Source organism: Pseudomonadota bacterium (assembly GCA_023229365.1).
Lineage (GTDB): Bacteria > Myxococcota_A > Polyangia > JAAYKL01 > JAAYKL01 > JALNZK01.
The window spans coordinates 1-101,909 of record JALNZK010000010.1; the positions used below are offsets into that span (position 1 = coordinate 1).

Annotated in this window: 161 protein-coding genes, 1 tRNA gene, 1 pseudogene and 1 CRISPR repeat array; of the genes and pseudogenes, 11 read left to right on the forward strand and 152 right to left on the reverse strand. The window is 42.0% G+C overall.

All coding sequences use genetic code 11. From position 1 onward, the window contains the following. The 40 genes from M0R80_07515 to M0R80_07710 all read right to left on the reverse strand — a co-directional run. On the reverse strand, positions 1-295 hold a 295-nt coding region (locus tag M0R80_07515; protein MCK9459469.1), incomplete at its 3' end, for a hypothetical protein. Positions 296-300: 5 nt separating this feature from the next. Next, the gene (locus M0R80_07520) at positions 301-777 is read right to left on the reverse strand and encodes a hypothetical protein (protein ID MCK9459470.1); all 477 of its coding nucleotides are present in this window, start codon (positions 775-777) and stop codon (positions 301-303) included. Then, entirely contained in the window at positions 774-1,034 is a 261-nt protein-coding gene (locus M0R80_07525; GenBank protein MCK9459471.1) for a hypothetical protein, read from the reverse strand. Before M0R80_07525 ends, M0R80_07520 begins: the two co-directional genes overlap by 4 nt. Before the next feature lie 280 nt (positions 1,035-1,314). After that, complete coding sequence (locus M0R80_07530; GenBank protein ID MCK9459472.1) at positions 1,315-1,758, reverse strand: hypothetical protein; 444 nt, start codon at positions 1,756-1,758, stop codon at positions 1,315-1,317. A gap of 49 nt (positions 1,759-1,807) precedes the next feature. Next, positions 1,808-2,161, reverse strand: a complete 354-nt coding sequence (locus M0R80_07535) for a hypothetical protein (GenBank protein MCK9459473.1) — start codon at positions 2,159-2,161, stop codon at positions 1,808-1,810. 288 nt (positions 2,162-2,449) lie between these two features. Further along, on the reverse strand, positions 2,450-2,788 hold the full coding sequence (locus tag M0R80_07540) for a hypothetical protein (GenBank protein MCK9459474.1): 339 nt from the start codon (positions 2,786-2,788) through the stop codon (positions 2,450-2,452). Between the two features lie 62 nt (positions 2,789-2,850). Further along, positions 2,851-3,186 carry a hypothetical protein gene (locus M0R80_07545; GenBank protein ID MCK9459475.1) on the reverse strand — a complete coding sequence of 112 codons (336 nt, stop codon included), beginning with the start codon at positions 3,184-3,186 and terminating at the stop codon, positions 2,851-2,853. Positions 3,187-4,037: 851 nt separating this feature from the next. Beyond that, positions 4,038-4,361 (reverse strand): hypothetical protein, encoded by a 324-nt coding sequence (locus tag M0R80_07550; protein ID MCK9459476.1) that lies wholly within the window; start codon positions 4,359-4,361, stop codon positions 4,038-4,040. A gap of 191 nt (positions 4,362-4,552) precedes the next feature. Further along, positions 4,553-4,732: a hypothetical protein gene (locus M0R80_07555; GenBank protein ID MCK9459477.1), complete on the reverse strand. Its 180-nt coding sequence runs from the start codon at positions 4,730-4,732 to the stop codon at positions 4,553-4,555. A gap of 10 nt (positions 4,733-4,742) precedes the next feature. After that, positions 4,743-5,081 carry a hypothetical protein gene (locus M0R80_07560; protein ID MCK9459478.1) on the reverse strand — a complete coding sequence of 113 codons (339 nt, stop codon included), beginning with the start codon at positions 5,079-5,081 and terminating at the stop codon, positions 4,743-4,745. Beyond that, on the reverse strand, positions 5,078-5,659 hold the full coding sequence (locus M0R80_07565; protein MCK9459479.1) for a hypothetical protein: 582 nt from the start codon (positions 5,657-5,659) through the stop codon (positions 5,078-5,080). Before M0R80_07565 ends, M0R80_07560 begins: the two co-directional genes overlap by 4 nt. Before the next feature lie 12 nt (positions 5,660-5,671). Continuing rightward, on the reverse strand, positions 5,672-6,163 hold the full coding sequence (locus M0R80_07570) for a hypothetical protein (GenBank protein MCK9459480.1): 492 nt from the start codon (positions 6,161-6,163) through the stop codon (positions 5,672-5,674). Between the two features lie 34 nt (positions 6,164-6,197). Further along, complete coding sequence (locus tag M0R80_07575) at positions 6,198-7,013, reverse strand: HNH endonuclease (GenBank protein ID MCK9459481.1); 816 nt, start codon at positions 7,011-7,013, stop codon at positions 6,198-6,200. Between the two features lie 43 nt (positions 7,014-7,056). Next, a complete protein-coding gene (locus M0R80_07580; protein MCK9459482.1) occupies positions 7,057-7,632 on the reverse strand; it encodes an HNH endonuclease in 576 nt (191 codons plus the stop codon). After that, positions 7,632-7,796 carry a hypothetical protein gene (locus M0R80_07585; protein ID MCK9459483.1) on the reverse strand — a complete coding sequence of 55 codons (165 nt, stop codon included), beginning with the start codon at positions 7,794-7,796 and terminating at the stop codon, positions 7,632-7,634. The genes M0R80_07580 and M0R80_07585 overlap by 1 nt, the downstream gene beginning before the upstream one ends. Positions 7,797-8,129: 333 nt before the next feature. Beyond that, entirely contained in the window at positions 8,130-8,417 is a 288-nt protein-coding gene (locus M0R80_07590) for a hypothetical protein (GenBank protein ID MCK9459484.1), read from the reverse strand. A 35-nt stretch (positions 8,418-8,452) separates the two neighbouring features. Beyond that, positions 8,453-8,878 (reverse strand): hypothetical protein, encoded by a 426-nt coding sequence (locus M0R80_07595; GenBank protein MCK9459485.1) that lies wholly within the window; start codon positions 8,876-8,878, stop codon positions 8,453-8,455. 12 nt (positions 8,879-8,890) lie between these two features. Further along, the gene (locus tag M0R80_07600; protein MCK9459486.1) at positions 8,891-9,250 is read right to left on the reverse strand and encodes a hypothetical protein; all 360 of its coding nucleotides are present in this window, start codon (positions 9,248-9,250) and stop codon (positions 8,891-8,893) included. A 117-nt stretch (positions 9,251-9,367) separates the two neighbouring features. Then, on the reverse strand, positions 9,368-9,670 hold the full coding sequence (locus M0R80_07605; protein ID MCK9459487.1) for a DUF3846 domain-containing protein: 303 nt from the start codon (positions 9,668-9,670) through the stop codon (positions 9,368-9,370). Next, complete coding sequence (locus M0R80_07610) at positions 9,654-9,875, reverse strand: hypothetical protein (GenBank protein ID MCK9459488.1); 222 nt, start codon at positions 9,873-9,875, stop codon at positions 9,654-9,656. The genes M0R80_07605 and M0R80_07610 overlap by 17 nt, the downstream gene beginning before the upstream one ends. Next, entirely contained in the window at positions 9,875-10,132 is a 258-nt protein-coding gene (locus tag M0R80_07615; GenBank protein MCK9459489.1) for a DUF2188 domain-containing protein, read from the reverse strand. Before M0R80_07615 ends, M0R80_07610 begins: the two co-directional genes overlap by 1 nt. After that, on the reverse strand, positions 10,125-10,616 hold the full coding sequence (locus M0R80_07620; protein MCK9459490.1) for a hypothetical protein: 492 nt from the start codon (positions 10,614-10,616) through the stop codon (positions 10,125-10,127). Before M0R80_07620 ends, M0R80_07615 begins: the two co-directional genes overlap by 8 nt. Beyond that, complete coding sequence (locus tag M0R80_07625; protein ID MCK9459491.1) at positions 10,603-11,703, reverse strand: AAA family ATPase; 1,101 nt, start codon at positions 11,701-11,703, stop codon at positions 10,603-10,605. The genes M0R80_07620 and M0R80_07625 overlap by 14 nt, the downstream gene beginning before the upstream one ends. Positions 11,704-11,739: 36 nt before the next feature. Then, a complete protein-coding gene (locus tag M0R80_07630) occupies positions 11,740-12,081 on the reverse strand; it encodes a hypothetical protein (protein MCK9459492.1) in 342 nt (113 codons plus the stop codon). 37 nt (positions 12,082-12,118) lie between these two features. After that, complete coding sequence (locus tag M0R80_07635) at positions 12,119-12,310, reverse strand: hypothetical protein (protein MCK9459493.1); 192 nt, start codon at positions 12,308-12,310, stop codon at positions 12,119-12,121. Further along, positions 12,307-12,525, reverse strand: a complete 219-nt coding sequence (locus M0R80_07640) for a hypothetical protein (protein MCK9459494.1) — start codon at positions 12,523-12,525, stop codon at positions 12,307-12,309. The genes M0R80_07635 and M0R80_07640 overlap by 4 nt, the downstream gene beginning before the upstream one ends. Further along, a complete protein-coding gene (locus tag M0R80_07645) occupies positions 12,497-12,751 on the reverse strand; it encodes a hypothetical protein (protein MCK9459495.1) in 255 nt (84 codons plus the stop codon). Before M0R80_07645 ends, M0R80_07640 begins: the two co-directional genes overlap by 29 nt. Continuing rightward, positions 12,748-12,951, reverse strand: coding sequence for a hypothetical protein (locus M0R80_07650; protein ID MCK9459496.1), 204 nt, complete (start codon positions 12,949-12,951; stop codon positions 12,748-12,750). The genes M0R80_07645 and M0R80_07650 overlap by 4 nt, the downstream gene beginning before the upstream one ends. After that, positions 12,951-13,289, reverse strand: coding sequence for a hypothetical protein (locus M0R80_07655; protein MCK9459497.1), 339 nt, complete (start codon positions 13,287-13,289; stop codon positions 12,951-12,953). Before M0R80_07655 ends, M0R80_07650 begins: the two co-directional genes overlap by 1 nt. Before the next feature lie 9 nt (positions 13,290-13,298). Then, entirely contained in the window at positions 13,299-13,520 is a 222-nt protein-coding gene (locus M0R80_07660) for a hypothetical protein (protein ID MCK9459498.1), read from the reverse strand. Positions 13,521-13,523: 3 nt separating this feature from the next. After that, on the reverse strand, positions 13,524-13,841 hold the full coding sequence (locus M0R80_07665; GenBank protein ID MCK9459499.1) for a hypothetical protein: 318 nt from the start codon (positions 13,839-13,841) through the stop codon (positions 13,524-13,526). Then, the gene (locus M0R80_07670; protein MCK9459500.1) at positions 13,841-14,749 is read right to left on the reverse strand and encodes a hypothetical protein; all 909 of its coding nucleotides are present in this window, start codon (positions 14,747-14,749) and stop codon (positions 13,841-13,843) included. The genes M0R80_07665 and M0R80_07670 overlap by 1 nt, the downstream gene beginning before the upstream one ends. After that, positions 14,703-15,368, reverse strand: a complete 666-nt coding sequence (locus M0R80_07675; protein ID MCK9459501.1) for a hypothetical protein — start codon at positions 15,366-15,368, stop codon at positions 14,703-14,705. The genes M0R80_07670 and M0R80_07675 overlap by 47 nt, the downstream gene beginning before the upstream one ends. After that, on the reverse strand, positions 15,365-15,832 hold the full coding sequence (locus M0R80_07680) for a hypothetical protein (protein ID MCK9459502.1): 468 nt from the start codon (positions 15,830-15,832) through the stop codon (positions 15,365-15,367). Before M0R80_07680 ends, M0R80_07675 begins: the two co-directional genes overlap by 4 nt. Before the next feature lie 2 nt (positions 15,833-15,834). Continuing rightward, positions 15,835-16,950 carry a hypothetical protein gene (locus tag M0R80_07685; protein ID MCK9459503.1) on the reverse strand — a complete coding sequence of 372 codons (1,116 nt, stop codon included), beginning with the start codon at positions 16,948-16,950 and terminating at the stop codon, positions 15,835-15,837. Beyond that, a complete protein-coding gene (locus M0R80_07690) occupies positions 16,928-17,719 on the reverse strand; it encodes a hypothetical protein (GenBank protein ID MCK9459504.1) in 792 nt (263 codons plus the stop codon). The genes M0R80_07685 and M0R80_07690 overlap by 23 nt, the downstream gene beginning before the upstream one ends. A 38-nt stretch (positions 17,720-17,757) precedes the next feature. Then, positions 17,758-18,024, reverse strand: coding sequence for a hypothetical protein (locus M0R80_07695; protein MCK9459505.1), 267 nt, complete (start codon positions 18,022-18,024; stop codon positions 17,758-17,760). A 109-nt stretch (positions 18,025-18,133) separates the two neighbouring features. Beyond that, on the reverse strand, positions 18,134-18,529 hold the full coding sequence (locus M0R80_07700; protein MCK9459506.1) for a hypothetical protein: 396 nt from the start codon (positions 18,527-18,529) through the stop codon (positions 18,134-18,136). Beyond that, entirely contained in the window at positions 18,529-18,699 is a 171-nt protein-coding gene (locus M0R80_07705; GenBank protein MCK9459507.1) for a hypothetical protein, read from the reverse strand. The genes M0R80_07700 and M0R80_07705 overlap by 1 nt, the downstream gene beginning before the upstream one ends. Before the next feature lie 38 nt (positions 18,700-18,737). Further along, entirely contained in the window at positions 18,738-18,887 is a 150-nt protein-coding gene (locus tag M0R80_07710; GenBank protein MCK9459508.1) for a hypothetical protein, read from the reverse strand. 301 nt (positions 18,888-19,188) lie between these two features. Between M0R80_07710 and M0R80_07715 the strand changes: the two genes are divergently transcribed. After that, positions 19,189-19,881 (forward strand): hypothetical protein, encoded by a 693-nt coding sequence (locus M0R80_07715; protein MCK9459509.1) that lies wholly within the window; start codon positions 19,189-19,191, stop codon positions 19,879-19,881. Here the strand turns inward: M0R80_07715 and M0R80_07720 are convergent. The 82 genes and pseudogenes from M0R80_07720 to M0R80_08125 form a co-directional block, all read right to left on the reverse strand. Beyond that, a complete protein-coding gene (locus M0R80_07720) occupies positions 19,878-20,378 on the reverse strand; it encodes a hypothetical protein (GenBank protein ID MCK9459510.1) in 501 nt (166 codons plus the stop codon). The genes M0R80_07715 and M0R80_07720 overlap by 4 nt on opposite strands. Further along, the gene (locus M0R80_07725) at positions 20,362-20,565 is read right to left on the reverse strand and encodes a hypothetical protein (protein ID MCK9459511.1); all 204 of its coding nucleotides are present in this window, start codon (positions 20,563-20,565) and stop codon (positions 20,362-20,364) included. The genes M0R80_07720 and M0R80_07725 overlap by 17 nt, the downstream gene beginning before the upstream one ends. Continuing rightward, complete coding sequence (locus M0R80_07730; GenBank protein MCK9459512.1) at positions 20,552-21,244, reverse strand: hypothetical protein; 693 nt, start codon at positions 21,242-21,244, stop codon at positions 20,552-20,554. Before M0R80_07730 ends, M0R80_07725 begins: the two co-directional genes overlap by 14 nt. Further along, positions 21,241-21,486, reverse strand: coding sequence for a hypothetical protein (locus M0R80_07735; GenBank protein MCK9459513.1), 246 nt, complete (start codon positions 21,484-21,486; stop codon positions 21,241-21,243). Before M0R80_07735 ends, M0R80_07730 begins: the two co-directional genes overlap by 4 nt. A gap of 10 nt (positions 21,487-21,496) precedes the next feature. Next, positions 21,497-21,946, reverse strand: coding sequence for a hypothetical protein (locus M0R80_07740; protein MCK9459514.1), 450 nt, complete (start codon positions 21,944-21,946; stop codon positions 21,497-21,499). Positions 21,947-21,950: 4 nt separating this feature from the next. Continuing rightward, on the reverse strand, positions 21,951-22,112 hold the full coding sequence (locus M0R80_07745; protein MCK9459515.1) for a hypothetical protein: 162 nt from the start codon (positions 22,110-22,112) through the stop codon (positions 21,951-21,953). An 8-nt stretch (positions 22,113-22,120) separates the two neighbouring features. Further along, the gene (locus M0R80_07750; protein MCK9459516.1) at positions 22,121-22,456 is read right to left on the reverse strand and encodes a hypothetical protein; all 336 of its coding nucleotides are present in this window, start codon (positions 22,454-22,456) and stop codon (positions 22,121-22,123) included. Beyond that, positions 22,456-22,734, reverse strand: a complete 279-nt coding sequence (locus M0R80_07755; GenBank protein ID MCK9459517.1) for a hypothetical protein — start codon at positions 22,732-22,734, stop codon at positions 22,456-22,458. Before M0R80_07755 ends, M0R80_07750 begins: the two co-directional genes overlap by 1 nt. Positions 22,735-22,756: 22 nt before the next feature. Further along, positions 22,757-23,131 carry a hypothetical protein gene (locus M0R80_07760; protein MCK9459518.1) on the reverse strand — a complete coding sequence of 125 codons (375 nt, stop codon included), beginning with the start codon at positions 23,129-23,131 and terminating at the stop codon, positions 22,757-22,759. Positions 23,132-23,305: 174 nt separating this feature from the next. Next, entirely contained in the window at positions 23,306-23,458 is a 153-nt protein-coding gene (locus M0R80_07765) for a hypothetical protein (GenBank protein ID MCK9459519.1), read from the reverse strand. A 196-nt stretch (positions 23,459-23,654) separates the two neighbouring features. Beyond that, positions 23,655-24,608 (reverse strand): hypothetical protein, encoded by a 954-nt coding sequence (locus tag M0R80_07770; GenBank protein MCK9459520.1) that lies wholly within the window; start codon positions 24,606-24,608, stop codon positions 23,655-23,657. A gap of 224 nt (positions 24,609-24,832) precedes the next feature. After that, on the reverse strand, positions 24,833-25,102 hold the full coding sequence (locus M0R80_07775) for a hypothetical protein (protein ID MCK9459521.1): 270 nt from the start codon (positions 25,100-25,102) through the stop codon (positions 24,833-24,835). A gap of 201 nt (positions 25,103-25,303) precedes the next feature. After that, entirely contained in the window at positions 25,304-26,032 is a 729-nt protein-coding gene (locus M0R80_07780; GenBank protein MCK9459522.1) for a hypothetical protein, read from the reverse strand. Positions 26,033-26,147: 115 nt separating this feature from the next. After that, a complete protein-coding gene (locus M0R80_07785) occupies positions 26,148-26,312 on the reverse strand; it encodes a hypothetical protein (protein MCK9459523.1) in 165 nt (54 codons plus the stop codon). Next, positions 26,309-26,503 carry a hypothetical protein gene (locus tag M0R80_07790; GenBank protein MCK9459524.1) on the reverse strand — a complete coding sequence of 65 codons (195 nt, stop codon included), beginning with the start codon at positions 26,501-26,503 and terminating at the stop codon, positions 26,309-26,311. Before M0R80_07790 ends, M0R80_07785 begins: the two co-directional genes overlap by 4 nt. Beyond that, on the reverse strand, positions 26,500-27,120 hold the full coding sequence (locus M0R80_07795) for a hypothetical protein (GenBank protein MCK9459525.1): 621 nt from the start codon (positions 27,118-27,120) through the stop codon (positions 26,500-26,502). Before M0R80_07795 ends, M0R80_07790 begins: the two co-directional genes overlap by 4 nt. Next, positions 27,121-27,492, reverse strand: coding sequence for a hypothetical protein (locus M0R80_07800; GenBank protein MCK9459526.1), 372 nt, complete (start codon positions 27,490-27,492; stop codon positions 27,121-27,123). An 11-nt stretch (positions 27,493-27,503) separates the two neighbouring features. Next, entirely contained in the window at positions 27,504-27,980 is a 477-nt protein-coding gene (locus M0R80_07805) for a hypothetical protein (GenBank protein MCK9459527.1), read from the reverse strand. 8 nt (positions 27,981-27,988) lie between these two features. Beyond that, a complete protein-coding gene (locus M0R80_07810) occupies positions 27,989-30,247 on the reverse strand; it encodes a hypothetical protein (GenBank protein ID MCK9459528.1) in 2,259 nt (752 codons plus the stop codon). Positions 30,248-30,292: 45 nt separating this feature from the next. Beyond that, positions 30,293-31,189, reverse strand: a complete 897-nt coding sequence (locus M0R80_07815; GenBank protein ID MCK9459529.1) for a type I CRISPR-associated protein Cas7 — start codon at positions 31,187-31,189, stop codon at positions 30,293-30,295. A gap of 95 nt (positions 31,190-31,284) precedes the next feature. Beyond that, positions 31,285-33,183 (reverse strand): hypothetical protein, encoded by a 1,899-nt coding sequence (locus tag M0R80_07820; protein MCK9459530.1) that lies wholly within the window; start codon positions 33,181-33,183, stop codon positions 31,285-31,287. Beyond that, entirely contained in the window at positions 33,173-33,913 is a 741-nt protein-coding gene (locus M0R80_07825; protein ID MCK9459531.1) for a CRISPR-associated protein Cas5, read from the reverse strand. The genes M0R80_07820 and M0R80_07825 overlap by 11 nt, the downstream gene beginning before the upstream one ends. Next, a complete protein-coding gene (locus M0R80_07830; GenBank protein ID MCK9459532.1) occupies positions 33,882-34,049 on the reverse strand; it encodes a hypothetical protein in 168 nt (55 codons plus the stop codon). The genes M0R80_07825 and M0R80_07830 overlap by 32 nt, the downstream gene beginning before the upstream one ends. A gap of 1,150 nt (positions 34,050-35,199) precedes the next feature. Continuing rightward, a CRISPR array of direct repeats spans positions 35,200-36,574; the repeat unit is 36 nt; unit sequence GTTTCAATCCACGCTGCCCGATGCAGCGATTTCTAT. 190 nt (positions 36,575-36,764) lie between these two features. After that, the gene (locus M0R80_07835; GenBank protein MCK9459533.1) at positions 36,765-37,202 is read right to left on the reverse strand and encodes a hypothetical protein; all 438 of its coding nucleotides are present in this window, start codon (positions 37,200-37,202) and stop codon (positions 36,765-36,767) included. Between the two features lie 201 nt (positions 37,203-37,403). Next, a complete protein-coding gene (locus tag M0R80_07840) occupies positions 37,404-37,619 on the reverse strand; it encodes a hypothetical protein (protein ID MCK9459534.1) in 216 nt (71 codons plus the stop codon). Next, entirely contained in the window at positions 37,616-38,584 is a 969-nt protein-coding gene (locus M0R80_07845; protein MCK9459535.1) for an ADP-ribosylglycohydrolase family protein, read from the reverse strand. Before M0R80_07845 ends, M0R80_07840 begins: the two co-directional genes overlap by 4 nt. 10 nt (positions 38,585-38,594) lie before the next feature. Continuing rightward, the gene (locus tag M0R80_07850; protein MCK9459536.1) at positions 38,595-39,071 is read right to left on the reverse strand and encodes a hypothetical protein; all 477 of its coding nucleotides are present in this window, start codon (positions 39,069-39,071) and stop codon (positions 38,595-38,597) included. Beyond that, positions 39,068-39,556, reverse strand: a complete 489-nt coding sequence (locus M0R80_07855) for a hypothetical protein (protein MCK9459537.1) — start codon at positions 39,554-39,556, stop codon at positions 39,068-39,070. Before M0R80_07855 ends, M0R80_07850 begins: the two co-directional genes overlap by 4 nt. Further along, positions 39,553-39,903 carry a TraR/DksA family transcriptional regulator gene (locus M0R80_07860; protein MCK9459538.1) on the reverse strand — a complete coding sequence of 117 codons (351 nt, stop codon included), beginning with the start codon at positions 39,901-39,903 and terminating at the stop codon, positions 39,553-39,555. The genes M0R80_07855 and M0R80_07860 overlap by 4 nt, the downstream gene beginning before the upstream one ends. An 11-nt stretch (positions 39,904-39,914) precedes the next feature. Beyond that, complete coding sequence (locus M0R80_07865) at positions 39,915-40,184, reverse strand: hypothetical protein (protein MCK9459539.1); 270 nt, start codon at positions 40,182-40,184, stop codon at positions 39,915-39,917. Continuing rightward, on the reverse strand, positions 40,171-40,683 hold the full coding sequence (locus M0R80_07870; GenBank protein ID MCK9459540.1) for a hypothetical protein: 513 nt from the start codon (positions 40,681-40,683) through the stop codon (positions 40,171-40,173). The genes M0R80_07865 and M0R80_07870 overlap by 14 nt, the downstream gene beginning before the upstream one ends. 7 nt (positions 40,684-40,690) lie before the next feature. Further along, positions 40,691-40,978, reverse strand: coding sequence for a hypothetical protein (locus tag M0R80_07875; GenBank protein ID MCK9459541.1), 288 nt, complete (start codon positions 40,976-40,978; stop codon positions 40,691-40,693). Next, positions 40,975-41,430 carry a hypothetical protein gene (locus M0R80_07880; GenBank protein ID MCK9459542.1) on the reverse strand — a complete coding sequence of 152 codons (456 nt, stop codon included), beginning with the start codon at positions 41,428-41,430 and terminating at the stop codon, positions 40,975-40,977. The genes M0R80_07875 and M0R80_07880 overlap by 4 nt, the downstream gene beginning before the upstream one ends. A 35-nt stretch (positions 41,431-41,465) precedes the next feature. Further along, positions 41,466-41,921, reverse strand: a complete 456-nt coding sequence (locus M0R80_07885) for a GatB/YqeY domain-containing protein (protein ID MCK9459543.1) — start codon at positions 41,919-41,921, stop codon at positions 41,466-41,468. After that, a complete protein-coding gene (locus tag M0R80_07890; protein ID MCK9459544.1) occupies positions 41,911-42,078 on the reverse strand; it encodes a hypothetical protein in 168 nt (55 codons plus the stop codon). The genes M0R80_07885 and M0R80_07890 overlap by 11 nt, the downstream gene beginning before the upstream one ends. After that, positions 42,072-42,398 (reverse strand): hypothetical protein, encoded by a 327-nt coding sequence (locus M0R80_07895; GenBank protein ID MCK9459545.1) that lies wholly within the window; start codon positions 42,396-42,398, stop codon positions 42,072-42,074. The genes M0R80_07890 and M0R80_07895 overlap by 7 nt, the downstream gene beginning before the upstream one ends. Next, on the reverse strand, positions 42,398-42,667 hold the full coding sequence (locus M0R80_07900; protein ID MCK9459546.1) for a hypothetical protein: 270 nt from the start codon (positions 42,665-42,667) through the stop codon (positions 42,398-42,400). Before M0R80_07900 ends, M0R80_07895 begins: the two co-directional genes overlap by 1 nt. A 165-nt stretch (positions 42,668-42,832) precedes the next feature. Then, positions 42,833-43,501: an RNA ligase family protein gene (locus M0R80_07905; protein ID MCK9459547.1), complete on the reverse strand. Its 669-nt coding sequence runs from the start codon at positions 43,499-43,501 to the stop codon at positions 42,833-42,835. Positions 43,502-43,523: 22 nt separating this feature from the next. Beyond that, positions 43,524-44,567 (reverse strand): hypothetical protein, encoded by a 1,044-nt coding sequence (locus M0R80_07910; GenBank protein ID MCK9459548.1) that lies wholly within the window; start codon positions 44,565-44,567, stop codon positions 43,524-43,526. Between the two features lie 109 nt (positions 44,568-44,676). After that, positions 44,677-45,564: a hypothetical protein gene (locus tag M0R80_07915; protein MCK9459549.1), complete on the reverse strand. Its 888-nt coding sequence runs from the start codon at positions 45,562-45,564 to the stop codon at positions 44,677-44,679. 92 nt (positions 45,565-45,656) lie between these two features. Continuing rightward, the gene (locus tag M0R80_07920; protein MCK9459550.1) at positions 45,657-46,475 is read right to left on the reverse strand and encodes a hypothetical protein; all 819 of its coding nucleotides are present in this window, start codon (positions 46,473-46,475) and stop codon (positions 45,657-45,659) included. A gap of 60 nt (positions 46,476-46,535) precedes the next feature. Continuing rightward, positions 46,536-47,321, reverse strand: coding sequence for a hypothetical protein (locus tag M0R80_07925; protein ID MCK9459551.1), 786 nt, complete (start codon positions 47,319-47,321; stop codon positions 46,536-46,538). A 198-nt stretch (positions 47,322-47,519) separates the two neighbouring features. Then, positions 47,520-47,951 (reverse strand): hypothetical protein, encoded by a 432-nt coding sequence (locus M0R80_07930; protein ID MCK9459552.1) that lies wholly within the window; start codon positions 47,949-47,951, stop codon positions 47,520-47,522. Then, positions 47,948-48,211 (reverse strand): hypothetical protein, encoded by a 264-nt coding sequence (locus tag M0R80_07935; protein MCK9459553.1) that lies wholly within the window; start codon positions 48,209-48,211, stop codon positions 47,948-47,950. The genes M0R80_07930 and M0R80_07935 overlap by 4 nt, the downstream gene beginning before the upstream one ends. Continuing rightward, positions 48,199-48,546 carry a hypothetical protein gene (locus M0R80_07940; GenBank protein MCK9459554.1) on the reverse strand — a complete coding sequence of 116 codons (348 nt, stop codon included), beginning with the start codon at positions 48,544-48,546 and terminating at the stop codon, positions 48,199-48,201. The genes M0R80_07935 and M0R80_07940 overlap by 13 nt, the downstream gene beginning before the upstream one ends. Continuing rightward, complete coding sequence (locus M0R80_07945) at positions 48,534-49,091, reverse strand: metal-dependent hydrolase (GenBank protein ID MCK9459555.1); 558 nt, start codon at positions 49,089-49,091, stop codon at positions 48,534-48,536. Before M0R80_07945 ends, M0R80_07940 begins: the two co-directional genes overlap by 13 nt. Before the next feature lie 28 nt (positions 49,092-49,119). After that, positions 49,120-49,344: a hypothetical protein gene (locus M0R80_07950; protein ID MCK9459556.1), complete on the reverse strand. Its 225-nt coding sequence runs from the start codon at positions 49,342-49,344 to the stop codon at positions 49,120-49,122. Continuing rightward, the gene (locus tag M0R80_07955) at positions 49,332-49,637 is read right to left on the reverse strand and encodes a hypothetical protein (GenBank protein ID MCK9459557.1); all 306 of its coding nucleotides are present in this window, start codon (positions 49,635-49,637) and stop codon (positions 49,332-49,334) included. The genes M0R80_07950 and M0R80_07955 overlap by 13 nt, the downstream gene beginning before the upstream one ends. Continuing rightward, positions 49,637-50,458 carry a hypothetical protein gene (locus tag M0R80_07960; GenBank protein MCK9459558.1) on the reverse strand — a complete coding sequence of 274 codons (822 nt, stop codon included), beginning with the start codon at positions 50,456-50,458 and terminating at the stop codon, positions 49,637-49,639. The genes M0R80_07955 and M0R80_07960 overlap by 1 nt, the downstream gene beginning before the upstream one ends. A gap of 2 nt (positions 50,459-50,460) precedes the next feature. Beyond that, positions 50,461-51,189 carry a hypothetical protein gene (locus tag M0R80_07965; protein MCK9459559.1) on the reverse strand — a complete coding sequence of 243 codons (729 nt, stop codon included), beginning with the start codon at positions 51,187-51,189 and terminating at the stop codon, positions 50,461-50,463. Positions 51,190-51,249: 60 nt separating this feature from the next. After that, positions 51,250-51,594, reverse strand: a complete 345-nt coding sequence (locus M0R80_07970) for a hypothetical protein (GenBank protein ID MCK9459560.1) — start codon at positions 51,592-51,594, stop codon at positions 51,250-51,252. A gap of 413 nt (positions 51,595-52,007) precedes the next feature. Continuing rightward, entirely contained in the window at positions 52,008-52,223 is a 216-nt protein-coding gene (locus M0R80_07975) for a hypothetical protein (protein MCK9459561.1), read from the reverse strand. Further along, positions 52,220-52,630, reverse strand: coding sequence for a hypothetical protein (locus tag M0R80_07980; GenBank protein MCK9459562.1), 411 nt, complete (start codon positions 52,628-52,630; stop codon positions 52,220-52,222). Before M0R80_07980 ends, M0R80_07975 begins: the two co-directional genes overlap by 4 nt. After that, on the reverse strand, positions 52,617-53,186 hold the full coding sequence (locus M0R80_07985; GenBank protein ID MCK9459563.1) for a hypothetical protein: 570 nt from the start codon (positions 53,184-53,186) through the stop codon (positions 52,617-52,619). The genes M0R80_07980 and M0R80_07985 overlap by 14 nt, the downstream gene beginning before the upstream one ends. Further along, positions 53,179-53,577: a hypothetical protein gene (locus M0R80_07990; GenBank protein ID MCK9459564.1), complete on the reverse strand. Its 399-nt coding sequence runs from the start codon at positions 53,575-53,577 to the stop codon at positions 53,179-53,181. The genes M0R80_07985 and M0R80_07990 overlap by 8 nt, the downstream gene beginning before the upstream one ends. Position 53,578: 1 nt before the next feature. Continuing rightward, a complete protein-coding gene (locus M0R80_07995) occupies positions 53,579-53,914 on the reverse strand; it encodes a hypothetical protein (protein ID MCK9459565.1) in 336 nt (111 codons plus the stop codon). Continuing rightward, on the reverse strand, positions 53,914-54,198 hold the full coding sequence (locus tag M0R80_08000; GenBank protein MCK9459566.1) for a hypothetical protein: 285 nt from the start codon (positions 54,196-54,198) through the stop codon (positions 53,914-53,916). Before M0R80_08000 ends, M0R80_07995 begins: the two co-directional genes overlap by 1 nt. Before the next feature lie 335 nt (positions 54,199-54,533). Then, a complete protein-coding gene (locus tag M0R80_08005; protein ID MCK9459567.1) occupies positions 54,534-54,776 on the reverse strand; it encodes a hypothetical protein in 243 nt (80 codons plus the stop codon). Beyond that, positions 54,773-55,360 (reverse strand): DUF3228 family protein, encoded by a 588-nt coding sequence (locus tag M0R80_08010; protein MCK9459568.1) that lies wholly within the window; start codon positions 55,358-55,360, stop codon positions 54,773-54,775. Before M0R80_08010 ends, M0R80_08005 begins: the two co-directional genes overlap by 4 nt. Before the next feature lie 5 nt (positions 55,361-55,365). Continuing rightward, the gene (locus M0R80_08015; protein MCK9459569.1) at positions 55,366-55,617 is read right to left on the reverse strand and encodes a hypothetical protein; all 252 of its coding nucleotides are present in this window, start codon (positions 55,615-55,617) and stop codon (positions 55,366-55,368) included. Then, positions 55,617-55,838: a hypothetical protein gene (locus M0R80_08020; GenBank protein MCK9459570.1), complete on the reverse strand. Its 222-nt coding sequence runs from the start codon at positions 55,836-55,838 to the stop codon at positions 55,617-55,619. Before M0R80_08020 ends, M0R80_08015 begins: the two co-directional genes overlap by 1 nt. Continuing rightward, positions 55,835-56,041: a hypothetical protein gene (locus tag M0R80_08025; GenBank protein ID MCK9459571.1), complete on the reverse strand. Its 207-nt coding sequence runs from the start codon at positions 56,039-56,041 to the stop codon at positions 55,835-55,837. The genes M0R80_08020 and M0R80_08025 overlap by 4 nt, the downstream gene beginning before the upstream one ends. A 4-nt stretch (positions 56,042-56,045) precedes the next feature. Beyond that, the gene (locus tag M0R80_08030; GenBank protein MCK9459572.1) at positions 56,046-56,885 is read right to left on the reverse strand and encodes a hypothetical protein; all 840 of its coding nucleotides are present in this window, start codon (positions 56,883-56,885) and stop codon (positions 56,046-56,048) included. Between the two features lie 44 nt (positions 56,886-56,929). Then, positions 56,930-58,261, reverse strand: a complete 1,332-nt coding sequence (locus M0R80_08035; GenBank protein ID MCK9459573.1) for a hypothetical protein — start codon at positions 58,259-58,261, stop codon at positions 56,930-56,932. 43 nt (positions 58,262-58,304) lie between these two features. Further along, positions 58,305-58,511, reverse strand: coding sequence for a hypothetical protein (locus M0R80_08040; GenBank protein MCK9459574.1), 207 nt, complete (start codon positions 58,509-58,511; stop codon positions 58,305-58,307). Then, entirely contained in the window at positions 58,508-58,765 is a 258-nt protein-coding gene (locus tag M0R80_08045; GenBank protein ID MCK9459575.1) for a hypothetical protein, read from the reverse strand. The genes M0R80_08040 and M0R80_08045 overlap by 4 nt, the downstream gene beginning before the upstream one ends. Positions 58,766-59,044: 279 nt before the next feature. Continuing rightward, positions 59,045-59,308 carry a hypothetical protein gene (locus tag M0R80_08050; protein ID MCK9459576.1) on the reverse strand — a complete coding sequence of 88 codons (264 nt, stop codon included), beginning with the start codon at positions 59,306-59,308 and terminating at the stop codon, positions 59,045-59,047. After that, positions 59,309-59,704, reverse strand: coding sequence for a hypothetical protein (locus M0R80_08055; GenBank protein MCK9459577.1), 396 nt, complete (start codon positions 59,702-59,704; stop codon positions 59,309-59,311). It lies immediately after the preceding gene. A gap of 45 nt (positions 59,705-59,749) precedes the next feature. Continuing rightward, on the reverse strand, positions 59,750-60,157 hold the full coding sequence (locus M0R80_08060; GenBank protein ID MCK9459578.1) for a hypothetical protein: 408 nt from the start codon (positions 60,155-60,157) through the stop codon (positions 59,750-59,752). A 65-nt stretch (positions 60,158-60,222) separates the two neighbouring features. Beyond that, positions 60,223-60,480: a hypothetical protein gene (locus tag M0R80_08065; GenBank protein ID MCK9459579.1), complete on the reverse strand. Its 258-nt coding sequence runs from the start codon at positions 60,478-60,480 to the stop codon at positions 60,223-60,225. Next, positions 60,481-60,858, reverse strand: a complete 378-nt coding sequence (locus M0R80_08070; GenBank protein MCK9459580.1) for a hypothetical protein — start codon at positions 60,856-60,858, stop codon at positions 60,481-60,483. A gap of 28 nt (positions 60,859-60,886) precedes the next feature. Then, positions 60,887-61,234 (reverse strand): hypothetical protein, encoded by a 348-nt coding sequence (locus tag M0R80_08075; GenBank protein MCK9459581.1) that lies wholly within the window; start codon positions 61,232-61,234, stop codon positions 60,887-60,889. Between the two features lie 117 nt (positions 61,235-61,351). Next, complete coding sequence (locus tag M0R80_08080) at positions 61,352-61,750, reverse strand: hypothetical protein (protein MCK9459582.1); 399 nt, start codon at positions 61,748-61,750, stop codon at positions 61,352-61,354. A 17-nt stretch (positions 61,751-61,767) separates the two neighbouring features. After that, positions 61,768-62,157, reverse strand: a complete 390-nt coding sequence (locus tag M0R80_08085) for a hypothetical protein (protein ID MCK9459583.1) — start codon at positions 62,155-62,157, stop codon at positions 61,768-61,770. 11 nt (positions 62,158-62,168) lie between these two features. Next, complete coding sequence (locus tag M0R80_08090) at positions 62,169-62,471, reverse strand: hypothetical protein (GenBank protein ID MCK9459584.1); 303 nt, start codon at positions 62,469-62,471, stop codon at positions 62,169-62,171. A 74-nt stretch (positions 62,472-62,545) separates the two neighbouring features. After that, positions 62,546-63,718: pseudogene (gene clpX, locus M0R80_08095) on the reverse strand (ATP-dependent Clp protease ATP-binding subunit ClpX). Between the two features lie 83 nt (positions 63,719-63,801). Further along, a complete protein-coding gene (locus M0R80_08100) occupies positions 63,802-64,545 on the reverse strand; it encodes a glycosyltransferase (protein MCK9459585.1) in 744 nt (247 codons plus the stop codon). 74 nt (positions 64,546-64,619) lie between these two features. Continuing rightward, positions 64,620-65,309 carry a hypothetical protein gene (locus M0R80_08105; protein MCK9459586.1) on the reverse strand — a complete coding sequence of 230 codons (690 nt, stop codon included), beginning with the start codon at positions 65,307-65,309 and terminating at the stop codon, positions 64,620-64,622. 561 nt (positions 65,310-65,870) lie between these two features. Continuing rightward, complete coding sequence (locus M0R80_08110; GenBank protein ID MCK9459587.1) at positions 65,871-67,082, reverse strand: hypothetical protein; 1,212 nt, start codon at positions 67,080-67,082, stop codon at positions 65,871-65,873. Positions 67,083-67,118: 36 nt separating this feature from the next. Next, positions 67,119-67,802, reverse strand: a complete 684-nt coding sequence (locus M0R80_08115) for a hypothetical protein (protein ID MCK9459588.1) — start codon at positions 67,800-67,802, stop codon at positions 67,119-67,121. Positions 67,803-67,813: 11 nt separating this feature from the next. Continuing rightward, complete coding sequence (locus tag M0R80_08120) at positions 67,814-68,461, reverse strand: hypothetical protein (protein ID MCK9459589.1); 648 nt, start codon at positions 68,459-68,461, stop codon at positions 67,814-67,816. Between the two features lie 273 nt (positions 68,462-68,734). After that, positions 68,735-69,508 carry a glycosyltransferase gene (locus tag M0R80_08125; GenBank protein MCK9459590.1) on the reverse strand — a complete coding sequence of 258 codons (774 nt, stop codon included), beginning with the start codon at positions 69,506-69,508 and terminating at the stop codon, positions 68,735-68,737. A gap of 49 nt (positions 69,509-69,557) precedes the next feature. Between M0R80_08125 and M0R80_08130 the strand changes: the two genes are divergently transcribed. After that, a complete protein-coding gene (locus M0R80_08130) occupies positions 69,558-70,355 on the forward strand; it encodes a hypothetical protein (GenBank protein MCK9459591.1) in 798 nt (265 codons plus the stop codon). 6 nt (positions 70,356-70,361) lie between these two features. Here the strand turns inward: M0R80_08130 and M0R80_08135 are convergent, their stop codons facing one another. Further along, positions 70,362-70,877, reverse strand: coding sequence for a hypothetical protein (locus M0R80_08135; protein ID MCK9459592.1), 516 nt, complete (start codon positions 70,875-70,877; stop codon positions 70,362-70,364). Positions 70,878-70,899: 22 nt separating this feature from the next. On the opposite strand from M0R80_08135, the gene M0R80_08140 reads away from it, so the two are divergent. Further along, positions 70,900-71,730, forward strand: a complete 831-nt coding sequence (locus tag M0R80_08140; GenBank protein ID MCK9459593.1) for a class I SAM-dependent methyltransferase — start codon at positions 70,900-70,902, stop codon at positions 71,728-71,730. Here the strand turns inward: M0R80_08140 and M0R80_08145 are convergent. Both M0R80_08145 and M0R80_08150 read right to left on the reverse strand, forming a co-directional pair. Then, positions 71,727-72,260 (reverse strand): hypothetical protein, encoded by a 534-nt coding sequence (locus tag M0R80_08145; GenBank protein ID MCK9459594.1) that lies wholly within the window; start codon positions 72,258-72,260, stop codon positions 71,727-71,729. The genes M0R80_08140 and M0R80_08145 overlap by 4 nt on opposite strands. Continuing rightward, positions 72,260-73,360: a nucleotidyltransferase domain-containing protein gene (locus tag M0R80_08150; protein MCK9459595.1), complete on the reverse strand. Its 1,101-nt coding sequence runs from the start codon at positions 73,358-73,360 to the stop codon at positions 72,260-72,262. Before M0R80_08150 ends, M0R80_08145 begins: the two co-directional genes overlap by 1 nt. Before the next feature lie 119 nt (positions 73,361-73,479). On the opposite strand from M0R80_08150, the gene M0R80_08155 reads away from it, so the two are divergent. Both M0R80_08155 and M0R80_08160 read left to right on the forward strand, forming a co-directional pair. Beyond that, positions 73,480-73,929 carry a PAS domain-containing protein gene (locus M0R80_08155; GenBank protein MCK9459596.1) on the forward strand — a complete coding sequence of 150 codons (450 nt, stop codon included), beginning with the start codon at positions 73,480-73,482 and terminating at the stop codon, positions 73,927-73,929. Positions 73,930-73,953: 24 nt separating this feature from the next. Beyond that, positions 73,954-74,622, forward strand: coding sequence for a PAS domain-containing protein (locus M0R80_08160; protein ID MCK9459597.1), 669 nt, complete (start codon positions 73,954-73,956; stop codon positions 74,620-74,622). Positions 74,623-74,663: 41 nt separating this feature from the next. Here M0R80_08160 and M0R80_08165 read toward each other — a convergent pair whose 3' ends face one another. The 3 genes from M0R80_08165 to M0R80_08175 form a co-directional block, all read right to left on the reverse strand. Continuing rightward, complete coding sequence (locus tag M0R80_08165) at positions 74,664-75,335, reverse strand: PCRF domain-containing protein (GenBank protein ID MCK9459598.1); 672 nt, start codon at positions 75,333-75,335, stop codon at positions 74,664-74,666. Between the two features lie 96 nt (positions 75,336-75,431). Further along, complete coding sequence (locus M0R80_08170; protein ID MCK9459599.1) at positions 75,432-75,812, reverse strand: hypothetical protein; 381 nt, start codon at positions 75,810-75,812, stop codon at positions 75,432-75,434. A 35-nt stretch (positions 75,813-75,847) separates the two neighbouring features. Next, a complete protein-coding gene (locus M0R80_08175) occupies positions 75,848-76,129 on the reverse strand; it encodes a hypothetical protein (GenBank protein MCK9459600.1) in 282 nt (93 codons plus the stop codon). A 16-nt stretch (positions 76,130-76,145) separates the two neighbouring features. Here M0R80_08175 and M0R80_08180 point away from each other — a divergent pair, with 16 nt between their 5' ends. Further along, positions 76,146-76,739: a class I SAM-dependent methyltransferase gene (locus M0R80_08180; protein MCK9459601.1), complete on the forward strand. Its 594-nt coding sequence runs from the start codon at positions 76,146-76,148 to the stop codon at positions 76,737-76,739. Here M0R80_08180 and M0R80_08185 read toward each other — a convergent pair. From M0R80_08185 to M0R80_08250, 14 genes are all read right to left on the reverse strand, one after another. Further along, the gene (locus M0R80_08185) at positions 76,709-77,125 is read right to left on the reverse strand and encodes a hypothetical protein (protein ID MCK9459602.1); all 417 of its coding nucleotides are present in this window, start codon (positions 77,123-77,125) and stop codon (positions 76,709-76,711) included. The two genes, M0R80_08180 and M0R80_08185, sit on opposite strands and share 31 nt — an antisense overlap. Then, positions 77,103-77,816 carry a hypothetical protein gene (locus M0R80_08190; protein MCK9459603.1) on the reverse strand — a complete coding sequence of 238 codons (714 nt, stop codon included), beginning with the start codon at positions 77,814-77,816 and terminating at the stop codon, positions 77,103-77,105. The genes M0R80_08185 and M0R80_08190 overlap by 23 nt, the downstream gene beginning before the upstream one ends. Positions 77,817-77,878: 62 nt before the next feature. Continuing rightward, the gene (locus M0R80_08195) at positions 77,879-78,151 is read right to left on the reverse strand and encodes a hypothetical protein (GenBank protein MCK9459604.1); all 273 of its coding nucleotides are present in this window, start codon (positions 78,149-78,151) and stop codon (positions 77,879-77,881) included. A 452-nt stretch (positions 78,152-78,603) separates the two neighbouring features. Further along, positions 78,604-79,845, reverse strand: a complete 1,242-nt coding sequence (locus M0R80_08200; GenBank protein ID MCK9459605.1) for a C1 family peptidase — start codon at positions 79,843-79,845, stop codon at positions 78,604-78,606. Between the two features lie 435 nt (positions 79,846-80,280). After that, a complete protein-coding gene (locus tag M0R80_08205) occupies positions 80,281-81,213 on the reverse strand; it encodes a hypothetical protein (protein ID MCK9459606.1) in 933 nt (310 codons plus the stop codon). A 48-nt stretch (positions 81,214-81,261) separates the two neighbouring features. Further along, positions 81,262-81,795: an HNH endonuclease gene (locus tag M0R80_08210; GenBank protein ID MCK9459607.1), complete on the reverse strand. Its 534-nt coding sequence runs from the start codon at positions 81,793-81,795 to the stop codon at positions 81,262-81,264. 103 nt (positions 81,796-81,898) lie between these two features. Continuing rightward, a tRNA-Met gene (locus tag M0R80_08215) sits at positions 81,899-81,972 on the reverse strand. 74 nt (positions 81,973-82,046) lie between these two features. Next, on the reverse strand, positions 82,047-82,241 hold the full coding sequence (locus M0R80_08220; GenBank protein MCK9459608.1) for a hypothetical protein: 195 nt from the start codon (positions 82,239-82,241) through the stop codon (positions 82,047-82,049). 16 nt (positions 82,242-82,257) lie between these two features. Next, on the reverse strand, positions 82,258-83,103 hold the full coding sequence (locus M0R80_08225; GenBank protein MCK9459609.1) for a hypothetical protein: 846 nt from the start codon (positions 83,101-83,103) through the stop codon (positions 82,258-82,260). A gap of 14 nt (positions 83,104-83,117) precedes the next feature. Then, positions 83,118-83,336, reverse strand: coding sequence for a hypothetical protein (locus M0R80_08230; GenBank protein ID MCK9459610.1), 219 nt, complete (start codon positions 83,334-83,336; stop codon positions 83,118-83,120). Positions 83,337-83,347: 11 nt separating this feature from the next. Then, the gene (gene pth2, locus M0R80_08235; GenBank protein MCK9459611.1) at positions 83,348-83,761 is read right to left on the reverse strand and encodes an aminoacyl-tRNA hydrolase; all 414 of its coding nucleotides are present in this window, start codon (positions 83,759-83,761) and stop codon (positions 83,348-83,350) included. 315 nt (positions 83,762-84,076) lie between these two features. Then, positions 84,077-85,558 (reverse strand): ATP-binding protein, encoded by a 1,482-nt coding sequence (locus tag M0R80_08240; protein ID MCK9459612.1) that lies wholly within the window; start codon positions 85,556-85,558, stop codon positions 84,077-84,079. Positions 85,559-85,945: 387 nt separating this feature from the next. Then, positions 85,946-86,503 (reverse strand): MscL family protein, encoded by a 558-nt coding sequence (locus M0R80_08245; GenBank protein ID MCK9459613.1) that lies wholly within the window; start codon positions 86,501-86,503, stop codon positions 85,946-85,948. 424 nt (positions 86,504-86,927) lie between these two features. After that, positions 86,928-88,121, reverse strand: coding sequence for a DegT/DnrJ/EryC1/StrS family aminotransferase (locus tag M0R80_08250; GenBank protein MCK9459614.1), 1,194 nt, complete (start codon positions 88,119-88,121; stop codon positions 86,928-86,930). A gap of 15 nt (positions 88,122-88,136) precedes the next feature. Here M0R80_08250 and M0R80_08255 point away from each other — a divergent pair, with 15 nt between their 5' ends. The 3 genes from M0R80_08255 to M0R80_08265 are packed head-to-tail and all read left to right on the forward strand — an operon-like array spanning position 88,137 to position 91,535. Then, entirely contained in the window at positions 88,137-88,976 is an 840-nt protein-coding gene (locus M0R80_08255) for an NAD-dependent epimerase/dehydratase family protein (protein MCK9459615.1), read from the forward strand. A gap of 1 nt (position 88,977) precedes the next feature. Beyond that, positions 88,978-90,768: a thiamine pyrophosphate-binding protein gene (locus M0R80_08260; protein MCK9459616.1), complete on the forward strand. Its 1,791-nt coding sequence runs from the start codon at positions 88,978-88,980 to the stop codon at positions 90,766-90,768. After that, positions 90,768-91,535 (forward strand): class I SAM-dependent methyltransferase, encoded by a 768-nt coding sequence (locus M0R80_08265; GenBank protein ID MCK9459617.1) that lies wholly within the window; start codon positions 90,768-90,770, stop codon positions 91,533-91,535. Before M0R80_08260 ends, M0R80_08265 begins: the two co-directional genes overlap by 1 nt. On the opposite strand, the gene M0R80_08270 is transcribed toward M0R80_08265, so the two are convergent. Then, entirely contained in the window at positions 91,530-92,780 is a 1,251-nt protein-coding gene (locus M0R80_08270) for an NPCBM/NEW2 domain-containing protein (protein ID MCK9459618.1), read from the reverse strand. The two genes, M0R80_08265 and M0R80_08270, sit on opposite strands and share 6 nt — an antisense overlap. 20 nt (positions 92,781-92,800) lie before the next feature. Between M0R80_08270 and M0R80_08275 the strand changes: the two genes are divergently transcribed. Continuing rightward, complete coding sequence (locus M0R80_08275) at positions 92,801-93,505, forward strand: hypothetical protein (GenBank protein MCK9459619.1); 705 nt, start codon at positions 92,801-92,803, stop codon at positions 93,503-93,505. Here M0R80_08275 and M0R80_08280 read toward each other — a convergent pair. The 4 genes from M0R80_08280 to M0R80_08295 are packed head-to-tail and all read right to left on the reverse strand — an operon-like array spanning position 93,494 to position 96,278. Continuing rightward, positions 93,494-94,420, reverse strand: a complete 927-nt coding sequence (locus tag M0R80_08280; protein MCK9459620.1) for a hypothetical protein — start codon at positions 94,418-94,420, stop codon at positions 93,494-93,496. The genes M0R80_08275 and M0R80_08280 overlap by 12 nt on opposite strands. Next, a complete protein-coding gene (locus tag M0R80_08285; GenBank protein MCK9459621.1) occupies positions 94,420-94,896 on the reverse strand; it encodes a hypothetical protein in 477 nt (158 codons plus the stop codon). Before M0R80_08285 ends, M0R80_08280 begins: the two co-directional genes overlap by 1 nt. Next, positions 94,877-95,482: a hypothetical protein gene (locus tag M0R80_08290; protein ID MCK9459622.1), complete on the reverse strand. Its 606-nt coding sequence runs from the start codon at positions 95,480-95,482 to the stop codon at positions 94,877-94,879. The genes M0R80_08285 and M0R80_08290 overlap by 20 nt, the downstream gene beginning before the upstream one ends. A gap of 25 nt (positions 95,483-95,507) precedes the next feature. Further along, entirely contained in the window at positions 95,508-96,278 is a 771-nt protein-coding gene (locus M0R80_08295) for an NAD(P)-dependent oxidoreductase (protein ID MCK9459623.1), read from the reverse strand. A gap of 56 nt (positions 96,279-96,334) precedes the next feature. Here M0R80_08295 and M0R80_08300 point away from each other — a divergent pair, with 56 nt between their 5' ends. Then, positions 96,335-96,994, forward strand: a complete 660-nt coding sequence (locus tag M0R80_08300) for an FkbM family methyltransferase (GenBank protein MCK9459624.1) — start codon at positions 96,335-96,337, stop codon at positions 96,992-96,994. Here the strand turns inward: M0R80_08300 and M0R80_08305 are convergent. Genes M0R80_08305 through M0R80_08325 form a run of 5 tightly spaced genes read right to left on the reverse strand, consistent with a single transcriptional unit; the run spans position 96,982 to position 100,792 of the window. After that, positions 96,982-97,692 (reverse strand): hypothetical protein, encoded by a 711-nt coding sequence (locus M0R80_08305; protein ID MCK9459625.1) that lies wholly within the window; start codon positions 97,690-97,692, stop codon positions 96,982-96,984. The two genes, M0R80_08300 and M0R80_08305, sit on opposite strands and share 13 nt — an antisense overlap. Beyond that, positions 97,689-98,306, reverse strand: coding sequence for a hypothetical protein (locus M0R80_08310; protein MCK9459626.1), 618 nt, complete (start codon positions 98,304-98,306; stop codon positions 97,689-97,691). Before M0R80_08310 ends, M0R80_08305 begins: the two co-directional genes overlap by 4 nt. Further along, positions 98,303-98,920: a hypothetical protein gene (locus M0R80_08315; protein MCK9459627.1), complete on the reverse strand. Its 618-nt coding sequence runs from the start codon at positions 98,918-98,920 to the stop codon at positions 98,303-98,305. Before M0R80_08315 ends, M0R80_08310 begins: the two co-directional genes overlap by 4 nt. Continuing rightward, positions 98,890-99,702 (reverse strand): hypothetical protein, encoded by an 813-nt coding sequence (locus tag M0R80_08320; GenBank protein ID MCK9459628.1) that lies wholly within the window; start codon positions 99,700-99,702, stop codon positions 98,890-98,892. The genes M0R80_08315 and M0R80_08320 overlap by 31 nt, the downstream gene beginning before the upstream one ends. Next, complete coding sequence (locus M0R80_08325) at positions 99,689-100,792, reverse strand: ADP-heptose--LPS heptosyltransferase (GenBank protein ID MCK9459629.1); 1,104 nt, start codon at positions 100,790-100,792, stop codon at positions 99,689-99,691. Before M0R80_08325 ends, M0R80_08320 begins: the two co-directional genes overlap by 14 nt. Between the last annotated feature and the right edge of the window lie 1,117 nt (positions 100,793-101,909).

The window sequence follows — 101,909 nt, forward strand, 5'->3', positions numbered from 1 at the left end:
TTTGGGCATATTTGGCAAAATCTTCCTTGGTGAGCTTGCCATCATAAGCCACCAACTTGCCAGGATGAGCAAAATCAAAATTGCTTATTTCTGTGTTTTCAGGATCGCTGTAATCCGTGAAATAGATTTGTCCACACTTTGGACACACCAAAAAGTAGGTGTGATCGTGAGTATCGCCGTACTGGATTCCACCGCCAACGGAAGTGTGAGCCAGTAATTCCAGGTGCCCATCGCAACTCTGATACTCACCGGGTTTGACCTTTCCACACTCAATGTAAGCAACAGGATGTGGCATGATTATTATTCCTTTGTCATTTTGTTTTTCTGTTCGGCTTTCTTTTCGGCTAAAGCCTGCAACATTCCCATCATACGTTCGGGATATTCATGCATCCATTTTGTCAGTGCGTCCTGTGCCGCCTGTAGTCCTTGTTCCTTAAAAACTTTCTCGATTGTTGCCAATTCCAAGATATACGGAAAAGCAACCAAAGGAGAAAGGGTTGGAGCAATGCTTCTCAATCGTTGCATCCACACGGGATATGCAAGACGTTGAAGAAAACTATTTGGTTTGCTGCGAAAAGCTGCACGAACTAGCAATCCACAGGCCAAGCCATAGAGCAGCAAGCAACAGAATATCGTTGCGAGAATACCGGCGTGCCACCATAGGCATTGCTTCGGAATAACATGGAACACCACCAACAGTCCGACCACCAACAACGGCAGCCAAAACACACAGCGAACAATCAAGATTTTTCTGTTGTATTTTTCTTGGGGCGTCATGATTTTCTTTCTATAACCTGGGCCTTGATTATTTTACAATCAGGTCGAAAATGTTTGCACCATTCCTCTGCTGTGCATTCTGTATTGTCTATGGCAGGGTCAAACGAATGTGGTCGATGAAACACCCTACAATCAAAGTAGTCCATTTCTACCCGACCATCGGGATGAATAATTGCCCATCCTTCGGCTAGAGCCGGATGTTTTCGCTTCCAGCTTTCTTCATAAGCTGCAATCATTTCTTGGGTAAAATTTGCCATTTTAGTAGCACTCCATGACTCGTTGGGCTTGTTCTCTTGTTTTGTAATAGCCCGAGTATTGTCCTGTGTCTTGGTTTAGGGTTGATAATCTCCACTGTCCATCCAAATGGAGGTATTCTGTCACTATATCATCCCGTGCATGGTATCTTCTTATGTCATCTTCGGCTAATGCCTCAGCATCAATCCGACGAGTGACATAAAAGCCATGTCTTGGGTTTTCGTTGATTACGGGTTGATCGATGATTCTTATCATACAATCCCAATGTACAGGAAAACTATGTTATTGAAGGCTTTCGTTGTAAATCACCAACAACTTATCGCCATATTCCTTGCGAAGTTGGGCGGCTATTTCTGGGCTATATGGTCGATTTAACTCAGAATAAGTTCCTTCTTGTCCTTTCAGATGAAAACAAGTGTGCTTCTTGCACGCTTTTTTGATGTGGTGAAGCTCCACCAGATCGCAAATGAAAGTTTCTTCATCTGCCTTTACACTCCAAGCCTTCATTCCATAAGCGGCTGGATATTGTTTATCGGGTAGGCTGGCGATATGGGCGTGGACTTTTTCTCTGGCTTCCCGGCTTCCCCATTGATAGAGGGGTGTTCCGCCGTTTCCCTCATCAATGACAGTGGCTACATAGGCCCCATCCATCCAAAGTTCACAATAGAACCCCTCTCCCTCATGTCCCTTGTTCTTGTGAAACTTTTTGAGTTCAAATTTCGGCATGTCGTTCTCCTTTCAAACATCCAATGTACAGGAAAACTATCGCAGTCGTTTATTCCGACAATTTCATAAACTCAATGGATTTGTGGACTGTGACTTCGTTGCCTTGGTCATCCTCGAAATCAAACTCGAAACCGAAATCCCTATAGCCCGCCCACTTTAGTTTAATTTGTTCAGGCGATGGCTCTTCTTCCAGATCGTAATCGTTCTGGAATTTGTCACAACCAACGCAATCATCTTCGAGAAAAGTTTTTATGAATTCGGGTGTAATAAAATGCTCAACCACGTAATCACAAGCTTCTTGAAAGTGGTGAGTTTTGTCTTCGGGAATTGGAAAACAAATCCTTGCACCCAACAAATTAGGGTCTTCTCGATCAAAGGTCACTATTGCAAGTAATGTTTTCATATTGGTTTACACGGCAGAACTTTGGGCCAAATTGCCACTACACTTTCCCGCTTGATGGGAACTCTTCGCATGGCAATGTTGCCATCGGAAAAATAAAATTGAGCGGTGTCATCTGGAAACAATTCCACATAACGACACTCTTTGCTCTCAGGCGACGACTCACGCCATTCTGACATTACACATCATCCTCTTTATTGGGATTGGCTAATTTCCACAAGAAGGTGCCAACAAGAAATGTGGCACAACTAATGATAAGCAACCAATCTAATATGCCAGGATTTGTGGGGTTCATTTCAGGGCCTCAACGTCGGGCAGATCAGTGGGGGCATTGATAGGAAGAAAATAGCCTTTACCGCCCTCAGATTCCCACACAGATGCACCATTGCAGATATAGGCAAACCAGCGTGAATCTGGTTGCCCGGCTGCCATGACACGAAACACCTCTAGTCTTGGTTCTTCATGCAGCAAAGAATACTTTGTTTGCCAGCCACAAAACCAATACAATCCTTCTTTCTTCGGCCATTCAGTGGTCCATTTATTCGTCATTGTTGCAATGGCAGGTTCTTCCATCTGTTCGCTCTCCACAGTATTTACAATAATCCGCTTGAATTCTGCTCCATAGATCAAGCCGCTCCTCAGCAGACAAATGCTCTTGGAGAAAAATAATACGAGCAATGGCTTGTTCTAATTTAGTAAACATGACGACTGGGAGGAGAATGATTATCAAAATCCGGCACAAAGGCGGCTGGTTTTTGTGCATAAGTATATTCTTTTTTGCCGCAATGCACACAAGTTCTGCTCCATCGGGCACGGGAGGCATCCCTGTAGCCTTCGGGTTCAGGCCAGCAATCGGAGCCCTGTTTCAACAACTTCACGCCATAGGGTTCTCTAAAGCTTTCTGGGTCGTAGACTTCTTCGCCCCATTCATGTTGGCATCTGGTTTCTTCACGGCTAATTTCTTCCTGAAGTTGTTTCAACTCAGTTGCCAGAAGATCACGACGGGTTCTTTTTGCTTTGGTATCCATTGCAATCTCAATGTACAGGAAAACTATGGAAGCAAGTAATTATCCAACCACTCTGTCAACAATGCCAATTCCTCCAATCGGCTACGCAGGCACAAGATAGCATCGGTATTTGACGACGATGGACCGGACTTATAGTTTTGAGCATTGGCTTCAATCTCTTGTTTTGAGGTTAACAAGGATTGTTGGCGATCCAAAATATATTGCCTTAATTCTTTAGGATTCATTTTTTTCGGATTGTTTCAGGCATTACCCAATTTGTAATACAACGCTGGTTTCCGCACACTTTGCCATCGTATAAATCACTGCCACACATGGGACATTCGTTATCTCGATAGAGCCCCCATCGTCGTCGTTCGCCCGCTATGTTTTCAGCGGTGCTGCCCCAAGCAGAAGCGATTTCAGCATCCGTCTTCCCAGCTTGAAATTTTTGTATTAAAATGCGTAGAATTTCAGAGTGGTAAGATTCAAGCCCTTTAGGGATAGTCATTTGGTGGTGCCCCGATATTATAGCCCACAAAAGCAAGCACTATCACAACCAAAACCAATATGCCAGCAAATAAGTAGGTCATTTCTTTGTGCTTGCCCCGCCGCCCAAATTGCTTCCAACATCCATTAGGATTCCAATAATCAGGAGAATCCAATAACTGCCTGAAACTTGGCCAGCATTGTGAAAATAAATATACATCCACGCCATTGATGTATATGGGAGGCAAAGCCAACCCAAGAAAGCCACCAATGATGAGTCAAAGGCAGAATACCAATTTGTGACAATCCAAATGATAAACAAAGCGAGTCTCGGAAGACCAGCGATAATTGAAGCAAAAAGACAACAACCCATTTATTCACCTATTCTATTCCGTTGTGAAATCGTAAAAATCTAACGCATCTTTCAGCAAGCCCCAATGTGTTCCGTTGCTAATGCTCTTCACGGTTTCATCTACCCATGCTCCATCGGGGACATTGGGGATAAACACCGCAACTACTCTTTGTCCTGCTGCTTCCAATATCTTTTTCAAATCCGCCATAGCTTGGGCATCGGTGCAATCGTCCTTCAAGGTAAGCGTAATTCTTGCGGGTTCTGCAATTACCTTGAATCGCTCAAACACATCGGCATCTTGCATAAATCTGGTTGCAAAAGCATCGCCATAAATAGCAACACAACTTCGTTTACGCATGATTCACCATCCAACAAAACCCTTGATAGCCAACACAGACAATATGCCAACAACACCTATGACCAATACAAAGCAACCACTAAGATCAGCCCCCATGCCAGAGGATGACGGAGTAGCTTTGAAAATTGTTAGTCGCAAAATAATGCAGAGAATTACCACTGCAACAACTGCTAATACCCACAAAGGAATTATCATTGTTTTATCTTTTCTAGTTCTTGAAAGTGAGCAATGGCTTTGCTTATGTCATCAAATTGTTTTTCAATTTTTCCTTGTTTGACGACATATCGGCCATTTCTTTTGAATATTTTACTTTTGCCGATACAGCATTCATAGCCACCTTCGACTACTTCTCTGACTGCATCTAACACCATATCGCATCCTTTAAGCCTCAATTGGCGTCCACCAATGTCCCTCAAGTTCTGGGTCGTTGGCTATTTGTTCTTTTGTTGGTAGCTTCAATCGTTCTCGGAGTTCTCTCAATCGTTCTGCTATTTCATTTGGAGTTGGCAGGGGAACACTTTGAAAGTTTTGTCTACCCGATAAACAGCCGCAGCTTTTTGTTGGTTTATGTTTACTTGTAAGATTCGTGCCAGCCACTTCTTTCATGTTGCCGCAATCACACTCACACAGATACATAATCGAATTGTTGGTTGGATGATAGCCTGCCTTTTTCCTAACAACCAACATTCCAAATCGTTTGGTGACTAAGCTCTCTTTCATAGACGACCCAAAAAGCTTTTAATTTGATTGATGGCAATCGTGGTTGCCGTAAAGCCCGCAGCAAAAGAGGCAGCTTTAGCAAGTGTGTTCTGCTCGGGTGTTTGCTCTTGACCCATGATTTCTTTTTTTGTTCTGTCTATGGTAATCTCGACCAACTCCATAATTTCATCTTCATCATTTAGATTATAACTTACTTTACCATCGTAACCAACCACGCACCAAATTGGTACACCCTCATACATAACCACGATGAAGTCATGGTATACATCAGGGGGAAATGGATCGCCAGGAGTCCAAGGGACAGGTCGAAGGGAAGGGTCAAGTGCCTCTCTTCTTAGCACTTCTTCTTCATAAGGCGGCAAATTAACTGCCATCCACATGAGTTCTTCTTCATCCTCTATATTATATTTTAGTTCGCCATCGTAGATTACCTTTAATTCGACGGGCTCACCATTGAGCATGATGACGATACAATCATCATACACATCTGGAGGGGTAGGGTCTCCCTTCTTCCAAGGAATGGGTCGAGTTACGGGCTTGGGCCGGGCCTTACCACTACGAATTTCATCAGATTTCATAATCCACTCTCATTATACTTCAGATTGGCGGGTTGTAAACCTACCTTTTGCCAAATCCTGTATAATCTCTTCGAGAGATCGCTTTTTCAGTTGTAGGTGCAGCCTAAATGCTGGGATGTTTAATTCTTTCGCCCAATCAACCATTCTTTGCGTAATACCATTGCAAGTTATTGGCCTACCTCGTTTTGCTTTCCCTCGTTTTATTGGTTTGTCAAATTTTAGCATCAATTGTTTTTGATTGCTTTTGGTGACAAATCTCTTGGCAGCCTTTGGCATTACTTTTGGCTTTATTTTTACTCTTACTTTCTTGTATGTCAGCTTTCCATTAACGACAAAAGGCAAAGTCTCATACTTTTTAATAAAACTATTTTTTACAACAATGGGCAAAAGTGACAAAAACGGCAAATTTTTCAAACTGTTGTAAATCTGTTGCCTCGAAACCCTTAGTTCTTTTGACCACCTTTTCACGCTTTGTGTTTTTCCATCGAATGTTATTTGCCGCATTTGAATTCCTCCAACCAACCAATGTACAGGAAAACTATCTGTCCCGTAAAATGGACTCAAAAAACGACACAAATTTTTCTTCTCGTCTTGTGACTTTTCGATGGCACTTCTTACATAGTGTTATTCCATTTGTGGTGTCAAACATTCGTGATGGACAGGCGGCGAATGTATGAATGTGGTGAGCGTTTAAGTATCCCCCACGCTTGTTGCATTTTTGGCAGGTGTGATCGTCCCGTTTGAAAACCGCAATCCTCCACTCATCCATTTCTTTGGAGTATCGCAAACTTCTGTTTTTGTCTTTTAGTTTTGTTCTGTCTTTTATCCATTGTGGATGATTGATTCCGACATTGTGGGCCACAGCACATTTCCGAGAACAAAATTGTTTGCTTGAACCTCGCTCTTTGCTGTGAAAACTAACGCTTTTGGCTCTTTCAAATCGTATGCCACAATGAGCACAAGTAAAATTATCTCTATTACGCTTGCCTAACCCCATGCACTTCTGCGAACAATATGACCTGCTTCTATAGCCGACAATCTTCTTGCCACATATTTTGCAAAAATCAATTTGTGCAGAGTTTTTGTAATTTGATGCCCGCTCACCACGCAAATTTTTACTTGCCCATTCTCCGCTACACTTTCTTGAACAAAATCTTTTGCGTTCTGCTTTTCTTACATAAATTTCTACTCCACAATTTTCACATAATTTTGCAGAACCAGTTTTTGGGTTAAGTCTCCACCCAGTTTTTTCTTTATATTCGTTAAAACATTTTCTGCAACAAAATACCTTATCGCCAATCTCGCTTGGTTTTCTTTTGAAAGTTTTGTTGCAATTATTACATGAAACAATCATTTGCCTCCAAGGTGTTGTATATTATCTATATATGTTTCTCCTCTCAATTTTTATTTGATTTGTTTCTTTTTTCTTTTAATTCATCTAACGTCATGCAGTGATTGGCTTTAAGAGAGTTACAAACACTGCACAAAAGCTGAGTATTGTCGGCCTTCGTCTGACCTCCTTTAGATTTAGGAACAATATGATCGCAAGTGAGCATCACTTCCTTTTGCCCATTCATGCCGTACATATTCAGGTGTGGCGGCTTGCATCCACTGTGTTCGAGCCAGAAGTGGGTGGCTTTCAATCCACAACAGGCACACTCTTGGGATCGTCCCAACAAGAGCATCCTTTGGTTTTTCATCGGCACCCAAATCAGCTTACTATTAGCCCAGACTTTCCATCTCGACTTGCCGATATGTTTGAGAACTTCCTCTAGTTTCAACCTTCTCAGCCTCTTCATTCCGTTAGGGCTGACAAGCTTCATTTTCTTCAGAATATCTGATAATATTCTGGCATCAAATGTTACGTTATTGTGAGGTCGAAAGAGGGGATGTTTGTTAATATAAATTATTCCAAGGCTTACCTTGGCTGCCCATACTTCAATACCTTCTTTTGTGTTTGTAAATTTTAACATTATTTTATAGTGGTTTCCGCATATATCCAGCAAAAGATGATAATATCAATGGTGAAAATAACCGCAAAAAGAAGATATTGCAAAATTGGCAAAGGCTTGCTTTTGGGCTCTTCGTCAAGCTCATCTTCAGGTTCTGTTGGTGTGAGCAGAAAATCGTCGTCCATTTCTTACCTCATGCAAAAAAACCAAACAGTGAGAATTGCTATGCCCTGAAAAAAACATCGTTCAAAGCAAGACTCCCATTGATTTGGTTTGTCGCCAACAAAGAGCGAGGGCCGAGTGAGGCAATACAACACATTGCCAACACTAAGCCCAGCCCAAACCAAGAAACAATTCATGAACATTTATTTTTCCTCTCAAGTAAAGCCCAAACAAGACCAACCGCAAGAGCTTGAAAAAAGGAACGTTCTGCGGCTGTTTCCCAGTTGCACAAGGAAAAACAGGCACACAAAAAATTTCCTGCCGCCAATGATGCCCAAACAGCCAAATGGCTCATTTTAATTACTTTCTGCAATGGCGTGACAAACCCTGTCAACGTCCTTTTTGTTGATTGCCAGCACCATCAAGGGGACATTCTGAATCCAATCGCCGCCAATGACAACGGCGTGACGACCGACCGTATCCACAATCTCCAAATCAAGAGTTTCCTCAGTTTCGGTGAGAATGTTGGCTCGAAATTCATAGCCCTCTGGAAATTGAATTGTGGATTGCTTGCTATCCCTGTGGATGACAGCACCCTCCCAGGGTAGCATGAATCGCATTCGCATGTTGGTTTTTAGGCTCATTATTTTTTCCTCCACACACCCAATGTACAGGAAAACTATTCGTCTGGGTGAAATTCGCTGCCCAAAGCACATAGCAGACAAGACATAACTACTTTGAGGGGTTTGTCAGAAAGAGGAATAGGAAGATACAAGAGGAGTAAGTCTACAATGCGAAGGCAGACCCCAGCATCTTCACAATACTTCCACTGAATGGGGGGCAAGGTTCTGCCGCCAATATCGTTGAACGCCAATTCGCCACCATCCCCATCTTCAGCATTTGGCGGCTCTCCAAACGCTGTCATCAACCTAATTAAAACAAGGAGGGGCTGAACTTTTTTGCGTTGCCACCACCTTTTTTTTTGCACTTCTTGTACCGTGGCATCGATTCTCTCCAACATATCTATGAATTCTACCCGATTCACATAGATACCGTTGTTGGTTTTGACGCACATTATTGGAAAACCTTGAGGAAATTCATCCATTTTATGCTCCATTTATGCAAACAAATCACTTATGCCCAGCAAATCCTGCATAGCTTTTTGAAGGTCATCTTTGCCGTCCGCATAACCAGCCGAATATCGATCTTTGGTCAAATCCGTCAACAACTCGCAAAACTGTTCGGGCGTCAAATGTTTTAGAATAAATTTTAATGCAACAGTGGCAACATCGGTAGCCCCCTCTGTCTGTGCGAACAACTCTTCATCGCCAACCAAATAAATGCCAAGTTTTTTCAACTCAACAACGGCTATTTTTTTATCATCGGCATCAGTACCCACTGAAAGGTAATAATCGTCATTTTCCAATACCTTTGTAGCACCATAGCCCTTGCCCGAATAAAACCGCAATTCAATCATTGCTGCTCTTTCTTTTGTTTTCTGATTTCCTTTCTGTCGATGTAATCTTTCAAACTTACAACAATCGATACGGGAAATCCTTTTTTGTGTTGTTTTGCCTTATATTGCTCTTTGTTTTTAATCTTCATCATCTTCCTCCGGTGGATCAGCGAATTCTTCATGGGAGCAGAGTAATGCTGGACCCACAACACAATCATTCATAGATATGCCTGCCATTGCTCCGTGGAAGGTCGCTAATTCGTTGTAGGGAAAGCCTCTGCTTTTTCCATCCTCATTGACCAACAACACTCTACCATCGGGCAAATAAAGTGGTTCAATGTAACCATCAACTGCGGCTTGCATCTCTGCTAGTGTGAATTGTTTTCCACTTTTAGGAAGAATTGTTTCTTGTGTTCCATCTGTTTTATAAAGTATTGCCATTTTTATCTTCCATTCTTTTCACACGGGCTTTATCCGCACGCTTCAAAGTACGTCGAGTCGCAGCCTTGCTTTGTTTAGATTTTGTATATCCACGGCATTCTCCCGACTTGCCAGCCAACTTGCCACAAGCACTACGCCGACCCTCAGCCTGAATGTCGGCAACATCAGGACACTCAGTTAATTTTATTGTTTTGTAAGGTTTCATTATCCTGGGTACTTTGATGGGTCTTTGCCATAAGTATTCTCGAACTGAATCTTGCCATCCTTTTTATGGACAACCAATTGTGTCAAATCGCCATTTGCTTCGTGGGCAGTGCGGGCACACTCTCTGCCCTCTGCCACGGCATCAGCCTTGACGGGCCAACAATACTTTTGGAATTTGTTGGGATAGGTCAGCACCCAACCATTTGATTTCTTGTTCCACTCCACACGGTAAATCAATCGCTTTGTTTTCTTAGCCACGGCTTGCTCCTTTGATTAGTTTTTTGTTTAGTGCCTTTTCGATGGGCAGTCTTTCCAGACGTTTATAAATTGTAACCCTACATACTTGCAGTTTTTTTGCCCACCCTGCGATAGTAAGTGTTTGTCCCTTAAATGTCACCATCTTTGTGGTACGCTTGCATTGCTGCTCTTTCTTTGGTTTTATTCTCTTGCCAAAAGACATTACCTCTTCCAAAGAATATTTCTGCAAACGGTGCCCGAACGTAGATAAACCAATTCCCAATTCTTCACACCACTGAGAACGACTTTGAGTTTTCCCATTAAATGTTATGAGCATTGGCTTCTTGCCGACACTGTTACGCAACTTGCCACAAGTCATTGCCACATCCAAAGAATATGCTTGCAAACGCTTGTATAGCGTCACGGGAGCAACGTGGAGTTCTTCTGCCCATTCCGCTACGCTTTGTGTTTTTCCGTTGAAGGTTATTGGCTTAGTACGAGGCATGTTTCAATCCCCGTTTGTCCAATTCTTTTCGTCCAGCCTCAGTAATAATATACCCCCTACTATCGACTGCCACAAGGGCGGGTTGATCTTCAACAGACACCAGCATGGGGGGCATAATAAACTCTTGCAATTCTTCGGGTTGCACCCCAGCGACATAGCACAATCGATTTTTGGAAACAGCCTCTTGTCCCAATGCAGTGAGGATAGCCACTTGTTGTTTGCTCATGCCATGTTCGTCAATGCCGTGCTGTCTAGCAACTTTGATAACAATTTCCTTCCAGGTGTGTCCACCATTCATTTTTCTTTCCAGTTCGACATCTTCAGCGAATGGCAAGACTTCTCTGGGGATACGACCACCGTATTTGGTAACTAATTGGCATTTTTCCATATCCCAGTCTGGATAGTTCAATTTTACAATTTGTGCAATCTCAGCCTGGGTGTAGGGATTGAGTGTAATTTTGGCAAATCGAGTATCAAAAGCGGGGTTCAATCGCCCACGCTCTGTGGTAGCGATAATCCAAAAAACATGCTGGCAATCGACCTTCCATCCTTTCTCTGTGACCATCTCCCGATCTTTTGGTTCAGTGGCTTTGAGCAAGGCTTGCACAAGTCTATCTCTCAGCAAATGTACCTCATCAATGAAAACCACCATTGGAGGCAGAGAAAAATAACGACTTCCCTCTTCCCCAATTTCTTCTAGTTCAAGGGTGGAATTACCAGCGATGGTATGTTCGCAGACATTGGCCACGGCGGTCAAAACATCATTGACTGATTCAATTGTTTGAGGCTGAATTTCCACCAATGGCAACATAATGGCTTGAGCAATCGTGCGGGCAACGGTGGTTTTGCCTGTGCCGGGACCACCAATAAGAGCTATATTGCGAGTGGGGTGTTTTTTGACTACACAAGACCCATCGCAACAATGATTTTCAAACTGAAGCATTCCGTAAAGAATGCGACCGACACGGCTTAGGGCATCTTTGTTGCCGATCAGGGCACGGGAATAGGCAGCAGGGTTATCGGGATTACAATAAGCCCTTATGGCGTCTTCCGGCATTACATTGAAAGCAAGATGTTGTTGGTTCATGGTTTCCTTCCTCCACAACACCAATGTACAGGAAAACTATCCTCCCATGTGGAATTGTACGCCGAAGTCCAAAAACCTGTCTATGGCTGCTTTTGCCAAATTAATGGAATAGAATGGTTCTTGGATACAATCGCAATCCCCAACTTCTGAGATTAAATAAAATCCATCTTGTTTGTGAATTGTATATCCCCGATAAACGGCTTCTTGTTCGTTTGTTGGGGCCAATTTCTTCATCAGTTCCTCAATCAAATCAGCAGCATCCCGTTCTACACAAGGATTCATAGATGCTTCACCAACTTGATCTGGCGAATAGTTCTGCTCAAGCCAATTTGCCCGCTCTCGCAAAGCAATTACGGTTGCTGTTTCGATTGTCCACATTTCAACCTCCCTACTCACCCAATGTACAGGAAAACTATTACCGATGAAGTGCGGCTAACAACCCGTCCGTTGGATCAGCTTCATAATCGACATTGAGGCTGCCATATTGTCGGGCCAATTCATCAATATAAGCAATGGCGTTAGGGGCAGTAGCGGGGATGCGTCCCACTTCTTTTCCGTCGTGTCGGCACACACAAATTGTTTTATATGGGTCTAATTGTTCGCTCATATTCCAAGCTCCCTTACTAGATCGGCGTTTTCCTCTCTCCATTTCTTTACGGCTTCTTTATATTTTCTTTCTTCTTCCGCAATCAATGGGGCAAACAATTCATCCAATCTTGCTTTCTCAGCCGCCTCAGCCTCTTGCTCTTCGGGAGTGGGTGGCTCTTTTGGTTGAGAGCCGCAACCCAGCCAATTATACAGAAAGTTCTGGTTGCACTCCATTTTGCTCCTCCATCACATAATCAATCACATTCCAGGGATAAATTGTCCCCTTGATTGGTCCTAACCCACGAATTGGATCATCGATCAATTTGAGGAATCCTTCCACACTCAACAGGTCTTGGCAATCCCCATGCTTTACCGCTTGGTATTGATTTACCCTTATGACAAAGGGGAGAACCTTTGCTGTTGCCTCTGCTCTTTTCTTTTTATATTCTTCAGTGGTCATACAGCCTCAATGTAAATCTTATTGATTTCTTGAATACCATTGAGATAACCATCCCGCATAAATTTTCCGTGATCGTCGTCACCCAAAACATCTTGCGGTTGTAAATACTCTGCAAAGCTTTGTAGAGCAACATGGATAGTCATAGCTTGTCCAGTTGTTAGCTCAACACCATTGATGGTAATTTTTGGAAAATTTAGCATTATTCTACTTTCACAGGGATTGATACATACCAATTAAAATCAGCAGCAGTAATCCAATGGTAATCCATTACCAACTTATCGTTTCCGCCAACTACCTTGGTAACAAAGATGGTGGCTATTTTGTTTTCTCCAATTGGACCTTGGCACATACTGAATTCTGCTTCGATATATGTGCCTTCGTGAAGGGTGTTAAATACCGCCCTGTCCTTCTTTCGGTCGTAATGAGAAACCTTGGTTGTTCGCTTGACAAAAAGCCTAAGCATATCGCTCTTGCAAAGCTGACCTAATTTGCAAGTTATGGTTCGTTGGCTACCGGGCTTACCATTATGGACTGGCATTTTTTTACCTCAAACAGCGTGCCCGCCATAATGACCAAGACCAATGCCACAATAACCGGGCTCTCCCGATTCTTCCAACTCTGCCAAGCACTGATGCTTCTCCATCAACTCAGCAAGTTCGATGGAATGCAAACCATTGTCGTTTTCTTGCAAATTAGCTTTAATTCGCAAGAGTTTCCAACAGGCATTCAAAGCATCAACGAAATCTTTGTGAGTGTAAACACATGCCATGATTTATTGGGGCGGTTGCTCTGTAGCAGCAGCCGCAAATTCGGGTGTTACTTTCTTGAACTTATATTTTCTACAATCCAGAACGTAGGTGCCCAGGTGGCTCCATCGGCGTTGTGGATTCCAGGGGCGAATTGCCACGAATGGCAAATCAACCCCTGTAATTTTCCACACAATTTCTGGGTAGAAGGTGTTTGCCGGAATTGCTACGACAGTGTTACCACCCTCTATACTATATTCGTTCCGATATTCGGCAGGTGGTTCTTCAACCACCATGACAATTTCACCGACTTCAAAATCATCTTCACGAAGATAGAGCCCCATTATGCAGCCTCCGGTTTACGGACCAGTTGAGCAAGCACTTTCTTTTTAATTCTTTCGAGGGCAACGGCGGGAGCCCTACGGCTTTTGCCGAAATTCCTTGCGACTTCGGATTGCCAGCCATAGTGACCGCTCAAATACCCATCCATTACTGCCTTTTCCCAATCACTAAAAGTAGTGGCATTGATTGCTCTCTGCTGTTCGGGATCGAGAGTTTCGGCAGGACGATAATGAGCAACAGTTGCAGCGAGAACGGTGTAATCATCGTTGCGTTCTGCTCCGTTGCTTTTTCTGCTTTTATACATATATGCAACATCCGTAGCGGAGTGCATTTCTGTCATGCACGCTTGAAGCCGATTGCGTTGCTTGTCCGTAAGTTTCATGGTGTCAAGAACACCACTCATGCTCAATTCGGTATTCTGCGACACAGCCTCTTCATAGCGTTGGTACAGTCTACGCAGGCTCTTGGGCCAAGGATAGTTATTGTGTGTCTTGTTGATAGCGACACCAATTCGATGGTTGACGCAATAGTGGCAGTAGGTGGAAAACTTATTTCTTCCATCATAGCCATAAATGGCATCCAACACACCCAAATAACCTTCGGCTTCCAAATCCTCTGCTTCGACATAGCAAGTGCCCTTGACACCCCTATATCGACGGTTAGCCAATGCTCCGACCATCTTGGTGAAAGCGAAGATTATTTCCTCTTCCTTGGCTTGAACGGCGAGAATTCTATTCACAGCCTGTTGGGGAATTTTCAACCCATACAACTCCATCGGGCAGTTGAACAAGGCACAGAATTTTTGAACCTGAAAGAATTCCCGTCGCAAACGCCGACATGAATAGCGTTTGAAGGGATTGCCGCTAACGGTTCGTAGGTGCCGCTGAATTCTGGCGTGCAAAGCCTTCATCGTTTGGCGTCCCCTCACAAGGACAGCCATAACGGCTTCGGCTTTTTTCAAAGGAATTGATGGCAACTGGAACTGTTTTTGTTTTCGCATAGTGATCTCCTTTCACCAATCCCAATGTACAGGAAAAGTCAAAATCTGCAACCATTCCCCGAATATCTTTATACCTACGTTTGCGAGAATAAACAGACCTATTTTTTTCGATGTAGTCTATTGCCCCTGGAATATCCGTCTTAGCCATATTAACAACAAACCGCTTGAAGTCACCAAAATCCGCAATCCTTACCTCTGTACGGGGGTCAAACGGTGTCACCCATCCAATATCAAAATTGGGGGTATTATATCTTGTGTAAGTTGATTCCTTGATAAAGTATTCGCTCTCATCAAGGTAATCTCGGACACCACTTAGCCAAATTGATCCTACCCGATGGTGTCCATCATGGATCGCCAGCGTACCATCATCCCCAAACCGCACTAGAACAATTATTTCTGACCTATCTTTGTGCTGTTGAATAATTTCTGGTGTGTAGATGCCGCCCGATCTAACAAATTCAACCATTGATGCAAAATCAACTGCGGGTCGAAGCCCATCCTGCATTACCAGCAATTTTTCTATTTTCATTCTATTTCCCCAAATTCATCATACCAATTCCCTTCCAAATAATCAGCCACCCCTGAAATAGTAGCAATCTTATCGGGATGGTAGTTTTTTGGAAACAACTCCCAACCATTTGTTTGGAGGGCTTGTTCGACTGCGGGCGAGAAACCATCACAAACAGCCCTAAACAACTGTTCGTAAATCCATTGATGAAACTCTTCATCGTTGTCATCAGGAATGACAATGTTCTCTGAGCCACATTCGGAACAATAATGTTTAGTAGTTGAATTGTCAAATGCTTTGCATTTTTCGTTGGGACAGGCGAGATAGATGGGTGCCTCTTCTTTATAGGCTACGTGCAGATCATCAGTCAATTTCTTGACAATTCCCAGTGGTGTAAATATCGCTGGCAAATCCAACACAACGGGGACACAAGCAATTTCTTGATCCTCATGCCGACCCCAACGAAACAGGCAAAGATACCGCATTTTTATTTTCCTTTCTTTTTGCCCTTCTTTTTGGTCTTTTTAGTTTTCTTGGGGACGGCCTCTTTTTTCTTTATATCATCTTCGCTCTGACCTGTCATCCAACAATAACGATGCAGGCTGGTGTCTTCGTCTTTGCGTTCTTGACAATGCTCTTTCAAGACACCTTGAATTTTCTCCACCGAGATTTGTTCGGCACCCTTTTTCTTGTTGTGTGCTTCCAGGGCCTTCACAATCGCTTGATGCTGATGCTCGTAATGAAGATGCGAGCCACAGACACGGAAGGTAATGACAAGCCTTTCTTCCAAGGAAAGCCTTCTGCCCTGCACCGATTTGAACATTTCAAATAGGTCTTTGAGATTGGGCTTATCCTTGTTGTATTTTGGCACCCGCCAATCATGGTGAAGATTTTGATTCATCCAAATATAATTGACTACATCTTCATCATAAGTTACTACTTTTTCAGCCAAATGATGAAGGAAATATGCAGCCAGAAAATCACTGTCGGCTGAAAAGACTCTGTAACAGAGTCCCCAAATTTTTGCCAACAAATCACGCACCTTTACAAATCTGTCAGCAAATTCATCGTGATAACGATTGATGCGATAGAAGGCAGATTCTACCAACACAAAAATCTTGACATAGGTTTCTGAATTGAGGGAGCCCGTGCCATAAATGGAACATTCGGCGTCTCGCAGGACAGTTTCGATGGTGGGTCGGAAATCACAAACATAATCAAACAACAACTCCCGCTCAGATTTTTCTTCCCTCGGCTTATCTTTCCTCGACCAATCATCTTTTTCCTTGGCACCACATTCCACCTGATTATCGATGAAATTATTATAAATGGCGGCAGGGAATATCCCATGCGAGGGACTGGGCTCAAGAAACTCCGATCCACCCACGGTTGAGCCCATAATCCAAAACAATCCATTAGAGGAAGTGCTTAGCATGGCGGGCCAAAGCTGTGACAGATACTTGCACATCAGGGAATCAGAACCCTTTTCTTCAAGGTCGATCCCGATGTTTGTCAATTCTTTTACGGTTTCGCACAAACCATAAAAGCGTTCTTCATTGCTCAAGCCCATGATTTTTCCCCTAGTCCAAGGTTTCTTCTTCAATGTCGGCAAGGTTCACTGCCGCCAATTTAATTTGAGTTTCAACATCTTCCAATTCCTCTTCATCAGCAACTTTGGAAGGTTTGGGTTGCGGAAGAATAATGGGAACTGGCATTCTTGGGGCCGGAAGTTCACCTTCCTGTATTTTGACATATCCCATTGATTGGATGTGGCTCACTGCCAATCGGTGTTCTTCGCTGTCAAGATCATAGAACTGCCGAACAAAATACTTTAATGCACTGGGGCTAAAATGCAAGCCCTTAGCGTGCCCAGCCTGAATTACTTTTTCAGCCCAAATGATTACAGTTTCTTGCTCAGTGCCCAACAATTTTGCAGGACAATCCCCAGCAGGAGCCATAATATTGATGCAACGACAACCACACATTTGCATTGATTGGCTGGCTTCTACATCGCACAATATGGGTATGTCCCATCGGCTTTTGGGTTTCGCCGGTTCAATTGCGGGTACGGGTGCGGGTGCAACTGATTCTGCCACTTCGGGCTTATCGGTTGCCACGGGCTTAGTCACAACAGGCTTGGGGGCACCAGTGCCAGGGCGACCACGCTTTCCCTTTTGGGTTTTGACTGGGATGCCCCAACTGGTAATACGAAGTCCAACTACTGACGGTTGGATAGGATGCTCTGCTCCGACATTGTAGGCGGCGGCAACATGAGCATGGAGAGCAGACAAACCAGGAAAGTGGTTGGTTTGCTCAGCCTCTTTGATGCAGCGTTCAAATTTCGCACGATCAACAGGAATTGCGGTTTTCATAGTTTTTCACTCCTTTGAAGACCCAATGTACAGGAAAACTATTGTTCGGCTTTTTTCAAGCACGACAAAATGCAATCAATGTCACCATCGTCAAATCCCGAATCACTCAGCAACCTGGAAAACAATTTTCGCTTCGACACAGTTACCGAAGCCTCGATTGCTTCCAATCCTACTACGCCGCCGATGCCTACGGGGATAAAGGGTTTTTCAGAGGGCTGAATAATATCGCACAACTTCAACGCCGCTTCGGTTTGTGCTTTTTCATCGGAAGCACCGGCAATTGTCCGAATGGCATCAATGAGCATGTTGACAGTTTGACTTTTATTCATTTAGAATCCCTTTCGGCAGAAAGCCATGATAACAACTTATTGTGCCATTGTAAATGCCCAAAACCATGAATTGGTCTTGCCTAAATTAACATTCTTGGCAAGACCCTTCTCTCTTCCAGATTGGTTCAATTTCTTTTTGCACCAATGCTAGCATTCGCTGCATTTTCGTGGTTTCGGTTACACCCAACCAATCCTCTAGTTGAGTGTAATAATCCTTTGGGGGAGTACCACCTAAAATTGGTTTGGGGAACGGCAAAGCATATCGCACTTCTGCCGCAGTATTAAAATGCCTGAGATTCATTCTCCTTGCGGCTTCAGCCTCTTCCCCCAAAACAGTGGGCAAGCCCTTTTTGTCGAGTTCAATTAGGGCTTGCCCAAATTCCCACAATTTAACAGCATAGTCTCGCTGACGGTTGACAACTTCATTGAGTTTAGCACATACGGCTTCAACCATCTGCATTTCTGATTGGGTGTATGCCACTACTTCTCTCCATTGGCAGCCCTATCGGCCTCTAGCCTCTTCTCCAACTCACCGCAACAATTGAGCAAGGGGAACGATTCCTCCACACTCTTGATGTTGGGGACTACGACCACTCCAGAAGTGGTAACGATAGCCTGCTTCTCTTCGCTGAAATGAATGTCTCGATACATGTTGAAGCTCCTTTCTAAAGCACCAATGTACAGGAAAACTATGATTTGTCGGCCCAGGCCCGCTTGCTGCCCAGAATCCAAGCACCAACAAGAAGGATAATCCAGGCAAACAGGCACGTATCATGCCACATTAGGCCACCAGCCCCGGCAGCCAACCAAACGAATCCAAAAAAGCGATAATAGTTCATGGCTCACTCCCTTTCACACCGCCAATGTACAGGAAAACTACTTTTTTGGCGGAATTGTGACGGGTTTTTGGCAAAGTGGGCAAGGTGCGGTCACGCCAGCAAATTTTTCTGCGACCGTGAAGCTTTTTCCACAACCAGGGCAAATTACAGCGATTGATGGCGGGCGTTTTGTAGGAAAGTGCATAGAATTATCCCTTCTTCCTTCATTATACTTCAGAAATAGCGGTTGTAAACCTGATAAATAGATAGACTTGACAAATATCTCAATTGAACTATAATTAAAAAGAAAAAAGGAACCATAATGGGCGATTGCAGAGTAGAAATACGACAGGGAAATAATAATGTGCTTTTGGTGGCACCCCATCTTGAAGAGGACAACACAGACTTCATTGCCGAATACATTGCCGAACAACTGGACGCTCATTATGTTGTCAACAAAGGATGGGAACGATCCAATGTTGTAGATTATCTAAATGATAAAGCGAATTGCAATGATTTAGATCAATTATTAGGCGATGATGTGGTTAAAGATGAATTTTTGCTTCCCATTGTGCGAACCGCAAATTTGGTACGCAGAGTCAGCGAAAATTTCTATGTTTTTATTATTCATGGATTTGGGGCTCCTGCCACGAAGAACAAATCTCCCGATATAGTCTTGGGTACAGGTGGCCCTGATCGACTCAGTTGCAAAGAATGGAAAAGAGATGTATTTGCTTATCTTCTCGGACAAAAGGGCGTTGACATAAGAGAAGGCACTGGTCGATTTGCCGGAAGAGCTAGAAGCAACCTTAATCAATTCTTTAAAAGAAAAACTGATTTATGGGAAAAAGATTCCCACATACACAGTTTTCAAATTGAGATTGAACATCAGTGGAGAAAAGACAGAGTTGTTGCCCGTGTAATGGCGGAAGCTTTGTATAAATCTATTGAGGAATTACTGCCGCACACCCAACAGCCAGCTAATTTTTCATATCCAATGTTACAGTATTCTTAATTATACTGCACATTGTGTTCCGCCCACAATCCAGAAAGTCGGCAGCTACCTTGTGCCACGGCCCGCATAGCATCCGTAGGGGTTTGTTCATGTTCCTCCCACGGCAACATTAGTGTTTTGTTTTCAATGACCACCGATGCCATTGTTTCCTTGGATGGCGAAGCATAATGCAAACTAATTACTTCCTTGTAGCCAGGAAAACCTTCCAAAGATTTATGATCTCGCAGCCACCCATCTATTTCTGATTTGTGCTTGACCTTAACTGCCCAACCCTCTGACAAAAAAGCATATTCATAAAGATCATCTTGGGCTATAAGTTGTCGCAAATAATAAGCCACTTGATCTTTGGCATTAACGAAGTCATCGCCAGCAATTCCCATGATGCCGATGCCCTGTTTGGTGTGGACAAACAACACTGGCATTAAATGTCCACTATCTTCGTAGTTGGACCTGGCTTTTTCTTTAATGAATGACAACATATCAAAAAGTTCGTTCATGTTTTTCTCCAAACAATCTGTGCAATCCCCACAAACAACCAACCAAAAGGATGCAGGCCCCCACAGCCAGCAGAACTTGCAGTGGTTCCATCACAAATGTAAAAATTGCACAGACAACACCTATCAAAACAAATGGCACGATTACCACAAGCACAAAAAACCATGCCAACAAATCAAGTATTTTCATAAACTTCCACTCCTTCACGATTAGCCGATTCTTGCTTCCAATATTCTTCTCTGTCCCTCATGATTTTTGAAATCTCGGGGTTGGCATCAATGACGCCACGGATGGTAGGAAACGATTCTGTTTCGATAATTTCTTGATCCCCAAACAACCAAGCCATCAAGCTAAGATACTTCCCCTTGCAAAACTTATAATTCATTATTGAAATTGATGGGTCCATAGCCATCATTGCAATCGCTGGGCGAGCAGCAGCATCAAATAAACAATATCTAGTAATTGCTGAGGCTGGGATAGTTCCCCGATAACAGCAATTGCCCATGCCCTCAATGGATTGCACCCACAAATGCCGCCATTGTTTCAGGCGGCGGCGAACATGCTTATGCACTACGGACAATTCCATCCCTGGTGGTCCCTGGTGCAAATACACTTGAGCAACAAAATCTTCATCTGGATATAGCAAGCCTTGATCCAGCAAATCGGAATCAATTTCGAGGATGAGGGATAGTTCGCCATCTTCGGCGGCATTCATAGCAAAGTAAAGTGGATAGGCAGTGGAAAGATAAACCATATCAGTCCTACTCGGATACTCAGCCCAAATGCTTTTACGCTTGCCACGGGGACGTATCCCATCGGCAAGGATTTTCTTTAGCAGTCGGCTGGTAGTTCCGTGGTAGAGCTTCATGGATATGAATCAAAACGAGTTTCTATGAATTGCTTAATCATTGATGGTGTCACACAGCCACGAAAACGTTCTTTATCTTGATCGTAAATATCCGGCACATACTTTTGTGCTGCTTCGATTTGTGCCAGAGTTTTTCCCACAAACAAATCCGTCATTTTAATTAGTTTGGTAATCTTGCAATCAGGAGTTCTGATTTTTACTCCATACTTTTTGATATGATAAGACCAATTGCCAGTAGGCAAATGAATAAGCCTATGCAATGGCTTTGGAATTTTCTTTTTCGAGGTTAGACGGCGTTTCATGGTATCTTTCAATTTCTGAAATAGCCCCACCACAAATTGCAGAAATGTATTTTTTCTTCAGATAAATAGCGGCGGCAAAACGATGATTTCCGTCATCAACTCTCAGGTTCCCATATCCAGGTATTCCAAAATCTATTTCTATTGGATAATTGTCTGAAAAATTACAGACAAACCACGCTATTCTTTGAAGGTGCTGCTCTCTTGAGCTTACGTCCCAAATGGAATCTTTAGGCTTTGGGGTTTCTGGTGTGATGAACTGTTTTTTCTTGATTGCATTTGCAATTTCTTCTCTTGTAATAGGTCGATCAACATTCACCCAAATGCAATCACGAAAAGGACTCCACTCTTGTTGCAATTTTTTTATATTGATTTTTATTGGTTTGCTATAATCTGTAACCATTCACTTAGTCCTTGGGCTTTCCCAATCGATCTAATGCCCACCACAGCAGGACAAGCAAAGGAAGAGACACTATGCTGACCACTATCATAAAAGGGGCAGCAATAAACGCTGCGATTACAACAATCACAAACAGTGATACAACAACCAATGCCAGATAATCTTTCATACTTTCTTTCATACTTCCCTCAGTTTTTCTCTCAGTTGAAAGTATTTTTCTGTCCATTCGGGGTCTTCGGGGCAGAACCCAAAACCATTTATGTCGCATTGGTGGAGCGTGCATAGTGGTCGTAAGTGGGGCGGAACTACACACTTGCCATCAGCCCCCAAAAACGGCAAAGTTTCATTGCCAGTGACTTCAATCACTACACCTTTTTCTTTGGCCATGTCCCGAGCCATATCGCAATACTCTGGTGAGCAGCACATGCCCATCCTTTTGCATTTCTGACGACATTTTTCCATCGTCAGATCGGCCATTTTCTGCCACAGTTGTATTTGATTTGCTTTTGCCATTATGAAACTTGATCGTACATGAATGTAAGTGCATTCCGTATGCCCAAAACATAAATGGGATCGGAAACATCTATTCCAAGACCAGAATGATTCAAAATCACACTTTCAATGGCTTGCATTGCAACTTTAAATTCAGCCGAAGAATCCCATTGAGCATAAATTTCCTGAATTTCTTTTATCAAATCTTCGGCATCTTTGTGTCGTTTTGCCCATTCTTCGCCGGTAGCCTCTACACGGGCCACAATATCTTCCATCCATTTTGGCAAACGATCATTCATATATCACCAATGTACAGGAAAACTATTTTGGTCGAAATGTGTTTTGCTCCAATATCTGGGTAATGATGGGCTGCATCTTGACGCCATTTACCTCTTGATCGACCAAACCGTTCAAGCACTCTATTAGGGCTTTATATTCATCCCTAGATAGTTCTAATTCTACCTCGAATGGACGCCTCATATTTCGCTCTGCCTCTGTCATTTCCTCATCGGCTATTGCATAACATTCGTGGTAGTCGTCAGTTTTCATCTTTGTTCGCAAATCAAGCAAATGGGCTCTAACTTGATCGTGGTCGCCAAATGGATAGCAAGTGCAGCCCATCAGAAAATTATTCCACTCCTCTTTGGGAACTTCGGGGAAGATTTCTTGCAAGGCTTCTGCACATTTTTTACACATTAGAATGTCCTCGGAAGTGGAATGGTGTTCACTCTTCCATCGGATTGCAGCCACACCTTGTCTTCGCCACAAACATATTGAGCGGCAAGTGTTTGCAGAGCAGTATTCATTTCTCTTTTGCCGGTGCTGACAAAAGTTTTATGCAGGTGTGTAATCGCTGCTGGCCATACTTCTTTACACATGTTTCTTTTCCCTTTGTGGCTTGCGTCGATGCTCTAATTCAATACTGACAATAAAAGCACCCATCGCCAAGATAACACCACCAACCAACATGGCTAAAAAAACATTCATCATTTGCTCCTTAGATGTAATGTTTGCCGTCAACATGCTGCCATTCCCCAGTAGGGCGAGGGTCATATTGATCGGCCAAATCGTGCAACTCCATTGCCAACGAACGATCTTTGCTCTTGTTGATTTTTTGTATGAGCCACAGTAGAAATTTTGTTGCTTTATATCGCATTTTATGGCCCTAAAGAATGAGCCCCCGGATAAGAACTATCCGGGGGCTCAATTGAATAGTTGATTATTCGTCGTCTTTGGGAGTGGTCATCTGTCCGAGAATATCGGCAGCACACTCAATCAGACGGCAATTCTTCTCTTCCAGGGAGCCATTGACGATCTTCGCTCCACGGTGGGAGAGAACTGGCTTGACCAACAGCTTGACCACGCTTTTCAGTTGGTCGAAGTTATCGCAGTAGGTGCAAGCCCGGTTGAGGAAACCACCCTTGACCGACACCAAGAAGCTGGTGGTAACGATCAAGGCTTCCCGCTCTTCATCGGTAAGATCGAGCGGCTTGTTCATCATAATGGCATAGATCAGCTTCTCGGCAGCGGCCTTGCCAACGGCGGTGGGCGGGAAGAATTCCTTGCCCTTTTTCTTGCCTTCCATCAATTCGGTGAGAGCGATGTATTTCTCTTCCCGAATGATGAATTCGTTGGCGACCAACTGCGTGGCTTTCGCAGCATTCAAGCCGCAGCGAACAAACTGGTCAACCATCTTTTTGGAGACGCTATCCCGGTCATCGTTTTCGTCATCGATTTCGGGAACTTGAACGGAAAACTTTTCCATGACCACGAACATGCCTTCCATGTCGGGGTGTCCGTTTTCATCGCTCACCTTGAGGGCGGGGTTGGCCGGTTGGCTCTTGGCTTCCCACATGGCCTTGAGGTAGAGATCGAAAATCTCATCGTCCAACATGGCCTTGGCATTCTTCAAATGCTCATCGAAATGATCGGCCAGAATCTTGGCGGGCACCCACACCCGAACCGCTTCAATCGCACTGGGAGTAAGCTCCAAGGTCGGACGATCCGACTTGTTGCTCTTAGCAGTGGGCTTTTTCTTTCCCTTCATTGCCGCCAGCAGATCGGCAGCACTGGGCGTAGGGGCATCGCTGGGACGCACCGGAGAAGGAATGGACAGAGCGGGTCCAGAAACGGTAGACGGAGCGGACGTAGTAGCAGTCTTGGCCTTCGCCATAACACACCTCCATTGGGGTTTTTGGGCTTTTCCCCTTGCCACAGTGGTGATTGAGGTTTTTACAACGGCTAACCTCTTGCCACCACCATTATACTTCAGAAACAGAGGTTGTAAACCAGATGGCTTTGAAAAATTTTTGGCGGCTTAAAATTGGATGCTGTGGCGTAATCCGCTAGGGATTGCCGAAGCAATGCTATGCTTGATGCGTTTCACAGCACCCAATTTTAAGCCTGATTCTTCACCAAACAAAATTGACGGGGACAAGCTTCGCAAAGGTTTTCATCACAGTAATGAGGGATATTGCAATCCTTGAGCATTGTAACGGTACAAAAGTGCCGATCTTCTTTCTCATCGCTGACCAGTATTGTTTTGCCCAATTTTCTCGATTGACAATTTTTATCCCAATTCGACAATGCCTGTTTAACTGCCTCCTTACTTTTTTTTGCTTCTGTTATTGTATCTAACTGCCCCGAAATTACCTTAAACGTAGCCATGTTGACTCCTGAGTTCCTTATAGTGAGAATCCTTAGCTCTTCCGTGCCAAACAGGATTCTGACAAAACTATAAAGAAAAGTCAACAGAAGACTTTCTTTTTGCTTAACTTTCGCTAACTTGTGATTGTTGCCTATGTTACAAAAAGTTTGGGCTCTTGAATTCAAGAGCCCAAACTTCGTAGATTACGCAGTTCACTCAACTCATGGCTCTACGGCAACACAGTCAGTTGTCGCAGTCATTTTGAACGCCCCAGCGGTCAATCCAGCAGCTTTGAGGGTTTTGGGTGTGACACGCACATTGCAGTGGCAATCCACAATATATTTGGCAATGGGCTGCGTGGATGTGGGCAAGTTGTTGGTAAGTACCAATTTGCCATTATCGGCGTAAGCATAGACCATATCACCGGGATTGAAACCACCAGCCCGCATGACTTCACAAGTCAGTCGCAAGCGATTCCATCGATCCACAGCTTTATGATCTGGGGAAACTGGGATCATTGGGGGAGTGATGACACTTGGGGAAGAAGTGACACCGGCTGAATTTGGAGAAGTGGCCGAGCCCGCAAACGCCAAGGCGGCAGGATTGACCCCATCCAAAGCAGGATTGGCATTCTTGGGAGCCGGGGCATCTTTGCGAGGCAGGGGGGTATAGGTCGTCACATCGTGAATAACGGGGTTAAAATAAACCAAGGCTACCAAATTACCACCCATCGGGCGAGTCGTTCGGTTCCACCCATTGCTGAGTGCTTCCGAATTTGCAGAACCCGCAACATCATCATGGATATTACGGTGCCGGGAAATGGGCAAACCTGCGGCTTTCTCCAAGGCTTGGACTTCCAGCGTCACGTCGAAAAGCGTGAACATGACGTTGTTGGCGACCTTATCGGCCACAACCTGCTCGATAAACTGTTGGGTGTTAGTGTTGCACATTTTTATTCTCCTTTCGAGGGGAATCAGGATATATGGCATAGGATATATCCTGTACTTGGGATATATCCTGCATCGTTTGTTACACCCATTATACTTCAGAAATGTCGGTTGTAAACTACAATACTCCCTGCCACAGATAAATTGCCAGCCCTATGATTCCTACAATCAAATAAGCTAGAGCTACTTTCCACATCCCAGCACAGAAAAGTATCATTGCAATAAAGATACAAGCAAAACCTATTGCTGAGAAACAACTAAAACCTTTTCTTTTTCTTTTCATGATCTCCCTGCCATGTTCTTTTTGATTGTTCGCTCGCACAAATCATAGGCAGATGATAATTTGTCGGCTGGAACACCATTTGGAAAAACACGAATGTTAAAAAATTCTTGCTGTTCTGGCGTGCATTGAGACAGAATTTCAGCAAGTTGTTGTCGTTGAAATTCTTCGGTCAAACCATCTAATGTGTTCATATTAAATCTTTCCAATGCTGTTTGTCTTTTCGGGCATAAGCTGCCTGCAATACCCGCTGCACTTCCTCAATGTTTTTTCCATCAAACGGAACAAGATTGGGATGAGAAAATGAGCAATTGTAATTATTTACCGGCATTATGACCAAACCACGTTTTCTGTGCTTCAGCCATGCATGGATATATTTTGGGTAATCATCCACTAAAACTCTACCGTAAACCTGTCCTTTTCCATGCCCGCATTCATCATCGCCAGTGATGTGAATCATGCAATCGCTGAGTTCACTCCAAAGACGCACACATTCAACTTTCTCGGTCCATACGTGGGGTTTATGATCTGGTCCTTTGGTGAGAATTTGAATTGTAAATCCGATTTTACGGCACATCGCCAAAACAACCCAATTAACTTGTAGACGAGGTAAATCCCTCCACCAGCCAGGACGCATTTTGATTAAATCCATTCTGGCTTTCATCCAGGGCTCATCAGCATCCCACAGATTTCCCAACGTCAAAGGATCGAGTTCACCAGGACTTTTCAACAACGCAAGATCACGACGCAATTGACCTTCATAATCAAAAAGCGTTTGATCCATATCGAACAATGCAATTTTATTTGACATTTAAATTCCTTTCTCTTTCGCCCACTTCAACCAAGCTTTTTCTTCTGCCTTTACATCAATTTTGACAAAACCATTTTCCATCGGATGATTTGGTCGCACACCTGTCAACTCCCATAAGAGGGCATAGAGTGCTACACTTCCGCCAGCACAACGAATCTCATTGATAATTGCGGGCACCGCTGATTCTCCAAGATCGATTATTTTCTTGTAGGTGGGTGCTTTTCGCATCATGTGCGTAAAAGACATATGAACCGTTTCATCCAAATACTCGACAATCAGTTTCTCAGGATCGGGAGATATGTGCGTGGCATAATAAACTCCACCCCCAAATGTAACCAAAGACATAATTATTAAAACACTAATAATCCACATAATTTTATCCTTTAAGCTATTTCGTTTCTCCAGCCTTTTCCAAAATGTTGTTCAATAATCTCTACTGAAATTATTTTTACACTATCGCAATTCTCACAAGGCTCTTGATTAAATTGTTCGTGTCCGCATTCCATACAAAAGAAAGTAAAAGGCCAAATAGATTCACCCTTTTGTATTTTTTCTAATTCATCAAGGGTTGGTTCTCGCCATTCACCACTGCTATAATCCATTTCCCCATCGTCTTCGCCATAGTAGCTTTGGCGGTATCGCCAAACAGGTATTCCTTCCCAAATCCACAATCCCGCAATTTCTGGATGGTCAATGCCGAGATCATCAAGAGTATTACTGCCGACACCTTCTATATCACATTCAATGCCCACTCCTTGATAGCTCATGATAATTGCTTTGCCACTAAAATCAGGCACAGCAATTAGCATTCGCTCAATGGGGTGATCCTTTTTATTTGTAGGAATAGCCTTGAATTCCATCAATTACCTTACTGTGCTGCATGTCCAAGGAAATCAGGGTCATAGGCACCCACCCATCGGAAAAATCCATCCAAAGGACCACCCACAATCGGCACTATAAATGGGCTTTGATTGGCTTTATCACTATAATACTGAAAACTTTTTCTAACAATATCAGTTTTGTCTAAATAAGTTTTATCTCCGTATATTTTCCTTTTTTCCTCAAATTGTGACATCAACTCATTATATTTGACCTGAGGAATAACTGTTACCTTGTCCTGTGGAATCACTCGGCAATTGTCGTGAATTTTGCGAAAGGAGCATTTTTTCACCCAATCCATAACTTCCTTCCAAGTCACTGTTTGTCCATTGGCCATTTGAATTGAAGGAGTATTGAGGTCAATTTCCTGCTCAATCGCCATGTCACAATGCTCTGGTCCCAATGACTGATATTTTCGAGTCAAACGACGGAAAATAGCAGCCCCATTTGCCACATCGGGGTTTTTGGTAAAATCAGTGGCATGAGGATAATCAGGAAGTATTAATTCAAAAACCCAAGCAGCAGAATCAAAAAAATTTAATTCACTGTTGCGACGAATGCGGCCCAAGAACTGCAACACATTCAACAACCCGGCGATTTCTCGAAATCCATAGCGGAAAGAAAAATCAATCCCTGTTTCCACACAAGAAGTTGCCACTACCACCCAATCGTCATCTGGATGGTCTTTAAGTCGCTCTTTAATTCGTTTCAAAATAACATCCCGATCCTCTGGTGCAAGTGCTGTAGATAAATGCTCCACAGAAACTCCTCGCCTCCGAAATTCCTTGGCAACCATTGCTGCGTTGCGAATGGTATTAAAGACCACTAATTTAGAGCCCTTGTGTGTCAAAATCAAATCACAAATTGATTTCAAACTATGCAGCCGAGAATCATATTTAATGGGCACTCTATTCTTTTCTTGCTGCAATGTTTCTTCCGATAACTCCGCAGGAATAATCGGATAAACCTCAGCATCGAATCCACTCAATTTTTTAATTGTCGGATGCTCCCACAATCGAATCATCGATCCCGAGGCGAAAGTCACCGAACAACCCATGTTTTCCACCAAGAATTTCAATTCATGCAACAAAATCGGCCACAGCACCAATGGAATAGAACCGTGAGATTCATCAATGATGATGTGGGAGCCCGCAAGATTAAAGTATTTGCGAAGCTTGCCCGTTTTTGCGGAAAGTAGTGTTTCCACAAATTGAACAGCCGTAGTGCAAACAATCGGGGATTCCCAAAGGGTGGCATATACTTTTTCAAAGAAGGAAACCTCTTGATCCAGCCCTTTAATATCTTGCTCCATTTGATGGTGATGCTCTCCAACCACCAGCCGTGAATGCTCGCCAGGAAGTGCAACCGCCCGGCGATATACATCTACGGTTTGCGTAATAATATTGCACTGCGGTGCAGCATAAATAATTTTTCTTGGATTGGTTAACAAGGCATACGCCAACATCGCTGTGGTTTTGCCGTTACCAACTTCCGAGGAACAATAAGTGAATGGATATTTCGCTGCACAGCGACAGGCATCATATACTTTTTGTTTAATCAAATTGCGGGTGGTTTTCTCGGAACTAGCTTGTAATTCAGCAATAAATTTGTCTAATAACACCAGTCGTTCTTTGGCCCTCAATGGAATCTCTTTTTCCACTACTTTATTTTTGTAATTTTTAGCGGTATCGTAGTGATCGGCATCAACCAAAATCGAAAGTGCCAAACGATAAAAACCATTTTCATTTGTTTTTCCGTTAACTATGTCGGTTTTAACTAATTTATGATGCAATTCTACTAACCGCTGCAAAATGCCATCTGTGTATTCCATCATTGTGCCTTTAAACGAAATGTGCGGGCAACGTTCCGCAAGAGTTTTGTGATCCCGCATGTCCGTATCAAAATTATCAAAACCATAATGATGAGATTGAATAAGTTTGGCAACCGCACGAAATTTGTCAACCATGTAGGCGGCTCCAGCATCAGTGTGATTGGGCATTTTGCACCCCCGATATTTTGGATCGCCTTGCAATACACCTTGGCAATTGGGGCAGAGTTTGCCCAAGTCATGGAGCAGGGCTGCCAACAATGTAATGACGGAGATTAACTGGAATTTATCAGGTGGCACATATGGCCTGATGGTTTCCAGGTTTTTAGCAACTTTGCCATACACTCCCTGAACATGGTCTACATACGTTTGTTCAGGAATTCCTTTGGCATCATCTTTGGAGTGAGCTAATGGTTGCATAATTAAAAAGCAAGCCCGGTGGCAATCCGGGCTTGTTGCAAAAAGTTATTTAACCAAGTCTTCGACACCATCCTCGACGGGGAAGGTGTAATCATCCAAGGAAGTCGATGGCGAAATGCCGATCTTGCTCTTGGGAGTGTAAGCATCCCAAAAAGCCAACTCATTGAAACTACCGAGTGGATTGGAATGAGCTTTCCAGTAAACATGCAACATATTCACTGAGCCAATCGGACGGGAAGCCGAAGGATTATAAGCGAAAATCAACGGCAACACCACCTTCAACACTTCGATATCTTCGGCAGAAGTGTTGGTCGCTGCCGCAATGTGCGAATTGACGCAAATGCGAGTTGTATAGAGAGCATGTTGCACGAATTTTTTCGCCAGCGGAGCAATGTCACCTTGGAGGTTGCTTAGGTTCTCATCCCTGAAGCAAGCCTTCTTTGTGATCGTTTGTTCAACAACATTCACCTGATTGATAGAAATGGCGGGGGTAATGGTGACGCATCCTGTTTTGAGATACCGAACCTTATCACCATCCCCGGATTTATCCTCAAACAAAGCACCGGCACCAAAAAGTCGAACGTCCACGAACTTCTCGCACATTGCAGCGGGATTTTCGTCAGCCAGTTTCTTCGCTTCATTTTTGGCCCTCACTGCTTCATCGCCGGTATAATCGCCGGGATGATAACTCGTTCCTCGCTTGATTGATTCCAAGACATGGAATCGCTCGGGATCGAATTTGAAACGCTCTTGCAGGGCCTTGAAAACCTCGGATTCATGGTCGGCAAAAATCGCCCGAATTTTTGCCTTAATTGACACATCAGAAATCAAACCGATCAAATCGCTCATTTGTCGTGGACCGCCTTCGGCATCGGGATTGCCGTTGGCATTGGCAAACCTGACTTCGATAATCCCCAAACCACACTGACGTTTAAAACTCATGACAAAAACTCCTTGTAAAAAATTTTTTGAGGGGTTGGTCAACCATTTGACAAACCCACCGCATAATCACAACATATTTTTTTTATCCACGTTTCTCACGAAACGACCGCCACTTCGGATTCAGCATCGGGAGGCTGTTCTTCCCCATTGATTTTCTTCTCGGGAACAAAATTGTATCCGGCTGCAAAAAGGAGCCGGTCTGAATCAGACATGATTGACGGCAGAGTTGCATTCGGCAGGGCTTCCATCAATGTTTGTAATGTTGACGACAAATCCCGGTACACACCCAGCAAATAACGATGCTTGCTGCTTTCGAGAGCCTTGAGTGTTGGCCAGAAAGCATTGATGAACTGAGAGTAACCACGTAGTGGATTGCGGGAAACGTTGTCCACAAACCGTTGACCAATGCGAAGTTTCGGGCAAGAGCCGGATGATCGATCTTGAAAGAACCAGTAGTACATCAGGTTTGCCGTTTGCATCAGTCTGCCCAGACAATAGGCCCAATGTTCCATAAAAGTCTCCTTTTTGAAATTTAATTTATGCAACACAATGTTGCACAATGGAATCAAGCGATATAGCTCGAACGGAAATTCATTTTTCTCGTAGTGATAGAGCATAAGGGGCACAATATTGACGGAGAGGAAATGCCCCATCTTTTGCACCACCGCAGGGCTGCCAAGGAACAATTCGTACATTTCTCGCAAATTAATTACATTACCCTTGTTCCCAACCGCTTTGCCCTTTTCAAAATGCCAATGACGATTCAAAGCATTGTAGGCGGTGCGAATATTAGGATGAATGTATTTCTGACGATAACGAAATTTGGGATTGCCGTTCAAAATCCCATCATGCCAGTCCTGAATGGCCTTCATCAATTCTGGCGAATTAATGGTTTGAGAATACTCAACCTGCGTTGGACCATTGCTGGGTCTGTGAAAAATAATAATTTGACCATTTAAATCCTTGTGAACCACCTCTTGAGCATGAATGGCATCCACAATTTTTTTCAACTCAGATTCATATTCGGATTCATCCAAACCCATCAGATTTTCATCAAAGCTATCGGCTTCCAGCAATGCACTCGCTGGCATGAGGGTTGTCAGAACGGTATATTGTTTTTTGTTATTCTTGCCGAGGGATACGGTATAATCGTACCAAATTCCTCGCTCAGCATGACCTTCTTTTGTGAAGTGCATTTTGTTATCGGGTCGCATAATAAATTGCAACACATCGTTGGCTTGACCATATGATGCAGCACCAATAGTACAGGCACTTCCTGAGTTCAATCCCCAACGAGCGTTGCAAGGAGTATCAGGGTTGCGAGAATAAAGTTTCAGATCATAACCGACTTTCACCTTTGTCAACTTCGTTTGATCCCAACCCGCTTCAGGACGACCAAAAACATCTTTCGCAGTCGATTTTTTATTGGCCTGTTGTTGTGCTTTTTGAAAATACTCATCCAATGCAGACTCAAAGCGTGCAGAAACGAAGCGTTGTTCACTATCTACATCGAAAGCAAGATAGCAAGACACGTTTTTCTTAGCAGGCTTTTTTTTGCCCTTTACTGGCTTATCTTCAGTCGGGGCGGTAAATTTTTCACTGTGCTTCAACAATTCATTCAGAAATTTGTCCGGGTCCATCTCCTTGAGAATTTTCGCCAAATCGAACAGCGGTTTTAGATTAGGATCATTGTGCTGAATAGTGCTGGCAAGGCTCTGAATAAACTTCCAACAACGGGTAATGGAAGCAAGTTGTTTTTCCCGAGAATCAGTTAAAACAAATTTACAAAGGGTGCGATTGAAATTATCTTGAAATAATTCGCAGCGTTCAGAAAGAACCACCGATTCTGGTGTGCCGACAATGCCATTTTCATCAAGCGTCACCAAAAAATGATGACCCTTTGGGTATTTTTTTAGTAATTGATAATGAGAGCGGGGAATTTCCATTCCCCAACTCTCCATACTCTGCACAAAACGCAGCAAATCATTTAGCATGATTGTTTCCTATTAGTGCCAGCTTGCCATCCCGCACCCCCGCCAAGCCCTCAATCCAATGAATAACCCCATTGCGGACTTCCACATTTTGCTTGGTGACTACATTCTCCCTAGATACCATTCCCCGCTGGTCAAAAACAGAAAAAAGCATTGTCGGCAGAATGACATTATAACGCTCTTCAACTGGGGAAATGCAAACTCCAACGTAATTGCAAAGATGTTCCTTTCGCCCCAAACATACTGGATGAAAATTCTGCCCCCTCATGAGGCGACGGAAAAACTGTTCTTGAAAAGAATGAGCACCATTAATTTCTTTATACTTCGGATGGGGATTGGTGCCATTGAAGGCAAGAGCCAAAATTTGAAAGCGGGGTCGTTCCAACACAGTTTCGTGCAATTGCGTGGCCACTTGCTTTTTGAAATTAGCTGGCTTGCGGCTAATAGAAAAACTGTTATAACTATACTTCGTCCAACGGGGAATTCCCGAAGCCCAACTATTGCCTTGCCAGCGTTGGCAAACAGCGGTGGCGACAATTTTTAGTGACACTCCACGCAAACGGCAGATGCTTTCGATCATACCAATTGCAGAACATGGAGGTGGAAACGGGTAACTTACGGCTTCGCTGCCTGTTGTCATGTCGGCATACATGCCAAGTGGGCCACCAACCTCAAAACCAATAGGATAGCCCAACTTACCATCAACCACCAATGGCGGAAAATAAGTCTTCATAGAATCCTCCAGGGATAAAGAAACTCAATCTTACTGCAAAGCCGTGCTTTTTCAATCCACGCTGCCTATGCAGCGATTTCACGAAGAATGTGATAGCTGAGAGCATTTCAATCCACGCTGATTTCAGCGTTTCCATGACGACTTGCTGATGATTCGGGTTTCAATCCACGCCGTTCTATAGCGATTTGATGCTCCTACAGGGGCACACAAGGCAACGTTATTTCAATCCACAGCGTCCCATTCCCATTATACTTCAGAAAGGATCGTTGTAAATCAAAAATCGACCAGCCCGCACCCGCCGTCGCCGGTATTTCAATCCACGCTGTCCATGCAGCGATTTATTCTTGGTTGATTGCGTTGCAAAATCGTCGTTTCAATCCACGCTGTGCAGCGATTTCGATGGAAAAAATATAGTTTTCAATCCACGCTGCCGCAGCGATTCATCGGGATGATGAAGGGAGCAAGCCATGCGGTTTTAATCCACGCTACCCTAGCGAATTCGACAATCGACTTTAGCCGGTATGGTTCTGCCGTTTCAATCCACGCTACCCTATGCAGCGAATTCGATGTAGTAATTCTTGAAAGCTGTCCGATTTCAATCCACGCTGCTGTGCAACGATTACAATCCGATAGTGGATGGTTCAGAATCATGTTTCAATCCACGCTGCCCAATGCAGCGATTTCAATGGGAGTTTATTAAAATCAGCCGATGTCCCCCAATATAGTTTCAATCCACGCTACCTGCGATTTCGATGTCCGCAGCGATTCTCACACGATCAGTTCTGTTTGGACTTGAAGCTGACATTTCAATCCACGCTGCCTATGCAGCGATTCTCACCAGGGCAGCAAGCCCGCCAGCATACGGCTCGACATAATGGTTTCAATCCACGCTGCCCTATGCAGCGATTTGTACGTGCGGTGAGATTGCCGATCATGTGGTTTCAATCCACGCTGCTTTGCAGCGATTTGTACGTGCGGTGATACCGAAGCCCAAACGGCGTTGTATCAGGTCGTTGAGTTTCAATCCACGCTGCCCTATGCAGCGATTTCAATAAAAAGGCATCTATAAGGGGCGGAAGTGTGGCACCACGTTTCAATCCACGCTACCTATGCAGCGATTTCAGTGCATGGCTTCGTTGAACCAGCATCGTCGTGTTTCAATCCACGCTGCCCTATGCAACGATTTCTATTGCGTCATCGAGGATCGCTTCCCTGTCCTTGTTTCAATCCACGCTACCTATGCAGCGATTTCTATGTCAACTTCGTAGTCTCTTCACCCCTTCGATGTTTCAATCCACGCTGCCCTATGTCTATGGCGGATTTTCACGAAGTTTTGGGAGATTGCAGGGATTGCTTATTTCTCTCAAATCTTGTTTCAATCCACGCTGCCCTATGCAGCGATTTCTATGGAAACGGCGATTGCTGATCTCACCTACTGGCTGGGGTTTCAATCCACGCTGCCCGATGCAGCGATTTCTATCCACGTCAACATTGATATAGAGAATACCCTCGTGCTTAGTTTCAATCCACGCTGCCCGATGCAGCGATTTCTATGACTGGTTGACCGTCGTAAGGGTCTCCAGCGGAATTCACAATGTTTCAATCCACGCTGCCCGATGCAGCGATTTCTATTTGAGTTTCCAACAGCAGCCGTAACAGACCCACACTCAGTTTCAATCCACGCTGCCCGATGCAGCGATTTCTATTACCATAATCACAATCAGTGGAAACCTGTTGTGCGTCTGTTTCAATCCACGCTGCCCGATGCAGCGATTTCTATAGAGCCAATGGAAGTAGAAGCTAATGATTAGCTTGAGTTTCAATCCACGCTGCCCGATGCAGCGATTTCTATCGGCGGTATTGAAAAACAAAGCCATGCAGGAAAGGATTAGTTTCAATCCACGCTGCCCGATGCAGCGATTTCTATAATTAAAACTCATTTTGTGGCAAAATTGCGTTGCGTAGTTTCAATCCACGCTGCCCGATGCAGCGATTTCTATATGTTTTGTGTTTTTCAGTAAGGCGAATGTATCTATCGTTTCAATCCACGCTGCCCGATGCAGCGATTTCTATGATATTCTGTCTGCCCATTGGCGGATACCCGCAGGCTAGTTTCAATCCACGCTGCCCGATGCAGCGATTTCTATCCGACATTCACCTATCCCAGTGCCTATGGGCTCTCCTGTTTCAATCCACGCTGCCCGATGCAGCGATTTCTATTCTAACGGCTTTTGGGCACTTACAGCCGATGCCTGTTGTTTCAATCCACGCTGCCCGATGCAGCGATTTCTATAGTTGTGCGGACAAAGAAGGATTGATAGGAGCGAAGTTGTTTCAATCCACGCTGCCCGATGCAGCGATTTCTATGGGCTTGTGTCTGACCGTCTGCCGCTATCCTGTCAGCGTTTCAATCCACGCTGCCCGATGCAGCGATTTCTATTAAGGCTGGTTGTCTTGTGTCCCACGTCTAATTACTTGTTTCAATCCACGCTGCCCGATGCAGCGATTTCTATTGGGTAACAAACTTGCGAATTATTGAGTCAGCCAAGTAGGTTTCAATCCACGCTGCCCGATGCAGCGATTTCTATCAACGGCGTCATACATGGTTCTACAAACGCATTTGATGTTTCAATCCACGCTGCCCGATGCAGCGATTTCTATGACATCCTTCGTAACTCATTGCAATCAAAGGACTTACAATGACACTTGCGAAGACTGTCATTTTGACATCCTCTATTATAGCATATTTTGTCAAAGAACTCAACATCTTCAAATCATAACTTGTTTCAGCACAACACCTTGAAGATATTCGAGAGGTGACGGCTGTTTTTGCGACACCCTACCTCTCGCACTAAGCATTTTTCCACTCTTCGCCCGCATTATCTTCATCAATCATTTCTTCTATCATTCTCCAAATCCAAACCTCTTCACCCACCGAAGGACAAGGTAATTCCCCAGCTTGCAAAGCATCCACCACCTCCCAGTGTGCTTTCTTTGCTTGACCATAAGCAGAAAACCTCCACACTTTTCCATCATGCGGACCACCCCTAATCAATGTTTCAAATAATATTGGTAGTCCAACACCACTATGATTGTGATCTAAACACAAGAAAACGGTAGACACATTGCATTCTTCATCTATTTCAGTTAAATCTACACGCCGGTGCTCAATGTCCTCCATAAAAGCACCTGCCTCTAATATGTCTTTGGCTGGACGTATTTTGCCATTCTCCAATACATAACAAAGCGGGCGTTTGCGAAACCAATTTTTAGTTTCTTCTGGCGTCATAATACACCTAATTCATGAGCATGAAAATCACACAAATCATATATCTGCCCAGTTTTTAATTGTATCTTTACCATAGCAGTATTGATACATCTGTGATTATCAGCTACGGATTGCACATCAGTGTTTTTACTTATTCTGCAACATCGAGGAAACACATCTATTATCGCACAACCCTTTACATTATCCCTATTCAAACGAATGTCAGGTAATTGTTCTGTCATTTTGATATTCCTCCGCAGCTTGAGCCTCTTGCCAGCCATTATCCCAATCCTCATTATATTGCACACATGCCAGACACAAACAATTATAAGGATTGTCTGCTCTCGACTTCCCAGCAAGATATGCCTGCCACCCCTCCCTCATTGCAAAAGGCACAAATGCCTCAGAGTTTTCTGATATTTGAGAATAATCTATCATTTAATCGCTTCCCAAAAAAGATCAGCCACTTCTAGGATGTGGTCCTTCCCATCCAATCCATCCACCAAATGCTTTGGAAAAATTTCTTCTCCATTCAACGCACCCAGTAGTGCTCCCACCATACTTCCATTGGTATCAGCATCGCCACCGGCAGATACCACATCATACAACGCATCAATTGATCTTGGGTTATTGAGGAAAAACATCAACGCAAAAGGAATGCTATTATAGCAGTAACAGCTTCCTCCACCGAACTCCGCAATTAATTTTTCCGCATCGTATTCGCCATGCTTGGACAATAACGCAAGCCTTTCCACCACATCATCATCCTCTTCGCCTCCAGTGATCCAACCCTTGGCAGCTTTGGACATTTTTAGGATATATCCTGGCAAGGCATCTACATCGCAATCGTCTTCAAGACACTTGTAGAATGCCACCACCATGCCCACAGTGGAACACAAAACATTTCTGGAACGGTGGGTCATCAATGTCAGGTTACGCACAAACTCAAAGCCAGATTGCAACCATAAACTTTTTTCTTCTTTTGTTTTTGTCATATCCGACATTGCTCGTAAATAGGCACCAACAGGGGCAATCTTCATTGCTACACCATTGCCCACACCATTGACACCACTAGTTTGCCAACCAGCACCATTCTGCAAATTACGAATGGCTGTCTTTGTGGTTCTCCCCCAACCCGCTGTAGTAATTTGAAAAGCTTCAACGTGCTTTCTGGCTTGGGCATTCATGTCGAATCCAGACTCAATCAAGCCTTCGGCAACCGCCAAGGTCAATTGAGCATCATCCGTTGTTGTTCCGGCTTGTCTGCCATCAAACCATTTGTGCCCAGTGGGAACAAGATATTCTGTCACCCTGGTAATTCCATATTTTTCTTTTATCTTTTCAGGAGTGAATGTCTCTACGGGCATTCCTAGTCCGTCGCCAATGGTAGCACCTAGAAACATTCCTCTGATTTTACTTTGGGTTATCATTTTGACCTTTCAGCCGTGCGAGTTTTTCTTCTGTTTCTTTGATTTCTTGCTTGTAAGCCCACACCTCATATTCCGTCATATCGGCTTCGTATTGCCTCTCTGCTGCTTTGTATTCCCGCATAGCAGCATCAAATTCTGCATCCCTGGCCGGAACAGTTACTTCGTAATAAAAACCAACATAATGGTCTTCATAAGACATGCTGCTGGCATTATACCCAAAGTCGATCTTGATTTGTTCTGGTTTAATGCCCTCTGGGACCAAGGACACTAGCCATGCCAAATCAACTTCTCCGATGGGTTTTAAGGGAACTTCCGGTTTTTCTTCATCGTCGTCTAATTCGCTTTCATCCCAACATTCATCTTCACAAAGGCTTTCTGTAAAACGATAAATATATCGTTTTACTATTTTCTCTTCATAATCATAATGAAACGGCTGAAAAGGTTTTTGTGGCTTTTTCATTTTTTTGCCTTTATTGGCACATATCCTAATGGAGGGTTTTCTTTACCAACAATTAAATCATCGTGAAACCCCAATCTCTGACATAGCTTGCCAGCGGAAGTGCTGCCCAATCCACAGAAGTCGGCAACCGCACTCCATAATGGCACTTTTCTTTCTGGTTTTCTGCCAGAATTTAGATTGGTTATCACACAACGCAAACTGCTCAACAGATCGTGGTTGTCTTTTTGCAAATCTGCAAATTTTTTCTTGATGAAACAACTTGGTTTTTCACCAGCAGCTTCAACTTCTTTTTCCAACTCATCAATATCCTCACTGCCGCCAGCCGCAGTCAGACAAGCATGAATTGTGTCCAACAAATCATTTTGACTGAGCAAGTGCTTGTCGATGATGGTGGCAACATCCTTGATGTGTGTCTCTTCCAATATTGGGTGGCACCCAACTGAATCAACAATTTCTTTTGCAATTTTTTCAGCTAATTCACTCATTCTTCATCCTCGACCTTGGCTAAACGTTCCCAGTTAGGACCATCATCCAGGGGTTGCTCACCTTCTGAAACCAGTTGACAGCTTAAACAACGAGTGGCGTGAGGGAGTGCTTCTAAACGAGCCTTGGGAATACGTTTCCCACAATCCTCGCACAGTCCATAAGAACCATCCTGCATTTTGCTCAAAGCAGCATCAATGCGGGATAATTCATTAGTTTCCATTTGTGCAGCACAAAGAGCCGACTCATCTTCTGTGTCTGGGGCATTACGCAAAAACTCCACATCCTTATTCAAAGCTGCCTGCAAAACACTCCGTTTTGCCAAAAGAACTTGTTGCAAATCATCCATTTCTGATCTCCTTATCTGAAAATATATTCCAAAACTATTTTAAGAGCATTCATCATTGTTTGATCGGCATAGCGACCAGCAAATCTATATGTGCAAGGTTCCTGAGGTTCTTGCGACTTCTCAATCCACCAATCATTTGTGGCATTTAAAACCCAGCGATAACCACTCTCTTGAACAAAGGGTGGACAATATTCATCAAATCCAATGACATGAGCAACCCGATTCACTACGGCTGGTTCTGTCCACTCTCTACCGTGAACTGAGAATTTAACTTCCGTCATTTTTTTTATCTCCCAATGTAATGACTTTGACAGTGCCAAATTCATTAGAAATGGTTTTGTTTTCCCCTGTGTCGAAAGACTCCATTACTTGCCCTATGATTTGTTTTCCAACTTCTTTCATATGAGCAGTTTGTGCATTTTCTTTGTCTTCAGACATATCTTTGATTGCCTGTAGATAGCGATCCATTGCCGGGGTGTTATCTGAATTCTCAGCCACTTCTTCTACCAAGGCTTTTGTTGGCTCAGGAACACCAAATTCATAAATGGTATAGGTTGAATCCCCTGTTGCGGTTGTTTTCTGAATAAATGTTGGATGCTTGGCTAAAGCCTCATCAATATAAGCATATTCTTCCCCGTAATTACGAGTTAGAATAAAAACTCTGTCTGCTGTGTCATTGGTGTAAACATCCCTGATGCGTCCAAGTGGATAAAGCTCAGCCGTTTCTTGAGTGATGCCAAGAGCGGCAAGCAAATATGGAGAAAAGGGGTTTCTTCCCATCAGCATATTATAAAGACTCATTTTTTCTCCCACACAAAAATTCCAAAGCATCTTGTACGGCGGTATCTCCATCGAAATCAACAGAAAGCCTTGTGTCGTCTTTGATGCAAGTTATGTCTCCCATAGACAACAAAAACACTACTCCTGCTTCTGCGAGTACAGTCTTTGTTTCAACGTTCACCATTTCACAAAATACATTAACAGATTTTCTAAGAATATATTTTTTCGTGCCATTTGGTTTGTGAACTTGTTCTCCGTCATCAAGTTCTTTTGCCGACATTGTAATTGTTATCATTTTGGACTCCATCTGGAACATTGTCCCCCTTGATAGGAACCATACCAATTGGAAGCAACAGAAACAATTGTTATGCGATCCGATAAGTCGCATAACCCCTGGTTTTTGTCAAACATTTCAACAGGTAATTCACCAACTTTGATGGCATGTTTGCAGGAAACACAGCCACGGTTGACTACTTTTTCTCCCACCAACACCCGATACTGGTAAGGTAATCCGTTCTCCATGATTTCTTGTCCAATTGTGCCAGCCCCAGACCTTCCTGTACGTCGATTGGGATCGAGCAAACCTTTTGTTATCGCCAATTGGGCGACTTTAGTTAAAACCGGACAAACGCCGATGGATGGATAGCCACTCAGATATTCATGACCTTCATTACCAAAACGAGCAATAACGGTGTCACAGCCTACGTAAGCATCATACAACACTTCATCAACTTCGATGGTGTCCAAAAATATACATTTGTCACAATCGTGAACATACAGCATTACGACAACAATTCCTTTACCACCTCAATGACATCTTTGGACTCTGCTACGATTCCTTCGGACTTCAAATGCTTGATGGCTTTGCCAATAGCTTGTCCTTCGTTCAATCCACTAAGGACAGTCGCAGCCAGAGCATTTTTAATTTCTTCTTTGCTTGCCACCTTTGGCAAGTATGCGGACAGAATCTCAATTTCCTTCTCCAAGACATCAAAAAAGGGAACCTTGCTGTCTATATTGCGGCTGCTCACAGGAGACAATCGAATAGTCTCTGTGTTACTTTCAATCAATTTCTTGATTATTTTTATCACTTCCTCATCAGAGACAGTGGGAGCATGACCCTTGCGGAATTGCAGAGTCTGTGCTTCTCCGAGAATCACTGTAAGAATTGAAAGCACTGTTTTGTCGCTTGTCTTGCGAGCCAAATCTACGTGTTCTTTAATTGTGTCAATCAACATCTTCATCTTCCTTTTCTTTTATTCTGCACGAATAAAAATCAGAGCAATCTTCCACGGGTGGTTTTTTACTCATCCAAACACCAAACACTATCATACAAGCCAAGGCAAAAAAAGCACCTACAATGCCGCCAAAAAAACCAGCCAAAAAACTCAACATGTGTTTTCATCCTTCATGATTTCAGTCCAATGAGTTTTTTTCCCATCCACAATATATGGATCGAGCATAATTCTTACACTTTGTTCCCAAAGTGATTGGCAAAACTCCTGGCCATCGGTGATTTTTTTAATTTGATACTCGTGCCCTGGAAGTATCTGTTCCATGTGTTCCCGAAGTTTTTCTTCGGTACTAAAAACAGTTACAAATGCTGTTGTTTCGTTCGGCATTGAAACACGCACGGGCTGCCAATCTATAAAAGGCAAAAGGTAGCCCGTAATGCTAATCGACCGTAATGTGTTTGGAATAATTGTTGCTTTCATTATTTTACGTAAACAGCGTCTCCTAGTTCATTCCATTCCTTCTTTATTTCTTCCAACTGGTCCTTTGTTACGGGGTAAGGATCAAAATCAAAGGAATTGTCTTCACACATAACGCAGTGCCCAAATTCCACAGCAAACATTTCTCCGAGAAGATCAAACACAATAATTGTTCCATCTTCCTCATAATCAGCCCATGAGTTAAAATATACGACTTCCAGTGACTCAAATCCCACCGGACAATTTCCCTCAAGAGCTTCTTTGAGTGTCATGTTCACTTTACAATTTCAACTTCCGTGTGCGGTTTCAAGTATTGAGTATAGGCTTGGGTGCCGTAGGTTCGTGAAATGCGGATTCGCTTGCGATCCCCATTCACATGAACATCGGTCCAAACTGTTTTACCTCGACCAACTTTGAAACCCTTTTTGTATGCCAATTTAGGCATCGTAAGCAATTCGTGAACTTTCATGTCCTATCTCCAATCTGTTTGGAAAAATTTGTTGAGACATCCAATGCGAATCAGTTTGCACATGGTTCGCCCGAACATATTTCGCTACATTCAACGCAAATTGATCGTAAGGAAAGCTGTTTTTATTTCTGACAACATAGCCCTCTTGCATATCGCCAAACCTTGATTTTCCCGCCCAACATTGTTTAATTTTTCCCTCATCCCATTCGCCAACATACAACTCAGGAACCGTCAACAGCCCTAATAATGTCGCCCACTCTTTTGTTTGTTCCCAAGTCAAGCACACATTGTTTTCATTCCAAATTGAATACACCAAAAAATAAGATGGCAAGTAATGGTAATAAATTGAATGCATCGCATACAAGTTTTCACCACAAACTCTCCAGCCCTCTGGTATGTCGTATCGCACTCTAGCGTGTAGTAATTTTACCCAATGGCGAGTGGGGTGGTCCTTGCCATCAATAGAACGAGCGTGGATGTGGTCACTGTACATCGAACACGATTCGCCATCAAGTTTTTCCGTAACCACAACCTGCATGCCACTAAAATGGTCGTGGGAAGATAATACTCGATCATCATTGGTGGCATGACTCCAAGTAAGGTGTGGCGTTCGTGGGTATTTGTAGTGTGACATCATAAACACCCAATGTACAGGAAAACTAATCTGGTTGCCCGCCCCTTCCAGTGGGGACTTTATCAACCAACTCCTTGTGAATAAGTGCCCCCTTTCGTGGCAAAATCTCTGGAATTGTTCGACCCTTGCCAACCCAGTATAACGCAAGATGCGGCCTTCTCCAATGGGGGTTCACTTCAATGTGCTTGCCAACATTCCACCCATATTTGTGCCGACGCCTAGCTTTCTCTACATATTTCCAATCCCCAGTATTTTCAAATTTCAAAAAATCATCTGCCAATACATCGGGGGTGATTAGTTGGGGTGTGTTGCCCAAAAAACACAATGTACAAATTAGTCGAATACAATCAAGCACTAGAGTATGTGGTATTTGCACTCCATATGAAAGGCCAGGATCAGGGGGCAATTTTTCTATTTCTTCTTGCACAGATACTCCTTCTGTGCATTGAAACATGTAATAATTGTGTATGGGTGCAGAAATAGGAACCCCACAAACCATTTGTGTTTCAACTTCGCCAAAATCCAACCAAATGCACACTCCTCGTGAACTTCCGGCTAAAGAAGTCCCTATCAAGGCATCGGCAATCAATATAGTCCGCACAAAATACTGTTGTTGTTTATATTCAAAGCCTAATGGATTGTCTCTTTCGGGTAAGCGAATGCACAATTCAGACAATGGAGGACGCACCCATGAAGTGTCGATTTTGTTTAAATTTAAACGAATCAACATCGGAATGATTTTAGGCCACACATTATAAAATGGACGATCCGCTTTCAGCCAATTAGCCTCAGCCTTGTATCTCGTTACATCAAAAGTTGGAACAAGACTTGTGGGGTCATCATGTCGTTCTCCCAACGCTATGCTTGCTGCATAATAGCGTTGCCACCCTTGATCCAACAATATACGCTCTGGCGATTGCACACCCTTAATTTTAAGGGCTTGCACATTTTGTTTGCACAAAGCATAGCCAGTGAGCCATTCGTAGAATTTCATAGCAATAACCGCAGCAATTGACCACCCCAAAAACCAACCGACACAGCAATAAGGCCCGGCAGCATTGGTCGCCAAGATTCTTTAAAAGAATATCGGCAATGCCCAGTCCACAGGAGCAGTCCCACTAATACGATGTGCAGCAGGACAACTGCCCCTAAAACCACTAAATAAAGAAGAAATGGGTTCATTTCAATTCCTTTTTCAAAACTTCGTCCATTTCCATACTTTTCACTGGCTTAGAGTCTTCCGGTCCAAGTTTGTCGCCAATGTCTACCAGCATTTCATCCAATTCCTTGTCGGAAACAGTCGTGCCTTCAATGCTGGCTTGCCGTTCAATACGACGAAGAATTGAGCCAATTTGCGTGACTTTGAAGGCTATTTCCTCATAGCTCTTTTGTACACGCTCATGCTCTTTGCTCATTTCGAGCAATTCCTGGGCCAATACTTCGGCTCGATGATTGCCCTTAATATCTTCCTTCTTTGTGATGCCCAAGCCTTTCAATTGTTGAACAATATCCTGCTTGTCCTGGTCCATTTTGCCCAAGACAGCCTTCAACTTTTCGTGCTGCTTGCTACAGGCATCCAATTGTTCTTTCAATTTGGTCAGCTTATCATCGGGATTTTTAGCTGTGGTAGTTGCCTTGCCAATTCGTTGATAGCGGCCCTCATAGGAAGAAAGCTTATCATCAGAATCAATATCGGTTTGCCAGCCACATTGGCGGGAATACACCAAAATCAATTCATCTTCTGTGCATTCAAAAGTAAATTCATTTGTTTTCTTGCGACCAAGATGCAAATAAATTTTACTTGAGAAGCCGTGTCCAAAGAATTCGTAATAGGTGAATTTGCCATCAATAACAGCGTGGGCTCCCGTGGTAAATTCAATCACATGTTTATCACTTTTCCACTTGCCAACAACTTTATTTTTGGCAAACACCACATTGCTGTCTACAGTGGCGGGAACAGGTTTCTTATTGCATGATGTGATGCCAAAAAGAATTCCCAATATCACAAGGGCAGCCACCACCACAAGAACCATGCCGCCCAGAATATCTTCATCGGGTTTACTCATTTTGTTTGTCCTTTCGATTTAATAGAGTAATTCCAAAAAAAAGACCCAGGGGGGTGTTCCCTGGGTCTAACACCCTAATTATGGGCTATTGTTTACTTTTTGCCCAGAATCTTGTCAACTTCGTCAGGCAAGCTCTTGTTGGTGACGGTGTTGATGAGCTTTTCGGCCTTGTTCATATCCTTCGTGGTGGAAGTCTCATCCCACTGCTCTTGTTCGACCTTGAGGCTCGAATCTACATCCACCAGCAAATCGTTGACCTTGCTCTTCAAGTCGCCAACCTGCGAGGCAAACGTGTCAGAATCGGTGCCGCCCATTGATTTAGAAGCATCCCGAAGCGTGGTGAGAGCCAGAGACTTGGCCTTGAGTTCGGCAATGGTGCCTTGCAACTTCTCAATTTCGGCAGCCGCTTGGCTTTGCTTCAATTCCAAATTGGCAGACACATCGTTCAGGGTCGCAACAGCCTTGGACAGAGCATCAGATTGAGTGGCCCATGTCTTGCGGGACTGCACCAGCTTCTTTACAGCGTTGTTAATCTCTTCGGGTGTGTACTTATCACCACCGATATCGACAGGGGCAGTAGCCTCCAAATGCGGTCGCAGCTTACGCAAGGTAGCATCGATCTTGTCAATGTTTTCCTTGCATTCATTGGCTTCACGGCTCACCAAATCGGCCTTTACCTTGGCGGTAATCTTGGCTTTGCGAATACCCTCTCGGGACTGTTCCAGAGCCTTCATACGATTGTCGATCTCTTTTTGGGCGACTTCCGTCTTGCCCAACAACTGGTCAAGGGTGTTGACAGCTTTGTTTGCCCCCACGTCAAGGCGAGCCTTGCAACCGGGCGAGTTGAACAAGTAAAGTCCCACACCAATGACAACCAACGCTACAACTACTCCACCAATCGCTTTCAACATAACTTTCTCCCTTGGGTTACACAACTTTTTTTCTGTCTATTGAACCAAGCAACACAACCATTATACTTCAGAAACCGACGATGTAAACAACTCCATCGTGATTTTCTCGGCTAATTCTTCCCCAGGTTCCTCAACTTGCCCATTTTTATAGTCTGCGATCACTTTTGCCGCCGATCCCCAAGGATCACCCAAAAATGACCTTTGCCCGTGAACAAAGCAAAGCTTTTCAATCATTTCACTGGCGGCACCCAATGATTCTAACTCTTCTCCGAGCCAATTACCAGCGAAAAATATTTCTTTAACGAAATCGTCTCCGACTCCATTTTCTTTTACCCACTTATTGTAATCCTGTTCCCATTTTTCCAACTTTATTGGATCAATTTCTGGGCGGGTAATTTTTCGATCTTGGAAACTGGATTTTATAATTTTTTCCATCCCTTTGCAAATATCTTGGGACACTTTCTCCATATCTGTTATTTCCCTAAGCATTTCTCGATTCCAGAATTCGTTGTCCCAATCCCAATCCCTAACAATTCTGGGCTCGTTTTGGTAGTTGATTACTCCTATGGTCCACACCCCATCCTTCCAATGGGCACAAGTTAGAACCTCGGAAAATTCCGTTCCTTGTCCTTCCCTGGTGGTGCGATCAACTCCAAAAATCAATTCTTTGCAGTTTCTCAATGCAATTTCTTTGAATGCGTGTATAAGTATTTGCTTATAATCTACATCCATCGCACACATCGTCATCTTGTCGTCTTTATCGACAATTATCATCTGATGAGGATACACACCATCAGCATCGATGGCAACTGATATGGTTTCCCAAAACATTTTCTTGATATCCATTATCGTGGTCCTGTGCAATTAGTTCCTTTGGGGCGATGTTGTTGATAACGCTTCAACAACCTACAAATAGCCAACAATTTCTTGTGTTCCTGTTTAGCTTGCGGGCACATATATTCTAATAACGATTGTCCGCAATCAAAGCAGCCATAGAGCTTATCTAGACGCCAATACAACCGGCGTGCCTTAATTGTCAACCATTTAATCTTGAGCAGTTCCATTTCTCAAATCCCGCAAATCTTCTTCTATTCCTCTGTAATACCCCGGAAGAAAAGATCGTCTCAGCCGAAACAACGTTTCCTCTTTGCCCAAATATTCCGCAATGGCAAACAAATCAGGACCATTCTGTGCTCCTGCAATAGCCCATCGAAATGGATCGCAAATAGCCTGAAGCTTGATATTAAAGTATTCGGCAATATCCTTGGTTTCTTGAAGAATATTTTTGGCTGTCCATTCAATGCCGCCAAGGCAATCACACAAAAGACAAATTCTCTCAGCGTCTATATCGCAAAGTATTGGAAAATCGTAAGCATCCGTGAAAAAATAGGGATGCAATACAATATCCCCAGCAACACGCAACCTTTGCCCGAGTATTTCAATGGCCCGACCAATATCGACATAAGGCGGATTCATTTTCCCTCAGAAATATCAATCGCTTTTTTGGTCTCAGCGATAACCATTTCATATTCTGCGATTTTGTTTGCCAATTCCGCTGCTGTGCCCAAATAGGGTTTGCAATGGTCGGTAAAAACTATTCCCCTTGTGCTGTCTTCAAACTCGACTACCCAACCTAAATTATCAAGTTCCCAGGCACAATGCCATATATCAAAACGAAATATCACAGAGACTACTTTTTTGCCATCAAGTGTAATCCCCAACACTACTGCATCCATATTTTTTCCCAATGATTTTCGTTGCCACCTTCAACAAAGACAATATACCATTTGTTTTCTTCGTCCCATCCCACAAAACACTTAAATATTACCACTTCATCATCGTTCTTGATATCGACTTGTCGCATGGCAGCGGCATCAGCTTTCAAGGATTCAACTACATCGGCACGGGAATCAATATCGGCAACTACCCCTTGCACGGCCTCCCTTAGATTGTTGCCAGAAATTACCTGAGTAGCGATACGCAACAATGGCGAAAGAGACGCCATGTAGCGAATGGGAAAATCGGTATCCAGTTGAAAATTAGAGGCAAAGGCGTATTTCATTGCATCCATATGAACACCCCCATTCCCACCATCACCACCATCAGGCCGATGTTGACAATCCAATTCTTGCCCCAGAGTTTAAGGGCTGTGCCTGCGGTTTCTTTTCTAAATCCCCAGATTTCATCAAGAATAAGATGCAAAACATAACCAAAGAAAATGGCGGCACTCTGATAAAATCGCTCTCCCGAAAATAGCATGTATCCTATTTCTGACAAAAAAGCTGCCATTAAAATAGAGTGAAAAATGCCACGGTGAACAGCGAAATGAAGAAACATTTCAGCAATGCCATACCGTACCGCCAAATAGGTAGCAATGCCAATTAGTGCCGCATTCTCTACTGGATATTTATAGGATTGCACGCACAGGGTAACAACAACACCAGCACATGCCCCCAAGAAAGATGCCAATTCTTTTAGGGGCACGCTGTCTGTATCAACATCGGGAGCAACACTAGCGGCTGCAAGTAGCCCAGAAGCGATAAGGCTATCTTGGACAGGCATTCCACACAAATAGCCCACCACACCATAGGCTCCCCCTGTGGCTACTCCTATCATACAATGGGTTTTAAATAATGGCATGATTTTAAAACATTGGCAATAATTGTTTTAGTTGTCGCACATCACCTGTCCAGAACCACTCATCAAACCAACAAATGTCGCCGGTTTGTGGATTTTCTGCATGATTATAGGCATCGTCAGCATAACATTTGTCATCCTCTATGAGATATAAATTATATTTCCCATTTAGAACTACAATGGTTTCTGGTTTGATTTTGCCAAGAACTTTGCCTTTTATCATGCTTCCCACACAACTTCTTCCGAGAGATCAAAAATTAAATCTTCTTGTTTCAAAAGCCACACCAATCCCTTCATATGCCTATCCATTGCATCCGTTATCTCATCCTCTGGTATTTCGTATTCCTCTGCCATTTCGTGGATTGTGTTGTCGGTTTGGGACAATCGACTCTCCTCTGCAATGGAATGACGAATTGCCTCCTTGATTTGATCGTGAGTTGGATGATGTAAAAAAGTTGCTTCCCATGCTACAACCACTGGCTCTGTCATACAAACAGAAACCTGCCAAAGTGTGCGGAGTTTCATTATGCTGCTGCCTTGAGTTCTTGGAACACCTCCATCAAAGGACGCATATCCACGGTTTTCGGTTTCATTGGAACTACATACGATTCGCCACTAGATGCAATGGCGAGTTGTCGGAATTGTTGTTCGTTATTGAGAATCATCAAATATCGAACAATCAGGGTGTCAGTTGGCGGGAAATTACCTGCCAACACTACGCACAAATGCTGCAAACGCTTTCCGTTTTGCCAAGTATAGGTATGATGGTGAAACAACTGGTATGTGAGACCAGACTTAGCTTTCACGGTAATAAATCCGTGCTTTAGGAAGCGTCGGAATTGATCTTCGCCCACAAGACTACGGAGCGTTTCTCTTGCTCTTTGCTCACGTTCTTCTGCTTGTAAGGACAAGGGTGTTCTAGTGCCCAATATCGCTGGGCCTCGACGGGCTCGCAACAATTCCCTCATTCTTTCTGAGGGGGTGAGAGGAAGTGGAGCAACAGTCGGCCAATAAATGCTGCCTGTGCCAGTGGTGACAGGATCATAAATCTTCCAACTACTGCCCGCTGTTGTGGTGTCAATATAATTGCAAATTTTCTTGGAATAAATATCTTTGCAAATATAATTGCTGTTGGTTTCTAAATCATTATTATAAATTATCGATCCCCATTTTACGTATTTGTTATAATTTTTAATATACCCATCATCCCAGGAATTAGTTGACTTTTCGCCCCAACAACTGCTGGGATAAATTATATTGCTACTAGCGTTGATATAGGTAGCTGTAGCGGTCCCTGTCCCTGTATAGGGAGAGCAACAACTGCTGATTGGAGTGTATGGTGCCATTGTTATTTTCTCTGGTGTTTCACAATTTTCAGTATGTGTGCCACAAATTCATCCGATGAACGGTCGTTTTTCATTTCATTGCAATCACCACAACAGGGGACACAATTCTTTGTTGAGTATCCCAAAAGTGAATCAACTCTGTCAACTCCATTATAGATATAGCTGCCATTCCCGCCACGCCTTGTGAAAACTTGTTTTGGGTGCGATCCACAATAATGACAATTTAATTTTGTAAGTTCTTTGAATTCTTCTTTGCTAATATCAAACTTTATTCTTCTTCTTTTTGCACTGATTTTATAAGTTAAGAAAAGTTGATTAAACGCACCCTCGCCTGTCGGTAGCTTCGTTAGTCCCAACTCCTCTGCCAAACATCCACAACTTTTGCTTCCACCTTTAACTTTTAAACTATGTGAAGGCAACACTTTCTGTTTTCCACAATCACATTTGCACAAATACAATCTGTTGCCAAACTTAGTTCTGCCGCTTACTTGCTCAACAACAAGCAACCGTCCAAACTTCTTTCCCACCAAACTCCTTTCCTTAATAACTGCTCGTTGCACACATCCACAACTATCGCCCCTTCGTACTTTTCCCGAAGAAACTATTTTTGTCTTGCCGCATTCACACCGACACTCCCAAAAATAACTTCCGTGTTTGTCTTGTTCTGGTAGTTTTTTGACCAAAATCAAGTGTCCGTATTTTTCTCCTGCTTTTAATTTACTTTTTCTCATTATAACCTCCATATTACTATATAGTAATATGGAAGTCATTTATTCAACAAAAGGATAGAATTATCCACCTCTTGCCAAATGAATAGGTGCAAAAATAATTTCTTCTGCTGTTGGGTCAAACTGTTTCATGATTTCTGGTGTTCTTTGTCCACGATCCCCGACCTTGTAGGGCACAAGACCAGAAGCCACCAAATCATCAAACATTTTTTTGGCATCACGAATTTCTGCCAAGACATCTGAATTCCAAACTACCCGCTTGTCTCCATCCTTGGAATTCAGAATACGGAACATGCCATAGCCACGAGGTGGCTTGGCATCTTGAACTACCTGCAAAGTTTCAGGTATCTCAATCTGGGCTTTCAGGTTGCTCCCTTGAATCACAGGTACATCCACTACCGTGCTCATGACAATTTCCTTTCTTTTGGCTGGCTTCGTATTCGTCAACGGCTCGGTTCATTGCTTCTCCAAGCTGTCTCATGATTTCGTATCCCTCATCGCAAATAGCGTCATCGGGCATTTTATCACAACTCAGGTTGACACGATAGAGGCAGTCCTTACCAGGAACATCGAGGCAAGCATGGGTTGCAAGGAATGGAAAAGGTGCTGTTTTCATGGTTTTACATAAATATCCAAAGAAGATTCCACGCTCAAATTCGACACCAATGACATCACATATCCATTGTGATCCTGGGCTTCTTCAATACATTCATTCAAAGTTCTCACCAAATTTTTTGCATCATCAATAGTAAGCTGAATTCTAGCCCCTTCTTGAATCAACTCTCCACTTTTGGTGACAACCAGACCATTAAATAAACATATCATAGCATGTGTTCTTCCATTTGTTTAAACATTGCGAAAACACCATCAACTGTGATGCTCTTTACCTCGATGTTGACCTTATCAATTTTCCCATCGACGTTTGGGTGTTTTTTCAAAAATCTTTTTGCTTCCCCGTAAGAGCCAACATATTTCAAGAAGCCTTGTGAGCATTCATCACAATGAATAACTCCCCTAATTCTAAAAAGTTTAATCATCTGCCCACCAGTTTCCCCAAAAATCTATCCGCCCAAGATTCACGCATAATTGCGTTAGCTTGAATTTCATCACCCGTCAACTCTAGCTCTTTAATTGGCACCCCATCCCGTTCCTGAAAATAACCCTGCGGAACAACTTTTGTTTTCATTTCTGGTGTGCGGGGTTCTTTTGACCAAGCCGACAATGGCGGGCAAATTTCCTCGAAAGAATCGGTGGTAAATCGACCCTTCTCCGTCACCAAACCCTCGTTAATGATTCGGAAATGCTCATGTTTGCACTTAGGACAAATAATTTTTACCCGATGATTGCTCAGGGCAATATTCAATTTAAGAAGCACATAGCCACCACAACCTCCACCGGAAATGGTGCAGAAAACTTCTTGCCAGACTTTGTTAGGCTTGCTCATTGCAAATTATGAATTGAGAGGTTCCTAATTTCACTATTGTGCCAACTTCTGGAGTCCATCTGTTTTTGGTCAACCTTGCAAGTGTTGCTACCGATGGATCATCGTCTTGTGTTCCATAGCCGACTTCAAAGATTAGGCTGGCCATATATTTCATCCCAAGCGTCAGGTGTAGCGGCAAACAAATTGTTGTTTGATCTTTGTCGCAGCATTCCTTGGCCAACCGCAATGCTTGCCGATCATCGCATTTATACGCCGCAACTCCAAATATTGAGTTGCAATCCCAATCATCTGAGGCCCAAGCACACCCATCAATAACATATCCTCTATGTAACCGATGTACACGCTTTCCTATTTCATTTGCTAACAAATGTTTTTCAAAATTGGCATACGCTCCAGAAATAAAAATTAATTGCGGTCGATCCCAAGGCAAAGAATCTAGCAATCTTGACAATTCAGTTGGCTTGGGAGCAGGCGTGGCCAAAGCAGGAAGAGAAATTTGCAACAAAGAGCAAGCTGCTACACCACCAGTTAGTTTACAAAAATCTCTTCTATTCATAATCGGGTAACTCGCAATTTTCTTCAAAAGATTTGACAGCTTCCGCCAAAGTTGGGTGTTTTTCCGCCATATCGCCATCACGCTTGCGGCGATGGAAATGCAAAGCTAATTTTTGCATATTGCAGGGAACGATTTCGCAGCGAATTGCCATCTTGTGGCAAAGAAATACCAAATAAGTTAAAGTATTCCAATCAGTTGTTGCCAATGCGGCTTCCCGACCAAGTTTGACAACAATGCACCACTCATCTTCCCAATTTGTTTTAAGAAGAGCATTGACAGGCAAGTGGTAAATACCCTTGTATAACCAGCCGAGTAAATCTGCCACATTTCTCCCAAAGGAAGACATGGTTTTGCCCTGAGCAGCAATCCAATCTGCACCTGCGTAGCCCATGTTATCCCTCGGTGAATTTATTCAGCTTGGCAAAGGTATCGCCAACCGCAATAGAATAGAGGCTGATTGCGGCATCTAGTATGCCACCTTCAATTTTAGTGACAACACTAACCGCCGTGTTATCATCTACATAGGTCCATTCACCTGGAACTTGGGAAATAATATCCCATGCCGAGAACCATTTGGCAACCGGACAAGCAACCTTTAGGTCTTGAGCATCGGCATGAAAATGAACCATACCACCTTTTTCGTGAATTCTTACCGATCCGATTTCCAGCATGTCTTTTGCACGGGAAACGCTGGCTGTGGTTTTTGTTTCTCTTTCGCCACCCATCATTACTCCTTTGGCAAATTGTTTAAAGCTTCTTTGTCAAGTTTTTTGGCCGCTTCGTCAAGCTTCTTGGCTTTTTCTCGAAGTAAATCCGCCTTCTTGCCTTTTTTGCTATTTTTTTGATTCCAAACAGCAATGATTTCATCACGGGGAAAACAACCACAAGGTGAGACTTTGACCACAAAACCACACTGCGTGCATGTCGCTCTTCCCACATTAAATGATGAATAACCGCAATCTGTAATTGCGATATTCCTACAACCACACTCACGACATTTTGCAGCTTCCATCACCCAATCCCCACAATCTCGTCTATTTTATCATTGATAACAGAGATATTGATTCGTCCTGGGCTTTCGTCCTGTGTAATGCATAGACGTTCGCCATCCTGCATCACCACCCGTATGATTTGATCGGGTAATTTGGCACGAGCTTCCTCGATTGTTTTCCCGATTATACTGGAAGGGTTGGATTTAAGCAACGGGCAGTGAATTTTTGCAGAGGCAAAGTCATGCACCTTGGAGCATTCCTTGCAGCCTGTCAGTGTAACGGCAGCCACTTGACCACACGTTTCAACATCCCCGGTAATTCTGCTGGCACACTTCCAACACATTGGAATCATGGTTTAACCTTTCCAAGGCTGTCCATTATCCTCTATCAACAATGCGGGATTATCAATAATCAATTCGCCAGAGCCAACTTCTGGGGTACAAGTCAAATAAAAATGTCCATTCTCCACAGAAGCCGTTCTGACAACAACAGGAATATAGCATACGCTATGGCTCCTGTCCAGCTTGATTGTTGGGGCAACTTCCAACTGAAATTTTTTACCAACAAGTTCGGCTAACTTCCAAACTGGATTAATCATGTCCCTCTCACTTTGGATTTGTTTTTCCAAAACAGCACAGATTTTTTCAATTCTTCCACAAATCGATCATTATCCCAGCCAGTTTCTGTGCCTCCGTTCAAGTGAAAATGATTAGCCATCATCGTGCCCGGCGACATGGGCATTTCACCTTCGTAGGGACTGGCATTGATGGAAATAATTTCCCATTCGGCATCGCAACTTTGTTCATTATTTTCCGCCAATACGTCGTGGCGATAAAGAACAATTTGCACAGAGACAGCGGGCATTTTCCCAAAATGAAATCCTCTTCCGCCAATCGCCCATGTCGATTTGCGGGGCTCTTCACCGGGCTGACGGGCTTTGTACTCGCCTTCCAGTTTATCGCCCTCTTGAAGTTCAACAATATTGCTGTAAAAGCAACCAGGATGCTCTGGGACACCGGGCTCAACATTAACGAGAACAACACCATCCCGATAGCCAGGGATGGTGTGCCCAGCATCAAAATTACGCTGAGTGCGGGCACGTAGTTCTTCCCACGTCCCATCGAAGTGAGAGAATTCACTATCGACTGTTTGACGCTTCACAAATTCACTGACTGCAATCATTTTATTTATTCTTTCGAAAAATCTTGAACATCGATTGTTCTTCTTACTCGTTGCAGAACCAATTCCAGTGGCCACATTTTCCACGAATGACTTCCTTTGGTGGACTTAATTTGTGCTAGGGCTTCTTTGTATTCCCAAACCTTAGCATCATCAATCCATTGCGTGTAGCCTCCGTGTTTACTCCAAAACAATGGCGAGTTGCCGAGATAACCGGCAGTGACATTTTGCAGAAGATATTGCTTCCGTTTTGTCGCCATTATTTAAATGCTCCAATATTGTAAAGGATTACACTAACGGAAATGATTGTTCCTAAAAACAAACCAAACGTCAAGAACCCATACCCAACAGCAGCCTCAGAATCTTTTCTGAATTGTCGATCAATAGTGTATGCTTTGAATGATGCGTATAAGCTCCCTCCACTAAGAGCAAAGCCACCAATCAATATCGCAATAATCAAAAACATTATTTCGTTGTTCATCGCCATTCCACCTGAATTTCTTTTTCTTGATCTTCCGCACTTATGAGTCCTGCCGCTACTCGACGGATTTCATCATCCGTCCATTCGCTCACATCTTCATCGTGTGCCCAATGTCCAGTTGTGAGCGAACCTTCCAGCCTGTATTCAAGCCGTAACTCACCACAACTGACAATAGCTTTAATCCACTCGTAGCGTTCACTCATGTTCTCATCCCTTCCACTTATACGCCAATGAGACAATTGGCGACGGCCCAATAATCTCAAAAAACACTCGTGCTTGTGATTGAGGTATTCTAATTCTCCATCCTGTCCCGAAATTCACACTCCTTATTTTTGGCGTTAATTCAGGAAATGATTGATGAACTATATCGCACAATCTCTCTTGGTCTTGTTTGGTAAAACTCTCACTACAAAAACAAAGCTCTACCTGTTTGGTATCTCCAATATAACTTGTGCTTCCGTCATCAAGAAACCAATGCAACAAGACAACTTCATTAATTTCCAAATCTTGTGGAATTACTTTCTTGAACCCACTGCTCTCTGGATACCACAATCGGTAAAGTGGCAACAATTCTTTATGACACAATGTTCTAAATCTGAATGCCTTGAAAGTCTTGCCATTCTTTTTTCTTATTTCCAGCTTGATTTTTTTATCTACCGCCGCCGCATCGCATATCAATTTTGATGCCCACTTAACGTGATCTTTGTATTTGTTTTTTCTTGTATATGATGGATATGAAGCATCGCTATGCTTGTTCCAAATACGTAGGCCAGCATCTCCAAGTAAGCCGCCTTCTATCACATCTTTTCTTAAAACAAATCCATCATCTTCTCTGTTGATCGTCAACCCGTCGCTAACAGACCTAATCTCAATACTTGCTCTTTGCAAAGCCTGCCGAACTGAATTAGGTGTTTTTGCCCCAACTAATTTTGCTATTTTTTTTGTAGACAAACCCTCAACAACATATCTGTCGTGCAGCCATTGAACATCGTTCAATAATTTGTAACGATGACTTTTTCCGCCATCGCCAAGTTTTTTATCCGCCATTATATACTCCTGTTCTAATTACAAGAGTATATATGCTTCATAAATTATTTTCCGTGAATGGTAAACTCAATAATATTCACTGGATTGATTTGCTGAAGGCTGTAAACAATCATCTCATTGTTCATTACTCCACTCTTGCCTGCTTCCGCAAAAGTAGAATCATATCCTTTCGGCGGCAGACCACTAAATGAATGAGCGGGACGATATATTTTTCCCATCGCCACATCAGCCAAAAACATAAACTTGCGGTCGTGACCTCCACCTCCACCCCACGCCCCAGTAGCATAGCGAATTGCTTTGGTGCTCATATCGCTAAAATACACGCCATCTCCATACATTCTCCCCGTTACACCGATAGAACCACCACTCCTTGGAACCACAAATCCTGCCTTCAAAATCGACAACATATTTGCGGCCTTGGTGCCATGCCATAAACGCATCACATTTCCAATTGATTTTCCCTGAGCGTCGAATCGCTCGCTCATATGCCGAATATCCAAATTAAATGCTCGGCATACGTCATAATTTGCCACATCGTAATGAGAGCCCTTTGATTCTCGATAATAACGACGAATTTTGTCAATTATTTTACCATCTTCTATCAAATTCATTGTGACCTTGAACAAAGTAGCTTCTTGTACCGGAGCATCCTTTTTGCCATTGGCTTTCTGAGCATTGGCGATAACCGTGGCATAAGATGATTCCAGGGAATCCAGAATATCATTCTGTTGCTGTAATCCACCCGCACCAGTGGGGCTAAACATGCTGGGGAAGTGCATTTGACGCACCAGCCCCTTTTGCGGAATGAGAGAAAGGTAGGGGTTGAGAACGGCCTTGAAAGCCGCACTATCGAAATCACCCTTGGCAGCAAAACCATCAATCTGATCCAACAATGCACGGGCTTGTTGAACCTGATCTAGGGTAACAACCCCTTGGGTTGTTTTGAAATGTCCGCTACTCACGTCGTAGGTAATTTTTCCGCCCGACGCCTCATACAAGTTGTGGGCATTTACATCGGCAAAATATTGAATGAGTTTTTTCAACTCGGGCTGACTTGCCCCAATGTCATTGACGGCTTTTTGAGCCAAGGTGTGTTTGTCTACCACCTTGGGACCACTGCTGCTGGACATGCCCGCTGTCTCAAGCACTTGGTTTTCGACATAAGCCCCGCCAGCATGTTTGGCAGAAGTTTTTTCTCGAATTTTTTTCTCAAAATAACTTCGCCCGGCATTGGGGAACGTTTTTCGTTGTCCAGTACCTCCTTGTGGCCCATAATGAACTTCCACATCGCCACTTTCAAGCAATGTGATGTTCCAGAACTTGTTGTTCTTGCCATCGACATTGAATAGGGAAAAACGTTTTGTCTCAACTGCCATTTCAATTTATCCTTTCGAGTTACTTTCCCAATGTACAGGAAAACTATCCATATCTTGCTTCGCTATATCCGTCTTCCCATCCGTCCCACCAAGCCTCATAAGCTACTCGCTCAATCGCATTTAGTGTTGCCCCAACATCACTGACAGCGGGGCTAATCAATGCGGATACAGCCAAATCTTTTTTGACAGATTCCCACCATTTTTCAAATGATCGGTTGTCTCTTTTGGATTGTTCTTTGTCGTAGATCATTTTTGCTCTTTAATAACAATGGTGCCTTCCACCACGCCCCAAGACGACTCCTCAGAAAATGTATACTCTTCGGGAACTTCGTCTTTTCGCATCTGCCTTTTCAATATCCACAAATTGGAATCTTTCCAGGTGAGGTTAACCAATTTCTGGCCGGGCGGAAGGGTGGTGGTCATTTTCCCACCAAAGGATTTTGCCCTTTGATTAGCTGTGCATCCAGCGAGACAAAGCAACAAAACTAAAGCCATTTTCTTCATTTTGATCCTTTCATCTTCTCAATGTACAGGAAAACTATGCTTGGGAAAATCTCGATGATCCGCCGTTGAACCATATAAACCACCCTTGTTGATATGGGTGGGAGCCCGGTGGAGACACAATCATCGGCCCATGCTTTTCAATGAATGCAGCCAAATCATCGATTTCCACCGTGTAATGGACTTTATCCACACCACTGGCTGATGGGAATGGACCCACTTGCCGAACAGCCTCTGGAACTGGGGGGTTGTCGCCACCACGCCAATTATAAATTACGGCAGTCATTTTCCACCATATTTGTGATAAATTGCCTCTGCGTCTGAGAGCAGCCACTTTGCAACATCCCCAATTTCCTTATCTTGGTTGCAAAACTCAAGATATGCACTGAGTTTTCTAATGGCGGCACCAAGATCATTTCTTGCCTTAAAAAAATCGCCGCCCCGTGGCCACAACACCCACCAATGGGGACGGCGATACTTCAGCAAGCTCTTGGCATTTTGCACAAGGTCTTTAGCCAACTCAGAGATTACAGGTTTGGTGTCCATCTATTTGGCTTGGCACACAAACTCTGGCAAAACATTAATTGGCTCGGGACGGCCACCGATCACAAAATTGTGTCCCTGCACAATAATGGGACAAAGAATCTTGCGATCCTCTTTGCTCAAAACCTTACGGCCAGCATCCTCTTTCAAAAGCCTTCGCAGTGCCCGTTTGCGGCCTTCGGCTCGTACAAATTGGTCATGAGGGACACAATAGCTTGTGCCGGATACTTGCCCGACTACGGCTCCATCTTTGGACACCGTAATGTTGAGTCGAACACTACGAAACTTTTTGCCGCTGTCAACTTCTCGCAGCGACCGTTGTGATGGTTGTGCTGGCATTTCTTCGCCAATCTGCACACCAATTTGGGCAATACGCCCGTCACTCAAATTAACTTTCATTGTTGTTTACCTTTCTCAATTTGCAGGGATCAACGACGTACTCAATCAGAGTTCGGGTACGTTGTCAGGACTGATTAAATACGCAACATGGGGCTCACTCACCCACAAGAATTCATAGCCCACTTCGCCAGCAATTTGCTGCAATTGTTCGGCGGTATCGACATCATCGGAGCCATCATCGAATTGCATTCGCACAACGCCGGTTCGTTCTAAGACATAGAGGGTGGCGACGGTGCGGGCCGTGGGAATCATACCAATGGGCATTTCCGTTTCCAGGCCGGGAATAGGAACAATCTGTGCCGTTGCTTCGTCAAGAATCTTTTTTAGTTTTTTCTTGGTGGGAAGGGCACCAGTCGGAGAAAAATCTTCGCTGACGCCAACAGCCACTTCGAGGTCACGATTACGAGAATGGGCGATTCTTTTTGCCGCTTTCTTGATCTTCTTGTTTGACACAATTGGCTCCTTGGGAATGAGTTTTACACACCAGCATTATACTTCAGATTGGTGAGTTGTAAACTTCATTTTCTCAAAAGAGCCAATTCATCGTAATGTTGTAGGCAACTTAGGAGTTTGTCGATAGATGGGGTGTTTAGCGACTTGATGGTACATAGTTCTTGGGGGGTTTTGGACAGAAGCATATCCATTGTAATAATTCCATTCTTGGCCAAGATAGAAAGAGTTCGTGGGGAAACCCCAATAAATTCAAGATCATCGATGGGGTCTTTGTCATGGTCTGCTTGGGCAAGTGCTGCTAAGGCTTGTTCCGAAAATTCCATTCATATGTCTCCTAAATCCTCGTCTTCATCAGGGTTTTTTCTACGGATGGTATTTGCAACCCCTTCATAGGTTGCCCGAAGCACATCTAAAGCCATTTTTACAGAGACATTTGAAGAATGAACCTCAACATTTAATCCCTGTCCTTCCTGCATTAGATGCGGAACAATAAACATAAATCTATAATTTGGACGCTTGACCAGTTCCTTGACAATTTGGTGGGTAGTCGCTAATTCTAAATCTGTTTTTCCTGTTTGACTCTCTAGTTTCTCTTCATATAAATTGACTTTTTTTTGAAGTGAAGCTGTCCTTTTTATTAAGAAATAGAGTATCACCCCTACTGGAATAAGTATCGAAGAAACAATGTATAAAATCTGCATATCATAAATAAGTATCCTTCTTATTTTTTTATCTAAACAGAATGGAAATTGGATTCTGTTTGGCTTTTTCCTTCCAAACGGCTTTTATTTTTTGCATTGCTCGTTTGAAAGTAACATCAGGCACACCGGCATCCCGACAAACATCTAGGGCATGAGACATTGCCATATAGGCAATATCGGGGCTCATGACTTCGCCAAGCAAGCCATCAAGCAGAGCGAGAAGGACGATAATTTCGTCGTTGGAGAATCCGTTCCCGCTGGTCATTGCAGAGGGAACTACAGCATCCTGCTCCGAAGGCTGGGGCAACAACGGCGGTTGGGTCTTTAACAATGTCATCGTATTTTCCACACAAGTATGTTCCATCATCTTGGGCATCTAAAAATTGACATTGTTTCTTTGTAGAGTTCCATTCCCCAAACCCACAGGGAGCTTGCATACAACAAAATCCGCAATGAACACAAGGTTCTATTTCACTGATTGGGCGTGCCATTATTATTGGAAAAATGGTTCCAACCTTTTTTCAAATTCCTGCCACTCCTTTTTGTCGTAATTCTGGGTGCCAGCAGCCTTCGTCCACAAACGATGAAACAAGTGGAGCGTATTATAGGCAGAAAGTTGTTGTTCTGTCAAGCCCAGGGAACACGGCACTTGAGGATGAACGACAGTTTCTTGTAAACGAGCCCCAAAATACCGATCTAACGACAAAAAATTCTGCAACATTTTGTCGTCTGGATTGTATTTAAAATTACGATCTTTCACAATCCGAAAACGCAACAACGCCTCCCCCATTGTGCTGCGATCAGATTTGGGGATATTAAAATGCACAAGAGTTTCCTCAAGTACACTCAATATTCTTGTAAGATGAGTGTTGCCGACTGATTGCTTCTTCAATGCTGTGTATAGGTTTTTCATAGTGTGGTCAACGCCCGCAATGTGGTAAATACCCTCACCATGTCTTCAACAGGTGCGGAACCCACTGAGATAAATCCGTTATGCTTGATTTCTTCTTCCCAAACCTGTCTGTCACCCTCATTGAATTTCCATTCTCCAAGGGCTGTGCCAAAATCCAATCCCAAACAACACGCTAGGTCTTCTGCTAAATCCGCATTAAGTTCGGAAAGGTCGCCATCCAGAATCCTTGAAATAGCCCTAGCAGGACATTTAATTTCATGTTCCAATGAGTCTAAATCTGCCCATGACATTTTATGGGTGGCAACACCTTCACGAATCTGTTCAGCGAGACGCTGTTTGATTCCTTCTCTTCCACCTTCAAAATAACTAAACACATCTGGCAACATAGTTTTATCCTTTAAATGAAATCTCCAAGCAAATCTTCTATAGGAACCACATCCTCTTTCAACACAAATTCTCCCCTGGCCTCGATTTGATAATCCTTTGTAAATTCTTCCAAGGTTGGGGGCAATTCAGGAGTGTAATCAGCACGCAATTCTTGTATTTGATTTTGTGTCCAATTCCAACTTTCGCAAAACTCGGCATAGGCTGCCGCCATATCGACTAATGCTCTGACTTTGTTTTCTGCATCATCTGGATAATCGGCTTTAACCAAATACACTACTCCAGAATGAGCATCTTCGACAATCCAAATCTTCATGCAGCTTCCTTCACAGCAATGGGTTCCTTGCCCAGCACCGCATCAGCAGTGATATAATAATGACGCTTGGGCTCAATGTTGAATTTGGTATCCAACAACAAATTCTCTACCACTCCACGCAAAGCCCTTGCTCCCGTTCCCTTTTCTTTGGCTTTTACAGCAATTTGATGAAGGGCATCTTTTGTAAAATGCAAAAATGCATCATCCATGCGAAAATCTTCCTGTTGTTGCTTTATCAAAGCATTGCGAGGCTCAGTGAGGATTTGAGCAAGAGCATCTACGCTCAATTCCTCAATGGCAGCTATTACAGGCAAACGTCCAACCAATTCAGGGATAAGACCAAAATGGACCAAATCCTCGGTTGCGGCCTGTTGTAGCAAAGCATTTTTTTCTTTTTCTTTTTCCTGCTCAACTACATTCACACCAAATCCAATCCTGTTACCTCCCAATCGTTTGGAAACAATATTTTCCAAACCATCAAAAGTGCCGCCACAAATAAACAGGATGTTAGAAGTATCAATCTGAATATACTGTTGCTCTGGATGTTTGCGACCACCTTGAGGGGGCACATTAGCAATCGTTCCTTCCAAAATTTTCAAGAGGGCTTGCTGCACCCCTTCGCCACTAACATCCCGAGTGATGGAAACGTTTCCAGCAGATTTTCCAATCTTATCGATTTCATCGATATAAATAATTCCTCGCTGGGCTTGTTCAACATCACCGTCAGCAGCCATCAGCAGCTTCAGCAAAAGATTTTCAACATCTTCGCCCACATAACCAGCTTCGGTTAGAGTGGTGGCATCGCCAATAGCAAAGGGAACATCAACTTTTCGAGCAAGAGTCTCAGCCAACAGAGTTTTGCCGCTACCCGTGGGACCAAGCAAAAGAATGTTGGTTTTTTGCATTTCAACAAAATTATCCAAATTCACACCCCTGGCGAGTGTGTTCAGTTGTTGGTGTTTCAGTCGTTTGTAATGACTGGCAACGGCAACCGACAATATTTTTTTTGCTCGTTCTTGCCCAATAACGTATTGGTCCAAATAATCGGCCAACTCTTTAGGTCGAGGTATTTGTCCCAAATGTCCCAATCTACCTTCAGCTACACTCGACTCCATTATCTTCAGTGCCTTTTCAGCACACAAGCGACATATAAAACGATTGGTTATTTGAGATTGAACCAATAGCGGAACATCTTTGCCCCCCTGTCCGCAGAAACAACAGGTCTTCGATGTTTTTCGTACAACCATAGTATCCTCCTCTCAGATGATGTAAAAGCCTATCCACTACCATTATACTTCAGAAACCAGTCCTGTAAACCACATTGCCCAAATTACCCACTTTTTGAGGGAAACCACCTGCTTTTTAGGTATTCGTGATTCTGTTTAACCATGCCCATAAAATCATATCCCTCTGCCATAAGCTGTTGGGTGGTGCGACTGCCGATGTGGTGGACAAGCCCCAAATACATGGCGTAAACCTGATGTCCTGCCTCTTTGAGCCGCAAGCATAGATCGCTATCCTCGCCATAGGCAAATTGAAGATTTTTTTCGTCAAACAGCCCAAATTCTTGAAAAGTAGCTCTAGATAAAGCCATCGACCACCCCTCTACATAGTCAATGTTGTATCCGAAATCAGACCAAGTAGAGGTGGCATTTTCGTTTAAATAACACCCCTGATAACCTACCAAAGCAACCTGAGAATGGGCTTTTAGCCAAGCAATCATTGCCTTGTCCCAATCCTGCCACACGATTGTATCTGAATTCAAAAGAATCAAATAAGGGGAAGTCCCCATTTCGGCCAATCGATTGTTGGGAATGATGAAACCGAGATTTTCTTCTGATCGATGATATACAGCGTCTAAACTGCGTAAATAAGAAGCAGTTGGCTCAGATGATCCATTGTCCCAAATAAAAATTGTGAAATCTTCTGTGTTTGCCTGAATGGATTCGATACACCCCTGCACATATTTCAATTGATCTCTCACAACAATTAAAATATCTTTGTGAACAGGTTGATAATAATTATAAAGAGTTATCAACTCTTCTTTCAAATGTTCAAAATCAGTTATTTCCATAAGATATAAGAGTATGCACAAAAGCAAAGAGCCCCTTTTCGGGGCTCTTGTGCAAACATCAGGGATGTTTTTATTTATGCGACTTTGACGATGTATTTGCGAGTCTCATCGTCTTTTGACACAGCTTCTTTTTCACGAAGCTTGGCGAGGCAATTCTGCACAGCGGCAGACAAGCTAGAATCCGTGGCCGAGGTTTCATACCCCGAAGATTCAACCCGTTGGCGAATCTCAGCCAGGGTCAGGCCATTCTTGTTGCGTCCAAGAATTTTCATGACCACATCGGACAATGTGTGCCCGGCTTCACGTCGGCCACGACCTGGGGCTTTTTCGGATTTGGCGACCTTTGGCTTGGCGACCTTTTCAGTCTTCGCTGGGCGTCCACGCTTTTTACCCGTGGGCACATGATTGAGAGCCTGCCAAACAGCAGCCGGTCCAACTTCGATACCCTTCTCTCCCAAAGCCTTGATAATATCCTTGGGGCGAACATCCTTGTTCTCAGCAGCATAAAGTCGAATAGCTTCGGCTTTATTCACTTTATTTTCCCCATTGGATTTTGGGCGACCAACTTTCTTGGCGACGGTGGACTTCGGGCGACCAACCTTCGCTTTGGGAGCCTCAACCTTGGCAGTGGATTTCGGGCGACCAACATGAGCCTTGGCAATATAGCCATTGCCCAATTCCGCCTCGATTTCATGCTGCCGTGAGGTTAGCTGCTCATATTCCTCTGTCAGAGCAGTGAAACGAGAAATCTTGGCTTTTGCCACTTCTAGGACTGACAACATAACTAGGTTCCTTCTACAAAAGACTGGGTTTTTTAATTCCGTTGAACTCATTTCCTTCCATACCCAATTATACGACTGAAGTACCCTAAAAATTAAGTCCCTATTTGATTATTTTGCCGAAAAGGGGCTAAAACCGATATTTTATTAGCCTATGTGGGGGGATTATACACCTAAAGACTGGGAAGAATTTTCAAAAAATCGTCGTGGCAAAAGCCTTCCACACAAACATATTTGTCAACAATATCTTTTTCTGGATCGGTTAGACCACAATGTTTTTGAGCCGTGGCGGCATCTACGTGCCAATGGCGGCATATCCAAGATGCTGAAAGAATTTTGTGATATTCAGAAGTGTCGAATATTCTGCGACAAGACTCACAACTACTAATGCCCTCATATAAGGCTTGATTTAATTTATATCCACAAAATGGGCACAATAAAATCATTAGTGGCATATCCAATGGTTACATTATATCTACCCATATTAAAACAAAAAACCCGACCTTGAAAATCGGGTTTTTTGCTCTAAAGTTATCGGGGAAACCCTTACTTCTGCTTCTTCTTGTTGTGCGAAACAAGGATTCGCAGAATGTCGGTCTGTCCTTTGCGGAATTGCTCGATGAGCATCTTGACCAGCTTGGCATCCCAAACATCCACTTCCAGCTTGGTGCCTTCACCATCACAACCGTCATTTTTAATAACGGCTACAACTGGAAGATACCAAGCCTTTTCCATCTTAGCTCCGGTCAGGGGCTTGGGATCATCATTTTCGCTCTTGGCGTCTTTGGGGGTAGCCTTCGGTTTCTTGGCGGCGAGTTTCTTGACTTTCGCCTCAGCCACAACCTTGGCTTTCTTCGCCTTCGTTCGCTTTTTCGTGGCAGCAGCCAAATCCTTTTTGGCTTTCTCGGAAGCCTCGCCAGCCAATGAATCTTTCAATTCTTCGGCATCGGCAATGGCGGCAGTGGCTTTTTTAACAGCCCCTTCCAACACTTGCAGCTTCTCGAAAAATCGCTTTTCAGAATTTGCTTTCCATTGATCCCAGGAAGCTTCTTGCTTATCTTCGCCAACAATCTCTGCCAATTTATTGGCGACTTGCAAATTCATTTCGTCATTGCAAAGGGCGTCAAAGCATTTCTTGCTCAAGCCAGCACCCAATTTTTCGGCTTGATGCAACCATTCGGGTCCATATCCGGTAATGGCGATGATTGCCTTGTCATCTTCGCCACAGCTACGGAAATAAGAAATGGCGGCAATTTTGGCACCATCGCCAAACAACTTGACCGATTCCGTTTCGCTGAACGAAATTCGGTAAGCATCACGGTCGCTCATTTCTTGGACTTCGACATCGATAGTGCCATACAAATCCTTGGCGGGAACATACTCATTCTTGGAACGATCCCAGCACTTGGCATTATCATGAACCAATTTCAAGAGACTGCGAATACGACGTTCGCCGCATACAATCTGCACGCCGCCTTTGTACCATCGCAAAAGCGGTGAGTGCAAAAGCCCTTCCGTGCGAATTCGTTCCCGCAGATCAGCCGCATCCTCTTTAGACAAGCCTCTGCCCAGGATTTTGTGATCCACCAGAGCATGGCGAAGATTCTTGAATTCCAAATCCTTGGAATCCTTATTGAATCCGCCATCTGCCAATTGAATAGTGTCGATTGAAACTCGATACATCTTGTCGTGAAGATGTTCGACACCTTTGGGCAATGCTGCCGGTTTCTGCAAACTCTCTGACATACTCTCTGACATGGGTAGTTCTCCAAAACGAGGTTAAAAAAACGTTTTTTACCATTGTGCAACAAAAAAGTGAGCCACTTGACCCGCTGTGTTGTATTCGTCTTCTTTGTGTTTTTCGGAAGTAATCTCAAAAATGCTGGCCACGACAATAGGATCAATGTCGGTTCTGCGTTCCCACGCCTCAATAGGGGCACAGACATTGAAAGCATTGAATAATTTAAGCTTTTTGATCTCCAGCATTCTGAGAATTACCCCATAAGGCATATCACGTTGGAGATAATTTAATTTACCAAAGCGGCATCGCCAAACTTCTTTTTGTGTTTTTCGTTTAAGGAAACGACCAGTGACTACTTCTTCGTTCCTCACGAAATCAGTTGCTAGTCCGCCCCATGTACAATCTTTTCCAGAAGTTTCAGTATCAGTATGATGGTTATACATCCATTCAAAAACTTGTCGATCCCCTGATCCTGAATGACTAGTGGCCCGAGACCCCATCAGCATTTCAACCATATCGCCCGAATCCAGTTGAGCAAACCCCAGCTTGGTGGCTTGCTCACACCGCATGTCGAACATGGCCGATTGAACGTGCCGCCATAAATGATTTTCCCGCAAAGCATCGAACTTACGACGCCATGTTTCGGGCACGACTAAAGGACTTTGAACAGGCTCGACTTCTAGCTTTCCAAAAGCTTCATCGGTCAGATTTTTCACCTCTTGCAAAGTCAACGGCATGACGATTCTCCCTAAAACTGATAGTGACCTTCGGGTTTCCGACACCGAATTAGCCAGTTACACTCATACTCTTTTGTGCCAACACTGTCAAGTACCGAGTCCCTTCTACGCAATACCAATCCCTCAATTTCGGGCAAATTTATTTTTTCCTGAAAATGAAGCTCGAAATCGTTTGGAAAGGTTTCGGCCATCCAAAGATTCTCAGAAACCCATCTGGCGATGCCGTGATTTGGCTCCATTTGGGTGGGATGATGACAGATTTCATCCAGAATACGCAGCCGTTCCATTTGATTAGGGGCACCCAATAAATATGTCCCTGCCACCATCAGAACGTCAAAAACCACAATTCTGTTCTTCAAATAGGGGTCTGTGTCCTTGGAAACTTTGGCATGAAGCAGTTCGCTGTCAAGCCAATATTCCTTGCCACGCTCAAAATTGAGGGCTAGAATTTGATTCCGAACGGCGGAAGTGGAGGTCCATTGAGAATGCTCCTCCTTATGGCGGTTAAAAAAATTGACCTTGCCATCGGGGGTAATCTGAATTACATTCCTTGTGCCCTTGAATTTACGCTGCACCACCCACTTCCCAGTTGCCTCATATTTGGGCAATTGATTGGGTGGCACTCGATTCTTCGGACGTGGCGGAAAGATGTATTGCATGCCCCCATTATACTTCAGAAATGGAGGATGTAAACTGAAATCAGAACCACTCTACATGGGGGGACGTGTCCAAGAATGCGACCCATATTGCGATAATGGACTATATTGGATTGTCGGCTCTTTTTCCCAACTCGTGGCAATTATTACTTTTCCGCAACCATCGCAAATCATATTCAACTTCTCATCAAAAGAAAATTCATGATCTATTGGAATGATTTTTTTACAATGAGGGCAAGTTCTGGGTTTCATAATCATTATTGTATATATTTATTACTAATTGTCAACGAGAACCTTAAGAGATCGCAAGTCAGCTATACACCTATTGCGATTTTCTTCTATTATTGACTGATACTCCTTTTTTGTTTTTAGTAAAGTGCCCATTGTAGCCGCTCCGTAATGATAAACCCAGCTAACTCCACTTACAATCTCTTGTAGTCCATACGCTTTCAGCCGATGGGCCAATTCTTCGTCTTCATAATAACGTAACGGATATGGTTTTATGAAGCCGCCAATTTTGGAGAAAAGATCACGACGGCACAAAGCACAATACAATGGAAGATAGCCCTTGTCTAAAACCACATCTTGTGTGGGCGGATCAGTCTTATTAGCTTTTAAACGAGGATCACCCACCCCAGGATTATTTGTTCTTGGAGACACCATCCCGGCTTTTGGATTTTTCAAATGACTAATAAGTAATTCTTGCAACCAATTTCCAGATTCAATTGCACAATCAGACTGCACAAAGACCACCCATTCATTTTTGCCAGCTTCAAATCCCTTTTGTAACGCACCACCAAACCCCAATTGCTTCTCATTTTGAATTACCGTGGTGCGTGGAGCTTCCCGGTAGGCAGGAGCATAAGTTCTGTTAGGGGAATTATCATCTATGATATACAGATGGTAATTATGACTCTTTGTGTGCCTCCAAATACCCTGACACAATGTGTGCAATCGCTGATATTGTCCATGAAAGGGGCAAATGATATCTACCTTGGCTTGTGTCATAACATTGCTAACTAAAGGTCTGGCTTTGAAATCTTTTGCCATTTTTACATTATCCTTGAACTAAATAGGTTATATCTGCGTATATTATAATATGAAGAGAAAATACACACTAAATGAGTTGGCTTTTAATAAAATTAATGAAAATTCTGCTTATTGGATTGGATTTCTTATGGCTGATGGATGTATTACTACAAGAAAAAACTCATCACCTTATTTAAATTTAAGCATATCAGAAAAAGACAAAAACCACATAGATAAATTTAAAAAATTTTTGCAATCAAATCAGCCAACTTTTATCAGAAAAAATCATGGCTTTGAATCAGACACTTCATTAGCTTGCATTAGTATTTCCTCATATGCTTTAGTTAAATCTTTGGCGACATATGGTGTTGTTCCAAAAAAAAGTCATATTGCAAGGATATGCTCACAACTCAAAAACAACAGAAATTTTTGGCGTGGAGAAATAGATGGAGATGGTTGGATATTGACAACATTTAACCACTTGCCAGCTATTGGATTGGTTGGCAGCGAAACTATCGTAAAACAATTTGAAGCATTTGTGAAAAAATTATCACCAAAATGCAATGCCCAATCTTTTATGAAAAAAAACAAGAAAAGCTGGCAATTCCAAACCAGTGGCACGCATGCTTATGTTGTGATAAAAAAACTATACAACAATTGTGAAACCGCACTGGATAGGAAACACGAATTAGCTGCAAATATTATAAAAAGCAATTTTAAAAGCAGTAAAAAAGACTTTTCTGATATTCGATATAATGATTTACTTGAAATTTACAACGAACTTGGAACTTGGACAAAAGTAGCAAAACACATAGACATTACATATACATCATTGTTTAGATTGATGCGTAGAATTAAACCTGTGTAAATTGCCTTACCCCATTTTTCTTGCCATACATTTTACATTACTTATTTTTGCTATTTGAACGATATGTTTCCCTACATTGTCTGGTTTATCAAAAATAAATTGACAATTAACAACTTCGGGGAGTGAGGGGTGACATCGACCACTTACACAAATGACCACAAACTTTGCGTCTGTTGGCATATTAAGACCCCTTTTTAAACTGTATTCTTGATTTGGCTCATATTCATCTAAAATAATAAAAATATATTTTTTGGCATCTGGGTCTTGCGTATCAACCAAAGCCACAGACTGGTCAATAGCTAATGCGAAATCAAAATCTTGAGGAGTTTGATAATTAGCTATAGAGCCCACAACTGGCCCTGCGTTCCTTAAAATCTCTAAATTATTCGGATGGTATACATAACCTCGATCATCGTCTTCTATTTGCTGAATACATTCGATAATTTGCGATTTAACTATTGATAAAGATCGAGGTTGCAAATTTAAAACAAACGCTAAAACAAGAGGATCATAATGATACATACTTTAATAGTAGAGAAGAATAATGGAAAATTTAACACCAATTCTAGAAAATATTGACCAGATAAGACACACCCTCGATGAACTCAATCGACGTGTCTTGGAACTCAGCATAAATCCACAAATTTGCTCTGACTCCGAACTACAACATGAAGAACTCAAAAGGTTGTTATCCTCTCCAAATTGGCCAGAGGCAATTTGCATTGACAGCTTGTGCATAGATGAGGGAGACAAAAAAAACAGAGCCGTAGGCATTCTAGAAGTTCTTAAAATATTTGATATTGATCCCAAAGATAAAAAATGCTTGGACTACGGATGTGGAGAAAAATACTTAGTAGATGCTATGGCTCAGACAGCTAAACTATCCGTGGGCTATGATCTGTTAGATAATTGGCACGAAATTCAAAAAGAAATTTATGATATCGTCATATTGTATGATGTGCTGGATCATGCTGAACGAGAAACTCCTGTGGATATTCTCAAAAAAATAAAATCTGTTATTCACGAAAATTCAATAATTTTTATTCACTTTCATCCCTGGTGCTGTGGACATGGTGCTCATTTGTATCGATCAATTAATAAGGCATACATCCAGCTATTCTTTAATAAAAATGAATTAAAAGAAATGGGATGTACACTAACGCCAGCCACAGAAATCATCTACCCCATCAGAACCTACAAACAATGGATTAAGGATGCTGGCTTTAAAATTGTAGAAAATGAAATTCATCGTAGTGCTGTTTCGGAGTTCTTTAGACAAGAGCCTCTTCTCAGCAAAATAGAAAAAATATGGGGACCAAGATTCACATTAGACCAAATGGGCATAGAGTTTGCCGATGTAGTCATTAAACTTTAGATTGGCACAATCTTCAAGCCCACTTCTTTGAGAATCAATTTCAAATCATATACTTTAACACCAACCGGAAGGTCGCCCTCTTGTGCCTTCATCAAACACATGGTTGAATAACCGTGTCTTCCTTTGAGTTCCGATCCATAATCGGATTCATTGCTCCAGCAAACCTCCAGCATATCCCCATCTGCATTGTAAAATGCACCGGGTCGAAAATTTTTGCCATTACACTCGTGACATGCTAACAATTCATCAAGAGTCGTGCAGTCACAAGCTTCATGCTCCGCAGCAAAAAGAACCTCTTCTAACTTGATAAGAACTGCTTTTTTGTCCCGATCATGATGCCAAATGTCTTCAATTGCCATATATTGCGTAGGCGTTCCTGGCATTGGTTTCATAAGCACCGTAAGCCAATGCTGTTCCCAACGCACCTTCTGGTATTCTGTATTTTTCTGCAAGAAATCAGTAATTAATTGTCTTGCCTTATCAAGCCCATGACTTACCGACAATTCCATCGTGTCGTCTTTGTATATCATTAAACCACCTTATGTTTGCGTAGAGTTTCCACCACGTCTTGCAGAGCCAGAGCCGCAGCATCTTGCTCCACAATGCATTTTTCTAAACTGCCGTAGTGATGCTCTAAACAAGTAAGCAAAAGCTTTTTAATTCTATCTTCGGGAGGACTGTAAGGAACTGGACTAGGTTCCCGATTATACAATTCCTCCAACTGTTTTTCTTTCAAGTTGAACCAAGCTTGCACTTCTTCCTCGGAGACTTCGCCACGACGAATAGCTTTCATGTGCTCTCTCGCCCGGCGTAAATCCAAATCACCCAAGGTCAGAATTTGCTCGCATTCATCCACCAACCGCACAATGTGATAAAGGAACTTCACATCAGTGTTGTGGATTTTCTGAGATTCAAATCGCTTGGTCTGTGCCATACCGTCAGCAAATAGCTTGTTGTAATATTTATAATCTGCTTCTGGCAATGGATCACTTCGATTTTCGACTTTACCCAATACCTCGATGCCATACTTTGTTTCGGGATTCTTTGCCTCTGCCCAAGTTGTGGCATGAGGAATGTAATGAGCATCCTCGAACTCTCTAATGGCAACCACCAGCTTGTCCCTACGCACGTTAGATGCTTTGGACAACTGGCTGAAAGCATATCCCTTGAATTTCTGAAAACATCCTTTGTGCAAAAAAAGTTTCCTATTTTCCCGCACCATGACGCCAAGCTGGGTGGAATGCAAAACACACTCAATCGGCACGAACAAGGAATCAACCATGTTTGGATTGTTATCCATGCACAATTGGAAATATTTTACAATATTATAGATGCTGAGATCGTATTCCCTGCCTTTACCAGCCAAGGCGTCTTCAAGCTTGACATGGTGGTTTTGGAATTGTTCAAAACGTTCTTTTTGGCGACCGAAGCCAGAAATTTCGCCATCAAGATGCGGGAACACAATGTGCTTTGGAGGGATGCAGAAGCCATAAACGTCCATATCTGATGTGTCGGATGAAACTCCGTAAGCCACAGAGCCCATCAGGACTTCATAATGGACGTTATCCGCCATCCAACTCGGTGGATGGATTAATCCTTTTTTCTCTAATAGCTCAACTACACTTGGCATAAATATCTCCTTCGATACTTCTGCATTATACTCCAGAACCGTAAGAATGTAAACTGAGATGGATAAATAAGTGGTGAAAACCCTTAGGGGGGGGACAAAATAGGGTTTGAAAGAATTATATGCTGCAAAAACTAGAAATTGCTCATAGTATTTTAGATGAAATCCCTGTGGGGATATTTTGGAAAGACAGAAATTCTGTCTATTTAGGATGCAATCTGTGGCATGCAAAGGTTGCTGGAATATCGGCAAAAGATATTGTGGGGAAAACAGATTACGACATGCCTTGGTCGGCAATGGCTGATAAATACATTAGCAACGACAAACAAGTAATAACCTCTCAAAAAAAACTTGACATAGTACAATCCATCACCATTAATAACAATGAAGAAAAATGGTGGAGGCTCACCAAGTTGCCACTGTTGGTCGATGGTAAAGTTTCTGGTGTTTTAGCTATTTGGCAAGACATCACCGAAATCAAAGACATTCTGGATTCATTGTTGAGTGTTCTGAGTGCTTGCGTAGAAAAAAGCAATAAAATTAATAAGAAACTTGAAAACTATAAGTTTTAATCAAACTCCTTAGAAGGGAGAGCCATGTTACATACATTAGAAATTGCTCATAATATTTTGGATGCTATTCCATTGGGAATATTTTGGAAAGACAAAAATTCAGTTTATTTGGGTTGCAATAAATGGCACGCAGATCGTATTGGATTGACCACAGGAGAAATTGTGGGCAAAACAGACTATGATTTATGCTGGTCTGCGATGGCGGATAAATATATTCAGGACGATCAAGCAGTAATGGGACTTCAAGAAACACAAGAGTTTGTAGAGGAGTCCAGAATTATTGGACATGATGGCAAAGAAGTTTGGGCAAAAACCACCAAAATGCCATTAATAGTCAACAATCAAGTCATTGGTGTCCTGGGATTCTGGCAGGATTTGACTGAGTTAGATGATTTTCTCACCGTCCTCTCAAAAACTCTTGACCAAGCATCGTCCACAACGGATAAAATCGGAAAAAAAATTGATAGCCATGCCAGTCACTTGTTTGATAAACGACAAGAAGAAAATAGCAATATATTTAAACAACGGCAATCTGAAAACCATTACACATTTGAAAAACGACAAATAGAAGACAAAGCCAGATTCGAAGCAGACAAAATACTGCATCAAGCTAAAGACAATCAAACAATTGTAACACGTCAAGCTGAAAATGACAAATTGTTTACAGATCGAGAATCCGAAGATAAGGAATAGCCTCCCGTGGATTTTAAGCACGGGAGGTATCCTGAGTGAAATTAGATCAACAAATCAAATCTTCCTCTTTCAATGACTTGTTCAACAGCATTGGTTTTCTTGCCGCTTCTGTGATCGACCGCACGCTTCTTGATGAAGTTGTAAGTGCGTATTTTATCACCTCTGCCGCCGCCGCCAAGCTGGGTTTTTCTTCCTTGGTCATAAGCAGATTGAGTCGCACTATTTTTGTGCTCATTCACCTTGGCAGAAATAATTCTTAAAGCTATTGCTTTATTTTGTTGTTGGCTTCTTTCAGTGCAAATAACCACCTGAACCTTTGTGGGCTTATGAGTAATACGAATGGCATTACTCGTTTTGTTAACTGCCTGCCCACCTGGACCCGAGCTTCTTTTGAATGCCACGATATCCAAATCATACTCAGGAAGTAATTTCTGGGTTTGTTGAGGTGGCATTGGCAAAACAGCAACCCCCACAACACTGGTTTGCCATCGACCATTTTTCTCCGTGGGTGGCACACGTTGAATGACGTGTTTTCCCATTTCTTTGGAGAAGGCTTTGCCGACGCCAACGCCACGAAATTGTCCCACGACTTTGCCGGGAACAGAATCTAGCATTTCAGCTTTAAAGCCATTGGAGGCCGCATATTTGCAATAGGCGGCAAATAAATCATAGACAAAGAGGCACGAATCAGAGCCTCCTTCGCCAGCGTGGATTTCTAAGATAATGTCACTGGCTTCGGAAAGGGAGCTAAAGACACCCTCCCGCTGTATTCAACTGTTGGTTTTCACTAAAGACACCTCCGATTTTTCTTACTCATTTTCTTGCTCCTTGTTAAAACTTTTACTCAACACTGAAATGACACCAGAAACAATCTCGTTCATTTCGTCGTCTCTCTCATCTGCAACTAATGTAATCAGGTCTTTCTGCCCAATCACATAGATCATTGTATTGGGACCGGCATTCCCCTGATCCCAATCCCATTCTGCTTTACAAATCTTGTCCTTATAAACAAAAATCTCACTCAATTCCCTTGTGGGAAGTTTGTGATAGTCTTCGTAATACTCCTCCGTGTTGGCGTTCTCAAATACTGCATTTTCCCAATGCTGCCGTATAAGCCTTGCTGTAAGATAAACCGCCAGCTTCTCATCAATTTCATGTGGTATCAGTATATCAATGCCGCCGATTTCCATATAAGAATATAGTATAGCAGCAGCAGAAACAGAAGTCAAGTGGCGGCAGCCACCAAAGGTTGAATTGGAACCAACTTATCAGCCCCGGCGTGTCTCACACCGATTGGACGAGCTTGAATGAATGTGCCCCTCGCTTGGGGCATGTCTGGCTCGCCAACGACTTCGTATTGGGTGCCCTTAAACATAATTTGTGGACGATTTCCTGGTTCGAATTTTTGGGTAAGCCAACTATGTACCTCATCGGCATCGGCACCAAAAACATCAGTCACCAAGTCATCAGGATGCACTTCGTTGAGCCACTGTTTGTAATTATGCATACTCATATATAGAACCATGCATACAAGAACAGAATTGTTGAATTCTTTAATTCAAAAAAATAATTACCAAACCTATTTGGAAATAGGCACAGCATCGGGATGGAATTTTAATGCCATTGTTATTAACTACAAGGAGGGAGTTGATCCTACGCCCACGTCAGAGTGTAATCCTACACACAACATGACTTCTGATGAATTTTTTGCTCAAAACGACAAAAAATTTGACATCATTTTCATAGATGGATTACATGTTGCAGAACAAGTAGACAAAGATGTTGAGAATTCATTATATGTTTTAAATCCTGGGGGTATTATTATTTTGCACGATTGTAATCCTTTGGAGGAATTTTGGCAAACACCAACTCAGCAACACACAATTTGGACAGGAACTGTGTGGAAATCACTTGTCAAATTACGAACAAGAACAAATTTGTTAGTGGGGGTTATAAACATAGATTTTGGATGTGGCTTTGTTAAACAAGGCAAACAAAAACCTGTAGAACTCCACACAGATTTAACATATGCTTTACTTGAAACCAATAGACAAGAATGGCTAAATCTCATGAGTCCAGAAGAATTTTATAGCTTGATTGAACCAACGGCAAAATAACTGACATGGGCTGGCTCAATATTATCTTTTTGCAATCGAGATTCAATCCACTCTCTAGGAATACGCACCACAGAGAGTGGGGGAGGATTGTCGTATTGATGTTCAAGATGTTCTTCAATACGATCAGCCCACCACTTTACCTCTGACCTTTCCGTAAAGAATACTTTTCCCTTCGAATAGCTTCTATAAAAACCTTGTCCCATTGTCGGCTTCCCAGACCTTATCTCACCTGTTTGAATTATTTTCCCCGATACAGGCGAAATATGATATAAATATTCGTCATTTGGCTCGCTATATTTGAATGATGACAGTGGCACCACAGATAAAGCCTGCGTATTTTGTTCACTGAGCCATTGAGTAAAATTATGCAGCATATATTTTGTCATAGTGATGAGCTATGGCCCATTGGCAAATTTGTTTGAGAACTGCCAAACGCTGTTCAATTCCATTGGCAGACAAGCCACCCACATGCATTGTGGCCCCTCCGTGTTGCGTAACAGAATATGGGTCTCGTTGATGGAGTTCTGTTTGATCTCTTTCTACTTGTTGAATTCTCATCAACAATTCACGCACATCAATGTCAAAAAATCCCCCATCATTGTCTGGATATTTTAACAAATCACTAAAAATCACTCTTGCATTAGCGTTCGCCAGATTTAATGGTGGTGGAGCATCTTGTGGTCCGCTAAATTTCAGAATTGGCACTCGATACACTTCGCCTTTGAATGCACCACTTTGTTCTTTTTTAAATGGAGCATACTCCACACCCATTTCATCTAGATAATATTTAATAGCTTGTAAAATGGTTTTTACCATAGGCTCTGGCCAACCTGCGGGATAGAAGCTGAGTTGTTCGCCATTGCCATCAAGCGTAATTGTTTGATGGTACATCGAGCCTCCATCCCTCACGGCTTTTTGTTCTTCAGGAGTTAGTTTTTCCCATAAAGGACGAGTTATTTTTCTCGCCAGATGATCGCCAAGTTCATATAAGTCATTTACGTCATTTTGGGAATCATAATCCTGAATATAGACATTCATACTTTCCCGCAACTGCAACCATTCATTGAAGTATTTCATACAGTTATTTAGGCATCATTAACAAAAAAAAAGCCCGGCTTTCACCGGGCTTTTTTTCCTCCTCAAAACCTATTGGCAAGATGGATAGTAGTAATATTGTCGAGGTTGACAATAGGGTTGAGTCTGATAGTAGTATTGTCGGGGCTGACAATAGGGCTGAGCCTGATAAGGCTGATAGTAGTATTGTCGGGGCTGACAATAGGGCTGCTGTTGATAGTAGGGCTGTGGCTGTGTTGGCTGACCATCCCGCTGATAATTCCCAGTCGATGGATTGTAATACCAACCATCCTTTTCATCATAACGACGGTCATAACGATAGTCATTATGACGATCATAATCATAGGGTCGAAGTGGTCGGAATTCATGCTCCCACTTCTCTTTCCAACCATCTCTCCAAGATTCTGCCGTTGGAGGAATAATGGGAGGCGACGGCGGCAACGCACCTTGATTTGGCATCAATTCAGGGCAAGCTGGACGCCAAACCTCATTGTCATAACCCCGATTGTCATAACCCCGAGGCATCGGAGGTACGGGCACCAGGGGACGGTCTTGGGCAAAAGCAACGTTTGCCACGAAAAGCAGTACGCAGCAAAGCACACTTCTCATAATTGGCTCCTTCCATGAAACTGAGATTCCTACACACTCCATTGAGCGTGTTTCATACTCCCATTATACTTCAGAAATGCGGGATGTAAACTTTTTTCCAAAAAAAAGGCTGGCAGCATTGCTACCAGCCTAATAATCATCGAGAGATAGCTTGCCGTGCGGCAGAGGCCCGACAATTTACTTAGTCTACCAGTGGATCATCAGGATCATTTGAAACAACGGCGGCTGTCCAGGCACCAAAGCCAAGTTCAATCCAGCTTTCGTGAATCCAAGCCCATCCACCCTTGCCCCAATCCTTGCCCCAAGAATTTACTACTTTGTAATAAACTTCGCCATCCTTGATTTGCATACCAGCAAGATACAAAGCGTGTCCACCACCATTTTTATGAGCATATCGTTTAATATAACCATTTTCATCTGGCTCAAATTTAGATGTTACAAACACGCCAATTACAACAGGTTTGCATCGTTGAATGGCTGAGCCGACTTGTTCTAGTGACTCACACAAGAAAGGCTTCATTAGTTTATGTTTTGCCCTATCGGCTTCATAGCCCTTTTTGTAATTAGGCTTTTGCCAATTCCACATATCAGCATATTCTGTGGTGCATATACCCTCTTGTGTTAGCAAATTCAACGCAGTTTCAAGCATCATGCCATCATCAGAGCCATTGTTGCCCCGACGATAAAGATCAGCAATTGACCACTTTTCATTTTTATAGCCGCAAATTTTATGCAAAGTGGCTGCCATTTGTGTTGCAGCACAAGCACAACAACTACTTTGTCCATCTTGATCTGCAATCTCTGGGATGAATCGACCGAAATCTACACTAACCCATTTGTCTCGTGAAATTAGTGGCTCATTGGGAGTATCTTCAGTATATACTCTACCCTGCCAGCGGGTTTTCAAATTAGGTTGAGCCGGTTTCAATCCTCCAAGTTTTCGCCATGCTCCAGCAGCCCAAAGAACTTCTTTTTCGCCGCCTGCCACTGCTCCAGGGGCTTTCTTTACTGTTTCTAGTTCACGAACCAACTTGACTGCTGCTTCGCTATCAGGGGGATAGGCACCGCCATATACCACCTCCCCGGCTTTGCCAACTAACAAATATGGCAAAGCAGCAGGCTTGCCATTCTTTTCCAGGTCATCTAAATAACTAAAATATTTAGTCAAATCTTTTCCGGGTTGTCCTCGGTAGACAAGCCGAATATCATGATTTTGCCCATCTAAATATGTTCGAAAAGCTTCATCAGTCAACAATCGTCCATTTTCTTGTGTCCAATTCAATGGATCATGAACAACTACTAAAGACAAATGCGAAATCGTAATAGGTGGTTTGGGCGGCAAATCCTTCTTCAAACAAGAAGAAAATGAACACACCACCACCGCCAACATAAGTCCCCATACTACATGCTTTAACTTCCTCATAAGATTACCTCCAAAAGTGTCCACTATAATATAGTCTGGAACTTTTTGTTTCCAATCGTACAGTGGAAGCAATGTTGGTAATTTTCGGGCGGGATAGTGTACGGACTGTGTATTTCTAATCCTAGTTCTACTCGTATTTTTTCCAACCGTTGACAAAATACATTCAACCAAAAATACACAGAACCTTCATGTATGATAGGGCTATAGAAGAACTCTACTTTTTCTCCTTCGTATTTTCTCCACAAGTCCATATTAGGGGGCATTTCTTTACGGACCACAGAAATGTGGGCAGGATACATCTGGGGCTGGATTTCTACATATTTTGGCAACAACGCTCGATAGTATCGAGTGATTTCAGGATCGACATCTACCACAAGATGGGTAAAGCCGTATCTCAGGGTGCCAATGGATGAATGTAGAAGCATGATGACTCTTCTAACCAACGCATGATGACTCTTCTAACCAACGATCTCTGGCGGCTACGGCATCCATTTTGTCAGCAAAATTTTCGTAATAAAGTGTTTTGCCTTTTTTTATGATATGCACACGCCATTTTCCACTATGTTTTTCCCAAAACACATGTTTGTAACCAGACTTGTTGTTGAGTGGCAAACTTATTGTATCAACCAATTTTAAATGTTTTTTTCGTTTTCCACGAAGTATTGCCGATACCGTACTGGGGTCTGTCTTAAATTTTACAGCAATATCTTTTTGTTTCATTCCGCTGTTGTAATCTTCAAAAATTTTTATTGCTTCTTCATCACTGATGTATTTTCTACTTGCTTCTCTGTAGAGTATTTTATGTGCAAAACAATTCCATAACATATAAGGCTTCACCATATCAATAAGTGCCTTATACGACTCAGTGCGAACTCTAATTACATTGTCTTTGCAAACAGTGCTTTTAAATCCCATTTGCGACAATTGGCTTACAAGAAAATTGCAATCATCTCTGTTAAATGAATATGTGGCAAATTTTACACATCTGTTTTTAAGATTATTTGTACCATCGTCAAAAAACCAAATAGCAACTGCCAATGGAGTAAGTGTTATATTGTGCGGAACAATTTTTACACCTTTTGGATACCATATCTTTCGCAATTCTGCCAAGTGAGGATGAGTTTTTGTATAAAATTTAGATTTTGAATACTGCTTTCCCTTCGCCCAATTTTGGCAAGTTTTAACAGAACTAGCTATACTGCCAAAAATACCAAAATGCCAATTCAAATATTCTATTCGTTTCGTTGCTTGACTTTTTGAGAATGATGGAGAGCCATATTTAACTTTGGTTAAATGTCCATCTCCCAATAAAGAGCCTGTTAAAACTTGTAGTTGGTAGTCAGAAAAAACAAATGTGTCGTTTGCCATACTATTATATAGTATACAAACGACACATTTTCGCAATCTTATCAAAAATTATTCTTTTGGATTGTCGTTTTCCAGTTCAGTCGTCCAAAAAGCCTCGGATACCATCTTGTCTATGAAATGCTTCCAAGACTTGTATACAAATCTCTTCTCAACCTTAAACAGGCTGAATTCTGGCTTCTTTACCTCACGCCGCAATTTCATATGGGCTTGCACTGGAGTGCGATTATCTTTCTTTTGGTTACAATTTATGCAACAGCTTGTGCAATTTGTCCAAGTTGTTTGTCCACCTTGGGCACGAGGAACAATGTGGTCAATCGTCAACTCTGACAAATCGGGTTGTTTGCCGCAATATCCACAAGTGTAATTATCTCGCTTGTGGATCATTCTTCGGCTGAATTTCACCTTACGGCTAGGCAGCTTGTCATAATCCGTCAGCAAAATAATCTCAGGGATTTTGAACTGCTGGAATGCACTACGCAGACCTTCTTCGTCATCCATAACCCTTAGTTTGGACCAATCATCCCAATTGTATGTGGTGAATGCGGTAGGATCAATAATCAATGCTTTTTCATTAAAAAGCATGGATATAGCCCTACGCAATGTGACTACGTTTACAGCAGTCCACATTTTGTTCAAAACCAATACATGTCGTTGAGTCAATACATTTCTCATTTTACTCTCCCAGTAGCGGCACCGGGATTTGAACCCGAATTTACGGCTTATGAAACCGCTGTCCTAACCAGATTGGACGATACCGCCAAAATTATATACTGTCTTTAAACTTTTTCTTTCTTTCTGCTCTCAATTGTTCCAACTCTTCATCATGAAAGAACTTATAAGTTTCCATCATAATAACACTCTTTAATAAAGCCATTTACCAAGTCATGTGTAGAAAGAGGGCATTCTTTTTCTTTCTTAAATTCCTTGGCTTTTGCATAAATTGCATCAATGTTCCATCGCAATTCTTTGTGATGCACAACTTCTTTTGCATCAAATGAAAATCTGAAACTTTCAATCCATTGAATCATTTATGTCTCCTATTTACTAATCTTTTTTACCAAAACTAAAAGGCAATTCTGCTGCCTCGAATCCCGCTGCTTGTTTATGTCCCCCGCCACCATATTTCTTTGCAATCGCTGAAAGATCAATGTCTTTGCTGGTGGTCAAAGAGAAAATCCATTGTTTTCCATTCCACCAAAACCCAAGCATCGCATCGTGTGCAAAAGGATCAAAACGACTCTTGTGAACACTGCTGCCCCGGCTTGGGCCATTGATTACTGTCCATCTCAATCCTTCCCATTCTAAATCAAAACCTGACGATTTGCAAGTATATACATCTTGCTTTTCTTGGTATTCTTGGCAAAAACGACCCACACTAATTACATTACCAACACTTACTGGAGCCCTGTCTTGCAACAGCATGTCCCACCATTTCATATTGTCGGGTGGCTCAGCCAAACATTTCATGCCATATTGAAATGGCAACACACGATCATCTTTATGATCCCACACATCGTATCTTCCCAGCAATTTAACAGCTTCCGGCATGGCAACATTTGGTGCGGCGAAATACATCCACGTCAATTCGCACGCAGCCAAATCAGTGGCTCGCAATCCTTCAACGTAAAACACAGCCTCTTTTGCCCAATCAATTGAAGTCTTGTGATGGTCGATCCAAGTCAATCTACATAAATCTTTCAACCTCCACATATCAGTATACGGTTGAACGGTGAAATCCACCATAAAAATTACTTCATCTTTTTCAATCAACTCCCAAGGAAACTTCTCCCCATAATTAACGGGGATAAGTTCACACGATGGATGTTGCAATTTGACAATAGCCGCAGAACATTTTCCATCAAAATCACAGCCGTGGTAAAAACACTTCATTTACAACATCCTTTTTATATAAAGCCCTGCGATATAACTGAGGCGGCAGCTTCAATCATTGCTTTTTTAACACTTTCCTCTTTGCTATTTTCGCCACCAACGCCATTATGATCCCAAGTGTGCCAAACTCCATTATTCCATACATTGGCAACCAATCTCGGATTTTTGCCCCTGCCGACATATAATCCCCAACTGTCATTTCCCAGTGATTTCCAACACACAAGTGGCTTCATACAGTGTTCATTCAATATAATTGTAAATGCCCCGTAATCGGATCAATTTTTTCATCTAAGTCAGGACCAATTGCCAAAGCGGTAAGGGTGGGCACTCCACCAAATTCCGTTAGACCACTATCAGTAATTGTGTGTGCTTCAAGTCCTGCTGCCTTGGCTTTCTCGTACAATTCCTTCAACTCAGCTTCGCTATGACATTGGCAACATACCTTAGCGAAATTTCCCTCTATCCATTCCCATTGTGCCGCCGAAAACAAGTCATTCACTGCTGGATGCGGTCGATTTCCCAAAGAAGAATGCAGAGCAGCTTTCTGTATCCTTAGGGACATAAAGACCATAGCAGCGTGAGCCCCTTGGGCAATTTCTTTGCCTCTTCGCATCTTCAAATCTTTACGAATGACGATGACTTGTTTAATTTTGCTCATAACAACGCACTTTTCACTAGAGGATCATGGGAAAACACTTCCACAAATTTCTTTTCTTCACATGTGGGAACATCAACAGCATATTTCTTTCGCAATTGTGATATTCTCGTTGCCTCTAAACTGTGTTTCTCCAACAGGTCTCGCACATCCTCATCTGACGCCCAATCTTGAAAATTCACTATCATATTTTTTCTCTTATTAAAGATGGATTTTCATATTTTTATTTTACTACAAAAATCACTTTAATAAAAGAGTAAAAATCAAAAAAAAGAGCCCCGGCATTTGTTTTGCCGGGGCTCTTTGAAAATCAGGGCTTTATTCGTCTTCCCCGTTTCCATTGCTTCGGCAAGTCGGAATCAACATTCGTCCATCTTCCATATTGCGATGCACTCCACCAGAAATTGCTTCGCCAATACGTTCCCAATGGGAGATTTCATCGCCCTTGGGTTTGTTGAGCAATTCCAAGTGCTTGGCCATCGACTTGGCGGCGATTCCAACATCATTGGCATGAATCTTCAATCCCTCATCGGAATTGCTGACAGCCGACAACTTGGAACGCTCCACCGCTTCTCGGATGACTGCGGCATTGTGACCGACCAGCGGCTTGACAGCCTTTTGCAAATCGGCATCCTCTGCCACCAGCTTGTCACCAGCGTAGTAACGAACCAAACGCACGGTCGCACTCATGTCAGGCGGATCGATGGTCACAACCGCATCAATTCGACCCGGACGAATAAATGCACTGTGAATCGTTTCCACCAAGTTGGTTGTCAACACCACCATAATCTCGTGATGCTTGCTGTCAACACCGTCCACCAAGTTGAGGACGCTGTTCATGTCATCATCACGCTCATCGCCACCAACGATACGATCAACGTCTTCTGCGAACACCACGGCGGGCTCATACAACTTGGCGAAATTCAACGCCAAGTCCAAATCCCGCACGTCTTGCAGATACAGGAACGTCCATTGATTTTCGACACATTTCTTTGCCAACACATGGGCTGTCAAAGTTTTTCCAGTGCCGAAGGGGCCTTCGAGCAACACACCCCGCTTGAGCGGAATGCCTTGCTTGCGGCAACGCTCGGAATATTCCACCGGGTTGAACAGGCTGGTTGTCACCTGTTGCATGGTGGCTTCCGACAAAATCAATCCATCGGTCTTGATGCCAGCCGTTTCCATGAACTTCGGGCAGAAGCTGGGATTGAACTTTCGGATACGATTGCCATCGGTATCACGGAAATTCATCTTGATAGCCTTGCCACGATAGATGCTATCGGTCTTGCATTTCTTGCGGACCAATTCGGCAATCTCATGGACCACGCCTTCATCCCGACGAACAACCTCACCCTGCAAACAGAAAACCGGGCGATTTTCGATCATCTGGAAATTGCATTCCAAATAACCTTCAACCTTCGGAATCTGGCAACGTCCCCACGGCACTTGCATGGTTTCGCCAGCACCAATATCCACGGCAATCATGGTTGGCGGATTGTCCCCGAAAAATCCAGGGGTCGGAATCAAATCTGCCCAACCGTACTTTTCCTTCAAGACCCGGAAGAAATTCACAGCCCCATCGAGCGGGAAAGCCTCAATGACTTCGGAAATTCCAACCGTAGTCATTTCTTCCTTCTGCTTACGCTGAAGCCATCGAATTCCCTCATCGAGGCTCATCCCATCGGGAAGGATAATCCTATCGCCTTTGCGATGAATATTAACCTCCCCCAAAAGGGCTGACCCCCCGGCGATCTTTTGGAGTTGGGAAACAAAATCTGACAATTTTTTTTCGTCTGCCACGCTGGCTACTCCTTTGCTAAAGTTTTCTTAGAATACCACATCGACAGACCCATTATACTTCAGAAAGTTGGGTTGTAAACCTTAGGCGGGCAAATTACTCAGACTCTTCGAAACAGAACTACGTTGACCACCCCACAAGTATTATGTTAGTTCCAGCTTATATTACCCTGGTTTTCTTTGTGTGCGTTTTAATTCTATATCCCTCAAATAGGTCGAGATTCTTTTCAAAGCAATCATCGCAAATGACGCATCTAATCTCATCACAGGACAACATTTTGTCAAGTGCTCCCTCAGGCGGATTTGAATAACCTATTTGATCGTGGCGACTACCATAACCAAAAGAAATTATGGCACAACCACCATCACTAGGCCCACACTCATTAACTTCTAGCTCTTTTTTACACAACAAGCATTTGGGCATTCTTCTTCCTCTTTTTTGAAGTGTTTGACAACCTTCCACAAAGCATAAAGTATTAAAGACATCAAGATAAAATCAACACCAGCCGCATAAAATTGTCCAACTTCAAATTTTAAATTAGGAACAGGTTCCCAAACAGCCTGTCTCCATGTTTCTCCTGTATATTTGCCCAAAAATTGAACAATGGGCATAATCAAACTCTCGGAAAAGGCTGTAATCAATTTGGAGAAAGCTATGCCCAACGTAAATGCAATCACTGCACCGAAGGTTCGTTGCTGAAAAGCAAATGCTTTCCACTCATTAAAACGATCATCCAACTCCTGTCCAATTCTGTCTAGGACAACTTGGTTTAATTCCTTTTCTCTCTCGCTCAGTTGCTTTGTCTCGCTCATCTGCTTTTTTCTCTTGTAAAGTTTTTTCGTGAAACCATTTTCGTGGATTGCCACAGCAATACCTAGAACATAATGCCAAATTATCAGCCCATTTTTCTGCTCTTTGGCCAGCCCAAGGGTAAAGTTCTCGGGCACGTTTTTTCATCTTAGCTTTCGCAATACGACGTTCTGCTCGCTTCATAGTCAGCACCCTTTGATGGACATCTTACCATTCCCGGCTTTATGTGTCAATTTCTGACCAACTGAAATTCTAGTAACGCAACCTGTTTTAGGGGGTGTCTTTGGCTCTGGTTCGTCTACACATTTGCAGCCACAACCACCACATTGATTTTTACATTTATGCTTACCCTTAGACATTCCTGGTCCGCTCAAACCCGTTAAAGAAGCCGCCCCCATTATTCCTCCCTTATCTCAAAATCTGAATATAGTGTTCGTAACCCATTACACAATTCTTGAAAATCTCTTTCTACTATACACAAACTACCGCAGCTTTTATCATTAATAAAAACGCACACAGAAACATGGTTATTCAAATTGGTAGAAACGCTTAATTGAACCTTCATGCAAGTATATATGCTTGTAAAACCTGTTCAATATAATCAAACGTCTCTTGGGTATAATGTGGGGCACAGCCAACAAAGAAAACCTCTTCGGCAAATTTCTGTGCCACTGGATATTCTTTAAAATCTCCCAAATGACAAAACCCTGGTTGCTGCAAAATGTTATTAGCAAAAAAATTCCTCGTTTGAATGCCGCTTTTTTCCAAATGTGAAACCAATTTATTTTTTTGCCGAGAAATAAGAGGCACACAGAACCACGAAACATCTGCTTGTGGCAATACTTTGACATCACAAACTTCACAGTATTTTCTAAACAGATTTACAACAATCTCTTTATGTTTTTTTCTTTTGGCAATAATTTCATCGACTTTGTTGAGTTGCACCAATCCCAAAGCTCCCTGAAGGTCTAGAGGTTTTAAATTGTAACCAATTTCTGTATACACATATTTGTGATCTACTACACAATTGCAATTTGGAATCCATTCTTTGAATCTATTGCCGCATTTCCCGCAAGGTAAATAATTTTCCGTTCCTCTGCAAAAACAATCTCGTCCCCAATATGCAAACCTTCTGCATGCTTGAAGAATTTGAAAGTCATTTGTTGTGACCATTCCACCTTCCATTGTGCATATGTGATGAGAGGCGTAAAAAGAATAAGTAGATACAACAGCAAATTCTGCAAGGTGTTGCGTATTCCAAGTAGTTCCAAGAGAATCACAGCAATCTAAAATTAGTTTCAAGTTATGATCTCTGCATATTTGTCCCAATCTATCCATGTCGGGGGGGTTGCCAAACGCTGGGCTTAGGATAATGGCTCTTGTTTTGTTGGTAATATTTGCTTCGATTTTGCAGATATCAAAATTTAGACTATCGTACTCTGCATCAATAAACACGGGCTTCAAATTGTTTTGTATGACAGGGGCAACCGTAGTCGGGAATTGAACCACCCCCATAATAATTTCATCACCATCTTTCCATTCAAAAATTTTCTTACAAGCGGATATAGCCACTAAATTAGCACTGCTGCCGCTATTGAGCATCAGTCCATATTTCTGTGAAAATTTTGCTGAAAATTTTTCCTCAAATTCTACAACAGTATCCCCAGATGACAGCCATTGGCTTGTTTTAATATTTTCAATAGCAGCTTCTTTTTCTCTATTGTCCCAGTAGGGCTCAGCGTATTTTATGTACATAAACTATAATAGGGTATGAATGTATTAATTACTGGTGGCTGTGGGTTTATTGCCAGAAATTTATGCTCTTACTTGAGTTACGACCACTTAGTATATGCTGAGGGTCGGCAAACACTGAATTTGCTTGATAAGTCACAATGTATAAATTTCTCTGAAAACCACCATATAGACACCATTATTCACGCCGCAATTGAGGATAAACAAAAAGGCTGGCCACATGGACATAGTGCATCTACGTTTTACAACAATATTTCTATGTTTGAAAATGCAATAACCTATATTCCTCATAAACTATTCATCAATATTGCGAGCGGAGCAGAGTTTGACAAAGAGCAAGAAATAGTTTGTGCAAAAGAAGAAGAAATTTACAAAAAATTTCCCAGAGATTTTTATGGATCGGCTAAAAACATCATAGCAAAACGTCTTAAAAACAATGGAATAAATCTTAGGTTGTTTAATTGCTTTGGGTTTGGCGAAGCCCCCAGAAGTCTTGTTATAAATGCGATCACAAAAGCAGAAAAAAATGAACCAATTCATTTATTAGACAAATGGATGGACTTCTTTTATATCGGGGATTTATGTCGTGTAGTAAATCATCTGTTGACAAAATCAAAAATAAAATCATCTGATATCAATTGTGTGTATTCACAAAAACACAAGTTGGTAGATGTTGTCAAAATAGTGCAAAAAACAATTGGAAAAGAAAATGAAATAAAAATAACTGAATATTCACCTTCTTATACAGGCAATGGAGATAAATTGGCTTTATTAAACTTGCCACTAATGGGATTAAACGAAGGTATAAAGGAAATGATACAAATTCGGGCGTGGAATCAACAAATGCAGGAAAAATAACATGATAACTGTAAGCGATTACATAGCAGAGTATTTGAAACAAGCAGGAATTACACACGTTTTTATGATTACTGGTGGTGGAGCCATGTATCTCAACAATTCATTTGGAAAGTATTTCAAACCAATATGTTTCCACAATGAACAAGGCTGCACCATAGCAGCAGAAGGATATGCAAGAATACACAATAAAATACCTGTGGTGAATGTCACAACAGGACCAGGGGGTAGCAACGCCATCACTGGTGTGTTGGGTGCTTGGACTGATTCTATACCAATGCTTGTGATTTCAGGACAAGTTAAATATAATCAAACAGCAAGATATGCAAAAAGTCTTGGCATAAATCTGAGGCAACTTGGCGATCAAGAATATGATATTGTAAGCATGGTGTCTCACATTACTAAATATGCAGAAATGGTAATTGATCCATATTCCATTAAATATCACCTTGATAAAGCACTCCATCTCGCCCGCACTGGACGACCTGGGCCTTGCTGGCTAGACATTCCTCTTGATGTGCAAAATGCAAAAATAGATGAAGATAAGCTGAGTGCATACATCGGCCATGTGTCTTCTTTTCCCAAAATAGACAAACCCACCATCACTCGTGTTTTGGATTGTGTCAAGAAAGCAAAAAGACCTGTTATTTTGGCGGGGCCGGGTATACATTTTTCTGGCTCTATTGATGTTTTCCATCAACTAATAGAAAAATTCAACATTCCTATTCTTACAGCTTTTAATGCTCACGACTTACTTGAGCACGACCACCCTCTTCGTGTGGGTCGTCCGGGCACCATTGGTGAACGAGGTGGAAACTTTATACTACAAAACGCAGACTTATTATTAGTGTTGGGTTGTAGATTAGACATACGGCAAATAGGATATAAATGGGAGGCATTTGCTGAAAAGTCCACAAAGATAGTTGTTGATATTGATGAAGCAGAATTAAAAAAACCCACCATATTTCCAGACATACCAATTCATGGAGATGTTAAAGACTTCATGGAACAAATGCTTTGTGAAGAGTGCAATATTGATAGAACCGAATGGATAGAGTGGTGTAAAGAAAAGTCGAAAAAATATCCAGTAGTTTTACCAGAACACAGACAAGTGTTGACATTGAGAAGCAAGCTACCGTTGGTCAATCCGTATGGATTTATGGAAGAAGTGGGAAAACAACTGCCAGAAAACCAAATTATGGTCTGTGGCAATGCCACGGCATGTATTATACCTTTTCAAGTCATACCGATGAAAAAAGGACAACGTATGTTTAGTAATTCAGGCATGGCGGCGATGGGTTGGGATATATCTGCTGCAATTGGTGCCCATTTTGCATCTGGGCAGAAGATAGTTTGTTTTGCTGGCGATGGTAGCATTCAAATGAACATACAAGAGCTTCAAACAATTAGACATCACAATTTGCCAATAAAAATATTTTTATTAAACAACGGCGGCTATCATTCGATACGACAGACCCAAACCAACAACAATTTTAATCCAGTGGGATTTGATAATACCAATGGCATAAGTTTTCCTTGCATGGAAAAAATAGCCTATGCATATGGAATCAGATATTTGAAGTGTGATAATTACCCAACAATCAAAGAAACTGTGGCGGCGACACTCTGCGAGGACGATCCCGTAATTTGCGAAATTGTCTTAGATGAAAGACAACCATTTTCTCCTAAAATAGCCGCCCGAAAAGCTGAGGATGGGTCGATGATTGCCTGTTCATTAGAAGATATGTGGCCATTCTTGGATCAAAAAGAATTAAAAGAAAATATGGTGAAATAATGCACATAGTAGACCATTGTGTTGTATGCAAGAATAAAAAAATAATTAAAACAAAATCAAAAATTTCTGATTTTATCGCATATTATCTTTTTAATGGCATAAAACCAGATTGTAAAACCATATACTGTCCAGAGTGTGGATATCGAGGATCAGACATACGATTTGATGAAGATGAGCTAAAGAGATATTATTGGGATTATAGAGGAGAATATTATGAGTTCGTCAGAAATCACATAGAGCCAAGCTACGAAAAAATTTCGAATCATATTGATGAGGAGGGGGAAATAACTTTTAGAAAAAATTACATGCGTAATTTTTTTGCAGGAGTGGTTGATTATACAAAAATAAAAACCACATTAGATTATGGAGGACACAAAGGACAATATATATTAGAAGAATTCTCAAATGCCCAACAATACATCTACGATATATCAAAAAATAATAATATAGACATAGATTCAATAGATAAAATAGACTTCATTATGATTTGCCATGTTTTGGAGCATGTGTCTTATCCAGACAATTTATTACAACACATCAGAACAATGTGTAAGGAAAACACCATTCTATATGCAGAGGTTCCATTATGCGACAATTGGAAAGACAATGCAAAGGCTGTTTCAGAACACATTAATTTTTTCAACACAAAGTGTTTTAAAAGATTGTTAAATTATAATGGGTTTGTGGTGACAAAAATAGAAACAACCTCCCGTTATTCCAGTTGGTTTGCACCATCTATAATTTGTTGTGCAAAAATATTGTCATAATAATAACACAGGATCACACCAAATAGCTTGGCACGAGTTATAGCTTCCAATTGTAACAACTACTAATTCCAACACATCAATGTTTTCTATCATTATTTGATAATCTTCCACCTGTCCTGCTGTTCGCATTGGTTGTGAACGCCAAACCAATTCTCCATCACACAAGATGCAAAACACCATTGTAGAATTGTATCCTTTAATGGTCTCCGAAATACCAACAGAACCTTTCAGTCCATGATATTTTTTTTCTAATTTATAAACCAATCTTGAGGCTGGTCCTACTATGCTCATGTTTGGCAAAATAGTACCAAAATCGGTTGGATGTGCCCAAAGTCCGTGCTGTACTTCTTGCCCCCTAAGCCTTGCTTTTGCCCACACACATGCTGCCGATGGCAGTAAAAAATCGCCCTCAGTCGGTTGTCCATTTTTCCACACAGTCACACCTTTTAAACTACAATAAAAGATGGCTTCGTGTGGTGTTAAATTTGCCAAAAATTCTTCTTTGTTGTACATTTTTTTTAAATTTTTTCTCTTCTGAAGATTTTTTAACGGATGTGCAATACTGGTTGGTATCGCAATCTCGCTTTCTGATATTTCGGGAGTAAATCGCACTGCGTATTTTGTGTCTTCGCCTAAATTACCTATGCGTCCAAAAACTGCTGCTGCCGTTGGATAGATTATTTCCTCTACCGCATAATGAGAAAAATTAGGGAAAAAACCACCTTGATATTCTTTTGTTGCTTCTAAAACCTTGGTAAAAAAATCCATTTTCATCAAGCCACTAATACAATTGTGTGAATAAAAATGAACAGCCCCTAACATATAGTAAACAGGCAATTGTTTGTTAAAAATCTTTTCGGGCAGCCATTGATCTCCTTGCTTTCCTGCTCGTTGACAAAACCCCAAATCAGCATAATCACACTTAGTGCTCAAATCCTCTTTAAACAAATCGTTCAAATACAAAACATCAGATTCGATATAATTATACCAATCTGCTTCTGGATATTTAGCATATGCGTAATTTAAACCAATAGCAATGTTTTTATAAGGACTACGCTTGCAATTATGATAAACCCCCTTTAAAAGTTCTGTGTTTTCCGGGCATTTGAAATTATGAAATAGCTGCCACCCTGCTGCATCAATAACCACGATAATCTTGTCAGTAACCCATTTTCTTACAGAATCAATTGTGTTTTCCAATAAAGGCGGATCATTGTGAGCATTAATAATTGTGACGATATTCATTTTTACTATTATATATTAGTATGAAAATCCTTATCATTACTTACTACAGAGACAATCATGCGGAACTTGCCGCACTCACCAATAAAAATAAAATTGACTACTGTAATTATCGCAATACATTAGGACATTCTTATACATTTTTTCCCTGGGAAGGGTTTTACAAGGGAGTTGTTGAATATGCTGGCTACTATAAAATAAAATTAATGAAATACTTGCTAAAAAACACCAATTACGATGTTATTTTTTATCAAGATACAGATACACTTATAATGAATTTCACGATTGCTATAGAAAGCCTTTTTGACGAAGATCATTCATTTTTTCCTGTCTTAGAACAATCCAATTTAATCAATGCTGGAAACTTTATTCTCAAAAACAATGATGATGGAAGAAAATTTATTGATTTTTTAGATGGCGAAATGATCCACTGGGCAAAGCCTGTCAAGAACAAATTTCAAGAACAGGGAATGCTAAGATACTATTGTACACAAGATGAATGGAAATCAATAGTAAAAATTATGCCACAAAGGGCATTTAATTCATACATTCCACAAGGAGTATTAGACTGTCGTGGGGTGACCAAAGGAGATATTTTCCAGAAAGGTGATTTCTTGCTACATTTTGCCACACATACATTATGGGGACACAACATATTGAAAAAAAGGATAGAACTCGTCAACTACTATCAAAAAGATATCATTTATTCTAGAAAGCTATTTATTTAATACAATATCTTCGCAAATTTTTACAAACTCCTTGGTTTGCACAACACTTTCTTCTTCTAAAGCTTTCATATGACCTTTGACTAAATGCATGGTTTTCTTCGCCCACTCTATTTCTTTTTCACTTGTTCCCAGTGCCACGCCATATTTGTACATTTCTGGTTTTTTATATGCCATATGTGTAGTCTTCGCAGTCCTATGCTCAGGGGATACAACGCCATCCACTGGCAAAACCACAATGGGCACACAACCACACATTGCCGCTTGTACTGGCAAACAGGAATAATGATCGTAACAAATAAACTTCTTTGTAGTATTAAATATCTGGCATAGAATTTGATTGTCTTGATATCCGTCAATACAAATGGCATTTTGACAATGTTTATCAAGGCTTTTATACCATCCCTTCCTAACTATCATACATTCTCCTTCTCTTTTCAAACCTTTATCATAAAACACATCACCCGATAAATCCACGGACGATAAACTCCCCAATGGTTTTCTATTACCGCCATCTATGTTTATTTCATAGTCGTCAGACCAATTGAAAACAATATCAGTTTCGCACAGAGAAACATTTATGTTATGATAAACAAACCATCTGACAAAGTATTTGGCACCATTGGGCGGGCATCCTCCCCATAATGGTTGCATAGGTTCAGGATAAATAAACACCGAGTTATCAGGCGTAATGGGAGGAATAGATGGAATATAACAAACATCTCCTGGTTGAGCGTCAAAATGCCACCCATGCGGAACAAGCAGTGCTTTAGAATGTGGCTTCATACTCGTTCCCCACCCATATGCTCTTTCCCCAAGAACAGCCAAATTATCAACCAATTTATTTAAAGCAACTACCAAACCTACTGTTTCGGTCCAAGGTAGCAACCATACAAAATAATTTAACTTGCCTGCCATTATTTTTTTAAATTCACATAGACTGGACTGCTATTATATAAAACATCTTGAAAAATACTGCACAATTCTTCTTTGCTGTCTGGATGATAAGTTATTATATTGGAAAAACACTTCATAATCACTAAATCATCCTCTGCGTGGTGGCTAAATCCTTCGTTTTCATAGTCTTTGTTTCTGCCCGAGCCCACTAATTTAACAGCTATTTTTTCGCAATTGAGATAATTTCTAATAAACTCAAATGGTCGATATAGTAAAAAAGGAGTAATAGAATAACACACTGGAATATGTCCTGCCAAAGCTAATCCAATACCCATTCCTACCATTAACTGTTCTGCTGCTCCACAATTGTAAAAACGACCTGGAAATTCTTGTTGAACAGTATCCCATAACCCAAAACCCAAATCGGCAGTTATAACAACGATCCTGTCATTTATTTTCATTTCTTCTAACAGAAGATTAGCGAATGTTCTTCTCATAAGAAACTTTTTCTTCCTTATTCATCTTTGTATAATGAGCACCTATTGTATTGGGGAAAGGATCATTAGAGGTTAAATATATCTTAATTTTTGGATAAAACAGCATTAGTTTTTCTGACAACTGTTTTCTGTTGACTTCTTTATAGGCAGCGAAACCATTCATATTCACACATACTTCGATGGGTATATTGTGCTCCTCTATAAAAGACAAACTTTCCCAAACACTGCCCTCGGCACATTCTCCATCAGAAATTATACAATGCGTTGATCTACCAGCTATTGCATAACCAATAGCAATGGGCAACCCACAACCCAAACTACCCGTAGAACAGTAAATTTTATTTTCTGGATCGTAACATGGGTGAATGCCGTGCTTAAGCAACAAACTCTCTGCATTGATTCCGAAAAAATGTTCTATTGTGCAGTATAGTGCCAATCCAGCATGTCCATTAGATAGAATTACAACATCATTGGGGTGTTTGCTGTAAATATCCCAAAGAATTTCCACACAAGAAAGACAGCTACTAATATGGCACAAACTATGTTTTAAACTAAGGTCCAATATACGTTTTTTTATTGTTATCATCTATACTATCAAAGTATCCTCTAATTTATTGTGACAACATATCTATCCCCTTTTCTAGAGAAACAGTTTGTCGCCACCCTAAACCCAAAAGTCTGGTTATATCTGCACATAAATAATCAAGCTCCACTGCTCTTTGCTTTCTTTTGCCAAATTGCAAAACAGCATTTGGGCTAATTTTATCCCTAATCATTTTGGCAACATGCTGGGTAAGAACTGTGTGCCCGGAACCCACATTAAATATGCCCTCTTCTTCACTAAATGATATCGCTCTAATGGCCTCGGCGGCATCCGTTACATACAAATAATCCCAAGGTATGTTTTGATCTGTAAGCTCTGGATCGTGATGCAGCTTTAATTCTCTCACTAAGTAAGGAATGTAATTATTTTCTTTGTCACCAGGACCATAAATGCTAAACAGCCTAATCCAAACGAAACTAATACCGTGCTTTTGAGACAACAATTCAAGTTGTTTTCTTGTCTCGATCTTATAAGAAGCATAAGGATTGGTTGGACAATTTATTTCTATTTGACTACCTATGCCCACCCAACGTTTGCATGAAGAAGAGCAAATGTCAAATAGGTTTTTATTGAACACAAGGTTCTTGGCTTGCAGGTCGGAGTCATTCCTTAGGTTGCTGAACACGCCCTCCCAAGCAAGATTAATAACCATTTCTGGGGAGAATTGTTTTACTTCATGTAAATTATTTCTACTTAAACAAAAAACATCGTGTGAATTTAGTGTAGGAAGGACATGTTTGCCCACAAATCCATTGGTCCCAGTTAATAATATTTTCATAATTTGTCAATCGTAATTGTCAAACATATATATGTGTCAGATATTAAGGAAGCTATATGATAATTAAAACAGCCAGCGGAAAAGAATATAATTTAGATTTTGAACCAATTTTAACGCTGATGTCCAATCCCGCCAATTACACAGAATTTATTATCAATCAAATAAACAGCGGATATTACAATATGCAAAAGTGTGGTGTTGTTGTGGACGCCGGGGCCAATGTGGGGCTTTTTTCAATCTATGCTTCTACAATAGCAGATGTAGTATATGCCATTGAGCCAACACCAGAACATTTTTGTAATTTATGTGCCATTATCAATCACTTGGAGATAACCAATGTCATTCCCATTCAACTCGCATTATGGCAAACAAGTGGTGATGTGAAATTTAATTTATATAATGGCGGAAACACCACCATGAATAGCGTAGCCCCTAATGGCGAAATTACTGTTGCCGCATTGACTGTCGAGGATTTTTTTAACAGGATTCAAATTGATAAGGCAGATTACTTTAAATGCGATATAGAAGGCGGCGAACATTTTATAGATTTCGCCCCAGTTGCTAAAAAAATTGAACAATTGTTTATTGAAGTTCACGATACCACTGGTATCGGACTTTCGGAAACTGCCAATAATTTCGAACCAAAGTTAAAAAATCTGTGGAAAAATGTTGTCAGGCTAAGTGAGGATGCCATTGTGGCATTTCACGACAAATAATTTGTTTGTAACCACCAATCCATTTTATAATCACCTTGGTTACTGTTGGAAAAATCTAAGCCAGCAATAGGATATGCTTCTGTTTCCAGATTAAACGGTCCAAATTTATTGTTTATAAACGAGATTTCCAAAGCATGTGGTAATCCATCTTCTGTAACTCCTCCAAAATCATTCCCATGCATATGAAATATGGTAAAATATTCCAACAATCTACCAATTATTGGTATTTTCATTGGGTCATTATCATGCATATTATGAAATTCAACAACCATTTGATTGATGTGAGAAAACACAGAAGCATCACAGTCTCGCAAACCAAACCATTCATGCCCTTCAACATCTATTTTTAACGTAATATTGTCACTTCCAGCCAAGTGTTTTGAAAACTGGGCATCGAATGGTATGGCGGCAAAATGCCGTAATTTATTGCTGTGATAAACAATTGCAGGGTCATGTGCGGCGACAAAAGGCCGCAACTTACAATCGCCATAAGTAATGGTAGGATCATGCATCAAGACAAGCATGCCTTTAGCTTCACAAACTCTTTCAAAACTATCATCATCACCAATTCCATAGGAAAATACCACATCACCCAACAATTCTTCTAATAAAATATAGCCACCATCGCATTGTCTGCCCAGTCTTATTTTTTTATAAGGCGTTTTGTGGGGAGCCAACATTTGTTTCATTGATTTCATTTAATCATTTGTCCTTGAACACGTTCTGATTTTAAAATATCTATTCTGTGAAATACATCACATGCTGGCAAATGTAATAAAAAATCTCCACGTTGGAAGTTTCCAGGCTCATAAGTACGACCATACAAATCCTCAAAGTAAGAATTAAACCTGCGTTGTTCCACCACAGCAATTTCAGGACATCGATAACTCATATCTTCTATCATTTGTGATTCAAACCAATGATGATTGGTATATACAGGAATTAAATCCACCATTTCGCTCAACAATTTCCAGCCCATAGCATTATTGGCTATGATAAAACTACCAGCATTCGTAATATTACAATCTCTTCCGATCCACAACCCATGTGAATCATCAACTAAATCCTCAATTTTTGTATTAAAATTCATAATATAACTATCGCTATCCTGCCAATGAATTAAATCGTACCCAGGCAACATGTGCCTAAGTAAAGGGATTTTTTGCAATCCTATATGAAGCGAATTGTACATGCCATAATAGCATACAAAATTATAGCCATGCCGATCACAATATTCCATTTTATTGTCATTTGTAATACGAGTTAATGGCAAATAGTTATATAAAGTGTGAGTAAGGATGAGAATTTTCATTTAATTATTTGTCCTTGAACACGTTCTGATTTTATAATATCTATCCTGTGTTGCACTTCTAATGTGGCCAAATGCAACAAAAAATCTCCACGTTGAAATCTCTCCAACTCATTGTCTCTTTCATATAAATCCTCAAAATATGAGTTAAACCTACGATTCTCTACCACAGCAATTTCAGGACATCGATAACTCATATCTTCTATCATTTGTGATTCAAATAAATAATGCCAATTGTATGCTGGAGCCAAGACCTCCATTTCGTTTAACACCTTCCATCCCATAGCATTATTGGCAACAATAAAGCTACCGCCACTTGTGAGATTACAATCCCTTCCGACCCACAACCCATGTGAATCATCAACTAAATCCTCAATTTTTGTATTAAAATTCATAATATAACTATCAATATCCTGCCAATGGATTAAATCGTACCCAGGTAACATGTGTTGCATCAGAAAAGATTTCTGTAATCCAATAGCAAGCTCATTATAAAGCCCATAAAAACACATAAAACTATAGCCATGCCGATCACAATATTCCATTTTATTTTCATTTGTAATACGAGCCAAAGGCAAATAATTGTTTAAAGTTTGAGTGAGGATAAGAACTCGCATACTGACCCTTTTTGATAATTTTTAATGTCACATCTAGTGATGGGTAATTTTGTAAACATTGGTGCTGTAAAATCTTTTTCCAACAACATAATTCGTTCAGGAGGCAACAAAGCCAATGCTGTGTGAAAATTTCCAGAAACAACACCTATAAAAGCACAACTATTTTTTATCAATCCTGCCAAAGATGAAATACGTGGCTTACATCCTCTTACAGTAGCAGTAACAAAATCAAACTTCTTGTTTACTGGATTGTGATATATGTGTTCAAAATGACTTTCTATGGGAATATATCCAGCCTCTATAACCTCTTGCCAAATTGCACTAGCGGTGGATTCATCAGCATTACAGGCACCGGGAAGACAGGTAATATTAAAATGTAATGACACCAATCTATTGGTTATCATCATGTAGGGAGCAACGTTTCCACAAACTGGTTCTATACCAAGCTCATGAATACAACACCACTCTCCCTTGGTGTATATGTCCTGTGATTCAGACATCTGAAAATCTATTTTACACATCACTTCATGAGGTAAAGACAATAATTCTTCATCACTTAAACGAAGAGCGTCAGGACACACCTCTTCTTGACCAAGCTCCTTGGCAATCGCTAAATTAAAAAACACACCCGGATTCTTTTCTTTTAATACACGAAAAGGCTCTAAAAACATTAAAAGATCACCAAGTCCGTGTCTAAAAACAACCAACACGCTTTTGTAATTATTTTGCTTAATAAAAGCATCCAGTTTAATTTCTTCGTGCAATGGCTTATAAATCTTCATGGTTATTTTCACAAGTATATACAAGATTATTCATATACTTTTCAATAATCCTGCAAACCTCCTCCACCGATATCATATCTAAACATTTAGGAATAATCTGTCCAGACTCAGATTTAACTGGGTGTAGGCATAACTCTTGATCTTTAGAGTCCCCATCTCCCAAAGGAACTATTCTAGATTTCCAACATCCTCCTAAATCACAACAATCTAACATGCCACAAGTATGTAAATAGTGTTGATTTGCCCCTTGTTGCCAATGATTGGGCTCCCTACCACCAGCTATAACAATGGAAGCCCTAGATTTCCGATTAAAGCGTGGATGGGGTGGTATAGCATAAGATAAATGATGCGGCAGAGAAACCGGGGTAATAACACCAAATGCGTTATAAACCAACCTGATTAATTGCCGAAGATCAGTTTTGCCAACTAAATCTATAAGATTATTACCAGTCAATTTTGGATGCATGTGCTCTTTTGCTCCAATTTGCACAAAAGTAATATCAGGAAAATTGTCTATTATTTGTTGAAATCTGGTATATTCCCAAGCCTTCGCCGTAAAATCAAATTTATGTCCAGCATCTACTACCCAAAAAGGAACATCTTTGCCCAAAATTTCTCTTACTGCGGAGTACCAACCCTTTTCCTCCTCTCTAATATAAATAGCACCCGACCATTCTGTTGGCCTTAGGCTAATCTTAAGTTTTTCCTCTAAGTCATATATAAAGCTGTTGACAAAAGTGTATGTTTTTTGATTGCTTTGATGAATAGTATTATATTCTGCTTTAATGACTGTCACAGATGAATCGTCGGCTTTTAATTCCCAACAAACATGCGGGTTGCCTTCAAATATTGCACCACAACAAACATCCACACCTGTTATATATCTGCCAGGGTATTGTTCATGCAGAGCTTTAACAGCATACGACATCATCACTATATCCCCAGGAGATTGATGATTCTTCAAAATAATTTTTTGAGGTTGCAATTTTTGGGGCTGCAATTTGATTTCTGGCATCAATTCTATCAATTTCGCCTGCCGTGGGGCTGCTGGTGGTCGTGCCGGTGGTTTTTGTTTCTTCATTTTTCCCATTTATCATAACTGAGTAAAATCCATGAAAATCGCACCATTCTATCTGTTTTTATTTCCCTGTTTATGGACTACCGCTAATAAATAGGTCTATTAGGTAAACATTAATGGCTTTCACTATAACTTTAGATTGGGAGGGAGGAGATGCAGCGGCTTGTTTGCAGGCCGGTTGTGCAGAATTCATGCAAGATTGCATTGATATCTGTTGCCCTTGTGAATCTTCAAGCAGTTCAAGCTCAAGTTCAAGTTCAAGTTCAAGCAGTGTAATAATCTCAAGCTCATCAAGCTCATCAAGCTCAAGCTCATCAAGCAGTGAATCAACTTCTAGCGGCAGTGACGTAACAAGTTCAAGCTCATCAAGCTCATCAAGCTCAGGCTCATCAAGCAGTGAATCAACTTCTAGCGGCAGTGACGTAACAAGCTCAAGCTCAAGCTCAAGCTCATCAAGCTCAGGCTCATCAAGCAGTGAATCAACTTCTAGCGGCAGTGACGTAACAAGCTCAAGCTCAAGCTCAAGCTCAAGCTCAAGCTCAGGCTCAGGCTCAAGCAGTGACTCAAGCTCTTCAAGCTCTTCAAGAAGAAGCTCAAGCTCAAGCAGTGACTCAAGCTCTTCAAGCTCTTCAAGAAGCTCAAGCTCAAGCTCAAGCGAATCAATAGACTCTGATAGCTCCGACTCTGATAGCTCGGATAGCTCGGATAGCTCTGATTCTGATAGCTTAAGCTCATCGTCGTCAAGCTCATCGTCGTCAAGCTCATCGTCAAGCTCATCAAGGTCAAGTAGTTCAATCAGCGAATCAAGTTCAAGTTCAAGTTCAAGTTCAAGTTCAAGTTCAAGTTCAAGTTCAAGTTCAAGCTCCAGTTCCAGTTCAAGTTCAAAGAGTTCAAGCTCAAAGAGTTCAAGCTCATCAAGCGAATCAATGGACTCTGATAGTTCTGATAGTTCTGACAGCGATAGTTCTGAAAGTTCTGATAGTTCTGAAAGTTCTGATAGTTCTGAAAGTTCTGATAGTTCAAGTTCAAGTTCAAGTTCAAGTTCAAGTTCAAGTTCAAGTTCAAGTTCAAGTTCAAGTTCAAGTTCAAGTTCAAGTTCAAGTTCAAGTTAAAGTTCAAGTTCAAGTTC

Coding starts and splice junctions, on each gene's coding strand:
- M0R80_08180 (MCK9459601.1), top strand. CDS start 76,146: ATGCATACAAGAACAGAATTGTTGAATTCTTTAATTCAAAAAAATAAT.
- M0R80_07935 (MCK9459553.1), bottom strand. CDS start 48,211: ATGGATGCAGTAGTGTTGGGGATTACACTTGATGGCAAAAAAGTAGTC.
- M0R80_08190 (MCK9459603.1), bottom strand. CDS start 77,816: ATGAAATACTTCAATGAATGGTTGCAGTTGCGGGAAAGTATGAATGTC.
- M0R80_07820 (MCK9459530.1), bottom strand. CDS start 33,183: ATGCTAAATGATTTGCTGCGTTTTGTGCAGAGTATGGAGAGTTGGGGA.
- M0R80_07695 (MCK9459505.1), bottom strand. CDS start 18,024: ATGCTCATTGATGCCATTCGGACAATTGCCGGTGCTTCCGATGAAAAA.
- M0R80_07925 (MCK9459551.1), bottom strand. CDS start 47,321: ATGGATATCAAGAAAATGTTTTGGGAAACCATATCAGTTGCCATCGAT.
- M0R80_07955 (MCK9459557.1), bottom strand. CDS start 49,637: ATGAAACTCCGCACACTTTGGCAGGTTTCTGTTTGTATGACAGAGCCA.
- M0R80_08270 (MCK9459618.1), bottom strand. CDS start 92,780: ATGAATATCGTCACAATTATTAATGCTCACAATGATCCGCCTTTATTG.
- M0R80_07715 (MCK9459509.1), top strand. CDS start 19,189: ATGGGCGATTGCAGAGTAGAAATACGACAGGGAAATAATAATGTGCTT.
- M0R80_08005 (MCK9459567.1), bottom strand. CDS start 54,776: ATGATTAATCCAGTTTGGAAGTTAGCCGAACTTGTTGGTAAAAAATTT.
- M0R80_07815 (MCK9459529.1), bottom strand. CDS start 31,189: ATGAGTTTTAAACGTCAGTGTGGTTTGGGGATTATCGAAGTCAGGTTT.
- M0R80_07620 (MCK9459490.1), bottom strand. CDS start 10,616: ATGCCTCGTACTAAGCCAATAACCTTCAACGGAAAAACACAAAGCGTA.
- M0R80_08155 (MCK9459596.1), top strand. CDS start 73,480: ATGCTGCAAAAACTAGAAATTGCTCATAGTATTTTAGATGAAATCCCT.
- M0R80_07590 (MCK9459484.1), bottom strand. CDS start 8,417: ATGAGCCTAAAAACCAACATGCGAATGCGATTCATGCTACCCTGGGAG.
- M0R80_07990 (MCK9459564.1), bottom strand. CDS start 53,577: ATGGGCTACGCAGGTGCAGATTGGATTGCTGCTCAGGGCAAAACCATG.
- M0R80_08290 (MCK9459622.1), bottom strand. CDS start 95,482: ATGATAACAATAAAAAAACGTATATTGGACCTTAGTTTAAAACATAGT.
- M0R80_07940 (MCK9459554.1), bottom strand. CDS start 48,546: ATGGATGCAATGAAATACGCCTTTGCCTCTAATTTTCAACTGGATACC.
- M0R80_08255 (MCK9459615.1), top strand. CDS start 88,137: ATGAATGTATTAATTACTGGTGGCTGTGGGTTTATTGCCAGAAATTTA.
- M0R80_08045 (MCK9459575.1), bottom strand. CDS start 58,765: ATGAAGAAAATGGCTTTAGTTTTGTTGCTTTGTCTCGCTGGATGCACA.
- M0R80_07980 (MCK9459562.1), bottom strand. CDS start 52,630: ATGAGCAAGCCTAACAAAGTCTGGCAAGAAGTTTTCTGCACCATTTCC.
- M0R80_07765 (MCK9459519.1), bottom strand. CDS start 23,458: ATGTTGACGGCAAACATTACATCTAAGGAGCAAATGATGAATGTTTTT.
- M0R80_07805 (MCK9459527.1), bottom strand. CDS start 27,980: ATGGAATTCAAGGCTATTCCTACAAATAAAAAGGATCACCCCATTGAG.
- M0R80_08200 (MCK9459605.1), bottom strand. CDS start 79,845: ATGAGGAAGTTAAAGCATGTAGTATGGGGACTTATGTTGGCGGTGGTG.
- M0R80_07730 (MCK9459512.1), bottom strand. CDS start 21,244: ATGAAGCTCTACCACGGAACTACCAGCCGACTGCTAAAGAAAATCCTT.
- M0R80_07705 (MCK9459507.1), bottom strand. CDS start 18,699: ATGTATCGAGACATTCATTTCAGCGAAGAGAAGCAGGCTATCGTTACC.
- M0R80_07775 (MCK9459521.1), bottom strand. CDS start 25,102: ATGGCTACGTTTAAGGTAATTTCGGGGCAGTTAGATACAATAACAGAA.
- M0R80_08130 (MCK9459591.1), top strand. CDS start 69,558: ATGAAGAGAAAATACACACTAAATGAGTTGGCTTTTAATAAAATTAAT.
- M0R80_07835 (MCK9459533.1), bottom strand. CDS start 37,202: ATGACGCCAGAAGAAACTAAAAATTGGTTTCGCAAACGCCCGCTTTGT.
- M0R80_08065 (MCK9459579.1), bottom strand. CDS start 60,480: ATGGAATTTTCGGAACAAGCCTTAGCAGCACTTGCCCAAGCAGACCAT.
- M0R80_08220 (MCK9459608.1), bottom strand. CDS start 82,241: ATGATTCAATGGATTGAAAGTTTCAGATTTTCATTTGATGCAAAAGAA.
- M0R80_08320 (MCK9459628.1), bottom strand. CDS start 99,702: ATGAAGATTTATAAGCCATTGCACGAAGAAATTAAACTGGATGCTTTT.
- M0R80_07975 (MCK9459561.1), bottom strand. CDS start 52,223: ATGATTAAACTTTTTAGAATTAGGGGAGTTATTCATTGTGATGAATGC.
- M0R80_07970 (MCK9459560.1), bottom strand. CDS start 51,594: ATGAGCACGGTAGTGGATGTACCTGTGATTCAAGGGAGCAACCTGAAA.
- pth2 (MCK9459611.1), bottom strand. CDS start 83,761: ATGAGCAAAATTAAACAAGTCATCGTCATTCGTAAAGATTTGAAGATG.
- M0R80_07995 (MCK9459565.1), bottom strand. CDS start 53,914: ATGATGGGTGGCGAAAGAGAAACAAAAACCACAGCCAGCGTTTCCCGT.
- M0R80_07560 (MCK9459478.1), bottom strand. CDS start 5,081: ATGAAAGAGAGCTTAGTCACCAAACGATTTGGAATGTTGGTTGTTAGG.
- M0R80_07655 (MCK9459497.1), bottom strand. CDS start 13,289: ATGCCAGTCCATAATGGTAAGCCCGGTAGCCAACGAACCATAACTTGC.
- M0R80_08050 (MCK9459576.1), bottom strand. CDS start 59,308: ATGGACACCAAACCTGTAATCTCTGAGTTGGCTAAAGACCTTGTGCAA.
- M0R80_07665 (MCK9459499.1), bottom strand. CDS start 13,841: ATGGGGCTCTATCTTCGTGAAGATGATTTTGAAGTCGGTGAAATTGTC.
- M0R80_08070 (MCK9459580.1), bottom strand. CDS start 60,858: ATGCAGATTTTATACATTGTTTCTTCGATACTTATTCCAGTAGGGGTG.
- M0R80_07690 (MCK9459504.1), bottom strand. CDS start 17,719: ATGAAAACCGCAATTCCTGTTGATCGTGCGAAATTTGAACGCTGCATC.
- M0R80_08090 (MCK9459584.1), bottom strand. CDS start 62,471: ATGAAGATTTGGATTGTCGAAGATGCTCATTCTGGAGTAGTGTATTTG.
- M0R80_07915 (MCK9459549.1), bottom strand. CDS start 45,564: ATGAGTAAACCCGATGAAGATATTCTGGGCGGCATGGTTCTTGTGGTG.
- M0R80_07890 (MCK9459544.1), bottom strand. CDS start 42,078: ATGTTGAGTTTTTTGGCTGGTTTTTTTGGCGGCATTGTAGGTGCTTTT.
- M0R80_07845 (MCK9459535.1), bottom strand. CDS start 38,584: ATGTTTCTAGGTGCTACCATTGGCGACGGACTAGGAATGCCCGTAGAG.
- M0R80_08115 (MCK9459588.1), bottom strand. CDS start 67,802: ATGCCGTTGACTTTGCAAGAGGTGAAAAATCTGACCGATGAAGCTTTT.
- M0R80_08135 (MCK9459592.1), bottom strand. CDS start 70,877: ATGTATCATTATGATCCTCTTGTTTTAGCGTTTGTTTTAAATTTGCAA.
- M0R80_08085 (MCK9459583.1), bottom strand. CDS start 62,157: ATGTTGCCAGATGTGTTTAGTTATTTTGAAGGTGGAAGAGAAGGAATC.
- M0R80_07605 (MCK9459487.1), bottom strand. CDS start 9,670: ATGGCAATACTTTATAAAACAGATGGAACACAAGAAACAATTCTTCCT.
- M0R80_08160 (MCK9459597.1), top strand. CDS start 73,954: ATGTTACATACATTAGAAATTGCTCATAATATTTTGGATGCTATTCCA.
- M0R80_08205 (MCK9459606.1), bottom strand. CDS start 81,213: ATGGCAAACGACACATTTGTTTTTTCTGACTACCAACTACAAGTTTTA.
- M0R80_07865 (MCK9459539.1), bottom strand. CDS start 40,184: ATGACGGAAGTTAAATTCTCAGTTCACGGTAGAGAGTGGACAGAACCA.
- M0R80_07520 (MCK9459470.1), bottom strand. CDS start 777: ATGACGCCCCAAGAAAAATACAACAGAAAAATCTTGATTGTTCGCTGT.
- M0R80_07870 (MCK9459540.1), bottom strand. CDS start 40,683: ATGGGAAGAAACCCCTTTTCTCCATATTTGCTTGCCGCTCTTGGCATC.
- M0R80_07550 (MCK9459476.1), bottom strand. CDS start 4,361: ATGCGTAAACGAAGTTGTGTTGCTATTTATGGCGATGCTTTTGCAACC.
- M0R80_07750 (MCK9459516.1), bottom strand. CDS start 22,456: ATGGCAAAAGCAAATCAAATACAACTGTGGCAGAAAATGGCCGATCTG.
- M0R80_07790 (MCK9459524.1), bottom strand. CDS start 26,503: ATGAACACATTAGATGGTTTGACCGAAGAATTTCAACGACAACAACTT.
- M0R80_07720 (MCK9459510.1), bottom strand. CDS start 20,378: ATGAACGAACTTTTTGATATGTTGTCATTCATTAAAGAAAAAGCCAGG.
- M0R80_08000 (MCK9459566.1), bottom strand. CDS start 54,198: ATGGAAGCTGCAAAATGTCGTGAGTGTGGTTGTAGGAATATCGCAATT.
- M0R80_07570 (MCK9459480.1), bottom strand. CDS start 6,163: ATGCGGCAAATAACATTCGATGGAAAAACACAAAGCGTGAAAAGGTGG.
- M0R80_07945 (MCK9459555.1), bottom strand. CDS start 49,091: ATGATAGGAGTAGCCACAGGGGGAGCCTATGGTGTGGTGGGCTATTTG.
- M0R80_08035 (MCK9459573.1), bottom strand. CDS start 58,261: ATGGCAGTTGAGACAAAACGTTTTTCCCTATTCAATGTCGATGGCAAG.
- M0R80_07745 (MCK9459515.1), bottom strand. CDS start 22,112: ATGAAAGATTATCTGGCATTGGTTGTTGTATCACTGTTTGTGATTGTT.
- M0R80_07760 (MCK9459518.1), bottom strand. CDS start 23,131: ATGTGTAAAAAATGTGCAGAAGCCTTGCAAGAAATCTTCCCCGAAGTT.
- M0R80_07610 (MCK9459488.1), bottom strand. CDS start 9,875: ATGAAACCTTACAAAACAATAAAATTAACTGAGTGTCCTGATGTTGCC.
- M0R80_07545 (MCK9459475.1), bottom strand. CDS start 3,186: ATGGATACCAAAGCAAAAAGAACCCGTCGTGATCTTCTGGCAACTGAG.
- M0R80_07670 (MCK9459500.1), bottom strand. CDS start 14,749: ATGAAGGCTTTGCACGCCAGAATTCAGCGGCACCTACGAACCGTTAGC.
- M0R80_08025 (MCK9459571.1), bottom strand. CDS start 56,041: ATGAGTGAACGCTACGAGTGGATTAAAGCTATTGTCAGTTGTGGTGAG.
- M0R80_08300 (MCK9459624.1), top strand. CDS start 96,335: ATGATAATTAAAACAGCCAGCGGAAAAGAATATAATTTAGATTTTGAA.
- M0R80_08010 (MCK9459568.1), bottom strand. CDS start 55,360: ATGATTGCAGTCAGTGAATTTGTGAAGCGTCAAACAGTCGATAGTGAA.
- M0R80_07600 (MCK9459486.1), bottom strand. CDS start 9,250: ATGATTGAATTGCGGTTTTATTCGGGCAAGGGCTATGGTGCTACAAAG.
- M0R80_07860 (MCK9459538.1), bottom strand. CDS start 39,903: ATGGATGATTTGCAACAAGTTCTTTTGGCAAAACGGAGTGTTTTGCAG.
- M0R80_08150 (MCK9459595.1), bottom strand. CDS start 73,360: ATGCCAAGTGTAGTTGAGCTATTAGAGAAAAAAGGATTAATCCATCCA.
- M0R80_07900 (MCK9459546.1), bottom strand. CDS start 42,667: ATGACACTCAAAGAAGCTCTTGAGGGAAATTGTCCGGTGGGATTTGAG.
- M0R80_08075 (MCK9459581.1), bottom strand. CDS start 61,234: ATGCCCAAGATGATGGAACATACTTGTGTGGAAAATACGATGACATTG.
- M0R80_07525 (MCK9459471.1), bottom strand. CDS start 1,034: ATGGCAAATTTTACCCAAGAAATGATTGCAGCTTATGAAGAAAGCTGG.
- M0R80_07580 (MCK9459482.1), bottom strand. CDS start 7,632: ATGTTAAAATTTACAAACACAAAAGAAGGTATTGAAGTATGGGCAGCC.
- M0R80_08170 (MCK9459599.1), bottom strand. CDS start 75,812: ATGGAAATCGGCGGCATTGATATACTGATACCACATGAAATTGATGAG.
- M0R80_07905 (MCK9459547.1), bottom strand. CDS start 43,501: ATGATGTCACACTACAAATACCCACGAACGCCACACCTTACTTGGAGT.
- M0R80_08145 (MCK9459594.1), bottom strand. CDS start 72,260: ATGATATACAAAGACGACACGATGGAATTGTCGGTAAGTCATGGGCTT.
- M0R80_07850 (MCK9459536.1), bottom strand. CDS start 39,071: ATGAAAAAGCCACAAAAACCTTTTCAGCCGTTTCATTATGATTATGAA.
- M0R80_07565 (MCK9459479.1), bottom strand. CDS start 5,659: ATGAAATCTGATGAAATTCGTAGTGGTAAGGCCCGGCCCAAGCCCGTA.
- M0R80_07800 (MCK9459526.1), bottom strand. CDS start 27,492: ATGTGGATTATTAGTGTTTTAATAATTATGTCTTTGGTTACATTTGGG.
- M0R80_08100 (MCK9459585.1), bottom strand. CDS start 64,545: ATGGAAATAACTGATTTTGAACATTTGAAAGAAGAGTTGATAACTCTT.
- M0R80_08280 (MCK9459620.1), bottom strand. CDS start 94,420: ATGGCAGGCAAGTTAAATTATTTTGTATGGTTGCTACCTTGGACCGAA.
- M0R80_07645 (MCK9459495.1), bottom strand. CDS start 12,751: ATGACCACTGAAGAATATAAAAAGAAAAGAGCAGAGGCAACAGCAAAG.
- M0R80_07650 (MCK9459496.1), bottom strand. CDS start 12,951: ATGCTAAATTTTCCAAAAATTACCATCAATGGTGTTGAGCTAACAACT.
- M0R80_07840 (MCK9459534.1), bottom strand. CDS start 37,619: ATGATAGATTATTCTCAAATATCAGAAAACTCTGAGGCATTTGTGCCT.
- M0R80_07960 (MCK9459558.1), bottom strand. CDS start 50,458: ATGGCACCATACACTCCAATCAGCAGTTGTTGCTCTCCCTATACAGGG.
- M0R80_07985 (MCK9459563.1), bottom strand. CDS start 53,186: ATGAATAGAAGAGATTTTTGTAAACTAACTGGTGGTGTAGCAGCTTGC.
- M0R80_08175 (MCK9459600.1), bottom strand. CDS start 76,129: ATGCATAATTACAAACAGTGGCTCAACGAAGTGCATCCTGATGACTTG.
- M0R80_08310 (MCK9459626.1), bottom strand. CDS start 98,306: ATGAAAATTCTCATCCTTACTCACACTTTATATAACTATTTGCCATTA.
- M0R80_07770 (MCK9459520.1), bottom strand. CDS start 24,608: ATGGCGAAGGCCAAGACTGCTACTACGTCCGCTCCGTCTACCGTTTCT.
- M0R80_08295 (MCK9459623.1), bottom strand. CDS start 96,278: ATGAAAATATTATTAACTGGGACCAATGGATTTGTGGGCAAACATGTC.
- M0R80_08210 (MCK9459607.1), bottom strand. CDS start 81,795: ATGCTTTTTAATGAAAAAGCATTGATTATTGATCCTACCGCATTCACC.
- M0R80_07660 (MCK9459498.1), bottom strand. CDS start 13,520: ATGGCATGTGTTTACACTCACAAAGATTTCGTTGATGCTTTGAATGCC.
- M0R80_07965 (MCK9459559.1), bottom strand. CDS start 51,189: ATGAGAAAAAGTAAATTAAAAGCAGGAGAAAAATACGGACACTTGATT.
- M0R80_07575 (MCK9459481.1), bottom strand. CDS start 7,013: ATGATTGTTTCATGTAATAATTGCAACAAAACTTTCAAAAGAAAACCA.
- M0R80_07855 (MCK9459537.1), bottom strand. CDS start 39,556: ATGAGTGAATTAGCTGAAAAAATTGCAAAAGAAATTGTTGATTCAGTT.
- M0R80_07895 (MCK9459545.1), bottom strand. CDS start 42,398: ATGAAAGCAACAATTATTCCAAACACATTACGGTCGATTAGCATTACG.
- M0R80_08015 (MCK9459569.1), bottom strand. CDS start 55,617: ATGGCGACAAAACGGAAGCAATATCTTCTGCAAAATGTCACTGCCGGT.
- M0R80_07555 (MCK9459477.1), bottom strand. CDS start 4,732: ATGGTGTTAGATGCAGTCAGAGAAGTAGTCGAAGGTGGCTATGAATGC.
- M0R80_08260 (MCK9459616.1), top strand. CDS start 88,978: ATGATAACTGTAAGCGATTACATAGCAGAGTATTTGAAACAAGCAGGA.
- M0R80_08020 (MCK9459570.1), bottom strand. CDS start 55,838: ATGAACAACGAAATAATGTTTTTGATTATTGCGATATTGATTGGTGGC.
- M0R80_08030 (MCK9459572.1), bottom strand. CDS start 56,885: ATGGCGGATAAAAAACTTGGCGATGGCGGAAAAAGTCATCGTTACAAA.
- M0R80_07640 (MCK9459494.1), bottom strand. CDS start 12,525: ATGGAGTGCAACCAGAACTTTCTGTATAATTGGCTGGGTTGCGGCTCT.
- M0R80_07585 (MCK9459483.1), bottom strand. CDS start 7,796: ATGGACGACGATTTTCTGCTCACACCAACAGAACCTGAAGATGAGCTT.
- M0R80_07920 (MCK9459550.1), bottom strand. CDS start 46,475: ATGTTGAAAGCGATTGGTGGAGTAGTTGTAGCGTTGGTTGTCATTGGT.
- M0R80_08140 (MCK9459593.1), top strand. CDS start 70,900: ATGGAAAATTTAACACCAATTCTAGAAAATATTGACCAGATAAGACAC.
- M0R80_07740 (MCK9459514.1), bottom strand. CDS start 21,946: ATGGTTACAGATTATAGCAAACCAATAAAAATCAATATAAAAAAATTG.
- M0R80_08315 (MCK9459627.1), bottom strand. CDS start 98,920: ATGCGAGTTCTTATCCTCACTCAAACTTTAAACAATTATTTGCCTTTG.
- M0R80_08110 (MCK9459587.1), bottom strand. CDS start 67,082: ATGTCAGAGAGTATGTCAGAGAGTTTGCAGAAACCGGCAGCATTGCCC.
- M0R80_08250 (MCK9459614.1), bottom strand. CDS start 88,121: ATGTACATAAAATACGCTGAGCCCTACTGGGACAATAGAGAAAAAGAA.
- M0R80_08230 (MCK9459610.1), bottom strand. CDS start 83,336: ATGAAGCCACTTGTGTGTTGGAAATCACTGGGAAATGACAGTTGGGGA.
- M0R80_07825 (MCK9459531.1), bottom strand. CDS start 33,913: ATGAAGACTTATTTTCCGCCATTGGTGGTTGATGGTAAGTTGGGCTAT.
- M0R80_08305 (MCK9459625.1), bottom strand. CDS start 97,692: ATGAAATCAATGAAACAAATGTTGGCTCCCCACAAAACGCCTTATAAA.
- M0R80_08275 (MCK9459619.1), top strand. CDS start 92,801: ATGAAAATCCTTATCATTACTTACTACAGAGACAATCATGCGGAACTT.
- M0R80_08195 (MCK9459604.1), bottom strand. CDS start 78,151: ATGATCGTCATAATGACTATCGTTATGACCGTCGTTATGATGAAAAGG.
- M0R80_07725 (MCK9459511.1), bottom strand. CDS start 20,565: ATGAAAATACTTGATTTGTTGGCATGGTTTTTTGTGCTTGTGGTAATC.
- M0R80_07780 (MCK9459522.1), bottom strand. CDS start 26,032: ATGTGCAACACTAACACCCAACAGTTTATCGAGCAGGTTGTGGCCGAT.
- M0R80_08285 (MCK9459621.1), bottom strand. CDS start 94,896: ATGAGAAGAACATTCGCTAATCTTCTGTTAGAAGAAATGAAAATAAAT.
- M0R80_07625 (MCK9459491.1), bottom strand. CDS start 11,703: ATGAACCAACAACATCTTGCTTTCAATGTAATGCCGGAAGACGCCATA.
- M0R80_07875 (MCK9459541.1), bottom strand. CDS start 40,978: ATGATAACAATTACAATGTCGGCAAAAGAACTTGATGACGGAGAACAA.
- M0R80_07785 (MCK9459523.1), bottom strand. CDS start 26,312: ATGAAAAGAAAAAGAAAAGGTTTTAGTTGTTTCTCAGCAATAGGTTTT.
- M0R80_07530 (MCK9459472.1), bottom strand. CDS start 1,758: ATGCCGAAATTTGAACTCAAAAAGTTTCACAAGAACAAGGGACATGAG.
- M0R80_07635 (MCK9459493.1), bottom strand. CDS start 12,310: ATGAGCGAACAATTAGACCCATATAAAACAATTTGTGTGTGCCGACAC.
- M0R80_07885 (MCK9459543.1), bottom strand. CDS start 41,921: ATGTTGATTGACACAATTAAAGAACACGTAGATTTGGCTCGCAAGACA.
- M0R80_07535 (MCK9459473.1), bottom strand. CDS start 2,161: ATGAAAACATTACTTGCAATAGTGACCTTTGATCGAGAAGACCCTAAT.
- M0R80_07595 (MCK9459485.1), bottom strand. CDS start 8,878: ATGGATGAATTTCCTCAAGGTTTTCCAATAATGTGCGTCAAAACCAAC.
- M0R80_08040 (MCK9459574.1), bottom strand. CDS start 58,511: ATGATCTACGACAAAGAACAATCCAAAAGAGACAACCGATCATTTGAA.
- M0R80_07755 (MCK9459517.1), bottom strand. CDS start 22,734: ATGAATGATCGTTTGCCAAAATGGATGGAAGATATTGTGGCCCGTGTA.
- M0R80_07810 (MCK9459528.1), bottom strand. CDS start 30,247: ATGCAACCATTAGCTCACTCCAAAGATGATGCCAAAGGAATTCCTGAA.
- M0R80_07630 (MCK9459492.1), bottom strand. CDS start 12,081: ATGTGGACAATCGAAACAGCAACCGTAATTGCTTTGCGAGAGCGGGCA.
- M0R80_07680 (MCK9459502.1), bottom strand. CDS start 15,832: ATGCGGTATCTTTGCCTGTTTCGTTGGGGTCGGCATGAGGATCAAGAA.
- M0R80_08225 (MCK9459609.1), bottom strand. CDS start 83,103: ATGAAGTGTTTTTACCACGGCTGTGATTTTGATGGAAAATGTTCTGCG.
- M0R80_08185 (MCK9459602.1), bottom strand. CDS start 77,125: ATGACAAAATATATGCTGCATAATTTTACTCAATGGCTCAGTGAACAA.
- M0R80_08055 (MCK9459577.1), bottom strand. CDS start 59,704: ATGAAAGTTAATTTGAGTGACGGGCGTATTGCCCAAATTGGTGTGCAG.
- M0R80_07930 (MCK9459552.1), bottom strand. CDS start 47,951: ATGAATCCGCCTTATGTCGATATTGGTCGGGCCATTGAAATACTCGGG.
- M0R80_07710 (MCK9459508.1), bottom strand. CDS start 18,887: ATGAACTATTATCGCTTTTTTGGATTCGTTTGGTTGGCTGCCGGGGCT.
- M0R80_08265 (MCK9459617.1), top strand. CDS start 90,768: ATGCACATAGTAGACCATTGTGTTGTATGCAAGAATAAAAAAATAATT.
- M0R80_08125 (MCK9459590.1), bottom strand. CDS start 69,508: ATGGCAAAAGATTTCAAAGCCAGACCTTTAGTTAGCAATGTTATGACA.
- M0R80_07830 (MCK9459532.1), bottom strand. CDS start 34,049: ATGGAAACGCTGAAATCAGCGTGGATTGAAATGCTCTCAGCTATCACA.
- M0R80_08120 (MCK9459589.1), bottom strand. CDS start 68,461: ATGCAATACATCTTTCCGCCACGTCCGAAGAATCGAGTGCCACCCAAT.
- M0R80_07795 (MCK9459525.1), bottom strand. CDS start 27,120: ATGTCAAATAAAATTGCATTGTTCGATATGGATCAAACGCTTTTTGAT.
- M0R80_08325 (MCK9459629.1), bottom strand. CDS start 100,792: ATGGGAAAAATGAAGAAACAAAAACCACCGGCACGACCACCAGCAGCC.
- M0R80_07675 (MCK9459501.1), bottom strand. CDS start 15,368: ATGAAAATAGAAAAATTGCTGGTAATGCAGGATGGGCTTCGACCCGCA.